We start from the raw sequence: 115343 nt of genomic DNA on the forward strand, positions 1-115343 counted from the left end.
GCTATTTTCATATTTCTGTCACAAAGGTCAAAAACCCCTGAAAACACGAAGGCCGACCTATAGAGGTCGGCCTTCTGCCCTCCTCTACTTATAGAGAAGGGAAGGCGAACTGCGAAGCCTCATGGCTCGCACGTTGCGGCCAGCGCTGGGTGATTGCCTTGCGCCGGGTGTAGAAGCGCACACCATCCGGCCCATAAGCATGCAAGTCGCCAAACAGCGAACGCTTCCAGCCGCCGAAGCTGTGATAAGCCACTGGGACCGGCAACGGCACGTTGACCCCAACCATACCAACTTCGATCTCGTCGCAGAACAACCGCGCCGCTTCACCGTCACGGGTAAAGATGCAGGTGCCATTACCGTATTCGTGATCGTTGATCAGTTGCATCGCCTCTTCCAGGCTGTTCACCCGAACGACACACAGCACTGGCCCGAAGATCTCTTCTTTATAGATGCGCATCTCCGGGGTGACGTGGTCGAACAGGCAGCCACCGAGGAAGAAGCCTTCTTCATGCCCCGCCACGCTCAGACCGCGACCATCGACCACCAGGGTCGCGCCCGCCGTCACGCCGTCTTCGACATAACCGCTGACCTTGTCCCGCGCCTGACCGGTAACCAGCGGCCCCATGTCCAGACCACAGGAAGTGCCCGCACCGATTTTCAGCGCTTTGATCTGCGGCACCAACTTCGCTACCAGCGCATCCGCCACTTGGTCACCAACACACACGGCCACCGAGATCGCCATGCAGCGCTCACCACAAGAACCGTAAGCCGCACCCATCAGCGCGCTGACCGCATTATCCAGATCCGCATCCGGCATCAGCACCGCATGGTTCTTCGCGCCACCGAGTGCCTGCACGCGTTTGCCGCGCTTGGTGCCTTCGGCGTAGATGTACTCGGCAATCGGCGTCGAGCCAACGAAGCTCAGCGCTTTGACTTCCGGCGCTTCGATCAGCGCGTCCACTGCAGTCTTGTCGCCGTGTACCACGCTCATCACGCCTTTGGGCAGACCAGCCTCGATCAGCAGCTGTGCGATCAGCAGCGTCGAACTTGGATCACGTTCGGATGGCTTGAGGATGAAGCAGTTACCGCAGACGATTGCCAGTGGATACATCCACAACGGCACCATCGCCGGGAAATTGAACGGGGTGATACCGGCAACCACGCCCAACGGCTGGAAGTCCGACCAGGCATCGATGTTCGGGCCGACGTTGCGGCTGTACTCGCCCTTGAGGATTTCCGGAGCGGCGCAGGCGAACTCGACGTTCTCGATGCCGCGCTTCAGTTCACCAGCAGCGTCTTCCAGCGTCTTGCCATGTTCTTCGCTGATCAATTGCGCGATGCGCGCTTCGTTCTGCTCCAGCAGTTGCTTGAAACGGAACATCACCTGCGCACGTTTGGCCGGCGGTGTGTTGCGCCAGGCCGGGAACGCAGCCTTGGCGGCATCGATGGCGCTTTGAATGGTTTCGCGGCTGGCCAGCGGCAGTTTATGGATCGCTTGACCGGTAGACGGGTTGAACACATCAACCGAGCGACCGTTCTCGGTCACCAGTTCGCCATTGATCAAATGCGGAATAACGCTCATCGAAAACTCCTGAATTCTTGTCCACGGGCACCCGTCGGGGAGTGCCCGTTTTTGTAGGTATAGATAGAAGGAAAATCAGTCGATCTTGTTCAGCACTTCGCCGACCGCGTCGAACAGACGATCCAGGTCTTGCGGCTTGCTGTTGAAAGTTGGGCCGAACTGCAGGGTGTCACCGCCGAAACGCACGTAGAACCCGGCCTTCCACAGCGCCATACCGGCTTCGAATGGACGCACGATCGCGTCGCCGTCACGACCGGCAATCTGGATCGCACCGGCGAGGCCGTAGTTACGAATGTCGATAACGTTCTTCGAGCCTTTCAGACCGTGCAACGCATTTTCGAAATGCGGCGCGACTTCGGCCACGCTCTGCACCAGGTTTTCTTTTTGCAGCAGGTCGAGTGCAGCCAGGCCAGCGGCGCAGGCCACCGGGTGCGCGGAATAGGTGTAGCCGTGAGGAAATTCCACTGCGTATTCAGGCGTCGGCTGATTCATGAACGTCTTATAGATCTCGGAGCTGGCAATCACCGCGCCCATCGGAATCGCGCCGTTGGTGACTTGCTTGGCGATGCACATCAGGTCCGGTGTCACGCCAAAACTGTCGGCGCCGAACATCGAGCCGGTACGGCCAAAACCGGTGATCACTTCGTCGAACACCAGCAGGATGTTGTGCTGATCACAGATCTCGCGCAGACGCTTGAGGTAACCCTGTGGCGGAACCAGCACGCCCGCTGAACCGGCCATCGGTTCAACGAATACAGCTGCGATGTTCGACGCGTCATGCAGCTCGATCAGCTTCAGCAGCTCATCGGCCAAAGCGATACCGCCCTGCTCCGGCATGCCACGGGAGAACGCATTGCTCGCCAGCAAGGTATGCGGCAGGTGATCGACATCCATCATCGACTGACCGAACAGCTTGCGGTTGCCGTTGACGCCGCCGAGGCTGGTGCCGGCGATGTTCACGCCGTGATAACCACGGGCACGACCGATCATTTTGGTTTTGGTCGCCTGGCCCTTCAACCGCCAGTAGGCACGGACCATTTTCACCGCTGTATCGGCGCACTCGGAGCCGGAGTCGGTGAAGAACACGTGATTCAGATTGCCCGGCGTCAGGTCGGTGATTTTCTCTGCCAACTGGAACGACAGCGGATGGCCATACTGGAAGCCCGGCGAGTAATCCAAAGTGCCCAATTGCTTGGAAACCGCTTCCTGAATCTCCTTGCGAGTGTGCCCGGCGCCGCAAGTCCACAGACCGGACAGCGAGTCGTAAACCCTGCGCCCCTTGTCGTCGATCAACCAACTGCCCTCGGCACCCACAATCAGTCGCGGATCGCGCTGGAAGTTGCGGTTCGCGGTGTACGGCATCCAGTGCGCGTCCAGTTTCAGTTGGCTGGCCAGTGAAGACGGAGCGTTCTCGGGCATGTTCATTTACAAAACCTCGCAGGGCAGAAAGCGACAGGGAGCTAAAAGTCGTTGTTGCGGCTAAGTTGCCACGCCGATAAAGTCGGTGAAATCCAACTCTTCTAACCTTTAGTTAGTACCTGACTAAACATTAAGCCGAGAAGCCATGAGCACCCGCCGCCCCGATCCACTGGCCCAGGTCAGCGACTTTGATATCCGCTTGCTGCGGATCTTTCGCAGCGTGGTGGAAAGCGGCGGCTTCTCGGCGGCGGAAACCGTGCTCGGCATCGGCCGTTCGGCGATCAGCCAGCAAATGAGCGATCTGGAACAGCGTCTCGGTCTGCGCCTGTGCCAGCGCGGGCGCGCCGGTTTTTCCCTGACCGAGGAAGGTCGTGAGGTTTACCAATCGGCGCTGCAACTATTAAGTGCGCTGGAAAGTTTCCGCACCGAGGTCAACGGTCTGCACCAGCATTTGCGCGGCGAGTTGATCATCGGCCTCACCGATAACCTGGTCACCCTGCCGCACATGCGCATCACCCACGCCCTCGCCCAGTTGAAGGAGCGCGGGCCGGATGTGCAGATCCAGATCCGCATGATCGCGCCGAATGAAGTCGAGCAAGGCGTGCTCGACGGTCGCCTGCATGTAGGCGTAGTGCCGCAGGCCAGTGCGCTTTCGGGCCTGGAATATCAGCCGTTGTATAGCGAGCGCTCACTGCTGTATTGCGCGGTCGGCCATCCGCTGTTTTATGTCGATGACAAACAACTGGATGACGAGCGCCTGAACAGTCAGGACGCGATTGCCCCGACCTTCCGGTTGCCGGCGGATATTCAGGCGCACTATCAGGCGCTGAACTGCACCGCCAGTGCCTCTGACCGCGAAGGCATGGCGTTTCTGATTCTGACCGGGCGCTACATCGGCTATCTCCCGGATCACTACGCCAGCCTCTGGGTGCAACAGGGGCGCTTGCGTGCGCTCAAGGCGAATACGCGGTTTTATGATCTGAGCCTCGCATCGGTCACACGCAAGGGCCGACGCCCACATTTGGTGCTGGAAAGTTTTCTGGAGAGTCTGGCGGCCACTCGCTGAACAAGATCGAACAGGCGTAACGATTTATCGTATCGGGACTTGTCGTAAAACGGTGGGTGCGCTATCAACGCATCTGGTTGCACCCACAGACAAACCCGGAAGTGCCTATGACCTTTGAAGTCCCAGCTCACGGCGGCAAACCCGCCAGCCGCATTCGTCAGAAGAACGAAGAGACCATCATCAAAGCCGCCGAAGACGAGTTCGCTCGTCACGGGTACAAAGGCACCAGCATGAACACCATCGCCGTGAAGGCCGGGTTGCCCAAGGCGAACCTGCATTATTACTTCACCAACAAACTCGGGTTGTACGTGGCGGTGCTGAGCAATATCATCGAGTTGTGGGACAGCACCTTCAACACCCTCACCGCCGAGGACGATCCAGCCGAAGCGCTGAGCCGCTACATCCGCGCCAAGATGGAATTCTCCCGGCGTCAGCCGCAAGCCTCGCGCATTTTCGCGATGGAAGTGATCAGCGGCGGCGAATGCCTGACCGAATATTTCAATCAGGACTACCGCGCCTGGTTCCAAGGCCGCGCCGGTGTGTTTCAGGCATGGATCGACGCAGGCAAAATGGACCCGGTCGACCCGGTGCACCTGATCTTTCTGCTGTGGGGCAGCACTCAGCATTACGCTGACTTCGCCACGCAGATATGCCGCGTCAGCGGTCGCAGCAAGTTGACCAAGCAGGACATGCAAGACGCCGGCGACAACCTGATCCGCATCATCCTCAAAGGCTGCGGCCTCACTCCTTCTATATAAGACGCGTTATGCCATTCACCCTCAGCGACTTTTGCGAATACCGCGAAGAGATTCGCAAAAGCCGCTTCATCACCTTCGCAGCGCCAATCGCCAGTCCTGCCGATGCGCAGGCGTTCTTCGATCAGCACAGCGATTTGAACGCCACGCACAATTGCTGGGCGTGGAAACTCGGTGCGCAGTACCGCAGCAGCGACGATGGCGAACCCGGCGGCACAGCGGGCCGACCGATTCTGGCGGCTATCGAAGCACAGGATTGCGATCAGGTCGCGGTGCTGGTGATTCGCTGGTACGGCGGCATTCAACTGGGCACTGGCGGACTGGCCCGCGCTTACGGCGGCGGCGCCAACAAGTGCCTGCAAGCGGCGGCAAAGGTCGAGTTGATCAGTCGGGTGCCGTTGAGTTGCGCGTGTGGGTTCGCCGAGCTGCCGTTGGTCAAGTTGCGGGTCGCGGATTTGGGTGGGTTGGTGGTGGAGGAAAACTTCACGGCCAACGGCGTCGAGTTGCAGTTGGCGGTCGGTGAAGCGCACATCGATTTGTTGCAAAGCCAATTGGCCGATTTGAGCCGTGGGCGGATTTTGCTGCAGCGCTAGAACAAAGTAGGAGCTGCGGCACGCTGCGATCTTTTAGGGCACGGCAAAAATTACAACTGAAACAAATTGCCCACATCCGCTGTGCACCCGGCTGTGGATAACCTGAGCACATACCGCTGTAACCCTTCTGTCATGCGGCTTTGCGCGAATTGTTCATTTTTCGCTCAATCGTTCATGCCACCTGTAATTTTTTCGTATAAACAATGAGTTATCCCCGTTTAGCACCATTAGAAGAAAGCACCACAGCGCTTATACCCAGTGGTTCATGTTGCGCACAAATACTGTGGAGCAACCTGTGGATAACCCGTTCATGACTGGCGCAGTCGCAGGTTGTGTATAGCTCCGGCGCAGTTGCTCGTTTTTTGATCAGTTGCACGCGGGCAAAACTGGAGCCTGATCAACGGCTTCGCCCTCAAGTGGTGCTCGGTATCGTGCGCAACTAACTGCGAAAGCTCTGCATCAGGCTCGGGCGATCAGTGTCTGCCGGCGTTCCTGACTCAATGGCCAGGAAATTGCTTTATCCACAGGCATAACTCCAAGCAGCCGAGCCTGTCATGCCGATCTCCTCTACCAATGCAGACCCGATCCCGCGCCTGCAACTGCGCCATATCAGCAAACGCTATCCCGGATGTCTGGCCAATGACGCCATCGACCTGAGCATCGCGCCCGGTGAAATCCACGCTCTGCTCGGGGAAAATGGTGCAGGCAAAAGCACGCTGATGAAGATCATCTACGGCGTGACTCAAGCCGATGCCGGCGAAATTCTTTGGCAGGGTCAACGGGTGAACATGCGCAATCCGGCCCAGGCGCGGCAGTTGGGGATCGGTATGGTGTTCCAGCATTTCTCGCTGTTCGAAACCTTGAGCGTGGCGCAGAACATTGCGCTGGCAATGGGCGCGGCGGCCGGTACGCCGAAACAGCTTGAACCAAAAATTCGCGAAGTCTCGCGGCGCTACGGCATGGCGCTGGAGCCGGAACGACTTGTCCACAGTCTGTCGATCGGCGAGCGGCAAAGGGTGGAAATCATTCGCTGCCTGATGCAGGACATTCGTCTGCTGATCCTCGACGAACCGACCTCGGTGCTGACGCCACAAGAGGCCGACGAATTGTTCGTGACCCTGCGCCGACTCGCGGCCGAGGGTTGCAGCATCCTGTTTATCAGCCACAAGCTTGGTGAAGTGCGCGCCTTGTGTCACAGCGCCACGGTGCTGCGCGGCGGGCGGGTCGCAGGGCATTGCGTGCCATCTGATTGCTCGGATCGTGAGCTGGCGCAAATGATGGTCGGTGAAGCGGCGGCGATGATTGGTGACTTTCCGAAGGTCGACGGCGGCGCGCCGTTTTTGCAGGTCAGCGGGTTGAGCAGGCACAACCCGGATCCGTTCGGCTGCTCGCTCAGCGATATCGACTTGCAGGTGCGCAGCGGCGAAATCGTCGGCATCGCAGGCGTCGCGGGTAATGGGCAGGACGAATTGCTCGCGCTGCTCAGCGGCGAGCAAACCCTGCCACGCGAAGCTGCGCCGACCATCAGTTTCAATGGCCAGGCAGTGGGCAATTTACGCCCGGATGCGCGGCGCAAACTCGGTCTGGCGTTCGTCCCCGCCGAGCGCCTCGGCCACGGCGCAGTGCCTGAGTTGAGCCTGGCCGATAACGCCCTGCTCACGGCTTTTCAACAAGGCCTGGTCAGCCACGGTCTGATCCGGCGCGGCAAAGTCGAAGCGCTTGCCGAACAGATCATCCAGCGCTTCGGCGTGAAAACTCCGGACACACAAACCGCCGCGCGCAGTCTGTCCGGTGGCAACTTGCAGAAATTCATCCTCGGTCGGGAAATCCTCCAGCAACCGAAATTGCTGATCGCCGCGCATCCCACCTGGGGCGTGGATGTTGGAGCGGCGGCGACCATTCACCGCGCACTGATCGCCTTGCGCGATGCTGGCGCGGCGATTCTGGTGATCTCCGAAGACCTCGACGAACTGTTCCAGATCAGCGACCGCCTCGGCGCGCTGTGCGCCGGGCGCCTGTCGGCATTGCAAGCCACGACAGATACGCAACTCAGCGATGTTGGCGGCTGGATGGCCGGCCAGTTCGGCAGTTCTCATTCCCACGCGACGGTTTAACGGAGTTCCCCATGCTGCTTTCCCTCGAACCCCGGGGCCGTCAATCGCGCCTGATGCTCTGGTGCTCGCCCCTGCTGGCGGCGCTGCTGACCCTTGGTTGCGGCTCGCTGCTGTTTTTCGCCCTCGGTCACGATCCGCTGCAAACCTTGCACACCTTGTTGATCGCGCCGGTCAGCGATCTGTATGGCGTGTCCGAATTGTTGGTCAAGGCGTTGCCGATTCTGCTCTGCGCGTTGGGTCTGGCGGTGGCGTATCAGGCACGCATCTGGAACATTGGCGCCGAAGGACAGTTACTCCTTGGCGCTTTGGCCGGCAGTGCGCTGGCGGTGAACATCATCGACATGCAGAGCCGCTGGGCGCTGGTGTTGATCCTGCTCACCGGCACCTTCGCCGGTGCCGCGTGGGCCGGGCTGACCGCGTGGTTGCGCACAGGTTTCAACGCCAACGAAATCCTGACCAGCATCATGCTCAATTACATCGCGCTGAATCTGCTGCTGTTCTGCGTACACGGGCCGTTAAAAGATCCGGCCGGTTTCAATTTTCCCGAGTCGGCGATGTTCGGCGACGCCAGTCGCTTGCCGCTACTGATGGAGGATGGCCGGGTGCACGCCGGGGTGTATTTCGCCCTGCTCGCTTTGGTCGCAGTGTGGGTGTTGTTGCAGAAAAGCTTTGTCGGTTTCCAGATCAAAGTACTCGGGCTGGATAAACGCGCAGCGGGGTTTGTCGGCTTTCGCGAGAAGCGTCTGATCTGGCTGGCGCTGTTGATCAGCGGTGGTTTGGCGGGATTGGCCGGGGTCTGCGAAGTCACCGGCCCGATAGGTCAGTTGGTGCCGCAGGTTTCGCCGGGCTATGGCTACGCGGCAATCACCGTGGCGTTTCTCGGCAGGCTCAATCCGATCGGCATTCTGTTTTCCAGTCTGTTGATGGCGCTGCTGTACATCGGCGGCGAGAGCGCGCAGATGACCTTGAATCTGCCGCAAGCGATCACCCAGTTGTTTCAGGGAATGATGCTGTTTTTCCTGCTCGCGTGTGACGTGCTGATTGTTTATCGCCCGCGCCTGAACCTGCGTTGGGCGCGCCGCCCTGCTGCCACTCCCGTAACCGCCGGAGCGCTGTGATGGACATCGATCTGCTGAGCAATATTTTCTACGCCATGGTGCGTTGCGGCACGCCGCTGTTGTTAGTGGCGTTGGGGGAGTTGATCTGCGAGAAGAGCGGTGTGCTCAATCTCGGTCAGGAAGGCATGATGCTGTTCGGCGCGGTGATCGGTTTTATCGTCGCGTTCAGCAGCGGCAATCTGTGGCTCGGCGTGTTGTTGGCGATGTTGGCCGGGATGCTGTTGTCGTCGCTGTTTGCCTTGGTCGCGCTGGTTTTCAATGCCAATCAAGTCGCCACCGGGCTGGCGCTGACAATTTTTGGCGTCGGGTTGTCGACTTTTGTCGGCGCGGCGTGGGTGGGTAAACCGCTGGCAGGGTTCGAGCCGATTGCGATTCCTTTGTTGAGCGAAATCCCGCTGATCGGGCGGATGCTGTTTGCTCAGGATCTGCTGGTGTATCTGTCGTTCGCGCTGTTTGCATTGGTGGCGTGGGTAGTGGTGAAAAGCCGTGTCGGGCTGATCATTCAAGCGGTCGGCGAAAATCCGGATGCGGCGAGTGCCATGGGTTTGCCGGTGCTGCTGGTGCGCACCTTGGCGGTGTTGTTTGGCGGGGCGATGGCCGGGTTAGCCGGGGCGTATCTGTCGCTGGCGTACACGCCGATGTGGGCTGAGAACATGACCGCCGGGCGCGGCTGGATAGCCTTGGCGCTGGTGGTGTTCGCCAGTTGGCGCGTCGGGCGCTTGTTGCTCGGCGCCTATTTGTTTGGCCTCGCCAGCATCCTGCACCTGGTGGCGCAGGGGTTGGGGCTGGCGATTCCGTCGAGTCTGCTGGCGATGCTGCCGTATGTCGCGACTATTCTGGTGCTGGTGCTGTTGTCGCGCGATGCGTTGCGTACGCGGTTGTATGCGCCGGTGTCGTTGGGGCAGCCGTGGCAGTCCGGGCGTTAGGGCGTTGATTTCACTGGCCCCATCGCTGGCAAGCCAGCTCCCACAGGTACAGCGGTGATCACAAGTTTTGTCTACGACCCGGACACTGTGGGAGCTGGCTTGCCAGCGATGGGTTCCTGACAGGCAACACCTGTGCAATGCCCCACGCCAGTTCAAACAACAGGAAAACCGCCAGCAATGAACTGGCGCCATGGGCCAGGGCATACGCTTGCCATGCTGCGAACAGAAACCGCGCCACCGCGTCGTACCGGCCATAAAGCTGCTGCGGATCTCGAATCCGCAGCACCGCCCAGACACACACCACCGACCCCAACAGATTGGCCATCAACATATACAGCGGTTCAAACGCCGGCAAATCACCCGGCAAGTCCAGCGCCTGACTGACCGCAGTCAATACCCCATGTAACGCAGCAAAACTCCAAGGCGTGACAAACGCCGCCGTCACGAGCAAGTCATACCAGGCACTGCCGCGCACCAGATTGCGATATTGCGTTGAAGTCCACATCGTCCATGCTCCAGAAATTCAAGGAGCACCTACGCTAAAGCCTGGAGTATGCTCCAGGGTCAAACACTTTCGAGATGTCCAGCATGCGCATCGGTGAGTTAGCCCAGGCCAGCGCGGTCAGCCGCGACACTTTGCGCTTCTATGAACAGCGCGGACTAATCGCGGCGCAGCGCTCGGCCAACGGTTATCGCGACTACCCGCCGGAGATGGTGCAACTTGTGCTCTACATCAAGACTGCGCAGCGTCTGGGCTTTACCCTCGGCGAGATCGGCAGCAGCGTCGCCGCGTTGTGGCAATCGCCGAACCCGGACAGCGCCGTCACGCAATTGCTGCAAGACAAGCTCAAACTGATCGAAACTCGTATGGCAGAACTCGGCGAGCTGCGTCACGAGTTGCAGCAACGGCTCGGTCAAAGCTGTCCATTGAATCCATGATCGTTCACTTTCAAGGAATCCCCTCATGTCTCCAAAGCATGCATTGATCATTGGCGCCTCGCGGGGCCTTGGCCTGGGTCTGGTGAAAACCTTGCTCGCCGACGGCTGGCAAGTCACCGCCACGGTGCGCAACCCTGCGCACGCCGAGGCGCTGCAAGCGCTGGGCAAGGTGCAGATCGAGAAACTCGACATGGACGATCAGCAAGCAGTGATCGCTCTCGCCCAACAACTCAAAGGTTTCACGTTTGATCTGCTGTTCGTCAACGCCGGAGTCAAAGGCCCGGATGTACAGACGCCGGGCGGTGCAACGCTGGCAGAAGTCGGCCAGTTGTTTTTCACCAACGCGGTGGCGCCGATCAATCTGGCGCAGCGCTTTGCCGGGCAAATTCGTGAAGGCAGCGGTGTGCTGGCGTTCATGAGCTCGGTGCTCGGCAGCGTGACCATGCCCGACGCGCCGGAACTGGCGCTGTAAAAGGCAAGCAAGGCTGCGCTGAATTCGATGACCAACAGTTTCGTCACGCAGTTGGGCGAGCAAAAACTCACCGTACTGTCGCTGCATCCGGGTTGGGTGAAGACTGATATGGGCGGTGAAGGTGCAGACATCGACGTCGAGACCAGCACCCGCGGTCTGGTCGATCAGGTGAATGCGTTTGCCGGCAAGGGCGGCCATCACTTCGTCAATTACAAAGGCGAGACCATTCCCTGGTAACACCGGTCGGGTTGGGCTTGCCCGCGATGGCGATTTGTTTGAAACTGCGCGCCTCGTCCTTCGCGGCGACCCTGGATCAGCAGACAGGGCAACACTGAGCTGGCAACCCTGAACCCAACTTTCAGAGGAGCCGGCCACAATGCCTGCGACCCGTACCTGGTTAAAAAATCCCCTCGCCATTTTTACGGCCAACGCGCTTGATGCCCGTGGCGGTCTGGTTGTGCAAGACGGTGTGATCGTCGAAGTGCTCGGCCTCGGTCAACAACCGTCCGCACCGTGCAACGCAGTGTTCGATGCCCGCGAGCATGTGATCCTGCCCGGCCTGATCAACACCCATCACCACTTCTATCAAACCCTGACCCGCGCCTGGGCGCCGGTGGTCAATCAGCCGTTGTTCCCGTGGCTGAAAACCCTGTACCCGGTGTGGGCACGGCTGACCCCGGAAAAACTTGCCCTCGCCACCAAAGTCGCGCTCGCCGAGTTGCTGCTGTCCGGCTGCACCACCGCTGCTGATCACCATTATTTGTTCCCGGACGGTCTGGAAAACGCCATCGACGTGCAAGTCGAAACCGTGCGTGAACTGGGCATGCGCGCCATGCTCACCCGTGGCTCAATGAGCCTCGGCGAGAAGGACGGCGGCTTGCCACCGCAGCAAACCGTGCAGGAAGGTTCGGTGATTCTCGACGACAGCCAGCGGTTGATTCACGAGTACCACGAGCGTGGTGACGGCGCGCAAATCCAGATCGCTCTGGCACCGTGCTCGCCGTTCTCGGTGACTCCGGAAATCATGTCGGCCAGCGCCGAACTGGCAAACAAGCTCGATGTGCGCCTGCACACCCACCTCGCCGAAACCCTCGACGAGGAAGATTTCTGCCTGCAGCGCTTCGGCCTGCGTACCGTGGATTATCTGGACAGCGTCGGCTGGCTCGGCCCGCGCACCTGGCTGGCCCATGGCATCCACTTCAACCCCGACGAAATCGCCCGCCTCGGCGCGGCCGGCACCGGCATCTGCCATTGCCCGAGTTCGAACATGCGCCTCGCTTCCGGCATCTGCCCGAGTATCGACCTGACCGATGCCGGCGCATTGTTCGGTTTGGGTGTGGACGGTTCGGCGTCGAACGATGCGTCGAACATGATCCTCGAAGCGCGCCAGGCGTTGTACATCCAGCGCCTGCGTTACGGTGCTGAAAAAATCACTCCAGAACGTGTGCTTGGCTGGGCGACCAAAGGTTCGGCGAGTCTGCTGGGCCGCACCGATATCGGTGAACTGGCGGTCGGGAAGCAGGCGGATCTGGCGTTGTTCAAGCTGGATGAGCTGCGCTTCTCCGGCAGCCATGACCCGATTTCGGCGCTGCTGCTGTGCGGCGCTGATCGTGCGGATCGGGTGATGATTGGCGGCAAGTGGCGCGTGGTTGACGGCCAGGTTGAAGGGCTGGATCTGAAAGGCCTGATTGCTGATCACAGCCAGGCTGCTCGACAGTTGATCGCAGGCGACTGATCTGACGCCATCGCGGGCAAGCCCGCTCCCACAGTGTCCGCGTCGATTACAAAATTTGTGGTTAACACAGACCCCTGTGGGAGCGGGCTTGCCCGCGATGCTTTTACAAACCTAAAAGCGACAGCATGATAAACGTCGCAAACAACACAAAGTGCGTCATGCCTTCGATGGCATTGGTCTCGCCGTCATTCAAGTTGATTGCGCTGACGATCAACGTCAGGAAGATCATCACCGTCTGCACCGGGGTCATCGCCATTTGAAACGGCTGGCCGGTGTACAGCGCCATCGCTTCCATCACCGGCACCGTCAGGATCACCGTCGACAATGACGCGCCCATGGCGATATTGACCACCGATTGCATGCGGTTGGCCAAGGCTGCGCGCAATGCCGTGAGAATCTCCGGTGCTGCCGAGATCGCCGCCACCAGAATCGCCGTGATCACCGGCGGAGCACCCGTGCCCTCCAGACCCAGATCGAGGGTTTTGGACATCACCTCGGCCAACGCGCCGATCACCACAATGCCAAACACAAGAATGCCGATCGACAGACCAATACTGGGTGATTTCTGCTCAGCGTCTTGCGGCTCTTTCTTGCGGCGTTTGTCCGGGTAGCTGTAGCTGAAAAAGTAGCTGTGCGGCCCGACCTGCATCCGCAGAAACAACGCGTAAAGCACCACCATTGCACCAATGGTGAACGCGGAATAAATCTTCCAGTTGGCTTCGGGGATGAACTCCGGCACCACCATCGACACGCCCATGGCGGTGAGGATCATCACGCTGTAGCTGCGCGCCGAATCGTCGTTGTAGGACTGCTCGCCATGCTTGATCCCGCCCATCAGCGCGGCCAGGCCGAGGATGCCGTTGATGTCGAGCATCACCGCTGAATAGATCGTGTCGCGCACCAGCGTCGGCGAGGCTTCGTTGCTCATCATGATCGCCAGGATCACCACCTCCACCAGCACGGCGGCGAGGGTCAGGATCATCGTGCCGTAGGGATCGCCGACTTTTTCCGCGAGCAGTTCGGCGTGGTGGGCGACGCGCATCGATGCGGCGACGATGAAGGCGATCAGCACCAGGCCGCCGGTCAGCGCAACGATCTGGCCGGTGTGCAGCAACCAGTGTTCCAGTGGATAGGCAACGATGGCGGCTAGCAGGGCCAGCAACAGAAAGCTTTCTTGCTTGAGAATCGAGAACATGGCGGGCCTTTTTTGCCGAGAAGAGGAATGAGCTACTGACTGCGGCGCGGCGCTAACGTTTCGTTACACATTAGCGCACCAGTCGATGGCTTGAGTTCCTTCAGTTGCACTGGATTGGTTCTGACATGGAAAAGCTCGCAGCCTTCGGCAGCTCCTACATTTGATCGGCGTCCCCCTGTAGGAGCTGCCGAAGGCTGCGAGCTTTGGCTTTGTTGTCCTGTTGGTCAGCAATTTGCATTGCCCTGTCCACACACAAAAAAAGGGAGTTCGATTTCATGCAAATACGTCCGCTGCACAAACTGCTGTGCGCCGCCATTGGCCTGGGGATAAGTCTGAGCGCCGCTGCCGCCGACCCGCTGAAAGTCGGCTTCGTCTACATCGGCCCCATCGGCGACCATGGCTGGACGTATCAGCATGAACAGGGGCGCAAGGCGCTGGCGGAAAAGTTCGGCGCGCAGATCACCACCAACTACGTGGAGAACGTCGCCGAAGGCGCGGATGCCGAGCGGGTGATCCGCAACATGGCCAAGGATAAGTACGACCTGATCTTCACCACGTCCTTCGGCTACATGAACCCGACGCTGAAAGTCGCCAAGCAATTCCCCAAAGTCACCTTCGAGCACGCCACCGGTTACAAGCAGGACAAGAACCTCGGCACCTACCTCGCACGCACATACGAAGGCCGATACGTCGGCGGTTTCCTCGCAGCGAAGATGACCAAGACCAAGAAGATCGGCTACGTCGCCTCGTTCCCGATCCCGGAAGTGATCCGCGACATCAACGCCATTCAACTGGCCCTGAACAAATACAACCCCGGCACCGAGATCAAAGTGGTGTGGGTCAACTCGTGGTTCGATCCGGGCAAGGAAGCCGACGCCGCCAACGCGCTGATCGATCAAGGCGTGGACGTGGTGTTCCAGCACACCGACAGCCCGGCGCCGATTCAGGCGGCCGAACGACGTGGCGTATACGCGGTGGGTTACGCCTCGGACATGGCGCACTTCGGGCCGAAAGCGGTGCTGACTTCGATCGTCAACGACTGGGCGCCGCACTACATTCAGGCCACGCAAAGCGTGATCGACCACAGCTGGAAATCCCAGGATTACTGGGGCGGGCTGAAGGAAGGTACGGTTGAACTGCCGATCAGCGATCTGGTGCCGGCGCCGGTGAAAGCCGAGGCCGAGCAGATGATTGCCGATATCAAAAGTGGCGCGTTGCAACCGTTTACCGGGCCGATCAAGGATCAGGCCGGGGTCGAGAAAATCCCCGCGGGCGTGAGTGCGACGAATGCGGAGCTGGCGTCGATGAACTATTACGTGGAAGGGATGAAGGCTGAGATGCCGAAGTAAATCTCCCCAAAACACACCTCGACCCTGTGGGAGCTGCGGTGCGACGATTCGACTTGCCAGCGATGAGGCAATCACATTCGACATCATTGTTGTCTGGTAGACCGCCATCGCTGGCAAGCCAGCTCCCACAGGGTTCTTCGGTGTTCTCAAGTCTGTGTTTCTTCAGGAAAAACGTATGAACAGTCTTCCCATCATCGACATCAGTCCGCTCTACAGTGACGATCAACAAGCGTGGAACTCGGTCGCCAGCCAAATCGACCACGCCTGCCGCGAATGGGGTTTCTTCTATATCAAGGGTCATCCGATTTCAGCGCAGCGCATTGCCGCCCTGCTCGACCACGCGCAACGCTTCTTCGCACTGCCCGCCGCCGAAAAGCTCAAGATCGACATCACCCGGACCCGCCATCACCGTGGGTACGGCGCCATCGCCACCGAACAACTCGACCCGGACAAGCCCAGCGATCTGAAAGAAACCTTCGACATGGGCCTGCACTTGCCGGCCGATCATCCCGAAGTGCTGTCGGAAAAACCGTTGCGCGGTCCCAACCGTCATCCAGCCCAAGAAGGTTGGGAAGCGCTGATGGAACAGCATTACCTCGACATGCAGGCCCTCGCGCAAACCTTGCTACGGGCCATGACCCTGGCGCTGAATATCGAACCGGACTTTTTCGACACCCGCTTCAACCAGCCGGTCAGCGTCCTGCGCATGATCCATTACCCGCCGCGCCACACCGCCAGCTCCGCCGAACAGCAAGGCGCCGGCGCGCACACCGACTACGGCTGCATCACGCTGCTGTATCAGGACAGCGCCGGCGGCCTGCAAGTGAAGAACGTGAACGATCAGTGGATCGATGCACCACCGATCGATGGCACCTTCGTGGTCAACCTCGGCGACATGATGGCGCGCTGGAGCAACGACCGATATCGTTCGACCCCGCATCGGGTGATCAGCCCGCTGGGCGTGGACCGCTACTCGATGCCGTTCTTCGCCGAACCGCATCCGGACACCCGCATAGAATGCCTGCCCGGTTGCCAGGACTCAGAGCATCCGGCGAAATATCCCACCACCACCTGCGCTGAATTCCTGCTGTCACGTTTCGCCGATACCTACGCCTATCGCCGTGAGCAGCAAGCATCGTGATGGATCGTCTGGTCAGGTTTTGCCAATTGTTTCTGCGTGCATCTGTAGAATGGCTGCCATCTGCACCTGATGAGAAAAGAATATGTACGACTGGCTGAACGCCCTGCCCAAGGCTGAACTGCACCTGCACCTCGAAGGCTCGCTTGAGCCAGAGCTGTTGTTCGCCCTGGCCGAACGCAACAAGATCGCTCTGCCGTGGAACGATGTCGAAACCCTGCGCAAGGCTTATGCCTTCAACAATCTGCAAGAGTTTCTCGACCTGTACTACAAGGGCGCCGACGTGCTGCGTACCTCGCAGGATTTCTACGACCTGACCTGGGCGTATCTGCTGCGCTGTAAAGAACAGAACGTGATCCACACCGAACCGTTCTTCGATCCGCAGACCCACACCGACCGTGGCATTGCGTTCGAAGTGGTACTCAACGGCATCGCCGCAGCACTGAAGGATGGCGAGCAGCAACTGGGCATCACCAGCGGTTTGATCCTGAGCTTCCTGCGCCATTTGAGCGAAGACGAAGCGCAGAAAACCCTCGACCAGGCGCTGCCGTTCCGCGATGCGTTTGTTGCCGTCGGCCTCGACAGCTCCGAGATGGGCCATCCGCCGAGCAAGTTCCAGCGTGTGTTCGACCGTGCGCGTCACGAAGGCTTCCTGACCGTGGCCCACGCCGGTGAAGAAGGCCCGCCGGAATACATCTGGGAAGCCATCGACCTGCTGAAAATCCAGCGTATCGACCATGGCGTGCGCGCCATCGAAGACGAACGCCTGATGCAACGCATCATCGACGAGCAGATCCCGCTGACCGTGTGCCCGCTGTCGAACACCAAGCTCTGCGTGTTCGATCACATGTCCCAGCACAACATCCTCGACATGCTCGAGCGCGGTGTGAAAGTCACGGTCAATTCCGATGACCCGGCGTACTTCGGCGGTTACGTCACCGAGAACTTCCACGCGCTGCACACGCACTTGGGCATGACCCAGGATCAGGCCAGACGCCTGGCGCAGAACAGCCTGGATGCGCGACTGGTCAAGCCGTAAGCACGGCGCGTTACAGCGCCATTTCCAGTTCGGTTTCCTTGGCGAAACGATGAATCTCGCGCTGCCCGGCATCTGTCAGCTGCAAGGCGCGAGAATCATTGGGCAGCATCAACCATCCCGATTGCATGAACAGCTGCAACAGTGCCGCGCCCAGCGAGCCACCCATGTGCGGGCGGCGCTCGCTCCAGTCCGGGCAGGCGCAAGCCACCTGTGCATTACGGTGCGCCAACGCCTGAATGAACACCCCACGCTTGGCCAGTTGCGTCGACCCCTTGTGCGTGACTACCACTCGATGCTCGAGCTGCTCGATCCACCTGGAGTCAAGCAGGCGCTGGTAAAGGTCAGCTGCCAGCGTCCCCCCCAAATGGTCATCGCAAAACCGCGCACGCAACAATGAGGAAGGCGCCGCCTGCGGTCGGGCAATCGGCGTGCTGCGTTTGTACATTTCGGGAACCTCTCGCGGCGCGCTGGCGATCGTGGCACTGGCCAGCGCTTCGATGGCTGCGCCGATCTCGGGAGCCGCCAGACGAAAGAAGCGTTTGCGCCCACGGGCCTCGACTTTCAGCAGACCGCCAGCGGACAGACGCCCCAGATGCGCGCTGGCCGAAGACGGCGACAGCCCCGCCAGCAACGCGAGTTCCTCGGTCTGCCGGGCCGAGCCATCCATCAGCGCCCACATCATCGCGCTCCGTTTGGGATCGGCCAGCAACGCGGCGATCTGGCTGATGCAAGGTGCATGTTCCATGTATTCACTCCCTGTTGGATCGTATCGTCTGCTGCTCGCAGACATCTTGACCAGTAATCAGTCCTCGGCCAAGACGCGGAAATCGCCATCACCCCAGGCAAGGCAGACCGCTGACGCAGCGGACTGTGCGCAACAATCAGCAGCACTGGCGCGACCCTCGATCACACCCGGGTGGCTCGGTCTGAGCGTGCCCGGGCCAAGGTGCCAGTGCAGGCATGAGGCGGGCGCTAGTATAAGCGGGTTGCTCGCCGCGTCCTGCGTCCGAGCCGGCGTGGGTGGTGATTGTTCCTGAGAGAAATTTCGCTATTTACCTGCGACTAATGATCAGCTTTCGAGAAAACGGGAAAATGACTACTTAAATCAGCGCATCGGCTGGCAAGCATCTCCCTCAGAAGGTTCACCGGCTTACTCAATTGAGCGCGATGGGCGCACAGCAGATTCAGTGGAGCGCGCTCGCACAGCAGCTCCGGCAGCAGCACTTTCAGGCGCCCGGCGAGCACATCTTCGGCGACGTCGAGCCAGGATTTATAGGCAATCCCCGCACCAGCGACCGCCCATAGCCGCACTACATCGGCGTCATCGCTGAAGCGGTCACCACTGACGGTCAGGCCGACCTCGCGCTTGCCATCGTGAAAACTCCAATAGTCGTGAACCCGGCTGCCGAGCATGTACAACAGGCAATTGTGCTGGGCCAGTTGTTCGAGCTGCAGCGGTTCGCCGTGTTTGCTCAGATAATCCGGCGAGGCGCACAGCACGCGGCGGTTGTTCGGGGCGATTGGCATGGCCACCAGGCTGGAATCCTCCGGCTCGCCGTAACGCAGGGCGATGTCCACCGGTTGGCGGAACAGGTCAGCGATGCGGTCGCCCAATAACAGCCGCACTGAAAGCTTGGGGTGTTCTCGCTGAAAATCGTCGAGCCATGGCAGCAACTGATTACGGCCAAAATCCGAAGGCGCCGACAGCTGCAGAATGCCGCTGACCTGATCCTGACCGCTAGCGAGCAGGCGCCGACCTTCGTCCAGACTGCCCAACGCCGCGCGCGCATATTCGAGGAAGCCTTCGCCCTCGGCAGTCAGGCGCAGGCTGCGCGTGGAACGCGCCAACAAACGCGCGCCGAGTTGCCCTTCGATGCGTTTGAGCGCTGCGCTGGCCACTGCGGCGGACATGTCCATCACCCGCGCCGCCGCCGACAGGCTGCCCAGATCAGCCGCCCGGACAAACAACTGCAAATCGTCAAAGCGCAGCATCTCAGCCTCGATTATCAAAATAATATTGAAAGAGCCTGCTCTTTTAGCCGGTTTTATCTTGCAGAGAAATAGCCAATCATCCGTCCCAACGTAATCCACCCGTTTTTGGAGTCGAGCATGTCCCAGCCATTCACTGCCATCGCCACCCTGATCGCCAAACCCGGCCAGCAAGATGCACTCGAACACGCGCTGCGTGCGCTGATCGAGCCGACTCGCGTCGAGGCCGGTTGCGGTCAATACGATTTGCATCAGGACCTGGCCAACCCGCTGGCCTTCTACATGATCGAACACTGGGCCAGCGACGAAGCCCTGCAAGCCCACGACGCCAGCGCGCATGTGCAGAACTTCCGCGCCAAGGCCGGCGACTTCCTTGAGCACTTCGAACTCAAGCGCCTGCGCACTATCGCCTGAATCCATCTTCTATCAACTTTTTGGAGTCATCCATGAAAGCCATCGCCTATTACGCCTCGTTGCCAATCAGCGACGCCAAATCCCTGCAGGACATCGAACTGCCGGAGCCGGTTGCCGGCCCGCGCGACCTGTTGGTGGAAGTCAAAGCCATTTCGGTGAACCCGGTTGATACCAAGGTTCGGCAGAACGTCGCGCCTGAAGCTGGCGCGGCGAAAGTGCTGGGCTGGGACGTAGCAGGTGTGGTCAAGGCTGTCGGCAGCGAAGTGACCTTGTTCAAGGCTGGCGACAAGGTGTTCTATGCCGGCTCGATCACTCGCGCTGGCGCCAACAGCGAACTGCATGTGGTGGATGAGCGGATCGTCGGGCATATGCCCAAGTCGCTGGGTTTTGCCGAAGCGGCAGCTCTGCCACTGACCGCGATCACCGCGTGGGAGCTGTTGTTTGAGCGTCTGCAAATAGGTGAAGGCAAAAGTGACGAAGGCCAGAGCCTGCTGATCGTCGGCGCGGCCGGCGGTGTTGGCTCGATCCTCACCCAACTGGCCAGCCAATTGACCGGCCTGAAAGTGATCGGCACTGCATCGCGTGCGCAAACCCGCGACTGGGTGAACGGACTTGGCGCTGACTTGGTGATCGACCACAGCCAGCCATTGAGCGAAGAACTGAAGCGCGCCGGCATCCAGCACGTGACCCATGTCGCCAGCCTGACTCAGACCGATCAGCATCTGGATCAGTTGGTCGAAGCGTTGGCGCCGCAAGGCAAACTGGCGTTGATCGACGATCCGAAAGCGCTCGATGTGAGCAAACTCAAGCGCAAGAGCCTGTCGCTGCACTGGGAGTTCATGTACACCCGCTCACTGTTCGAAACGGCGGACATGATCGAGCAGCACAAACTGCTCAACCGAGTGGCCGAGCTGATTGACGACGGGACATTGAAAACCACGGTCGGCGAGCACTTTGGCACGATCAACGCGGCCAACCTGCGTCGCGCGCATGCGCTGCTGGAAAGCGGCACGGCCAAGGGCAAAATTGTATTAGAAGGTTTCTGACGAGTTGAAAATCGCAGCCTGCGCCCGTCACCAAAGAGTCTGGCGCGGGGCCTGCGAGATGATTGTGCCGTCAGTCCGAGAGTTGATCCTTGTCACAATTGCGACCGTATTCAGGACTACAATCCAGACCTTTGCGGTGCATCTTTTACGTATGGGAGGTCAGCAATGAAGATCCTGATAAAAGAAATGGCAAAGTCCCAATGGCAAGTTCGCCTTGACCAGCACGCCGTGACATTTCGCAGTGAGGCCGAAGCTCGGGCCTTTACTCGCACGCTCGAAGCGCGCCTGCACGCGCCCCATCAGATTCCCGATCCCAACCAGCAGCGCGCTGCGGGCTGAGGCCATCGACTCAGGCCTCGGCCTGCGCTTTGGCCAGCGCCCGCGCATTCTGCAAACGTCGGGTGAGCATCGCGACGCTCACCACCAACACGCCGCACAGGCTGATGACCATTGCCATCGGCATGGCCGTGCCGTCGTGCAACACGCCGACCAACGCCGCCGCGCCGGCCGCCACGCTGAATTGCAGGCAACCGAGCAGCGCCGAAGCACTGCCTGCCCGTGCGCCCTGACCGTTCATCGCACAGGCCGAGGCATTGGGCAGGATGCAGCCGAGGCTGGCGATGCAGATAAACAGCGGAATCAGCAGCGGCCACAACGCCTCGGTGTGCATCGCGCTGACTGCCAATAACGCCAGACCTGCCGCCAGATACACCCACACCGCACGCGACAGCAGATACGCCGGGCCACGTTTGGCCAGCAGTCGTGCATTGACCTGCGCTACCAGAATGAAACCCGCCGCGTTGGTGCCGAACAACCAGCCGAAATGCTCAGCGGGTACGCCGTAGAGTTTGATAAAGACGAACGGCGAGCCGGCGATGTAGGAAAACATCCCGGCAACCGCGATACCGCCAGTCAGGGCGTGGCCCATGAAAATCGGATCCTTGATCAGCCGACCATATTGGCGCAGCGCACCGGACAACGGTTGGCGCGGCACGTGCGCCGGCAGACTTTCCGGCAATCCCAATGCCACGGCCAGTCCGGCCAGCGCGCTGAAACCGGTGAGCACGAGGAAGATCGACTGCCAGCCGGTGGTGTTGACCAGCAGACCGCCGAGCATCGGCGCGAGAATCGGCGCCAGGCCCATCACTAGCATCAACTGCGAGAAAACCTTCGCCGAACCCACTGCATCGCACTTGTCACTGACCACCGCCCGCGCGATGACCATGCCCGCGCAGCCGCCCAAGGCCTGGACGAAGCGCGCGCCGATCAGCCATTCGAGGTCCGGCGCATACGCGCAGGCCAGCGAAGCCACGGTGAACAAGCCGACGCCCGTCAGCAGTGGAATGCGTCGACCAAAGCGGTCAGCCACCGGGCCGTACAACAGTTGGCCGATGGACAGGCCCAAAAAGTAAGCAGCCAGCGTCAGCTGAACGTGCTTTTCATCGGTGCCGAAGGCCAGTGCCATCGATGGAAATGCCGGCAGATAGAAGTCAATCGCCAGCGGGCCGAAGGCGCTCAAGGCACCGAGAATAAGAATCGTACGGAAGTTCATCAGGCGTCCAGGTGGGCTGCTGTTCAGCCAATACAGGCATAGCCCGACAGTCTAGCCGCGCGAGGACGCCTTGAACATTCCGATAGCTCGCTAACAATCAAATCAATCAGGCGAGTTTGATGATGTAGCCTTCTTCGCTGATCGCGGCGATTACCTGCTCGGCGCTCAAAGCGCTTTCGACGCCGACCTCTTTGGCAGCCAGATCGACCCGCACACTGGCGGCAGGATCGAGGCTCTGCACGGCTTGAGTGACGGCTTTGACGCAGTGACCGCAGGACATACCTTCAACATTGAACACTTGCATGGAATGACTCCTTGAGTGAGGTTGCCGGCAGTTTCGAGCTTGCCACGATGGCAAGGTCAAGTTCTGCAAAAAACTGCCGGGCTGGCAATCGGCGCCGCGCTCGGCCAAGCTGCGTGCATCAATGACCTAAACTCAGGAGATTCAGCATGCGCTGGTCAGCTTTCAGCCTGTTTGGCTTCCTCAGCCTGTTTGCCGCTATTCCTTCGGTGCATGCCGCCGGGGAAGATTACGGCGTGCTGATCATTTCCCGCGAGCGCCTCGAAGTGGCGACCAACTGCGAGATCGGCGTGTATATCCAGGATCAACTCTCGGCGCGGCTGTTCCAGGAACAGAGCACTTCATTCAATCTGCCGCCGGGCACTGTCTCGCTGCGCCTGAAATTGCTGCCGGGACAAGTCGCCGGTTGCAATCCGGGATTGCTGGCGCCGGGTTCGCAGGAAATCAAACTGCAAGCGGGTGATGTGCAGAAGTACCGGATCGCCATGACGCAGGAAGGCATGTACCTCAAGCGTGCTGATCTGGGGTATTGAGTTTTTGATGCTTGACCTTGCCTGCATGGCAAGGTTGATCCTGTGGACATCTTCTACAGGGAGTAAGACCGATGTCCGATTCCAGCGCCTTCGATCTGTCGATTGCCGGCATGACCTGCGCCTCCTGCGCCGGTCGGGTCGAACGGGCCTTGAGCAAAGTGCCGGGGGTGAAAAGTGTCAGCGTCAACCTCGCCAATGAACGGGCGCACGTTGAATTGCTCAATGAGGTCGCGCCGCAGATTCTGATCGGCGCCGTGACCAAGGCTGGCTACTCGGCCAGCGAATTTGCCCTTGAACAGCCGCAAACCGGTGACCAGCAACAGCGTCTGCAACATGAACGCTGGGCGGTGATCTGCGCCATCGTCCTCGCTTTGCCGCTGGTGCTGCCGATGTTGCTCGCGCCGTTCGGCATTCACTGGATGCTCCCGGCCTGGGCGCAATTCGCCCTCGCCACTCCGGTGCAATTCATCCTCGGCGCACGGTTTTACGTGGCCGCATGGAAAGCCGTGCGCGCCGGCGCCGGCAACATGGACTTGCTGGTCGCCCTCGGCACCAGCGCCGGTTATGGCTTGAGCATTTACGAATGGGCCACCGCCGCCGGGCGCATGCCGCATCTGTATTTCGAAGCTTCGGCGGTGGTCATCGCGCTGGTGCTGCTCGGCAAATACCTCGAAAGCCGCGCCAAACGCCAGACCGCCAGCGCCATTCGCGCACTTGAAGCCTTACGGCCGGAACGAGCGATTCAAGTCATCGATGGCCGCGAGCAGGATGTCGCAATCACTGCCCTGCGTCTTGACGATCTGGTGCTGGTCAAACCCGGCGAACGCTTCCCGGTGGACGGCGAAGTTGTCGAAGGCCAGAGCCATGCCGACGAGGCGTTGATCAGCGGCGAGAGCCTGCCAGTGCCGAAACAACCCGGCGACAAAGTGACCGGTGGCGCGATCAATGGCGAAGGTCGCTTGCTGGTGCGCACGACCGCGCTCGGCGCGGAAAGCGTGCTGGCGCGGATCATCCGCCTGGTGGAAGACGCCCAAGCGGCGAAAGCACCGATCCAGAAACTGGTGGATAAAGTCAGTCAGGTCTTCGTGCCGACCGTGCTGGTGATCGCCCTCGCGACACTGATCGGCTGGTGGCTGTACGGCGCGCCCATCGAAGTGGCATTGATCAACGCCGTCGCGGTGCTGGTGATCGCTTGCCCATGCGCCCTCGGTCTGGCGACACCGACCGCGATCATGGCCGGCACTGGCGTGGCCGCGCGTTACGGGATTCTGATCAAGGATGCCGAAGCACTGGAACGCGCGCATGAAGTCAGCACGGTGGTGTTCGACAAGACCGGCACCCTGACTTCCGGCACCCCGCGCATCGCGCACTTCAGCGCGGTGGATGGTGATGAAAACACTTTGCTGCAACTGGCCGGCGCACTGCAACGCGGCAGCGAACATCCACTGGCCAAAGCCGTGCTCGATGCGTGCAGCGAACGTGAACTGCATGTGCCAGATGTCAGCGACAGCCAATCGCTGACCGGTCGCGGCATCGCCGGCACGCTCGACGGTCGGCGTCTGGCGCTGGGCAATCGGCGGATGCTGGACGAGAACGGTCTGAGCGCCGGTGCCTTGGCCGAGTCCGCCAAAGACTGGGAAACCGAGGGCCGCACACTCTCGTGGCTGATCGAACAAAGCCCCTCATCACGCGTACTCGGTTTGTTCGCCTTCGGTGACACGCTCAAACCCGGCGCTTTGCACGCAGTGCAACAACTGGCCAAACGCGATATCCACAGCCATTTGCTGACCGGCGATAACCGGGGCAGCGCCCGCGTGGTCGCCGAGGCATTGGGCATCACCAGCGTGCACGCCGAAGTCCTGCCCGCCGACAAAGCCGCCACCGTCGCCGAACTGAAGAAAACCGGCGTCGTCGCCATGGTCGGTGACGGCATCAACGACGCCCCGGCCTTGGCCGCCGCCGACATCGGCATCGCCATGGGCGGCGGCACCGACGTCGCCATGCACGCGGCCGGGATCACCCTGATGCGCGGCGATCCACGACTGGTGCCGGCGGCGCTCGAGATCAGCCGCAAGACCTACGCGAAGATCCGTCAGAACCTGTTCTGGGCCTTCGTCTACAACCTGATCGGCATTCCACTGGCCGCTTTCGGCTTTCTCAACCCGGTGCTGGCCGGCGCGGCGATGGCGCTGTCGAGCGTCAGCGTGGTGAGCAATGCGCTACTGTTGAAAACCTGGAAGCCCGAGGATCTGGAGGACAAGCAATGAACATCGGCCAAGCGGCCCGCCACAGTGGCCTCAGCGCGAAGATGATTCGGTATTACGAGTCGATCGGCCTGCTCAAAGCGGCACATCGCAGCGACAGCGGCTACCGCATCTACGGCGATGACGACCTGCACACGCTGGCGTTCATCAAGCGCTCGCGCGATCTGGGCTTTTCGCTGGAGGAAGTCGGCAAGCTGCTGACCCTGTGGCAGGATCGCCAGCGCGCCAGCGCGGATGTGAAGGCACTGGCACGCCAGCATATCGATGAGTTGAATCAGAAGATTCGCGAGCTCGGCGAACTGCGCGACACCTTGCAGGATCTGGTCGAGCACTGCCAGGGCGACCATCGCCCCGACTGCCCGATCCTCAAGGAACTGGCGTCGGGCTGCTGCGCGCAACCTGCCCGCGCCTGATTGCCAGCAGCTTCATCAGTAGCAACGTGCCGAGGGGAATGCCGTGGAAAAGCATCACCACGGCACCCGGCGCCCACCACGCATAGAACGGCGCAGCGATCAGCATGCCGACGCCGAAGCCGGTCATTTGCAACAGCGTCAGAAAGCTGAAAATCGGCAGGCGCAGTTGCTCAGGCTCGCGTTGCAGGCGCGACATCAGACCGACCTCCGAGAATCCGTCGCCCAGCCCCGCCGGCAACGAAAACAGCAGCAAACCGTAAAGGCTCTGTTGCTGGAACATCAGGATGAACCCGCAGGACATCAGCAGCACACCGCAGAAAAACCGCCGCTCCAGATTGATGTTTTCCGAGCCTTTGAGGCGACTGGCAATTCGCGCGCCGAGCAGTTTTCCCAACGCCCACACTGCCAGCATCAGGCCCAGCGTGGTGCTGGCTGAATCCGGCGTGAGCAGTTTTGAGATGATCGGAAACCCTACGTTGTGCGCCGCGCTGCCCAGGGTGTCGGCCATCGTCACCGCGAGCATTGCGGCAATCACCGGCGCACTGCGCAGGCCTTGCAGCAGCGCTGCCCATTCGCCGCTTTCGGCTTTGGTTTCGGCAACCGGCTCAGGTTTGCTGAAACGCAGCGGCACAATCAGCAACGCCGCCAGCAGATAGGTCAGCGCGTTCAGCGCGAACACCGTTTCAAACCCAAACCCCGCGACCAGCAAACCCGATACCAGACTGCCGCCGACCATCGCCAGCGACGACGCGGAGGTGATCCAGGCATTGGTCTTGAGCAACTGTGCCGGTTCGATCAGTCGCGGCAACTGGCTGTTGAGGCCGATCGCGAACATCGAATTGCCGAAACCCAAGCCGAATGCAATCACCGGCAACCACAGCGCCTGCTGGCTGACCGGCAGAATCAGCAACAAGCCGAGCACCGCCGCGCGCAGCAGATCAAACGCAATCAGCGGAATGCGTCCGCTCCAGCGCCGATAGAACATCGTGCCAATCAGACTCGCGAAGATCCCGCCGCCGACCCGGCTTGCAAGGAAAATTCCGACGCTCATGGCGCTATTGCTCAGCAGATAGACGTAGGTGGCAAGCGCGACCATGTTGAGGAACGCGCCGAAGTCGGAGATCAGGCGGGCGGTGATGATCAGACGGGCGTTGCGGGGTGGGAGCACATTCAGTCCTTGAGTGTGGGTTTTGGGGGCGGTGGACAGTAGACGCTAATTTGTATGGATCCGGAAGCCGTGCCCTCACCCTAGCCCTCCCGAAACGTCGGACCGCCCAGGGGTAGAGGGGACTGACCGAGGTGTTCTTACGGGATACAGCGACCTGAAATTTTCCGGGTGAACTCCAGAATGAGTGACGTGTGAGCCTTGGCAGTAAACAAACTCAAGTTCAACGCGTACTTTCAGGTCGATGTACCCGGAAAGAACAACTCGGTCGGCCCCCTCTCCCTCCGGGAGAGGGCTGGGGTGAGGGTAAAAAATCCCACTGACACACAAAGAAAAATCGACACCCACAAAAAACCCGGCCGAAGCCGGGTCTCTCGTTTCACACAATCACTGCATCCACGGTGGCGGCGGCGGTTCGTCCGACTTGCCCTTGGGCTCATCATCTGCCGCACGGATCGCTTGCTTGCGCTCTTCATCGAGTCGCGCTGCTTCGATCTCGCGCAGGATACCGCCGACATCCGCCTGCTCTTCCGGATCGTCGAACTCGCCGGTCAGCACGCTGTTCGGGTGCAAGGTGCCGGCTTCGTACAACGCCCACATTTCCTTGGCGTACTTGGTCGCCTTCAACTCCGGTGCAAAGCGACCGAAATACGAAGCCATGTTGCCAACGTCACGTTCGAGCATGGTGAACGCGTGGTTGTTGCCCGCCGCGTCCACTGCCTGCGGCAGGTCAATGATGACCGGGCCGGTTGGCGTCAGCAGCACGTTGAACTCCGAGAGGTCACCGTGTACCAGACCAGTACACAACATCAGCACGATCTGCGAAATCAGGAACGCGTGATATTCGCGCGCCTGATCCGGTTCCAGCACCACGTCGTTCAGACGCGGCGCGGCATCGCCGTACTCGTCGGCCACCAGTTCCATCAACAGCACGCCTTCAAGGAAGTCGTACGGTTGCGGAACCCGGACACCAGCGCCGGCCAGCCGGAACAGCGCCGCAACTTCAGCGTTCTGCCACGCGTCTTCGGTTTCTTTCTTGCCGAACTTCGAGCCCTTGGCCATGGCCCGGGCCTGTCGGCTGTTACGTACCTTGCGCCCTTCCTGATATTCGGACGCCTGGCGGAAACTGCGTTTATTCGCCTCCTTGTAGACCTTTGCGCAACGTAACTGATTACCGCAGCGCACCACATAAACAGCTGCTTCTTTACCACTCATGAGTGGGCGCAGCACTTCGTCGACCAGACCGTCCTCGATCAGGGGTTCAATGCGTTTTGGAGTCTTCATCAGCTTTTATTGTGGGTCCTGTATTGCCAAACACGCGAATGTCACTCGTTATACGGCAATCCTCGCGTCTCGGGGAGGGGTTGCCGACCTGTGAACCTGTGGATGCACACACTGTGCCGGAAAAATCGACCGCTGCGAATCATAGCTGAGCCGGCGCAAAATGTTGGCAACCGGCGTTGAGGGCATTTGCGACAGAATCTGACACAGTGAAAAAATCGCCTAGCGTTCGATGATTGCGGTAACACCCTGGCCGCCAGCCGCACAGATCGAAACCAATCCGCGTCCTCGCCCCGCCGCATCCAGCAACTTCGCCAGATTGGCCACAATCCGCCCGCCCGTCGCGGCGAACGGATGCCCGGCCGCCAGCGAACTGCCCTTCACGTTCAGCCGACTGCGATCAATCGAGCCCAACGGCGCATCCAGCCCCAGACGGGTCTTACAGTACTCCGCGTCTTCCCAGGCCTTCAACGTGCACAACACTTGCGCGGCAAATGCTTCGTGAATCTCGTAGTAGTCGAAATCCTGCAGGGTCAGACCGTTGCGCGCCAGCAAGCGTGGGACGGCATACACCGGGGCCATCAACAGGCCTTCCGCGCCGTTGACGAAATCCACCGCAGCGGTTTCGCCGTCGCGCAAATACGCGAGAATCGGCAAGCCGCGCTCCCTGGCCCATTCTTCGCTGCCCAGCAGCACCACTGCCGCGCCATCGGTCAGCGGTGTCGAGTTGCCGGCGGTCAGCGTGCCCTTGTCACTTTTCTCGAAGGCCGGTTTCAGCGTGGCGAGTTTTTCCAGGGTCAAGTCCGGGCGTAGATTATTGTCGCGGGTCAGGCCGAGAAACGGGGTCATCAGATCGTTGTGCCAACCCTCGCTGTAAGACTCGGCGAGTTTGTGGTGGCTTTCGAAGGTCAGTTGATCCTGTGCTTCGCGGGGGATATTCCAGGTCTGCGCCATCAATTCGCAGTGTTCGCCCATCGACAGGCCGGTGCGCGCTTCGCCAATGCGCGGCAAGTCGGGGATCAGGTGTTTGGGGCGCAGTTGCAGAAAGGCCTTGAGCTTGTCACCGGTAGTTTTCGCGCGGTTGGCTTGCAGAAGAATTCTGCGCAGGCCTTCGCTGACACTGATCGGCGCATCCGACGTGGTATCGACCCCACCGGCGATGCCGCATTCAATCTGGCCGAGGGCGATTTTGTTGGCCACCAGCAGCGCAGCTTCCAGACCGGTGCCGCAGGCTTGCTGAATGTCATACGCCGGTGTCGATGGAGACAGACGCGAGCCAAGCACGCATTCGCGGGTCAGATTCATATCCCGTGACAATTTCAGTACCGCGCCTGCGACCACTTCGCCGATGCGCTGGCCGTGCAGGTTGTAGCGTTCGATCAGGCCTTCCAGTGCGGCGGTGAGCATCGCCTGATTGCTGGCAGTGGCGTACGGCCCATTGGATCGGGCGAAAGGGATACGGTTACCGCCGATGATCGCGACGCGGCGCAGCTGAATCATGAAAAGCTCCTTAATTTGTGATCTGAAACCCAATACCTAAGCGGTCCTTGTGGCGAGGGGATTTATCCCCGTTCGGCTGCGCAGCAGTCGTGAAATCTGTGCATGCGTTTTGCCAGATTCACTGCGATTGAGGATTTGGGGCGGCTTCGCCACCCAACGGGGATAAATCCCCTCGCCACAGGTTCGCTCCCACAGTTTCCGCATTTATCTGCAAGACCTGCTAAACCTCAGTGTTCTAGCGTAGGCCTTATTGCGCGGATCGAACGATTGATTGCCCCGCGCAGTCCACACTTTGAACCCCATCTTCTGGAGAGCGTTCCATGTCTGACCGCTATATCGACTTCGCCAACTCGTCCATCGGCCACCGTCTGGTCGGCGCATTGGGCCTGCCGTCGCCGGTGCGGCTGGAACGCTGGGAGGCTGGGCGCCTGCGACCAGTAGACGGCGCGCTGCTGATCGGTGGCGGACCGCTGGCCGCGCAGGTCAGCAGCTTCGCCAATCGCCTGACCGACGGGATTTATCGCTACGGCGACGAGCCTGCGAGCGCCACGCAATGGATTCCCGGCCTCGGCCCCAAGCTCAAAGCTGTGGTGTTCGACGCCAGCGATTTGCAGCACACCGATCAACTCAAACAGCTGCGCGAGTTCTTCCAGCCGCTGATGAAGAACCTCGACAGCAGCGCGCATCTGGTGATTCTCGGGCGCGCCCCGGAAACCCTCAGCGAGCCATTCGCCGCCAGTGCACAACGGGCGCTGGAAGGTTTTTCGCGCTCGTTGGCCAAAGAACTGCGTAGCGGCGGCACGCTGCAATTGATCTACGTCGGCGAAGGTGCCGAGGAGCAACTGGAAGGCCCGTTGCGGTTTTTCCTGTCGCCGAAAAGCGCGTTTGTCTCCGGACAAGTGATTCGTCTGACGGCTTGCGCCACACCTGTGACTGACTGGACGCGCCCCCTGGCCGGCCGCAAAGCGCTGGTCACCGGCGCCGCACGCGGCATCGGTGCCTCCATCGCAGAAACACTGGCCCGCGATGGCGCCGAGGTGATTCTGCTCGACGTGCCACCGGCCAAGACCGATCTCGACGCCCTCGCCGCGCGACTTGGCGGGCGCAGCATCACCCTCGATATCTGCGCCGAAGACGCCGCCGCGCAATTGATCGAACAGCTACCGGATGGCCTCGACATTCTGGTGCACAACGCCGGGATCACCCGCGACAAAACCCTGGCCAACATGACCCCGGAATTCTGGGATGCTGTGCTGGCAGTCAATCTCAACGCGCCGCAAGTGCTGACCAAAGCCCTGCTCGACAACGGCACCCTGCGTGACAACGCGCGAGTGGTGTTGCTGGCTTCGATCAGCGGCATCGCCGGCAATCGCGGGCAAACCAACTACGCGGCGAGCAAGGCCGGGGTGATTGGCCTGGCGCAAGCCTGGGCGCCAACCCTGCTGGAACGCGGTATCAGCATCAACGCCGTGGCGCCGGGCTTCATCGAAACCCAGATGACCGCACGCGTTCCGTTCGGCCTGCGTGAAGCCGGACGACGCATGAGCTCACTCGGTCAGGGTGGCCTACCGCAGGACGTCGCCGAAGCTGTGGCGTGGCTGGCGCAACCCGGCACCGGCGCGTTCACCGGGCAGGCGTTGCGCGTCTGCGGGCAAAGCGTTCTGGGGGCCTGACCATGAGCATCGAATGGCAAACATTAGCGCGTGAACCGAGCTTGCCCGGCTTGTATGTCCGGGCCGCGTCCCGACGGAAAATCACCGGCACTCAACTTCCCGACAGCGGACTGCGCTGCCTGGTCGACGTCGATGGCAAGCGTCTGGCGGACTATCGAAAGGTCTGCGGCTTTGCCGACGATGGCCTGCTCCCGCCGACTTATCCACACATCCTCGCGTTCGCCTTGCAGATGCAATTGCTCACAGCCAAAGAGTTTCCGTTTCCGCTGCTCGGCTTGATTCATTTGAGCAACCGCATTCGTGTATTGCGGCCGATGGGCGGGATCAGCCGCGCGCAAGTCAGTGTGCGCGTGAGCAATCTGCAAGCGCATCCGAAAGGCGCGACTTTCGATTTGCTGACTACTCTCGACGATCAACTCGGGCCGCTGTGGGAGGCGGAAAGTCAGATGCTCTGTCGCGGCGTGAAACTTGAAGGCGAGCCGGTCGAGCAGACCTGGGAGCCGACCTTGCCACTGCAGCAAGTGGCGCAATGGCAAGCTCCGGCGGACATCGGCCGGCAATACGCCAAGGTCTCCGGCGACTACAACCCGATCCATCTGAGCGCCGCCAGCGCCAAGCTGTTCGGTTTCCCCAGTGCGATTGCTCACGGCCTGTGGAACAAGGCGCGGACACTCGCCGCGCTGAGTGATCACCTGCCCACCGCCAACCTGGAAATTGCCGTGCACTTTCGCAAACCGGTGCGCCTGCCAAGTGAGGTATCGCTGTTCGCCAGCGCGGCCGGATCGAGCGGTGAATTGCGCTTGATCGGCTCTGGTGAGCTGGAGCACATGGTCGGCAAATGGCAGCCGATTGCCTGAATTCCAAGGCCAGGCAGACCTGTAAATTGTGTGTATATCACTTAAGTTTTTTCGCGCTTCGTAAATTACTGAAACCAAATCCAAGCCTTGATTCTCAAGGCTTTTTTTTGCGTGCTTATATCCTCGGTATTAGTCCTTAGGCAGCAATTTCCCATCCCTATATAAAGGCGTTAATACCAACTTGAGAATGGTCTGGATCCAGCCTTGCGAGTGAGATGAGCACAACGGACGAAGGCATTGCCGCCAACAGAATCGGCGAGCCATCGAATACAACGAACGTTGTGACAAGGTGCAGGAATCTCAATCATGAAAACTCAAGTGTGGTGCAAATCGGCAATCGCTCTGGCATTGATCCTCTCCCTCGGCCTCACCGGTTGCAGCAGCGGCGGTGGCGGCCATAAAAGTAGCTCAGGCAGTTCGTCGCCGAGCGATTCGACCGCAGGCGCAGGCACTGGTGGAACCGGCGCCACCGGCGGCACGGGTGATACAGCAGGCACTGGCGGCACAGGTGGTACTGGCGGAACCGGCGGCGGTACAACGCCTGTCAATCCTACGGACCCAACCAATCCAACCAACCCGGTTGACCCGACTGATCCGACCAACCCGACCAATCCAACAACGCCTTCGCTGGTCACTACCACGCTGGTGCAGGATGTCGGCAAAACTGTGAGCGGAGTGGGTGATGGCGTTGGCCAGATCGGCGACTCCTTGAGCGGCGTGCCTGTAGTCGGTGGCGTGGTGCAGAGCGCCGCCAACACCGCCGGTAACGTCGTCAGCACACTCGGCGATGGCGTGACCAACGGCATCGGTAAACTGGCGACTGATCCCAAAGGTTTGACCACCACCGTCTCTTCGGTCGGCGGCGTTGTGCAGGATGTCGGCGACGGCGTTTCCGACCTCAGCGGCAAACTGGCGACCGCGACCAATCGCGTCCCGGTGGTTGGCGGTGTAGTGACGAAAGTGGCGCCGGTGCTCGGTGGGGTCGGCCAGAAGGTCACCATGCTGGGCGATACGCTCACTACTACGCTGACCAACGGCCCGACCAGCAAATTGACCAACGAACTCGGCGGCAAACTGGTGCCGGTAATCGCCATGGTCGAAAGCACCACGGACAAAATCGGTGATGCCACCGGCCTGGGCGATCCGCTCAAGGGTGTGGTTGCGAAAGTCGGCGGCGCGGTGAATGGCCTGGGAGACAAGGTCGCTGACGCGGGTAATGGCAACGCCTTGACCAACACCCTCGGCGGCGCGCTGAGCAACACCGGCACTGCCGTCGGCAAGGCTGGTGGGCTGGTGTCTAATGGCACCGGTTCAGGTACGGGTGGTATTGGGGGCGGTCTCGGTGGCACAGGTCTGCTGCAAACTGTCGGGGGCGCAGTGGTCAACCTCGGCACAGGCTTGAACGCCGGCAGCACCAATGGCGTGGTCAGTGCCGGTGGCGTCACCGCGGGCGGTCTGGGTAATACCATCGCTTCAATCAACACCGTGCTTGGCGGTTCGGGTACACCGATCACCGGGCCTACTTCAGCACTGGCAACGGTTGGCGGCACGGTGGGCGGAGCGCTGAACCCTGTGACCAGCGCCGTGACCAGCCTGACCCAAAATGTCGGCGCCACCACGGGTATCGGAGCGCCAGTCGCCGGTCTCACCGGCCAGGTCGGCGGTGCGGTCAGCAACCTTGGCGGCGCGATTGCCGCCACGAACAACCCGGTCACCACCGCGGTTGGTGGTCTGGTCAGCAACGTTGGCGCAACCGTCGGCGCCGTGGGTGGGCTGGTCAACGGCACTACCAGCGGCGGCACCACCGGCGGCGGGCTGGGCGGTGTACTCGGTGGCCTGACCGGCGCCTTGGGCGGCAACCAACGCTAATTTGCACCTGGCCGATTCGACGGCCTCACCTACAGCGCCTACGCTTGGTTGAGGGCGGAAGATTCCTACGAGTCTTCCGCTTTTTTCTTTGGAGAAACCCGCCAATTCCTGCGGCCTGAACATGGAGTGTCCTATGCGCGTTATGGCGTCCCTGCTGTTCCTCAGTCTCAGTTCCGCTGCCCTCGCCGACACCCTCCCGAGCTTTCTCAACAGCAACGAAACCATCCGCAACCTGCCGGTGCCGAACCTGCCTGCCGACGCCTATCGCCCGACCGCCGCACCGCTGCAAGTGCCGGAACCGGGTGCCGCCGCAGAGCCGTTGATGATGGGCACCAAAATCAATTTGAAAACCGTGCAGATCGAAGGCGGCACAATCTACCCGCTCAACGAGCTGGCGGCGATCTACCAACCCTTGATCGGTCGCGAAACCAGCCTCGCCGACCTGATCGAAGCGACGCGCAATATCACCCGGCGTTACCAGCAAGACGGCTACCTGCTGTCCTACGCATTTTTGCCGCAACAAACCTTCGATGACGGCGTGGCGCGGGTAGTGTTGGTCGAGGGTTACGTCAAGGATTACCAGTTGCAGGGCGATGTCGGCCGGGTGAAAAGTCTGCTGGATAAACTGGTGGCGAAAATGCAGGCCGAACGGCCGCTGACGCGCAAGACATTCGAGCGCTACACCACGCTGATGACACGCATTCCCGGCGTTACCGTGCAGGCCCAGGTGCCGCCACCCGGCACCACCGATGGCGCCACGACGTTGATCGCCCAGGCCAGCCGCAAACCATTTACCACCAGCATGAGCACCACAGAAGACAACCGCAACGGCACCCAGGCCCTGCTCGGTGTCAGCAGCAATTCACAGACTTCGATGGGCGAACAACTGTCACTCAGCGGCCTGTTTCCGCCGGGTGATGATGACGAGCATTACTACCGGGCGGACTACAACCAGTTCATCGACGCCGAAGGCACGCAGCTGAGTCTGTCGGCCTCGCGCTATCGCGCCGACCCCGGCACCAACGTGCGGCTCGCCAATGGCCTGGAGCTCAAACCGCACCGCGAGAATGATCGCTACTCAATCGGTTTCAGCCTGCCGCTGATTGCCGCCTCGAATGAACTGCTGACTGCCGGATCACGCCTGTACGCAGTCAACGACAAGACCCGCTACAAAGTCGTTGGCTACCCGTTGAGCGTCGAAGAGCGCACCGACGTTCGCGCCCTCGCCTTCGAAAGCGACTGGCGCAAGGCTGACGCGCGGCAACTGCGCATCCTCAGCGGCGGCGTCTATCAAGGCCTCGACAGCATGGGCGCGAAAACCAACAACAGCGCACTCGACCTGGACTTCTTCCGCGTACGTGTCTCCGGGGTACAGAGCGACAAGTTCTTCGACAACTGGCAAGGCGTGCTCTCGGCTGCGCTGTACTGGAGCAACGACAGCCTGCCCGACAGCGAACGCGCCGTGTTCGGCGGACAGAATTTCGGCCGTGGCTATCCCGATGATCAAGCGTCCGGCGACAAGGGTTGGGGCGTGGCATACGAGATCAACTACAGCTTCAACCGCGACGGCAACTGGGTGCGCATCCTGCAACCGTACGTCGTGCTCGACCGCTCGAAATCCTGGTTCAACAAACTTGCCGTGCAAGACAACGACCTGTCCTCGGCAGCGATCGGGCTGCGGTTTGGTGATGCCAAGTACTACAACGTGGCGCTGGAGGCGGCCAAGCCGATGTCGGATGAGGCACTGGACACGTTTAATCGTCGGCCGCGTTACAGCATCAGTTTCAGCTATCAACTTTAAACCGCTATCGCTGGCAAGCCAGCTCCCACAGGAATCGCGCGTATTTCAAAATGGCGCATGACCTTGTGGGAGCTGGCTTGCCAGCGATGAACGATAACGCGGTAAGACTGACTGAATGTTTAAGTCTGCGGATCAACCCGATCCAGCGCCCGATTCACCGCCAACTCCGCCAGCATGATGATCTGCTGAATCGCCAGCGCCGAATGCCGCTGCTCGCCGCTCAACTGATTGGCAAAATTGCTCGCCAGCGTACTGGCCGACGCCAGGGATTCACAGGCGTGGGCCAGCAGACTTTCGGTATCGATATTCGGCGTGACCATGAACATGGTGCTCGGCTTCCGGGGTTTGGAAAGGCTTGGGCAGAGGTAGAAATCGAGGGCGCGTTTGATGGCCTCGCGGTTGCGGGCGAGGTCTTCGATGCGCAGGGCTTCTTCGAGGGGGGTGGTGGGGTCTTCGGGTGGATCGGGAATCAGCTTGTCCATAAAAACTCCTACTTGGCTGTGAAGCCACCTTCCGTCGTTTCCACACGACAAAAAGGTGGCAGCTGTACGCAGGGTGGAAAACCGATAAGTAGGCAACCGGCCAGACCGAAGTCTGCCCACGCACAGCCGCCGCGACGCAGTTTGCAGACGAAAGACAACGTCGGCAACGATTACGGTAGCGCTGCAATGCATCTACTTGAAATTCAGGTTTCCACACCTGCTCGCTGATAGGCAGCGACAGCCAAAGACTAGAGAGCGCACGTCCGACGGACAACCTGAAAACCCTGTGGGAAGGTTCGGCAAATTCAAAACATTTTTAAACGCAAGCGGATGGAATGCAGAGCGGATTGCGGGTTTCGAGGGATCTTTGATCGGCCTTGAGAGCTGGCCCTCACCCTAGCCCTCTCCCAGAGGTAGAGGGGACTGACCGAGGTGTTTGGAAGATGTACGCCGACGTGCCCCACCGAGGTGAATTCAAATTCTGCAAAGTCCCGCTCCAGATTTTGCCCCACCACCACTCAACAGGATGAGCGTTAGCTCGGCTGCAGCTCTTGATCTTGATCTCGAACGCCCATCGGCAGGCTGAGTGGAGGGATTTATCCGGGGGTGGGAGCGCAGCGACCGTTCGACGAAGTCGAACACATCGAGAGGAGGTGCAGCGCAGCAAACCGGAGGCGATGCCCCCGGATGAATACCGGAGCGAAGGGACCCGAGCCACAGCGAGGGCCGAACGTCAGGGTAAAGACCTTTGGTTACTTTGGGCTGGGCCGGCATTCCGGCTTTTGCCAAAGTGACCCGACCGTCAGGGCGGAACCACCATCAGCAACACCACAACCCCTCACCCCTTGGGAAACAAATTATCAAGCGTCTCCAACAACCGAACGTGATAAATCGGCTTGCGAAAAAGGTCCAGCACCTGCAACCGCAACATATCGCTCACATCTTCCATATCCGCATGCCCCGACGTCACGATCACCGGCAAATGCGCACGCGAAGTATGCTCACGCAGCCGCTTGATCAACGACATGCCACTCTCTTCCGGCATGCGCAAATCAGTAATCACCAGCGCAATATCCGGATGCTGAGTCAGATGCCGCAACGCCAGTTTCACCGACGTCGCGGTATGACAGACGAAGTCCTCCCCCTCGAGCAACTCCGCCAGTTCCAGCAGTGCATCTTCCTCATCATCGACAAGAAGCAACTGCTGGCGGAGCGGACGTGAGGAAGACATGGGCAAACCCTGCGATGGACTTAGCGCTGACGTTAGAACCCCTTGGGCGCATTCGCAAGTTGCCGGCCGATGATCAGCATCCGGTCAGAGTGCGTTTTGAATGGTGGTGAACATGGTGGTGATGGCAGCCGAAATCGGCGTAACAAACACCGCCAGCGCCACCGCCACCATACCGGCAATGATTGCGTATTCGATACCCGAGGCGCCCTCGGTGTCCTTGACCAGACCTTTGTAAAAAGCGACTTGGGATTTGATTGTCTGCACGACTTTTTTCGAAAGGGACATAGCGACTTCTCCTTGAAAGACACCGGGTGTTGCGTGCTCGCAACATGATTCCCCTGTGCCAGCATCAGCATTGTCGGCAATGCCCGGACCGACAACTGTAAGAACGGATTAACACCAAAGTAGTAACGCGCCAAACAACCGCAAAAAACCATGTTTGGCGCGATAGCCCCCTACTTTCGTTGGATATTTCACTGTGGCTAATGGCGTTTTGTTCGGGCTGGGCTACCTTCAAATAGCAAAATAGTTACTGATTCATAGCTGTCTGATTGCGAAATCATCTCGTTGGTAGTCACGGTTTTTACATGAGCATCAGTGCAGCGGGAAAGGGAGAGCCATCATGAACAGTCGCGTCACGCTGGGCCTGGCTGGTGCCTTGCTGCTCGGTGCCATCATTGCCGGTTACTGGGGCCTGACACTGAGTCGCCAGACTCCGCCTGCCGAACCTGTCGTCACCGTCGCCGCTGAACCCGCAGCCCCCCCCATCACTGCCGCGTTACCGGTGGACGATCCGACCCGTCAACCGGTCGTGGTGCTGCTCCGCGACATCGCCCCGTTCGTAAAAATCAGCGCCGCCGACGTCACCGTAGAAAAGTTGCGCGCCGCGCCTGCCGGCAGCCTGGGCAGCGTCGAGCAAGTGATCGGCCGCACGCCATGGCGCGCCCTCAGCGCCGGCACCTGGTTGACCGATGAAAGTTTTGCAGCCGGCAGCCCGCTGTCACGGATGATCCGCCCAGGCGAACGCGCGCTCGCGGTTTCCGTAGATGAAGTGATCAACGCTGGTGGCCAATTGGCGCCGGGGGACTACGTCGATGTGCTGCTGTTTCTGCGCAAGGACGAGAGCAACCCGCAGCCGTCCGCGCAGTTGGTGGTACCGGCGGTTCGTGTATTGAGCGTGGGCAATCAGATGGGCCTGACCAACAACGGCCAACCCGCCACCCCCGCCCACAGCGAAGAAGAAAAACTCAAACAGGAACAACTGCGCAACGCCGCACGCAGCGTGGTGCTGGCGGTGCCCGAAGCGTTGCTCAATCGTTTGATGCTGGCGTCCAGCGCCGGGGTGTTGCGCCTGGCGGTGCGCAGCGCCGATGAACAGCAACTGGCGAAATACTGGGCCGGCGACGACAACGTCGCCGCAGGCCTCGATACACCGCGCCGCGCACTGATCGAATTCAATCAACTGTCACTCACATCGCCGCCCAAACCACTCACCGTGGCCAGTCAACCGGCGCCGCGCAAACCCGCCGTGGAAGTAATACGCGGCACTGAATCCGCAGCCCCCACTCACTGAATCGAGCAAGGACGCACATTCATGCGCAAATGCTTCACGCCCCTGATCCTCGGCTTGCTCCGGGTCTCGCTGTTGAGCGTTGCTTCAACCGGCAGCGCCCTCGCGGCCGCCAGTAACTGTGCCGCGCTCGCGCCGTTGCCGGCGGTGCTGCAAGTCGGAGAAGGCCTGCAACAGGCAGTGCAATCACCCGTGGCGATCACCCGCGTGGCGGTCGGTGATCCGAAGATTGCCGATGTGCGCGTGACCGGCGATCAAGGGGTGTTACTCACGGGCGTCGGCCCCGGCGCCACCACATTGATGATCTGGAGCGCCTGCTCCAGTACGCCACGCCAGAGCATGGTGTTCGTGCAAGGCAAGGCCACCGCGGCGATGACGGCCGTGGCCACCCCGGCCAGCGTAGAGGACATCCTGCCGTCGCAGGTGCAGACCGACATTCGCTTCGTCGAAGTCAGCCGCACCAAACTCAAAGAGGCCGGCACCTCGATTTACGGTAAAGGCTCGAACAACTTTCTGTTCGGCGGGCCGGGCACCGTCCCGAATACGGCTGTCACCCCTGGGTTTGTGCCGTTGCGCAACCTGCCCGATCCGCGCATCGCGGTACCGAGCATTCCGTTGGCCAACGACATGTTCAACATTGTCTGGGGCGGCGGCAGCAGCAAGTTCCTCGGCATCGTCAACGCACTGGAGGGCAGCGGTTTCGCCTACACCCTGGCGCGACCGAGTCTGGTGGCAATCAGTGGCCAGAGCGCGAGTTTCCTCGCCGGCGGCGAAGTGCCGATCCCGGTGCCGAGCGCCAACAGCAACAGCTATTCGATCGAATACAAAGAGTTCGGCATTCGCCTGACGCTGACGCCAACGGTGGTCAGCCAAAACCGCATCGCGCTCAAGGTTGCTCCGGAAGTCAGTGAACTGGATTACAACAATGGCGTGACCATTGGCGGCACCAAAGTGCCGGCGTTCACCATCCGCCGCACCGACACCAGCATCTCCCTGGCCGATGGCGAAAGCTTCGTCATCAGCGGTTTGATCAGCACCCGCAACGCATCTGAGGTGAACAAGTTTCCGGGGCTGGGCGACATCCCGGTGCTCGGCGCGTTTTTCCGCAATTCCTCGATCAATCGCGAGGAGCGCGAACTGCTGATGATCGTCACCCCGCACCTGGTGCAACCGCTGGCCGCCAACGCGCCGCTGCCATCGCTGCCTGGGGAAAAACTGCGCAATTACGACCCGAACTGGTATCGCCTGTACTTCCTGGAAAACGGCAACTTCGATAAACGCAGCGGGTTATCGCAATGAGCCAGAGCCTGAGTCAGACCTTCCTCGCCATCACCCGCAACAACACTGATCTTGAGTGGTTGCAAGGCGCCCTCGCGCCGCTCGGCCAAGTGGTCAACGCCGACAGTGGCAGCCTCGACGAGTTGCTCGCACTGGTTGATGTGACCTTCGCCAGCCTGGTGTTTGTCGGTCTGGATCGTGAGCATCTGGTGGCGCAAAGTGCACTGATTGAAGGCGTGCTCGAAGCCAAGCCGATGCTGGCGATCGTCGCCCTCGGTGACGGCATGGACAACCAGTTGGTACTCAACGCAATGCGTGCCGGGGCGCGGGATTTTGTCGCTTATGGATCGCGCTCCAGTGAAGTCGCCGGGCTGGTGCGACGGCTGAGCAAACGCCTGCCAGCGGTGGCGCAGAATGCCCAACTGGGTGGTCTGACCGTGCTGTATGGCATCCAGAGCAATGCCGATGGCGCGCTGCTCGCCAATCACATGGCGCTGGTGGTGCAGAAGAGCGGCCAGCAGACGTTGCTGCTCGACCTTGGCCTGCCGCGCGGCGACAGTCTCGCGTTGCTGGGGCTGGAGAGTTCGTTTTTCTTCGGCGACGCGCTGCGCCACTTGCGTCGCCTCGACGCGACGCTGATCGACAGCGCATTCACCAGTGCCGAGGCCGGTCTGCGCATTCTCGCCTATGCGCCCGGCGACGAACCGCTGGAGCGCACCAGCGCAGCCGAGCTGTACATGTTGCTCAGTGCCTTGCGGCAGCATTTTCAGCACATCGTGGTGAACCTCACCGGGCAACCCGACAGCGATGCATTGCGCACCTTCGTCAGCCATTGCGACAAGTTGCTGTGGTACACCGATCAAAGCGTGCTCGACTGCCGGCGCAATTTGGCGGTGCTCAATCTGTGGCGCGAAAAAGGCATGAAACTCGACCACGGCCGATTGCTGGTCGATCGCTATCTGCGCAACGTTGCGCCGGATTCCGACACCCTCGGCAAAACCTTCGGTCTGGAAGTCATCGCAGTGCTCGCTTACAGCCCGGAGATTCGCCTCAACGCCAAAAATCAGGGCGTGAGTCTGTTCGAGCTGGCGCCGCGTGAAGCCCTCAGCCAGAGCCTGCGTACCCTCGGCGAACGTCTGGCGAAACGCTCCGAAGGTCTGGCCAAACCCAAGGTCAACTGGTTCAACCGCTTGCGGGGCACCTCATGAGCGGCGAGCAATTGTTCGGCGGCCCGCAGCGCCCCGTGACCGGCAACACCGATCACGATGGCCTGAAACTGGTGCTGCATCGCTACATCATCGACGCCATCGAAGAGTCGGGAAAAAACCTGCTGGAAGGTTCGCGGCAGGTGCTGGCGCAATTTGTCATCGACAAGGTCGCCGAATACATCGCGCGTCTGCACCTGGCGATTTCGCGTTACGAAATGGAGCGCCTGGCCGAAGAAATCGTCGATGAGCTGACCGGATTCGGCCCACTGGAAGTGCTGCTGCGCGACACGGCCGTGACCGAGATTCTGGTCAACGGCCCGCACCGGGTGTTCATCGAACGTGACGGCGTGCTGCACCTGAGCGACCTGCGTTTCATCGATGCGCATCACGTCGAGCGCGTCATGCAACGCATCCTCGCCCCGCTCGGCCGGCGCCTCGACGAGTCGTCGCCGATGGTCGATGCACGCCTGCCGGATGGCAGCCGCGTCAACGCAATCATCCCGCCGATTGCCCTCGACGGGCCGTGCCTGTCGATTCGCAAATTTCGCAAGGACATGCTCAAAAGCACCGACCTGATGGCGATGCAGACCATCGATCAGGCGATCTTCGACTTCATCGAAGAAGCGGTCGGCAAACGCTGCAATATTTTGATCAGCGGCGGCACCGGCACCGGCAAGACGACGTTGCTGAACATTCTCAGCCAGTTGATCAATCCGCATGAGCGGCTGGTGACCATCGAAGACGTCGCCGAATTGCAGCTCGGTCATCCGCACGTCGTACGCCTGGAAACCCGCCCGCCGAATGCCGAGGGCCACGGTGAAGTGAAGTCCAGCGACCTGATCCGCAACGCCCTGCGCATGCGCCCTGACCGGATCATCCTCGGCGAGATTCGCGGGGTTGAAGTGGTCGATGTGCTGACCGCGATGAACACCGGCCACGACGGTTCGATGAGCACCGTGCACGCCAACAATGCTCAAGATGCCTTGCTGCGCCTGGAGACGCTGGTGGGCCTGACCGGGCGCACCATCGCCGAACGTACCTTGCGCCAGATGATCTGCGCCGCGCTCGACGTGATCATTCAACTGACGCGCATGCCTGATGGCCGGCGCTGCGTCAGCGAAGTGGTGGAAGTGGTCGGTGTGCGCGACGACGTGTACGTCACCAACACCTTGTTCCGGCTTGACCGGCGCAGCGGCTTCGGCTTCCTGCGCGAGGCGATCAACCCGGCCGGCGACAAATTGCGTCGCGAACCGACGCTGCCGCATTGAGGGCCGACGCATGCTCAAACCGCTGCTGCTGATCCTGATCTGCCTCGCGCTGCTGGGCCTGTCACTGCGCCTGTTCTACAACGGCTGGCGCCAGAACGGCACCGAGCGCGTACTCGATCGTTTGAATCAGGGGCAACCGCAACTCACTACACAAAGCCAGCGCTGGGCCGGTCTGGAACGAGCCTTCCTGCGCGCCGGCCTCGGCCGTCCGACAGAGCGCCTGGGGCTGTGGTTGCTACTGTGGGGGCTGGGTATTTTGCTCGGGCTGATCCTCGGTGGCTGGATCGGTTTGCTGCTGTTGTTGGTGATTCCGCCGTTGGGGTTGCGGCTGTACATCAGCTGGCGTTACCAGCGGCGGCTGCGGCGGATGATCGAACAACTGCCGCAACTGCTCGACCACACGGTGCGCAGCCTGAAGTCCGGACGCACCCTGGCCGACGCAGTGCTGGGCGCCATCGACGCCAGCGAAGATCCGCTGAAAAACGCCATGGGCCGGGTGCAGCGCAACGTGCAGTTGGGCGTGAGTCTGCCGGAGGCGGTGGCCGATCTGGCGGAGCTGTACGAGAAGGATGAACTGCGCCTGTTCGCGGTCGGCCTGAAGGTCAATCACCGCTACGGCGGCAACGCCAGCGAACTGCTGGAGAACCTGATCAAGATGATCCGCGAACGCGATCAGGCCTCGCGGCAACTGCGCGCCATGACCGGCGAAACCCGGATCACCGCGTGGGTTCTGGGGCTGCTGCCAGTCGGGCTGGCCGGGTATTTTCTACTGTCCAATCCGCGCTATCTGATCGCGATGTGGAACGACCATTCCGGGCAGATGATGCTCGCTACTGCGTTCGGCTTGCAGGTGTTCGGCAGCCTGATGCTCTGGCGGATGTTGCGTAGCCTATGACCATGCCCTTGATGATCAGCGCCCTGTTGATGCTCGGTGCAGCGCTGCTGCTGATCAGCGGCCTGCTCGATCAACGCCGCCGCACAAGACAGGTCAACCGGCGCCTGGAAGGCGACCTGCTGCGCGACAACCGTTTCGGCAACTTGCTGCGAGTGCTCGGCGACAGCAACCTCGGCCAGCGTGCAGTGAAACTCGACAACGAAACCCAGACGCTGCTCAACCGCCTCGGCTGGCGCAGCGCCCGCCAGCGCTCGCTGTTCGCCGCCTGCCAGATCGGCTCGCCGCTGTTGTTGCTGACCGTGGCGGTGCTCGTGCAAGGGGTGCTGTTTGCAAACGCCGAACGCCAGTGGATCGCGCCGCTGTTCGCGGTCGGCATTGGCTACTTGCTGCCCAAACGCCTGCTGGCGTGGGCCGCCAATCGCCGCCAGCAACAACTGGCCACGGAGATTTCGACCTTCATTCCATTACTGCGCATCCTGTTCGAATCAGGCATGGCGGTGGAACAGGCACTGCGCGTACTCAGCCATGAAGCGCGGTCGCTGCTGCCGGTGCTGACCGAGGAGTTGCGCCTGGTGCTGGCCCGCGTCGACTCAGGGCTGGAGCTGGGCGAAGAACTGAACAAGGCCACCCGCCTGCTCGCGGTGGATGAATTCACCGACACCTGCGTGATCCTCCAGCAACTGCTGCAGCAGGGCGGCGGCGCAATGAAATCGCTGCTCGCGCTCAAGCAGTTGCTCGATGACCGGCGCCTGACACGGCTGCAGGAATACATCTCGAAAATGTCCGCCAAAATGTCCGTCGTGATGATGATATTTCTCTTCCCGGCACTGTTGATCGTCCTCGCCGGCCCGGGCTTCAGTGCCCTGGCGCGCGCGTTGGGCTCCTAGAGGGATCGTGATGAAAACAATGATTGCCGGTGTGACCCTGCTGCTGCTCGGTGGCTGCGCCACCAACGGACAAGCGCCTTGGCAAGCCCTGACGCAAAACGTCAGTTGCGGCCAACTGAGCCAGGAGCAACAACTGTCGCTGACCCTTGCCGATGACATGGCCAAGGACGGCAAATTGCACGCCAGCCTGGCCAACCTGCAAAGCCTGCCGGACAACCTCGCCGACGTGCGCCTGCGCAAAGCCAAGGTCTACCGCCTGCTCGGACGCAGCGAAGCCGAACCTTTGTATCGCAGCCTGCTCGGCAGTTGCCTCGCCGCCGAAGCCGAACACGGCCTCGGCCAACTCGCCGCCGCCCGATCCGACTATGGTCTGGCTCAGGCCCACCTGCAACGCGCCGCACGCCTGGCACCGACCGACGAAAAAATCCGCAACGACCTCGGCGTGGTCTACCTCAACCAACTGCGCCTCGAAGACGCACGCTTCGAATTCCTCACCGCGATGGAACTCAAGCAAGGCGATCAACTGGCCGCACTGAACCTGGTGACGTTGCTGCTGTACCAGGACGACTGGACCCGCGCCGCCGAACTGGTCAGCCGCCTGAACCTCAGCCCCGAACAATTCAGCGAAGCCCAGACCCGCGCCGAAAAACTCAAAACCCCAAGCCCAACCACCGCAGCCGCCACCGCGATGCTCCAATAACGAGGCCCGCCATGAAAGCCGCCGCGCTCTGTCTCACCCTGCTCACCCTGCCCCTGCCCCTGACCGCCCACGCCATCGACGCCGGCCCCGCCTCCGCGCAACAACAGGAAACCGAAGGCTGGCTACTGCTGCAAAGCCGCAACAAAGTCGCCTCACCCAAACCGCAGACCAGCACACCAACCGAGCGCGAGCTGAGCATGCAGCGCTGGTTGAAGAGCTATACGCATGAGATTCCGGAGTTTTTTGATCAGGATCAGGGTGGGGAAGTGGATAGCGGCTCGGGGGGTTAACGAAGATTACGCTTCAGTCAAAAGCCCCTCACCCTAACCCTCTCCCGGAGGGAGAGGGGACTGACCGAGTTGCTCAAACAAATTACATCGACCTGAATTGCCGAGCCGAACTCAGGTTTTGAACAGCACAAGCCTGCTCAGATTTTGCCCTTAAACCACTCAACAGGATGAGCGTTAGCTCGGCTGCAGCTCTTGATCTCAAGCGCCCATCGGCAGGCTGAGTGGAGGGATTCATCCGGGGTGGGCGCGCAGCGCCGTTCGACGAAGTCGAACACATCGAGAGGAGGTGCAGCGCAGCAAACCGGAGGCGATGCCCCCGGATGAATCCCGGAGCGAAGGAACCCCGAGCCTAAGCGAGCGGGCCGAACGTCAGGGTAAAGACCTTTGCTTCCTTTGGGGCGTCTGCCAAAGGGAGTCGACCGTCAGGGCGAAACCGTCAGCCGCAACACCCGCAGCAACGGATATACACCCAAAACCCCAAAAGCCGCCGAGTCTAATGCGCCGTAACCCGCTGCCGAGCCGAAGAAGGCGACAAAGCCAAAGCCAACTGCGTCCGGTTATGCATATGCGTCAAACGCAAAACCTGCGACACATACAACTTCACCGTGTTCTCGGTAATCCCCAACTCACAGGCAATCTGATAATTGGTCTGCCCCTTGCCCACCAACCGCGCCACATCCAGCTGACGCGGCGACAACTGCGCAAAGATCGCCGGCATCTCACCAACCTCACCCTGCACTTGTTCGGAAGGCGCAGGCCCGCGCCGAACCTTGTCCAGGTCCTGATACAAATCATCGATCGACGACGAAAGATCCTGCAGCTTCTGATTCAAGTGTCCTAATTGCAAAGTCTTGTGCCGCTCCTGCAACACCACTTCCTGACGCTGCAAGCCTTCGAGCAATTCATCCAGATTGACCGGTTTCTGGTAATAGTCGGCAATCCCCGCACGCAACGCCTTGATCACGTCCTGCTTGTCAGCGCGACCAGTGAGCATGATCGCCTCGAACACCCGCTGTTTACCGGCCAGGCGCTGCAACGCCTGCACCAGCTCGATGCCGTCCATGTCCGGCATATGCAGATCGCACAGCACCAGACCAATCGTTGCGTCTTCGCTGAAACGCTCGATAGCCTGCTTGCTGGATTCGCAAGGGACGCAGCGATAACCGCTGCTTTCCAGAAATTCACACAGTTCCTCGACGATCAACGGTTGATCGTCGACCACCAAGACTTTTACTGCCGACGTAAGCTTGTTCACTTGCCACTCCATGCCCAGGCCAAAGCTGACCATTCCTGTACTGCCAGTCGATAGCTGTATAACTGCTCATTTGAAAGTAGACGTACTTTCCGACTATGTACATAGCAGTAGTGGCGACTGGCGACTAATGGATCCACAACACAGTCAGGAGCGTGCCAATCAGCACGAACGGCGCAAATGGCAGCTTTTTTGACAGTTCAGGGCTGAAATTTCGTAAATGTTCTCTAAGCCGTTGACTTGCATGCAGCCAGAGTTTTGGCACAAGCAGCATCCACACTGCACTCGCCAGCGCGGCGCCGATAAAGGCGCCGAGCAGGTGTTGACCGTCCGTCGCGAGAGCCAGTGCTGTCATTAATTTCACATCGCCGCCGCCCAATCGGCGCAACGCGTAACCGGGTAACGTCAATGCCAACGCCAACAGCACGGCCCAGGCAGCCTGTGCAGCGTTGGCGCCCAGCCAGGTGCTGCCGGTGACCAGCAGATAAATCAACGCCAACCCGCCAATGCCCAGCGTCAGGCTATTGCCGATATGGCGTTCGCGGGCGTCCTGTGCCGCGCAAAGCGTCAGCCAGAGCAAGAGGACAAAGCTGTGCATCCGGTAAAAAACGTCCGTTTTGGCTGAATGATTCTATGCTGACATTACGTAGTGATAGTCAGGGTAGACGCACTCATGAAAACCGCCCTCCCGCGCAAACAAAAAGGTGCCGTCGCGATCGAGTTCGCGCTGGTATTCGTGATCTTCTTCGCGGTGTTCTACGGAATCGTCAGCTACAGCCTGCCGATGCTGCTGATGCAGGCGTTCACCCAATCGACCTCGGAAGCCGTGCGTCGCAGTGTGGCGCTGGATCCATCGACCGCCGACTACGCAACCGCCGTCCAGACAGTCGCCAGAACCGAGCTGGCCCGTCGCCTGGCGTGGTTGCCTGCGTCGTTGAATTTCAATGCGACTACCGACGCCAGCGTGACGTATGTCGGCGGCTTGCTGACGGTGCGCATCAATTACCCGACCAGCAAGCTCAATCAGGCGCTGCCGTTTCTGGTGCTGCCCGGCATCGGCGCAGTGCCACGTCTGCCGGCCAATCTCACTGCCAGTTCGAGCCTGCAATTTTGAGTGCCGGTGACAAGCTGTTCGACCGTTTGCTCAACCGTCAACCGTCCACACCCGCCGAGCTTGTGGACGTCCCGGGCGTGCAGAGTGTCGGTTTGCAGCTGCATCTGAATGACGGCGGCGAGGTCATGCACTTGACCGGGCCATTGCGCCATCTGCTTGCGCAACCGCTGGCGGCTGCCGGCAACGCGCATCTGCTGGATTATCTGCTGCCGCACAGCAATCTTGCGGTCGAAGGCCGGCCCGCCGAGTGGCAGGGGCAGTCGCTCGATCTGGATTTTTTCAGCCTCGCCGGCCCGCCCCTGCACCTGCGTGGCTGGGTGCAACCGCAGGCGCGCGGCTGGCTTCTGCAACTGCTGGACATCGGCGACCTGCTGGACGAACGGCGACAGGCGCGCAGTCGCGAACAATGCCAATGGCTGGCCGGGCAGATCCGCGATCAACTGAGTCTATGCAGCTTCGCGCGTTTGCCGGAGGTACTCGGCGAGCAGTTGCAGCGCCTGAGTCAGCAACTGCACATTCCCTGCATGGCGGTAGCGTTGCTCGATGAGCAGTCCCTGAGCTGGCAGATTCATCAGCATTACCATGCGCCTGAGGCGCCGCAGTTGTGGCGCCCGGCGCAACGTCTGGGCAGCGGACTCGATAGCTTGAACGGCGCGGCACCACAACGCGTGCTGCCGGGCGAGCATCACCTGCTGAGCGGCGTATTCGGCCTCAGCGAAGGCTTGGCCACGCCCTACCGCGATGCTCACGGCGTGGCCGCGTGGTTGCTCTGCGGATGCTTCGATGCGCAGCAACATGCGGCAGATCTGAGCGACCAGGACTGGCTGCAACTGGCAGCTGCCGTGGCCGCGCCGCTGCTGGAGCGGCTGCGCGAACATCAACATCATCTGCAGCAACAACGTCTGGAGATTCTGCAAAGCCTGCTCGGCACCGGTTGGTGGGAATTGTTCCACGACAGCAGCGAAGTTTTGCTCGCCCCCGCCCTCGCCGAGAATCTTGGCCTGAGCACCGCTCGACTGCCGGTTCAGGACTGGTTCACCCACGTGCATCCGGCCGACCGCGAGGAGTTGCGCAGTCGTCTGCAAGCCTTGCAGGACGAAGGGCTGGCGCTGGAATTGTGTGTGCGCCTGCAACGCACCGAGCAGCCGCAGGCATTGTGGTATCGCGTGCAGGGCCAGTCGTTGGGGATTGGCGCCGAGCGGCGCCTGGTCGGCTTCATGCTGGATATCAGCGACATCAAGAATCAGCAACAGCAAGCCGCCGCCGCCCATGCGCGGCTGGACAACCTGATCGCCAGTTCACCGGCGGTGATCTATGTGCAGCGCTATGTCGAAGGTGCACTGCAACCGAGTTTTTTCAGCGCCAGCTTGCAACCGCTGCTGGGCTGGAGTCTTGCCGATTGCGTGGATGGTGCGCTGGTCGAGCACGTGCACCCGGATGATCGTGCGCGCTACTTCGAGCGCACGCGGCAACTGCTGCGCGAAGGTTCAGTGAGCGCACGCTATCGCGTGCTCGATGCCCAGGGGCAGGCGCACTGGTTGCTGGATGAGGCCAAGCTGCTGCGTGACGACCTCGGGCTGCCGGTGGAAGCCGTCGGGCTGTGGCTGGACGTCACCGAAGCCACCCTCGCCGCCGAGCAAATCAAGACCAGTGAGGAACGCTACCGGATTCTGGTAGAGGACTCACCGGCGATGATCTGTCGATACTACCCGGATCTGACTCTGACCTTCGGCAACCGGCCATTGGCGGCGTATCTGGAATGCGCGCCGGAACAATTGCCGGGGGTCAATCTGGGCAGCTGGATGTCGGACGAGCAGCGCGAAGCATTCGTCCAGCGCCTTGCGCAACTCACGCCGGAAGTGCCGGTGAGCAGCGCCGAAATCAGTCTGCGGCTGCCGGGTCGCGAACATGCCTGGTGGATCTGGGCGGATCGCGGGATATTCGACAAACAGGGTCGCTTGCTTGAAATACAGGCGGTGGGCCGCGACAACACGGAAGTGCGGCGCTCGCAACAGCAACTGACCCAGAGCGCGAAAATGGCCACCCTCGGCGAGATGGCCACCGGGCTGGCCCACGAAATCAATCAGCCGCTGAACGTGATGCGCATGGCCATCGTCAACGTGCTCAAACGCCTGGGCAGAGGCGAGGTGGAGATCGACTACCTGACCGACAAGCTCAACCGCATCGACGCTCAAGTGCAAAGAGCGGCGCGGGTGGTCGATCACATGCGCGTGTTTGGCCGGCGTTCGGAAATCGAACAGCAGCCGTTCAATCCCCTCGATGCGATTGAAGGCACCCTGTCGCTGCTGTCCGAGGGACTGCGTGGCAAAGGTGTCGAGCTGCGCGTCAGTGAAGCGAATTTTCAGGTGCAGGTTCGCGGTTACGTCGATCAACTCGAGCAAGTGCTGATCAACCTGATGGTCAATGCGCGCGACGCGCTGCTGAGCAAACGCGAGGCGAATCGCGACTTCCAGCCATGGATCGGTGTGCGCGCCGAACATGACGAGCACGTCGTACGTCTGTGGGTCGAGGACAATGGCGGCGGCATCGATCCGCGCTTGCTGGAGCGGATTTTCGAGCCGTTCTTCACCACCAAACCGGTGGGCGTCGGCACCGGTCTCGGCTTGTCGGTGAGTTACGGCATCGTCGAAAACATGGGCGGACGTCTGAGCGTGCGCAACGGCGACGACGGTGCGCGGTTCTGTATCGAGTTGCCGATGGCCGTCGATGATCAAATCACCAGCGTCGCCCGACCCGACTGACAACTGAGGTTGGCGCCGACCTCAACCTTGTTCAGGTCGATACCCAAGCTGACCAGCAAGGTATTGATCAAGGTATCCAGCAACGGCCCGAGCACGGTGTTGATCGCGGTCACCAGCAGGTTTTTCACCGTGGTCAGAATCGCCCCCAGCCCACCGACCAGACTGCCGGTCGGCCCGTGCATGTTGAGATTGATATTGCTCAAGGTGTCACCCAGGCTGCTGACCACATTAGTGGTGCTGAACGAGTAGTAGAACGGCGCCTGATTGATTTCCGGCAGGCTGGCGGCAGGCGGCGCGGAGTACACGTGCGGCGTATTGGCGTTCTGGCCGATGGTGGTGTCGGCGGAAATATCCAGGCCGCCACCCACGCTGGGGATGCGCGGATCGCAACTGACCGGCAGGATCAGAAAGCGTCGGCAAGTCTTCACTCCGATGTCGATGATCTTCAACGGCTGCACCACGATATTCGGCGGAGTGGTGTTGTTGCCGAACGCGGTGGCGGGATCGATATTGCCGATGCGCAGATTGGCCACGGCGGTTGTGGTGTTGGTGGTCAGGGTTTTGTTGGTCGGGGTCAGGCAACTGAACGCCGTGACATAACTATTGGCCGCCGCCACATCCAGCGCCACGTCGAGGCGTATCGGCCCCGGCAGCAGGACAATCGAAGGCGTCTCGCACGGCGCGCCAAGAGCGCAACCCAGAGAATCGATCACGCCGACCAGATTCAGATGCAACAGGGCATTGAGGGTGTTGGTCAACGGTGCCGCCAGGTCAGTGACCGCATTGACCAGGTTCAGGATCGAATCGAGGATCGGCAGGTTGATCGACAACAGTGTGCGTACCTGCGCGGTTTTCACATAGATCCGGTTGGGTCCCAAGGGGTTTTGCGCGGCCAGCCGTGGATCACCGATCGCCGACAGTTGTGGCGGTTCCAGCACCTGCACGCGCGCGGTGATCTGCGCCAGGCCGGCGAGGTTGATCGGCAGGTTGGCCACCAGGCCGTTCTGCTTGTTGGCCAGTTGCACGAAGCCTTCGATCAGGTCGAAAACTTTCAGGTCCACCGCCAGCGCCGAGGCCTGAGTGCCGGCCTGCACATTCAGCAATTTGCCCAGCACCACTTGCGTCGCACCGGCCGCGGCTTTGATCGCCTGCAAGCCGATGATGGTCGCCGTGGCGCCGAGCGTGCCGTTGGGGTCGAGGACGTTGATCGCAGTCTGGATCAACTGGCTGACGGCGATGGTGTTACCGAGCACTTGATCGTAGCCGCCGGCACTCAGGCCGATATCGACCTTCAACCGGTCCAGATAGCCCAGCAGATTGATGTTGGTGTTGACCATGCCGTTCCAGCTCACGGCGCTGAGGTTGAGATTGCCGCCGAGCAATCCGCCGAACAACGCGTTCAGCGCGGCGGATTTGGCTGTATCGACACTCAGCGCGGTGCTGCGAATGGTCAACGAGGCGAGCGGCGGCGGCAACGCGGCGACGGCGGTGGCGCTGAGGGTGACGGTTGCTCCGCGGCCTGCCCCGCCGAAAAGCGCGCCGATGCCGCCGGCGAAACTTTGCGTCACCGCATGGGTGACCACCACGCGGATTGCCTGAGTGCTGGCGGCGTTGGCGGTGAACACGCGGAAGTTACTCGCATCCAGCGTCAGTGCGCCGCAAGCCACGGCCAACGTACGGCCAGCACTGGGAATCGCAAAGCCGTTGCGGATGACACTGGCGAGGGCGTAAGCATTGGCCGTGGCGCCGGCGCTGCAATTGCCGCCACGGGTCGCGGCTTCCAGAGCGGCCACGTCCGCGACGCGTTGCAGGTTGCGTTTTTCCAGGTACAAACGGCCGCTGTCGACCACCACAAGGATGAACATCAGGGCCATGCCGAGGGTCAGCGCGGCGGTCAAACCGATCGCCCCACGTTGCCGAGCCGGGCCGCAGAATCGAAAACCAGGCGACATCGCGCACTCCTTTGCCGGCGCACAGCCGAGCGCTACCTCCGTTGGTGCAGTTGAGTGTAGACACGGTTGCGAATTAACGCGGTGGGTAGTTCGCGAGAATCCGCCCCACCGTTTCGCGAACGGCATTGCTGCGATCCGCAGGGTTCGGCGTGCTGCTCATGATCTGTTCATCGCTGCCGCGCCATACCAGTTTGCCGTCCTTGCCGTCGAGCAGGTCGACCTGAATGGTCGCGACTTTGTAGGTGATGTTGCGGGTTTCGTTGTACATCGGCGCGCCGTAGTAGCCGTTCCATGGACCGCCCCAGCCGCCGTAGTTGGTGGTCACCTGTTGCTGGCGATCCTCGACGATCAGGTAGGTCTGCACATTCAGATCCGCCTTGGCGCCGTTGGTTGCCGGGCGCAAACCGCGCTGGTCGAGTTGATCGGCCACGGCCTGACGGATGCGTTGTTCGGTCAGATCACTCTTGATCCGCGGATCGTCGGGGCGATATTGCAGGGCGGGGTCTTTCCAGCTCCAGCTGCGATACGCAGCAAAGTCGCGGCTGGCGTCGAAGTCGTGATTGACCTGGTTGGAGGCGCAAGCGCTGAGCAGCGCGGCCATTACCAGTAGAGCGAGACGGCGGAACATGGTTTTTCTCCACTCACAGGCGGGAAGCTAACTCGGAGGATACGCCGACATAGCCTTTTCCACAGCCTCACGAATCGCATCGGTACGATCAGTCTGGCTGCCCTTGTTGGCGGTTTCAGCGCTCGAACTCCAGACCGGCTGGCCGGTGCCGGCATCGAACAGATCGACCTGCACCACCACGACCTGCTCTTGGTAAGTGCGCACGATCGGCACCGAGTTGTACATGCCGTAACCGCGGCCATAACGATCATAGCCGCCATAACCGCCGCCGTAGTACCCGCCGCCGTAACCGTAATCGTCCTGCACCTGACGCATACGGGTTTCCAGCCGCAGGTTGGCGCTGACGAACAGGTCGGCCGGACGATTGTCATGCAGCGGGCGCAAGCCGCGTTGATCGAGGGCACTGCTGACCGCCTCGGCGACTTGCGCCGAATCCGCCCACGCCGTGCCCGGCGGCATGCGTCCGTTGAGCCACGCCCAGCTGCGGTAGCGCCCGTAATCGCGGGGCGGTGCCGGGTAGGCGCTGCGGTCGAAGGTGTTGGCGGCTTGCGGCGGTGCCGGCGGCAATGGCCGGGACTGCGCGACATAAGGGTTGCTGCCCTGGCAGGCAGCCAACCCCAGACAGATCAGCAACAATCCAGCATGAGCTTTCATTTCGCGCTCCGATCAGATCGGCCGGCAGATCCAGTGCAAGTAACGCCCAAGCCCGGCGAAGCTTGGGTGGCGACGGTGAGCGAGCTCCATCTCCAGCAAATCCGCCAGTTCGACGCGGTTCTGGAACTCCACCGGCATGTAATCGTGGAAAACCCGCACCCCGCTTTGGCTTTCGACCTGCCACAACCCTGCGAGTTGCGTTGCCAATTCACGCGGATCGAGTGGCTGCTGCGGGGTCAGGCTCTGCTTCTCGCCAGCCATGTCGTTCTTGCGCATTTTCTTGAAATGGCCTTTGAGCAGATTGCGGTAAATCAGCGCATCGCGGTTGTAGAACGCCAGCGACAGCCAGCCGCCGGGCTTGGTCAGTTGGTGCAGCACCGGCAGAATCGCGTGCGGTTCAGCGAGCCATTCGAGCACCGCGTGGCAGATCACCAGGTCATAGGGTTCGGTGAGTTGGCCGAGCAGTTCCTGCCACGGCGCCTGAATGAACGTTGCAGTCTGCCCGGCGTCGGCGAACCGCTGGCGCGCGCCTTCGAGCATCGGTTCGGCCGGCTCGGTGAAAGTCACGTCGTGCCCACGCTCGGCCAGCCACAGCGACATGTGGCCGAGACCGCCGCCGATATCCAGCACGCGCAACGGGCGATCCGGCAAGGCTTCGGCGAGGTCGGCTTGCAACACGGCGAGGCGGATTGCGCCTTTGGCCCCGCCGTAGATTTTTTCGGCGAAACGGGTGGCCAACTGATCGAAATGACGGTCGCTCATCAGCTGAACCGCCGTTCGCTGTCGGCGAGTTTGCTGCGCACCACTTCATTCATGTCCAACCCCAACTCGCTGCACAGCAGTAACAGATACAAAACGATGTCGCCGACTTCCTGCCCGGCGTGGGCGAGTTTGTCTGCCGGCAACTGGCGCGACTGGTCTTCAGTCAGCCACTGGAAGATTTCCACCAGCTCGGACATTTCCACACTGGCGGCCATGGCGAGGTTTTTCGGGCTGTGAAATTGCCGCCAGTCATTGCGGTCGCGAATGGCGTGCAGGCGTTCGGTCAGTTCAACAAGGTTCATCGGGCTCTCCTGAAGGCGTATAGCTTCGGGGGGATGCGGGGGGAAGGCAAGGGGTTGTAGGAGCTCGCGTAGACTGCGATGCTTCAAAATCAAAAGATCAAAAGATCGCAGCCTTCGGCAGCTCCTACAGCCGCCGCCGCTGCGGCCCAAGGCTCATTGCCCAATTTCAGGATGCTCACATGCAGGTAGAAAGCTTTTTCGAATGGCTCGGCCAGGCACTTGGTTCGGTTATCCGCTTTATTGTTGATGGCCTCAGCGGGCTGTTCAATCTGCTGAGTAATGCCGGCAGCAACTTTGTCGACGGATTGTCGAAGACGCTGGGGATGGACACATCGATCATCAGCATCATCGCGTTGATCGTCGGGCTGATGCTGTTGTGGTCGGCAATTCGGGCGTTCATGAATGCTTCGATTATTGCGGGGATTATCTGGTTGTTGCTGGGGTTGTGGTTGTTGAGCTGGATTATTCATTAGTCGTTTTGAAGAGCCCCTCACCCTAGCCCTCTCCCGGTGGGAGAGGGGACTGACCGAAGTGTCTCTCGGGTTACATCGACCTGAAATTTTCCGGTTGAATATAAATCGCCACCCTGATCGAGATCGGCCCCCTTTCCCCCTCGCCCCCTTGGGGGGAGAGGGCTGGGGTGAGGGGGTTGGATTTCACAGCCAAAGCATTTCCCAAGTGAATCGCTACAATGCTCGCTCCCAAGGAGCCCGCATGCCCAACCTGATCACCGACTGGCGCGACCGCCCGACCCATCGCCGGGTCTGGGCGCTTGCCGCGCCGATGATTCTTTCCAACATTTCCGTGCCGCTGGTGGCGCTGGTCGACAGCACCGTCATCGGCCACCTGCCCCACGCCCATCAATTGGGCGCGGTGGCGGTGGGCGCCAGCCTGTATACCTTTCTGGCCTGGGCCATGGGTTTTCTGCGCATGGGCACCACCGGGTTTGCCGCGCAAGCCGCCGGGCGCAGTGATGGCGCGGCGTTGCGGCAGATTCTGTTGCAAGGCTTGCTGCTGGCGTTGGGACTGTCGTTGCTGCTCGGCACCCTGGGCGTACCGCTGAGCGGCGTGGCCCTGCACTTCATGCAGCCGTCGGCAGAGCTCGATCAACTGACCCGCGACTTCTTCCACACGCGCCTGTTCGGCTTGCCCGCAGCGCTGGCCAGTTATGCGTTGGTCGGATGGTTCCTCGGCACCCAGAACGCCCGGGCGCCGCTGGCGATTCTGCTCAGTACCAATCTGATCAACATCGTCCTCAATCTATGGTTCGTCATGGGTCTGGACTGGGGCGTGGTTGGCTCGGCCCGCGCTTCGGTGATTGCTGAATGGAGCGGCGCGCTGGTCGGTTTGCTACTGACCCGCAAAGCCTTGCGCGCCTATCCCGGGCACATCGCCTGGGCCGCGCTGAAGTTGTGGCAGAGCTGGCGCCCGCTGTTGGCGGTCAATCGCGATATCTTCATTCGCAGCCTGGCGCTGCAATCGGTGTTTTTCCTGATCACCGTACAAGGCGCGCGACTCGGTGATGCGACGGTTGCGGCCAATGCGCTGCTGCTCAACGGCCTGCTGCTGACCGCGCACGCGCTGGACGGACTGGCGCATGCGGTCGAAGCCTTGTGCGGCCATGCCATCGGCGCGCGTGATCGGCTGGCGCTGCGGCGTTCACTGGTGGTGGCGGGAGGCTGGTCGTTGCTGGCGAGTCTGGGTTTTGCCGCGCTGTTCCTGTGCGCCGGGCATTTGTTCATCGAGATGCAGACCGACATCCAGAGCGTGCGTGATACCGCGTTCATCTATTTGCCGTATCTCGCGGTGCTGCCGTTGATCGCGGTCTGGAGCTACCTGCTCGATGGTCTGTTCATCGGCGCCACTCGTGCGCGAGAAATGCGCAATGGGATGCTTCTGACTGTCGTGTTGTTGCTGCCGATCGCCTGGGCGCTCAAGGATCTGGGCAACCACGGACTGTGGATTACCTTCCTGTTGTTCATGGTCCTGCGCAGCCTGACCCTCGGCGCTCTGGCGCTATGGCTGCGGCGTGACGACGGCTGGTTCAGCGGCACCGCTCACTGAGTCGGCGTGTGCTTGATGAACGAAACCACTTGATCGAATACCGGCGCCAACTGGCGTAACGGTCGCGACAGAGTCGCCACCAGCGTTATGTGGCTGGGCCGCGAGTAATACAACTCGCGCACCGGCACCCCGGCCTCGCGCAGTTTGCGCGCCATGCCGCCGGTGTTGCGCATCGGGTCGACCAACTCATCCTCACTAGCGGCGATCAGCAGCGCTGGCGGTGCCGCGCGGCTGACGTGGTTGATCGGTTGCGACTGCGGCGGTGAATCCGGCCAGAAGAACACCGGGCGCACATCGGGATTCTTGATCGGCAGAAAATCGTAGGGCCCGGCCAGACCGATCCAGCCGCGTAGCTCTTTCGGCGACATTCCGACCTTGCCCAACAACTGCGGATCAAGCGCCAGCATCGCTGCGTTGTAGGCGCCGGAGCTATGGCCCATCAGATATACGCGCTGCGGGTCGCCGGAAAATCCCTGAATGTGCGCTTTGGTCCAAGCCACGGCTTTGGCCCCGTCCTCAAGAAACAGCGGATAACGCACCTGCGGATACAAGCGATAATCCGCAATCACCGCGACGATGCCGCGCGACGCCAGCGCCTCGCCGACAAAACTGTAGTCCTCGCGGTCGCCGCTGTTCCAGCTGCCACCGTAGAAAAACACCAGCACTGGCGCATCTTTGGGCGCGTGATGCGGCACGTAGACATCGAGTTTCTGCCGCGGGTCATTGCCATAAGCAATGCCCGCGGTCTTGCTGAAAGTGTCCTGCGGTGTCAGGCCATTGAGGATTTTCAGCGGCGAGCAGGCACTGAGCAGCATCAGTAACAACGCGCCGCCAATCACGCCAAACCACTGCCGTAAAGAATGTGCCATGCGCGCCTCGCCTCAAGGTTGATGGTTTTGCCAGTGTTGCCGCAGATACTCGAGCCGCTGCGCCTGACTCAGCCCCGACGGCGGTTGCACCAGCAGTGCACGCGGATGCTGCAAGCGTAGCCACAACCAGTCGTCGAGCACCGCGCGTTCGCTGAAACCCAGCGCCTGGCCCTGCTGTAAATGGGAGGACAGCGATGTGTAGTCGGTTCCAACTGATCGACTCCAGCGCCAGAGGTGCTGATCCAACAGGCAACTTTGCAGGCGCTCACGCTGACCACGCGTGAGGCTTTCTTCGATACCCAGCGATTCGACCTGCAACTGCGGATTGCGCAGTTGCTGCCAACCCTGACTGCCGTTCGCGCGGTCGGCCCACGTACCGCCGAACCAGCGAACCCAGCCGAGCGGTCCGAGCCAGCGGCTGAGTTGCCGGGCATCGCAGGCATCGAAAAAATAGCTGGCAACCTGGCGATTGTAATAATTGAGCAGCGCGCGGTGATTCAGGCCGACCGAGACGGTGAGCATGCGCTGCAGGTGGCTGCGCAATTGTTCCTCTGGCGCTGCGCTGCCCAGCAGCAGTCCATGCCAGGTCTGCGGGTCGGAGTGACACAAGGCTGACAGCGCCGGGCAAGCGCGCAAATCGATCAACAGCGGCCCCCGCTCACCCAAGGGTTCAAACTCGGTGCCATCGAACAATCGCAGGCGCGGTACGTGATTGAATCCGCGTTGCAGCATCGGCAAGGCTCGCGGTGAATCTGCGACATCCAGCATCAACCATTGCGCATTCTGCCCGGGCGCTGCGCCGCTCATCTCCCGTCGCCCGGATTCAGCCCGGCAACCAGCCGACAGCTGCATAACGCCTGCGGGCAATGACTGAAACTGCCACCACCGGGTATCAGACACAACAGCAGCAACGGTTCGGCAGCGGCCAGCCATTGCGCCATGCCTTCGGTCGCGAGCTTTTCAGGCGCGGACAGCGGTTCTTCCTCCTGGAGGTCGGACTGCAGCGCACACGGCTGGAGCACCCCACTGATGATCGGCTGATCGGGATCGCCTTCAAGAAAACTCACCACCACTTCGGCGCCTTCACGCAACAGCGCCGGCGGCGTATCAGCCAATGCCGGCGCAAGTGGCAACCAGCAATGGCTGGGCGTGGCCCCCTCGCCCTGATAGAGCCAGTCGAACTGCACGGCGACCGGCCGCAGGCAATCAGGTTGCGGCTCGTCAACTGTCACCACCCATGCGCGTTGCAGCCCCTGCATGTGCAACCTCGAACATGCAGCGCTCGAGACACCGTGCCAGCGGTCGGTAGCCCGAATCAGGTTGCTGTAGGGCGGTTCGAGCGCCTGATCGGCGCGATGCTCGATACGGGTCAGCAGCCAGTTGGCAGGGCAAGGATTCGACGGGTCGCCAGACATGCTCAACCAGCGGCCGCTGCGCAGCGTCGACTGATCGGAAAATCCCTGGGCCGACTTTACTTTCGACCAGCGCTGACTGACGTCCTCGCGCATTTGCCAGCGGCGCACGGCCGGCGCACCACTGTTGCCCTCGTCGTCGACCGCTGCTACGTCAACCCGCGGCATGCGTTGCGGATCATCGCCAAACACCAGGCAATGCCCGTCTTGAGCATGTTCGAAGTGATAGTGAATTTGCGCTTGTGTGCACAAGCGTTGTACCAGTTGCAGATCAGACTCACGGTATTGCGTGCAAAAACTGCGCGGTGGGTAATCAGCATGCAGGTCAAAGCGACGCTGCGCGCCGGTGATGCCGTGCTCCTTGAGCACCTGGTCGAGGATCTGCGGCACCGATTGGCCACTGAAAATACGCCGACTGAAACGCAGATTGAGGCAACTGAGTTTCGGCGCCAGCCGCGCCCGACATAATCGCGCACCGTGACCGTGCTCGTGTTGAACGAGGCTGTGCAACTGCCCATGTACGCGGTTGCCCTTCGGCCCGAAAAACAGTTGTGCCGAGCGATACAGCAACCCAGCGAGATCCAGATGCGGATCATCGATCAACAGATCGATTTCAAACGCAAAGGGTTCGCTGATGGCTTCGCAACCGGTGAAAGCGAGGACTTCGAACGGGGCGGACAGACCCGCTACATCGAGGCGAAACGACGGCTCGTCGGCTGGATCGAACATGGGCGATTCTCTACAGGAGGGGCGGGCGGGGATTCTCGCCGAGAGCCATGGCCGAGTAGAGAGGCGAAGTACAACTTAGGAAATGACCTACGCGAAAAGCAGACGACATCACTTCCCCTGTCAGGAAGCAGGCCGTTTCACGCAGAAAAAACAGAGAAATCCCACCAGATCATCTGAAACTTCCGCTGCGCGCGGGACAATTTCAGACAACCTGGTGCGATTGAAACCTGGTCTCAGGAAGACAGGTAGGAGGAGCGGGTCAGGCCCAGACGCAAGGCATCGAGGAACTGCGTGCGCTCGGTCGGGCTGATGCGCGCACTGGCGCACTTGTCGCGGTAGTGGGTCATCAGTTCTTCCGGCGACAAGTGCACATAACGCAGCATGTCTTCGATGGTGTCGTGGGTTTCGATCCCGGCGTGGTACACGCTGCCGTCAGCGTTCTGGTAGATGTTCACCGAGTCGGTGTCACCGAACAGGTTGTGCATGTCGCCGAGAATCTCCTGATACGCGCCGACCAGGAAGATACCCAGCAGGTAGTCCTCGCCCTCGTTCAAACCGTGCACCGGCAGGCTGGTCTCGATGCTCTGCTCGTCGACGTATTGCTTGATCTTGCCGTCGGAGTCGCAGGTCAGATCCTGCAATACCGCGCGACGCAGCGGCTCTTCATCGAGACGGTGCAGCGGCAGGATCGGTAGAACCTGGCCGATGGCCCAGGTGTCCGGCAGGCTCTGGAATACCGAGAAGTTGCAGATGTACTTGTCGGCGAGCTTGTCGTTGAGCTCGTCGAGCACCTGACGGTGCGAACGCTGACGGGCTTTCAACGAGTTGTGCAGGCGACGGCATACAGCGAAGTAGCACTGCTCGGCGAGGGCTTTTTGGGCCAGGGTCAGTTTGCCGTCGGCGTACTGCGCGGCCACGTCGCTCATGTAGTGCGTAGCGCGCCAGTAGGTTTCGGTGACCATTTCGATGTCGGTAGGGCCGAGCAGGTCAACCAGCCACTGCACGGTTTCCGGCAGCTCTTCCTTGTTGTCGATCTGCGGCACGTCGTCGTTGTGTTTCTCGACGTCGGTCACCTGCACCACCAGCATGGCGTGGTGCGCAGTCAGCGAACGGCCGCTCTCGGAGAAGATGTTCGGGTGCGGCAGGTTCTGCGCATCGCAGAATTCCTTGAGCATGCCGACCACGACACCGGCGTAATCGTCCATGTCGTAGTTGATCGAACTGGCGTTACGCGAGTGCGTACCGTCGTAATCGACGCCCAGACCACCGCCAACGTCGATGTGATCGACCGGCAGGCCGAGGTTGCGCAGCTCACCGTAGTAACGGATCGCTTCCTTGAAGCCGTGCTGATAGTCAGCCAGGTTGGCAATCTGCGAACCCATGTGGAAGTGCAGCAGGCGAATGCCCTGATCCAGACCCGCTGCGCGGAAACGCTCGACTACCGACAGCAACTGCGCTGCCGACAGACCGAACTTGGATTTCTCGCCACCGGTATCAGCCCACTTCGACGAAGCCAGCGATGACAGGCGCACGCGCAAACCAACCTGCGGCTTGACCTTGAGCGAAGCAGCTTCTTCGATCACCAGCGCAACTTCGGATTCTTTCTCGATCACGATGAACACGTTGTGGCCAAGCTTCTGGCCAATCAGCGCCAGACGGATGAATTCGCGATCCTTGTAACCGTTGCAGACGATGGTGCCGCCCTTTGGCGCCAGTGCCAGCACGGCCAGCAGCTCAGGCTTGGAGCCGGCTTCCAGACCGATCGACACGTCCTGGGTAGCAATGATGTTTTCGATCACTGCTTCCTGCTGGTTAACCTTGATCGGGTACAGCGCGGTGTACTTGCTCTGGTATTCCAGGCGCTCAATGTTCGCATCGAAAGCACCGGTCAACTGGCGCACGCGGTCTTGCAGGATGTCAGGGAAGCGCACCAGCAACGGCAAGGACAAACCGCTTTTGCGCAGTTGATCGACTTGCTCGAACAGGTCGATAGGCGAGCTGCTCGGTCCGTTCGGACGAACTTCGACGCGACCGGCTTCATTGATCGCGAAATATCCGGCCCCCCAATGGCGAATCCCGTAAACACTGCGGCTGTCCGCAACTGTCCATTGGCTGCCATCGTCTTTGCGTGTGCGTCGTACGGACATCGAAGTCCCCTATAAAGAAGTCATTGTGCGTCGCCTGAGTTCAGGCCGGCGCAGTCTAAAGAATGAAAATGACGGTTCGTCAGCGCGGTGGTAGACCACGCTGACAGCGTTGAGTTTAGAAACCGGTCATGAACAGGCTCTGTGAAAACCATGGAAACGACGTCAGACCCGAACACACTGGGGACTGAGACAAGCCGCGGGTGGTTTTCACAGAGGCTGCTAGCCGCCGGACTTCTTGGCCTTGAAACCGAGCTTGATCAACTCGGCCAAGAGTAGCTCGACATGATCGCCCTGGATTTCAATGATCCCGTCTTTGAGCGCGCCGCCGGTGCCGCAACGTTTCTTCAACGTTGTGGCCAGATCCTTGAGCGCCTCTTCGGCCAATGGCACGCCGGTGATGGTGGTCACCGTCTTGCCGCCACGGCCCTTGCTCTCGCGGCGTACGCGGGCAATGCCGTCGCCGGCCGGGATCAGGGTTTGTTTGCAGATACAGGCGTCCACCGGTTGACTGCAATCCGGGCAATGACGACCTGCGTCGGTGGAAAATACCAGACCGCCAAGGGCGGCGAAGGATGCGGCTTTTTTGGCCACCGGCAATCCTCTTGGGAGGACAAAGACTGATCGCAGCCTTGGGCAAGGCTATCGACCGCGAAGCCCCACTCAGGCAGGGGCAGCGCTACTGCATCGGCATTGCCGCTGCAGTTTGAAAAGGTCGCGCAGTGTAACGGCAAAAAGCCGACTTGCTAAGAGCCAATCGGCGCCAATTTATGTGTTGTTTGCGACGTCGTGCCCCTGAGCCTTGAGATAGCGCTTCAACGCGGCGAGAGAGTCCGGGCAGTAAGGCTTTTGCCGGATTTCCTGCATGACTTGTTCGATGGGAATGAAGCGCGCTTCGAGCACTTCCTCGGGTTGCAGAATCAACGGGCCGTCCCACACCGCGGAAAACGCCGAACACCACAGGCGATTGCCGGTGTCTTCGAAGTAGAAATGGTCGTGGGCGGTCAGCTCTACCCCGCTCACGCCGAGTTCTTCTTCGAGCTCACGGGCTGCCGATTCGGCGTAGGTTTCGTTGGCTTGCACCATGCCGCCAGCCGCGACGTCCCAGTAACCCGGATAAATCGCCTTGCTCAAGGTACGCCGGTGAACACACAACTCGCCGACAGAGTTGAACAACATGATGTAAGTGCCGCGCCCGATCAGCCCGCGTTCGCGCAAATCGGCGCGCACCAGAGAACCGAGCAGGTTGTCCTGCTCGTCGACCCACGCGATCTGTTCGGCATCCGAGGCGGCGCGGTGTGCCGCCTCTTTGGCGCTTTCGTCCATGACTCAGCCCTGATTGAGCAGTTGACGCAAATCGATCACAGCAGCATTGGCCCGGGAGATGTAGTTGGCCATGACCAGCGAGTGGTTAGCCAGTACACCGAAGCCGCTGCCGTTGAGGATCATCGGACTCCAGACCGGCTCTTGCGATGCTTCCAGCTCACGAATGATCTGGCGCACGCTGACGGTGGCGTTCTTCTTCGCCAGCACATCGGCGAAGTCGACTTCAATGGCACGTAACAAGTGGGACAAGGCCCAAGCCTGACCGCGGGCTTCGTAGAACACGTTGTCGATCTGCATCCACGGAGTTTCGACGACTTCCTCGTCAACCTGTGGCACCTGACCTACAGCCGGCACTTCGGTTTTCAGCGAGGTGTTGAGCTTGACCCGCCCGACGCTGGCCGACAGACGTTGCGACAGCGAACCCAAACGGGTGCCGACATCGCCGAGCCAGTTGTTCAGGTTGTCGGCGCGGGCGTAGAACAGCGCGTTTTTCTGGGTCGGGTCAGACAGGCGTGCCTGATAGCGGCTCAAGGAATTGATGCCTTCCTGATACTCCGACTCGCTGGAAGGAAGAATCCAGCTCTTGTTGTCGAAGTTGAAACGCGGCTCGGCCTTGGCCAGATCAGCATCTTCGGCCGACTGCGACTGCGAGCGGGCGAAGTCTTTACGCAATGCGCGACTCAGGTCGCGGACCTGGACCAGCACGCCATATTCCCAGCTCGGCATGTTGTCCATCCACAGGCCCGGGGGGAAACGGTCGTTGGAAATGTAGCCGCCCGGCTTGCTCAGCAACGTGCCGGCGACAGTCTTGAGGGTTTCGACCGTGGTGTAGCCGACCACCATTTGCTTGCCTTCTTTCTCGGCGGCAACCTGCGCGTTTTGCGCGACCGGAAACAGCGCCGGCTCCTGACTCCAGTACCAGCCCAGGCCAATGGTCACCAGCAGATAAATGCCGACCAGCGTGGCCAGCGCGCGGCTGAACAGCAAGCCGCCGACGTAACTGCGGGTGGCCGACTTGGGCGCAGCGGCACGTTCAGGCGCACTGCCCGCGCGGTTCTTCCAGTCCAGCATGGCGATATCCTTTCAAACTTGGGTTCAACGGTTCGACCACAACCATACAACAACGTGCCAAGGGCTGGCACCCGTCATATTTGACAGTCGGTGTTTCGCCGAGCGAAACCCGTGGGTCAGAAACTGAATTGTGCTCGGCAGCAGATTATTGACGCACGACACTCATGTAACCGGAAAGAGGTGCTAGCATAGAGCCACCAGTCGATCTCAGCATGCACCCTAACTAGTAGTCAGGATATGACCGAGCCAGAAGACCCCAGCCGTGAGCGCCTCAAGCACCATTTTGCCCAGCGGGTAATTCATCAGGCACGTCAGATTCTTGAGATATGGCAGCGCCTGCAACGCAGCGAATGGTCCACCGCCGACCTCGCCGAACTGAGCGAGGCGAATCTGCGCCTGCTGCGTTTCGCCGAGCGCTTCGAACAGCCCGAACACACGCATCTGGCGCACCATATCAGCCAGTCGCTGGAAGCCGTGGACGCCAATCGCGGACGCCTGAGCAGCGGACTGATTACCGACCTCAACCGTTTGATGCAGCGTCTGTCGCGCACCGGCCTGCGTCATGGCGATCAACTCGATCAGACCTTCCTGCCGCCGCTGCGCAAGCCGATCTACGTGATGCTGCAGGATCATGATCGCGCCGAGCGTCTGGCCAAGCAGCTGGAGTTTTTCGGTCTGAGCGCCCAGGCGCTGGACAGCGTGGCAGCGTTTCGCTCATCGATGGTCGAGCGCCTGCCGGCGGCGATCGTCATGGACGTGGATTTCAGCGGTGCCGGCGTCGGTCTTAAATTGGCCGCGGAAGCGCAGGTTGGTCTGGATGAACCGCTGCCGCTGCTGTTTTTCAGCCTGCACGAAACCGACACCCCGACCCGTCTCGCCGCCGTGCGTGCCGGTGGCCAGGAATTCCTCACCGGCACCCTCGAAGCCTCGAGCCTGCTGGAGAAAATCGAAGTCCTGACCTGCGTCGCCCAATACGAACCTTATAAAGTGCTGATCATCGACGACTCGCGCGCCCAGGCCATGCACACCGAGCGCCTGCTCAACAGCGCCGGGATCGTCACCCGCACCTTGATCGAACCGATTCAGGCGATGGCCGAACTGGCGGATTTCCAGCCGGATCTGATCATCCTCGACATGTACATGCCGGCCTGTACCGGCACCGAACTGGCCAAGGTCATCCGGCATAATGATCGTTACGTCAGCGTGCCGATCATTTACCTGTCGGCCGAAGACGATCTGGACAAGCAGCTCGACGCCATGAGCGAGGGCGGCGACGACTTCCTGACCAAGCCGATCAAGCCGCGCCACCTGATCACCACGGTGCGCAACCGCGCCGCCCGCGCTCGCAATCTAAAAGCGCGGATGGTCCGCGACAGCCTCACCGGCCTGTACAACCACACGCACATCCTGCAATTGCTTGAAGACTGCTCGTTCCGCGCCCGCCGCGAGAACAAGCCACTGAGTTTTGCCATGCTCGACATCGACCACTTCAAACGGGTCAACGACAGCCACGGCCATCCAATGGGCGACCGCGTGATCAAAAGCCTGGCGCTGTTCCTCAAACAACGCCTGCGCAAAACCGATTTCATCGGCCGTTACGGCGGCGAAGAGTTCGCCATCGTCATGCCCGATACTGATATTGAATCTGCGCACAAAGTGCTCGACGAGATCCGTCAGCGCTTCGCCGAAATCCACTACCCGGCCCAGCCACACGATCTGTGGTGCACCTTCAGCGCAGGCGTGGTGGAGATGCGCGATGACTCCGACAGTCTGATGATGGCCAGCCAGGCCGACGAGGCGCTGTACCGCGCCAAGGATGGCGGACGCAATCGGGTGCAGGCCGCGCGCGACTCAAAGCAAAGTGCCACTTTTTCATCGGAATCGACCCATTCGGTCATAACCCTGTAACAGAACCGCAATAAATTCAGGCGCTTACCATTCTGCCGTTGGTAGCTGTCATGCGCCTGAAGTTGCTCACCAATCTCAACACCCTGTTGCTGGTCGCCGTGTGCGTGGCCCTCGGCGCCACGCTGTGGTGGTCGCAAAAAGCCCTGGAACGCCCATATCTTCTGATGGAGCGTTACCTGGGGTTGTCCCAGCAATTTCAGAATGAGGCGGCGCGCAATGTCGAGGACTACCTCGCCAGCGGCGACGCCCTGCGCCTGAGCAGTGCCAGCCAGGCTTTAGCGGCGCTCCACAAAGAACTTGGCGAACTGCCGCCTGCCCTCGCCGACACCTTGCGCCCAAGCCTTTCCAGCCTCGACGAATTCAGCAAGAGCGATCTGCTGGCCGCTGGCAAACTCGCGGGCGATCCGCAAGCGTTGTTGTTGCAAGCCGAGCGCGAGTTGAGCGCCAGTCTCGATCAGCTCAGCACCTACGCCACTGGCAACGCGAGCTATCTGGCACCGCTGCTCGCCGCTTCCCAGCACCTCGGCAAGCTGTCGCTGGCGCGCAACAAACTGGTCAGCAGCGGACGCAGTGAACTGGCTGCCGATGTCGAACGTGAAGTGAGCAATATTCGCACACAGGCGCAGGCGATTGACGCCCTGCCGCTGCTTGGCGTGGTCACCAGCAGCGAGTCCGGCACCGACGATTTCGCCGCGATGATGGGCATCGAGAACACTGAAAAAGCCGTCGCCGAAGATGCCGGCGTCGGCCTCAAACGCGAACTCAACAGTTTGCTCGGCCGCTATCCGGCCGAACTGTCACGTACTCGCGATCAAATCCAGAAACGCAGCGAACTCAGCGCGGCCACCCACTTGAAAATCGCCGCTGTGCAGCAAGCCATCGCCGGACTGGAACCGGTGGTGCGCGCCCAACATGGGCAGATCCAGGGCGAAGTCCGTCTGATGCAAGGCGTGATGATCGGCCTGATTTTGTTGATCGCGCTGCTGATCGATACCTTGCAGCGGCGTCTGGCCCGCACCCTGACCAACCTTGCTCCGGCGCTTTCAACCTGGGCCGAGGGTGATTTCAGCGGCGATATTCATCTGGGCAAAACCAACCGTGAACTGCACGACATCGAAGCCTCGCTCAACCGCTTGCGTGCGTATCTGGTGGACCTGGTCGGAACAATTCGTGGCAATGCCGAACAAGTCGCCGGCAGCAGCCGCACACTCGCCGACCTGAGCAATGACTTGCACAGCGGCGCCGAACATCAGGCTGGCGATACCGCGCTGATTCGCGATTCACTCAGCGAACTGGAAGCGACCATCCAGCAAGTGGCCGGTGATGCGCGTCAAGCAGCGGACGCCAGTCGGCATGCCGGGCTGGCGGTCGAACACGGCCAGCAAGTCATCGGCCAAAGCCTCACTGGCCTGCATGCACTGGTGGGCGAGGTGCAAGGCAACGCGCAGATGATCGAGCATCTGGCCGAAGAGTCGGCGACCATCGGCGGCGTACTCACGGTAATCCGCTCGATTGCCGATCAGACCAATTTGCTTGCACTCAACGCGGCAATTGAAGCGGCGCGTGCCGGGGAAATGGGCCGCGGGTTTGCCGTGGTTGCCGAGGAAGTCCGCTCACTGGCGCAACGTACCGCCGGGGCCACCGCAGAAATCCAGACACTCATCGCCGGCCTGCAAACCGCTGCCCGGCAATCGGTCGAAGGCATGCGCGCACAAGTCGAACACGCCGAAGCCACGGCCAATCAGGCACAAGCGGCGGACGGCGCACTGGACAAGATAGTCGGCGCGATCCAGACCATTTCCGACACGGCGATCCGCATTGCAGACATCACCGCTCAGCAGAGCGGCGCCGTCAGCGAGATCCGCGATCACAGCGAACGCATTCACCAGTTGGGTGGGGATAATTTGCTGCGCATCGGCCAGGGCCGCGAGCAAGGTGAGAATCTGCTGGCATTGGGCGGACAACTGCACACAGCCGTGCAGGCCTTCCGCGTCTGACACCGCGCTTGTCGCGAATGACCGGATTTAATCGCCCGGTCACATACTTTGCGCAAACATCGGTCATCGTGCTGGCTATTGCAGAGAACTGGACAGTCATAAAGTCTTTGCGGCATAGTCGCCGGGTTCTGACGAGGCTCACCCATAACAAGGAACACGCAGATGGCAACGCTACTGGTGCTGCACGGCCCCAACCTGAACCTGCTCGGCACCCGCGAACCGGGGACTTACGGGTCTACGACGCTGGCGCAGATCAATCAGGATCTGGAACGCCGCGCCCGCGAAGCCGGCCATCATCTGCTGTACCTGCAAAGCAACGCCGAATATGAATTGATCGACCGCATCCACGCCGCGCGCGGCGAAGGTGTGGACTTCATTCTGATCAACCCAGCAGCTTTTACACACACAAGTGTCGCTTTACGTGACGCGCTGCTGGCGGTGAGCATCCCATTCATCGAAGTGCATTTGTCCAACGTGCACAAACGCGAACCTTTCCGCCATCACTCTTACTTCTCCGACGTAGCGGTGGGAGTGATCTGCGGCCTTGGCGCCAGCGGTTACCGACTGGCCCTGGAGGCTGCACTAGAGCAGCTTGAACACCAAGCTATACGCCCCTGACCGACCCTTGGGAGTTGATGATTCATGGATATCCGTAAAGTTAAGAAACTGATCGAATTGCTGGAAGAGTCCGGCATCGACGAGCTTGAGATCAAGGAAGGCGAAGAGTCCGTACGCATCAGCCGCCACAGCAAGACTCCGGCGCAGCAGTACTACGCTCCGGCTCCGATGCAAGCTCCGGTTGCTGCACCTGCCGCAGCTCCAGTGGCTGCGGCCGCTCCGGTTGCCGCTGCTGCTCCAGCGCTGAACGGCACCGTTGCCCGTTCGCCGATGGTTGGCACTTTCTATCGCAAATCCTCGCCGTCCTCGCCGTCCTTCGTCGAAGTTGGCCAGACCGTGAAGAAAGGCGACACCCTGTGCATCGTTGAAGCCATGAAGATGATGAACCACATCGAAGCTGAAACCAGCGGTGTGATCGAGTCCATCCTCGTTGAAGACGGCCAGCCGGTTGAGTACGACCAACCGCTGTTCACCATCGTTTGAACCGCGGAGAAACTTTGATGACTGCGAAGTTGGAAAAAGTTCTGATCGCCAACCGCGGTGAGATCGCTCTGCGGATTCTGCGTGCCTGCAAAGAGATGGGCATCAAGACCGTCGCCGTTTACTCCAAGGCGGACAAAGAGCTGATGCACCTGGGTCTGGCAGACGAATCCGTTTGCATCGGTCCGGCGTCTGCCACTCACTCCTACCTGCATATCCCGGCAATCATCGCGGCCGCTGAAGTGACTGGCGCTACCGCCATTCACCCAGGCTACGGTTTCCTCGCGGAAAACGCCGACTTTGCCGAGCAGGTCGAGAATTCCGGCTTCGCGTTCATCGGTCCGAAAGCCGACACCATTCGCCTGATGGGCGACAAGGTATCAGCCAAGCACGCGATGATCGAAGCAGGCGTGCCAACCGTTCCAGGCTCCGACGGCCCACTGCCGGAAGACGAAGAAACGGCACTGCGCATTGGTCGTGAAGTCGGCTACCCGGTGATCATCAAAGCCGCTGGCGGCGGTGGTGGTCGCGGCATGCGCGTGGTGCATAAAGAAGAAGACCTGATCTCCTTCGCCAAGCTGACCCGCACCGAAGCCGGTGCAGCGTTCGGCAACCCGATGGTCTATCTGGAAAAATTCCTGACCAATCCACGTCACGTGGAAGTTCAGGTGCTTTCCGACGGCCAGGGCCACGCCATCCATCTGGGTGACCGCGATTGCTCGCTGCAACGGCGCCACCAGAAAGTTCTCGAAGAAGCGCCGGCACCGGGCATCGACGAGAAGGCTCGCCAGGAAGTCTTCGCCCGCTGCGTCAAGGCGTGCATCGACATCGGCTACCGTGGCGCCGGCACTTTCGAGTTCCTGTACGAGAACGGTCGTTTCTACTTCATCGAAATGAACACTCGTGTTCAGGTGGAGCACCCGGTTTCGGAAATGGTCACCGGGATCGACATCGTCAAGGAGATGCTCAGCATCGCCGCTGGCAACAAGTTGTCGTTCACCCAGGAAGACGTGGTTATCCGCGGTCACTCGCTGGAATGCCGGATCAACGCTGAAGACCCGAAAACCTTCATGCCGAGCCCGGGTACGGTCAAGCATTTCCACGCCCCAGGCGGCAACGGCGTTCGCGTCGATTCGCACCTGTACAGCGGTTATGCGGTTCCGCCGAACTACGACTCGCTGATCGGCAAGCTGATTACTTACGGCGCAACCCGCGACGAAGCCATGGCACGCATGCGCAATGCCCTGGACGAAATCGTGGTCGACGGGATCAAGACCAACATCCCGCTGCACCGGGATCTGGTTCGTGACGAAGGCTTCTGCAAAGGGGGCGTGAACATTCACTACCTCGAGCACAAGCTGGCTGCCGAGAAGCACTAAGCTTCAGCCCGCACCTGACAAAGCCGCCTTCGGGCGGCTTTGTTGTTTCTACAGATTACAAAAAACCTGTGGGAGCGAGCTTGCTCGCGAAGGCGGCGCATCAGTCAGCATCAAAGTGACTGGCAATCCGCTTTCGCGAGCAAGCTCGCTCCCACAAAAGCTTTGCGCTCGCGTAAACTTGCGCGCTTCTCGCAGGCCGCTAGGCTGCAATCAATATTTTTCAAAGGTGCCCGCCATGCCTTGGCTGCAAGTCCGTCTCGCCATCAGCCCAGAACAAGCCGAAACCTACGAAGACGCTTTCCTTGAAGTGGGCGCCGTTTCGGTGACCTTCATGGACGCCGAAGATCAGCCGATCTTCGAGCCGGAACTCAACACCACGCCGCTGTGGGCGCACACGCATCTGTTGGCGCTGTTCGAAGGCGGCACTGAACCGGCACCGGTTCTGGCCCATCTGGAACTGCTGACCGGCAGCCCGCTGCCCGAGCACCACAGCGAAGTGATCGAAGATCAGGACTGGGAACGCAGCTGGATGGACGGTTTCGAGCCGATGCAATTCGGTCAGCGCCTGTGGATCGTGCCGAGCTGGCACGCCGCGCCGCAACCTGATGCAGTGAATCTGCTGCTCGATCCGGGCCTGGCGTTCGGCACCGGTACGCATCCAACCACCGCTTTGTGCCTGGAATGGCTCGACGGTCAGGACCTGAAAGACTGCAACGTGCTGGATTTCGGCTGCGGCTCGGGGATTCTGGCGATTGCCGCCCTGCTGCTCGGCGCCAAGGAAGCGGTCGGCACCGATATCGACGTGCAGGCGCTGGAAGCCTCGCGCGACAACGCCGGGCGCAACGGCATTGCCGACGAGCTGTTCCCGCTGTACCTGCCGCAAGATCTGCCACAAGTTCAGGCTGACGTGCTGGTTGCCAACATCCTCGCCGGGCCACTGGTATCGCTGGCCCCGCAACTGTCCAGCCTGGTCAAGACCGGCGGGCGTCTGGCGCTGTCGGGCATCCTCGCCGAGCAAGGCGAAGAAGTCGCCCAGGCCTATGCGCAGGACTTCGATCTCGATCTGATCGCCAATCGTGATGGCTGGGTACGCATCACCGGCCGTCGGCGCTAGAATGGCCGCCTGCCTAATCCGGATCGTCGCATGACCGACAGCTTCGTCACTCAGTGCCCGCATTGCTCAACCAGTTTCCGCGTCAGCCATGCTCAATTGAGCGTGGCGCGCGGAGTGGTTCGCTGTGGCTCTTGCCTGCAAGTGTTCAACGCGGCCAAGCAGCTGCTTGAACAAAGTGCTGGCAAGGAAGCGCTTGCGCCGGTTGCACAGCCTGTCGCCGAGCCGCCGGTGATTGCCGAGCTGCCGAGCGTCGTCGAACCATTTGAGCCACGCGCCATCAGCCAAAAGCAATGGAACGCCGCCGATCTGGATCTGGACAGCCTCGATCTGGACGAAGAGCTCGCTCGCCTCGAACAGCGCGAAATCCAGCCGACCACCGAGTTTGGCCGCGCCCGCGAAGATTCGCTCAGCGCCCGTCGCGATAATCATGAATCGGAAGAAGCGCCGTGGTCCGATAGCCTGTTCAGCGAACCGGCCGATGAGCGCAGCCTCAAGCTGGACGACGAACCCGAAGCCGTCGACTACGAACCCGGCAAACCGGCGCGCACCGAGCCTTCGCTGTCGCTGGAGCCGGTGGATCTGGATGACGAACCGCCGATCCCGCAACTGCGCCTGCATGACCCCATCGACCCGAATGCCCGCCGCGAACGCTTTTCCGCCAGGCCTGAAGCTGAAGCCGATGACGACCTGCCGCTGATCGAAGCGCCGCGTCAAAAACGCGAACGCCCGGAAACCAGCGTGCGCGCCGAAGCGCTGCACGACCTGACCGATGATCCGCTGCAACTCGACTGGCAGAAACGCCGCTCGCCGTGGGGCCGACGCATTCTCTGGCTGTTGCTGATCACTCTGGCCGCCGCCGGCCTCGCTGGGCAATACATCGCCTATCACTTCGATGAGCTGGCGCGTCAGGATCAATACCGCCCGTGGTTTCAGCAGGTGTGCCCGCAAATCGGCTGCAGCGTGCCCTCAAAAGTCGATATAGCCAGGATCAAGAGCAGCAATCTGGTGGTGCGCAGCCACCCGGAATTCAGCGGTGCACTGGTGGTGGACGCGATCATTTACAACCGCGCAACCTTCTCGCAACCGTTCCCGTTACTCGAACTGCGTTTCGCCGACCTCAACGGCCATCTGATTGCCAGCCGCCGCTTCAAACCCGGCGAATACCTCAACGGCGACCTCGAAGGCATGGCGGAAATGCCGCCGCAGACGCCGATCCACATCGCCCTGGACATCCTCGATCCGGGACCCAAAGCGGTGAACTACAGCCTGAGTTTCCACTCGCCCGAGTGAAACGCTTCACCGCTGCGCGCTTGACGGCAGTTTTCTGACTTCGCCCCGGCCAACCAAACCGCTGGCAATAACGGAATAACTGTTCAGATTTTGTTCAATTCAGCCTTTCTCCAGTCATCGAGAGCGGGTATCATGCCAACCCTTTTTCGAACTCTCATGATCCGGCCCCACTTCAGGGAAGTCCTATGTCGGCGGTACGCATCGGCCCATACACATTAAGCAACGGCTTGATTCTCGCCCCTATGGCGGGCGTCACCGACCAGCCCTTTCGTCAGTTGTGCAAACGCATGGGCGCAGGGCTTGTCGTTTCGGAAATGGTCACCAGCGACATGAGCCTGTGGAACACCCGCAAGTCGCGCATGCGCATGATCCACGAAGGCGATCCCGAGCCACGCTCGGTGCAGATTGCCGGTGGCGATGCGCAGATGCTCGCGGATGCGGCCCGGGCCAACGTCGAACTGGGCGCACAGATTATTGACATCAACATGGGTTGCCCGGCGAAGAAGGTCTGCAACAAGGCTGCCGGTTCCGCGCTGTTGAAGGATGAAGCACTGGTTACCGAGATCCTGCAGGCCGTCGTGGCTGCGGTTGATGTGCCGGTCACCCTGAAGATCCGCACGGGCTGGGATCGCGACAACAAGAACGGCCTGACCGTGGCGAAGATCGCCGAGCAGGCCGGGATCACCGCGCTGGCAGTGCATGGCCGCACGCGCGCCGATCTGTACACCGGTGAAGCCGAGTACGACACGATTGCCGCGATCAAGCAGGCCGTGTCGATCCCGGTGTTTGCCAATGGCGATATCGATTCACCGCAAAAGGCCCGCTACGTGCTCGACGCGACCGGTGTCGATGGCCTGTTGATAGGCCGCGCCGCCCAAGGGCGGCCATGGATTTTTCGCGAGATCGAACACTTCCTGCGTACCGGCGAAATCATGCCGGCGCCGGAACTGGTCGAGGTGGAACGCATTCTGCTGGAGCATCTGGCCGCACTTCACGCTTTCTATGGAGACGTGATGGGCGTGCGAATTGCTCGGAAGCATGTGGGCTGGTATCTCGCAACCTTGCCGGGCGCCAGGGAGTTTCGCGCCCACTTCAATCGTTTGGATGGTACGGAAACACAATGCGCCAACGTTCGGGAGTTCTTCGCCGAGCGTTACAAGAGCCTGACAGGGGACGAAGAAGGGGTGGCCGCATGACGATGATGACCGAGACTTTAGTGAGTGGAACAGCACCCGTGAGCGACAACGTGAATTTGAAACAGCACCTCAATACGCCGAGCGAAGAAGGCCAGACCCTTCGCGGGAGTGTCGAGAAGGCGCTGCACAATTATTTCGCCCACCTTGAAGGCGCTGCCGTCACGGATGTGTACAACCTGGTGCTCTCCGAAGTCGAGGCTCCCCTGCTCGAAAGCGTGATGAACTACGTCAAGGGCAACCAGACCAAGGCCAGCGAGCTGCTCGGACTCAACCGAGGCACGCTGCGCAAGAAACTCAAGCAGTACGATCTGCTGTAAGCATTCAATCAAACCAGAAAGGCGCCCGCGTAAAACCGGTCGCCTTTTTTGCTGACTTCCTTTGCTTTTGATGGAAATTGAGATGACCGACCAGACTACCCGCCTGCCGATCCGCCGCGCCTTGATCAGCGTTTCCGACAAGACCGGGATCCTCGAATTCGCCAGGGAGCTGGAAGCCCTGGGCGTGGAGATTCTGTCCACCGGCGGGACCTTCAAACTGCTGCAGGACAACGGCGTGGCCGCAGTGGAAGTCGCGGATTACACCGGTTTCGCGGAGATGATGGACGGTCGGGTGAAAACCCTGCACCCGAAAATCCACGGCGGCATCCTCGGTCGTCGCGGGATCGACGACGCGATCATGAGCGAGCACGGCATCAAGCCGATCGATCTGGTTGCAGTCAATCTGTACCCGTTTGAAGCCACCATCAACAAGCCGGGCTGCGATCTGCCGACCGCCATCGAGAACATCGATATCGGCGGCCCGACCATGGTCCGTTCGGCTGCAAAAAATCATAAAGACGTAGCAATCGTGGTGAATGCCAGCGATTACGCCGACGTCCTGCAAAACCTGAAAAACGGTGGCCTGACCTACGCTCAGCGTTTTGACCTGATGCTCAAGGCATTTGAGCACACCGCCGCCTACGACGGCATGATCGCCAACTACATGGGCACCGTGAACCAGGCCGCCGAGACCCTCTCGACCTCCGGTCGCAGCGAATTCCCGCGCACCTTCAACAGCCAGTTCATCAAGGCTCAGGAAATGCGCTACGGCGAGAACCCGCACCAGAGCGCGGCGTTCTACGTGGAAGCCAAGCCGGCCGAAGTCGGCATCGCTACCGCCACCCAGCTGCAAGGCAAAGAGCTGTCGTACAACAACGTGGCTGACACCGACGCAGCGCTGGAATGCGTGAAGAGCTTCGTCAAACCGGCCTGCGTGATCGTCAAGCACGCCAACCCGTGCGGCGTGGCCGTGAGCCCGGACGCTGAAGGTGGCATTCGTCAGGCTTACGAACTGGCTTACGCCACCGACACCGAGTCGGCGTTCGGCGGCATCATCGCGTTCAACCGTGAACTGGATGCTGAAACCGCCAAGGCGATCGTCGAGCGTCAGTTCGTTGAGGTGATCATCGCCCCAAGCGTCAGCGAAGAAGCGCGCGCCATCGTCGCCGCCAAAGCCAACGTGCGCCTGCTGGCCTGCGGCGAGTGGTCGGCTGACCGTGCCGCTGCCTGGGACTACAAGCGCGTCAACGGCGGCTTGCTGGTACAGAGCCGCGACATTGGCATGATCGGCAGCGAAGACCTGAAAGTCGTGACCAACCGCGCCCCGACCGAACAGGAAATCAACGACCTGATCTTCGCCTGGAAAGTTGCCAAGTACGTTAAATCCAACGCCATCGTCTACGCCAAAAACCGTCAGACCATCGGTGTCGGCGCTGGCCAGATGAGCCGTGTGAATTCCGCGCGTATCGCCGCGATCAAGGCAGAGCACGCAGGTTTGCAGGTGGCCGGTTCGGTCATGGCTTCCGACGCGTTCTTCCCGTTCCGCGACGGCCTGGACAACGCGGCCAAGGTTGGCATCACTGCGGTGATTCAGCCGGGCGGCTCGATGCGTGATGCGGAAGTGATTGCTGCGGCTGATGAAGCCGGCATCGCCATGGTGTTCACCGGCATGCGCCACTTCCGTCACTGATACTCGCTCCCCCTGTAGGAGCTGCCGCAGGCTGCGATCTTTGATCTTGATGGTAAAAACAACGTCAAAAGATCGCAGCCTCGTTGCACTCGACAGCTCCTACAAGGGCTTGCAGCGCACCCCATAGTTTCCTGAGGTTTTTGAAATGAATGTTTTGATCATTGGCAGCGGTGGCCGTGAACACGCTCTGGCCTGGAAAGTGGCTCAGGATCCGCGCGTGCAGAAGGTTTTCGTTGCTCCGGGCAACGCCGGCACCGCGATTGAAGCCAAGTGCGAAAACGTCGCCATCGACGTGCTGGCCCTTGAGCAGCTCGCCGATTTCGCCGAGAAAAACGTTTCGCTGACCATCGTCGGCCCGGAAGTGCCGTTGGTGGCTGGCGTGGTCGATCTGTTCCGCGCCCGTGGCCTCGATTGCTTCGGCCCGACCGCCGGCGCTGCGCAACTGGAAGGCTCGAAAGCCTTCACCAAGGATTTCCTCGCGCGTCACAAGATCCCGACTGCCGATTACCAGAACTTCACCGAGATCGAGCCGGCCCTGGCTTATCTGCGTGAAAAAGGCGCACCGATCGTGATCAAGGCTGACGGCCTCGCTGCCGGTAAAGGCGTGATCGTCGCCATGACCCTGCAAGAAGCCGAAGACGCCGTGCGTGACATGCTCGCCGGCAACGCTTTCGGTGAAGCCGGTTCGCGCGTCGTCATCGAAGAATTCCTCGACGGCGAAGAAGCCAGCTTCATCGTCATGGTCGACGGCAAGAACGTTCTGCCGATGGCCACCAGCCAGGATCACAAACGCGTCGGCGACGGCGACAGCGGCCCGAACACCGGTGGCATGGGTGCCTACTCCCCTGCCCCGGTGGTGACCGCCGAAGTGCACAAGCGCGTGATGGATCTGGTGATCTGGCCGACCGTGCGCGGCATGGCCGATGAAGGCAACGTCTACACCGGTTTCCTGTATGCAGGGCTGATGATCGACAAGGCCGGCAATCCGAAAGTCATCGAGTTCAACTGCCGCTTCGGCGATCCTGAGACCCAACCGGTAATGCTGCGTTTGCAGTCGAGCCTGGTGTTGCTGGTCGAAGCCGCACTGGCGCAGGCGCTGGACAAGGTCGAAGCACAGTGGGATCCGCGTCCGAGCATCGGCATCGTACTCGCCGCTGGCGGTTACCCGGGCGACTACGCCAAGGGCACGCCGATCAACGGTCTGGACGCGGCAGCAGCGCTGGAAGGCAAAGTTTTCCACGCTGGTACTGCGTTGAAAGACGGCCAGGTGGTGACTGCCGGTGGCCGCGTACTGTGCGCCACCGCAATGGGCGCCAGCGTCGGTGCTGCGCAAGAGCAGGCTTACAAACTGGCCAAAGCGATCGACTGGGAAGGCTGCTTCTACCGTAACGACATTGGCTACCGTGCCATTGCCCGTGAGCGCGGCGAAACCCAGCAATAAGCTACGCTGTGTATCCGGTAAGGGCTCAAGGCTCTTGCCGGACTGTTGCGACGCGGCGCATCGTTATAATCTGGCATCAACCTACGAAGGGATTTCGCCGTGCGCTGGCTCAGGATTGCCATAGGCTTCACCGTCACTTTGCTGACAATGCTCTGCATGCTCCCGGCCCTGGCCGCGCAAGGCAGTGGCTGGTCGGTATTGCTCGACGATCAGGGCAACCTGCAACTGAGTGACATCCGCTCCGCCCGCTACACCAATCAATTCAGCCCCATCGACCTTGAGCGCCTCACCGCGGCCGAGCCCGATGGAGCGTTGTGGCTGCGTTTCAAACTGGCGCCCGGCAAGCATGAGCAAGTGCTGCGAATCTTCGCCCCAGACCTGTCACACCTCAATCTCTACGTGCTCGACGGCGACAAGCTGATCGAGCAACGCGAAACCGGCACCACCCAACCGCAGGCCGAGCGGCCACTGCCGAGCAGCGACTTCATGCTGCCGCTGCCGCAAACCGACAAGACCCTCGACGTTTACCTGCGACTGGTTTCCGATCACCAATTGCGCCCGTACATCACCCTGCAATCGGCGGTGATGAGCGCGGCCAGCCAGAACCAGACTTTGATTTACGGTCTGCTGTTCGGCTGCCTGATCATGCTGATCCTGCACAACCTGATCCGCTACGCGTACACCCGTTCGCGCAGCAGCCTGTGGCTGGCCGTGTGTGAATGCTTGCTGGGCCTGAGCCTGTTGCTGCTGCTCAATCTGGCCGGCCCGTGGCTGCCGAACTGGCACGCAATCCAGACGCCCGGCGCCTATCTGGCGCTGCTGCTGACCGCCCCGGCAGGCCTGATGTTTGCCCTGCGTTTTTTCGCCCCGCTCGGCGCGCATCCGCTGAACAAGCTGTTGCTCGGCGACATTCTGTTCATCGTGATCTGCAGCTTGCTGCTGTTGTTCGTCAACACGCTGCCGCTGAACATCATCACCTACGCCTTGGTAGCACTGGCCGGTCTGAGCATGTTGCTGGTCGGCTTCTATCACTGGCAGAAAGGCTATCGCCCGGCGCGGCTGTTCGTGGCGGCGATGGTGGTGTTCAATATTGGCACGCTGATCATTCTTCCGGCGCTGCTCGGGCTGACACTGGTCGCGCCGCAAGGCCTGATCATGGTGCTGATGGGCTTCATCTGCATCAGCGGCCTGCTGATGAGCATCGCCCTGGGCGAGCGCCAGCGCAGCATCACCGAGACAGATTTCAGCATCAGCCGTGATCTCGCCGCGAGTAACGCCGAGATCAACGCCAAAGCCGAATTCCTCGCCAAGATCAGCCACGAGATCCGCACCCCGATGAACGGCGTGCTGGGCATGACCGAACTGCTGCTAGGCACGCCGCTGTCGGTCAAGCAACGTGACTACGTGCAAACCATTCACAGCGCCGGCAACGAGCTGCTGACCTTGATCAACGAGATTCTCGACATCTCGCGGCTCGAGTCCGGGCAGATCGAACTGGACGATGTGCAGTTCGACCTCAACGCGCTGATCGACGATTGCCTGAGCATTTACCGGGCCAAGGCCGAACAGCAGAACGTCGAGCTGATCAGCTTCATCCAGCCGCAAGTGCCGCGAGTGATCAGCGGCGATCCAACGCGACTGCGCCAGACCCTGCTCAGTCTGCTGGAAAACGCCCTGAAGAAAACCGACGAAGGCGAGGTGCTGGTGGTGGTTGCCCTCGACGAACGCAGCACCCAGCCGCGCCTGCGCATCGCCGTGCAGGACAGCGGCGAGCCGATGCCGCAGGAAGAGCGCGACGCGTTGATGCACGCCGAGTTGCACAGCAAACATTTCCTGTCGGCCAATCGCCTCGGAGGCAATCTCGGGCTGGTCATCGCGCGGCAGTTGATTCGTCTGATGCAGGGCGAATTCGGTATCAAGAGCGGTGCGACTCAGGGCAGCACCTTGTGGCTGACCTTGCCGCTGGATCCGGATCGCCTCGAACACCCGACGTCTGATCTGGACAGTCCGCTGCAAGGTGCGCGGGTGCTGGTGGTCGACGACAACGACACTTGCCGCAAAGTGCTGGTGCAGCAATGCAGCGCCTGGGGGCTGAACGTCAGCGCCGTGCCGTCGGGCAAGGAAGCGCTGGCGCTGTTGCGCACCAAGGCGCATCTGCGTGACTACTTCGATGTGGTGTTACTCGATCAGAACATGCCCGGCATGACCGGCATGCAACTGGCGGCCAAGATCAAGGAAGACCCGAGCCTGAACCACGACATCCTGCTGATCATGCTCACCGGCATCAGCAATGCGCCGAGCAAGATCATCGCGCGCAATTCGGGGATCAAACGCATCCTCGCCAAACCGGTGGCCGGCTACACGCTGAAAACCACGCTGGCCGATGAATTGAACCAGCGCAATCGCGGCCAGGTAGTATTCCAGCCGCAAGTCGTCGGCCCGGCAACCGCGGTCAAAGTGCCGAGCGATTTCCGCATTCTGGTGGCCGAGGACAACACGATTTCCACCAAAGTGATTCGCGGCATGCTCGGCAAGCTCAACCTGCAGCCGGACACCGCGAGCAATGGCGAAGAGGCCTTGCAGGCAATGAAAGCCCAACGTTATGACCTGGTGCTGATGGATTGCGAGATGCCGGTGCTTGACGGTTTCTCCGCCACTCAGCAACTACGCGCATGGGAAGTCAGCAACCAACGCATTCGCACGCCGATTGTCGCGTTGACTGCGCACATTCTCGCCGAGCACAAGGAACGCGCGCGCCAGGCCGGGATGGACGGACACATGGCCAAACCGGTGGAGCTGTCGCAACTGCGCGAGCTGATCGAACACTGGGTGGCCCAGCGCGATCAGCAGAATCGCGTGGCTTCAACATCTTGAGCCGCATCTTCCATAGTCAGATGTACGACATTGCCGTCGATCTTATCCCTGATTTTCATGGCAATTGCATCTCTCACCGGCTGGTACAGCGTTTCTGACAGATTCGCCCGCGCAGTCCGGATGCAAACAGAACCCTCGACATCTTCGCTCTGAAAACGCGCCCAGGGCGTGAAGCTTGTTTCCTGGCGGGTTCTGAACTCGAGATAGACACTGTCGAACGTTGTGGGAGTGGGCGCCAGAATTACCAGCATGTGCACATCCTTGATTGGCCGAGGCATCAGGGGCGCTTCAGTTTTCGGGGGTTTTTCCATGTGCTTGTGCATGACTCTCATGGCCGACTCTGTGCAGTTGATACCTGCCGCGTGCGCCAATGCCTCGGCGAACACTTGTCCCTTTACCAACGTCGCAACGTTTTCCAGACTCGCAAGCCATTGCAGTGGAGTCTGGGTGATGCCCGCATTCACCTGCACGTCTCGACGGGCGCGTGAACTCCTGAGCCAGAAGTCATCCAATACGCTCACATACGAGTCATACCAGTCCTGCGCGGATTCCTTCTCTACTTTTTTATTCGCAACCAGTTGCGCCAACAATATCGAAGATACCAAATCGTCATAGGCCTGCACTTTGTGCGCCCTTGAAACAATCAACAGAGCCGAGCCCACTGCCATTAAAAAAAAGTCATTTTTCATAGCCACCTCAATTATAAAAAGAGGGACACTATCCAGCGCCCCTCCTGAATCAATCAGATCTCGTATTCATCGATCTTTTCAACAGCGTTAACACCAAGTCTGACTTTGATACTTTCACGTGTCGCGTCTGCGACCAGTGTGTTTTTGGCGAATACAGTCTCGCCGCGATACAAGTTCACATTCCGAATATCGACATCGACAAACAGAACTTTGGTCGAAGTATTCTTGCGTTTGAAGCGTACCGCACCGACTGCCATGATCGCTTCGCCGGCAACTTCAGTGCATGAAGCGGCCGCCATGCCGCCGACACCGTTATCCAGAAGATTGCGCTCATAGAGTGTCAATGCTGTATCACGTTTCTGCAGTGCCGCAACCGCATCGCCTGCGACCTTCAGCATCAATGCAGTGGAGGGACCCGGCAAGGCGATGCCCGCGATAACGGAGCCGAGGATGTCCAGCACCAGCTTGTCCATACGGACAGTGTTACCGGCGATGTGCAAATCGTTGTAGTACTTGGAGACAGGCGTCCAGCCGCAGTCGGTCATCACCTGACGAAACAGTTGGTACCACTCCTTTCCCTGATCTTCTGCACGAAACTTCTTGTTAGCTACCAGCGTCGCGAAGAGAAAGGCGTTTTGTGCATCGGACTTGTTATCGCCAGTGAGCTGACCGGTAAATGTCAGAATACCCTCTCCCACGATAGCCGCCTTGGATGGTTCTTCTACGACCAGTCCAGATATTGCAGCACTGCGAGGCTGAGCGTATATCACATCAGCCATATCATATTCATTGATGTTCTCGACACAGGTGGCAATATAACGATCAACAATAACTTGGTTATTCATAATAATAAATCCATAACTTAATTAATAACAAACTCCTCATGAGTCCGCGAACAAACAATAACCAAACTAACAACCAATCACAAACCAGAACATGTAACACCATATCCAGCCAAAGATAATCTCCTGCCACTGGATCGCAGTTTTTATTAGAAAACACCAAGCGAAACTTTTCTCAGATGCCGCGCACAGAAAACTCGTCAACTGATAGACTCAGGCACAACTCTCCTGTAGCGGGACTCAAAGATGCTCCATGTGTTGTTCAGTGTTTACTTGAAGATGCTGGTGCTCTACAGCCCGTTCTTCGTGTTGTCCTGCTTTATCAGCCTGACCCGAGGTTATTCGCGCAAGGAACAGCGGCGCCTGGCCTGGAAAGTCGCTACCGCCACATTGGTCTCGAGCGTATTGCTGTATCTGTTCGGGCGAGTGATTTTCGACGTGTTCGGGATCACTGTGGATGCGTTCCGCATCGGCGCCGGCAGCGTATTGTTCATTTCGGCGCTGGGCATGGCCCAAGGCAAATCGGTGGTGCAGACCGATAACGTGCAGCAGGACGTGACCATCGTGCCGCTGACCATTCCGCTGACGGTCGGCCCTGGCACCATCGGTGCGTTACTGGTGATGGGCATCAGCCAGCCGCACTGGGATGACAAACTCACGGCGATCATGAGTATTGCGCTGGCCAGTTTCACGGTTGGCGTGGTGTTGTATCTGTCGAACCGTATCGAGCGGATTCTCGGCGATCAGGGTTTGCAGATTGTCAGCCGCTTGATGGGACTGTTCGTGTGTGCGCTGGCAGCGCAGATCATCTTTACCGGCGTCAAGGGTTACCTGGTGCCTTGAACCCGCCCAGCAAAAGACCGCCGACCCTGCAGTCGGCGGTCTGAGTCAGCGCCGGGCGTTCTCAGCCAGGCGAGGCTGCGGTATTGCGTGCCTTCAATTCATCCAGCAGCGCTTTCAGCGTCACACTGTCCGTGCCCTTGCGCGCTTTCATCCCGCGCGCCAGCGTCGACACCAGAACAGGTCGCAGCCCCTGCACTTCGAGCATCGCATCGCCACGCAACTGAGGGTCGAGCGCATAGGCATGGCGAAAAAGTACACAGTGCTCGGCGTCAGGATCGACCACCACCAGGTGTTCTTCGACAATGCCCACTTCCAGCTTCTGCGGCGCGTCCGCTGACCAGATCAGTCTGCTCATCACCATAGGCTTGCCAGCCAGCGGATGCCGGCAATCGACGACCATCGCATCCAGCCTGCGCGACAACGCCTGAGTCAAATGGCACTTCATGAAGCCGCCCCCCATGCGCACCACCAATGTGCGTACGTCATCAGGTATCAGTGGTCGCAGATCGTGCGCATCCACCCGTCCTTCAATTACCAGCACCTCGGCGTTGCGCTCGACGTAATCCAGCGGACCGATCTGACGCTTGCTCGGATAACCCTGGACCAGACGCTCCAGCGGTTCGTGCAACAACACATCGGTGTGGCGCCGGGTGCCCAGAAGTTCGAAGTCCGCAGGCAAGTCGGAGCTCGCGACCCGGATCAGCCGAGCACTGTCGACGATATACCAGCGCACGCTGGCATCATTTGCGGCGACGGAAATGAATGGGCGATGGGACTGCGTCTCCAGCAGCGTCTGGAGGTCGCGGGTGAGTTGTTCACTGTGCGCCGCCACCCAATCACGCCCCACGCCGACAATGATCGGCGGCTCGTCGAATTGTAACTCCAGCACCACGTCATCAAGGGTCGTCCCCAACAGGCCGGCACCGTCAATCCGCACATCGGCAAAGTGCCATGGCGCCCACTGCCGCTCGGGTTTGGGCAGCACATCCGCCTGCAATAGCTGTGTACCGGTGCCGAACGCTTGATCGAGTTGCTGCGAATCGATAAATGCCTGGCGCCAGATTTCTCCGCTCGAGGCCTCGAACAGCCACGCCGACTGGTTATCCGGCGTTAGGCCGAGCAAGCGTACATCCGGCTGTTTTGCCGCGCATAACAGCAAACGATTGTCGACGTACCAGCCGTGCAAGCGTGCATCGTTGCCAGCATTGGCCACACCGACGATGGCGAACTGCTCAACGCCATGTTTGTTGGCCAGAGCCTCCAGTTCGAGCCACCATTTGGCACGGCCCTTGAGCCATTGTTTACCCAGCCCGGCGAAACGCACTTCACCGTCGGTGCCGATTGCAAACGACAGTCCGTCCTTGGTGTTTGCCAGATAGCCATCGTCCTGCACCGCAACCTGCGTCAGTCCATCGGGCTGCACCCAACGCTGCGACCATTGACTTGCCCCCTCAACCACCGTGCGCTGCACTCGACACAAGCTCTGAAATTTACGGTCGTAGATAACGAATACGTCGTTGTCATGGGCCACCGTCAGCAGCATCAGATCGTTGAGGTCCTGGATCGAGTCCGCCCAGCCACGGGCGCGATGACGCCTCGGCACCGGGCGAATGATCAGATTATCGCGGGTGCGAATCCAGGCCATATCCCGAACAGTGGCCTCGATCTTCCAGCAGACCGACACGTAGGACGCCAACTGCCAGTCGACTGTCGCGTATTTTCCGTCATGCGCCGGCCCGAACACGGTGTGCTCACCCAGCACCGGGGCCCAGTCTTTCAGTGGTGCCTTGTCATCAAGCAGCGCCGCGAATGTCGGCTCAGAGTCACGGGTGATCGAACTGAGCCACAGCAGTCCATCGTGAATCAGGTAATTGATTCGCTCCACAGAGCCATCGACATGGGCATACTCCTGCGTCACATGGACCACGCCGTGGCCGTCCGCTTCGACACTGCGGATCGTGCTGACGCCCTTCTGTCTGAGCAGCAATCGATAGCGATGGCTGAGCAGCCCGGTGTTCGCATCGACCTGCCAGATGTCATAACTGCTCGGGTCATGGAAAAACGCCGACTCGCCGACCACCACCGACAACAGCACATCCTCATCCGACACTTGGTCATCGCGCGCGTACAGGATGCGATCCTCGACCGCGTCATACCAGCCGGTGGTATATCGCGGCGCCTGGGGTTTTTCGAACGGAATCAGATAATCACGGATTGGCGTATAGCGCAGCGTGAGCCGATGGGCGCGGGCCAGTGCTTGCAAATGATCCTGCAATACCTGCGCGTCCACGCCTTTGGGCGGCTGGTCCTGCAACAGATTCAGGACGCCGCCTGTGATGCTGAACAGCTTGCCGTTTTCCACCAGCACAAACAGCTCGGGTGCCACGGTTGCGGTGACCTCGAACTGGCAATCCTTGACGTTGAATTGGCCATTCTTGCCGAACACGATGTCACTTTCGCGCGCCCACGGCGCGACGATGATCCAGCGATCCTTTTGCGCAGCGCTGGCTTCCAGCGCCACGTTGACACCGGGATTGAGCACCAGCGTGCAAGTGCCTGCGCCGCCCTGTAACCGATAGGAAATCTTGCCACGCCAAGGCGCCGGTATCACCGGCACGACCAGTTTTCGCTCAAGAGCATCGAGCTTGACGCTGATCTCGAGCGGTCGGTAATCGGGGTAGATCTGATAGACGATGTAGTGACTCGGAAAGGAATAGAACGAGAACAGAAACAGCCACTCTCCATCTGCCTTTTTCTTCTCCAGGCGCCGGGCGATGTCGAAGCCCTGATCGTGACGCTGCGAAGCGAACGGCAAGGTCTGGTACACGTAGCGGTAGCAGTTCAGAGGGGTGCAAGGCAGGACGATCGGCTGTCCGGCAGGTGGTGCGAAATCCATCTCGTCGGGATAGCCCAATTCAGCACTGAGATTGATCGCGCGGAAGTAATCGCCCTCGAATTCCGGCACGCCGAAATGATCGCGCAGCGGGTACAGTCGGGTGCTGTCGAGCTGCAACTTGCCGGTGCGCAAATCAAGGTGCTTGATGATCAGCGATGGTCGTGGCAGCCAGGCGCCCTGTGTGCCGTTGCAGGAATAGCCGTCGGCGTGATGCGCCTGTTCCAGCTCGGCGAAAAACAGACCGACCGCTTTCGCTTCCTCAGCGATCATCGCGTAATTCTGCGCCAGTGCGGCCACGCCGACGGCCAGCCCACCGAGGATCACCCCGGCACCGCCGAGCACCGCAGCCGCTGTACCCGCACCCAGTAATGCCGCGCCCAGGCCCGCACCGGTCAGGGCCAGACTTGCCGCGTCAAAACCCAGCTGAGTGCCGTAGGTCGCAGTCTCGACATCATTCTGCGCATTCACCAACTGATAGATATCGAAGCCGACATTGGCCAGCCCGAGTACCGCGCCGAGACCTTCATTGGCCACATGCCCCGCAGCGCCGATGGCTTTGCCAGCCAAGGGACCCAGTGCCTCACCGACCACCTGCGCACTGGTGCGGGCAATGATTTTTTCATCACGCAGCGCCGTTTGCACCAGCCCGATCAGCCCCGCCGCATCCACCACATTGCCATGCACCAATTGTGCGTAGTTGACGTAGGCATGCCACTGCACGGCGGTGGTCAACGTGCGGTCAGCGCCTTCACGGGTGCGCAGGGCATTCATCAGTGCTTGAACGGCGAATCCGGCATTCAGGGTGTGAATCGCAGCAGCTTCGGTCGGGTCTACCGGTGCGTTAGTGCGCGCAGGTTTTCGCGCCAGCGTCGAGAACAGCTCGGACAAATAGCCCTTGATGCGCAGCAGACGATTGTCTTGGCTGGTGACCGTCGCGATATGTTCGCCACTTTTTGGATCGACCATGCTCACCCGGAACCCACCCTCGGGGGCGATCTCCAGCGAATCGAACAATGGCACCAGCGGCGTCACCGATTCATGCCCCTCTTGCAAGCGCGACGTCACGTCGGCGATCTGTTCCGCCCACCAGTGGTTATCGAGTTTCAACAGAGAGTTGCCCAGGCGCGGGTTTGCAATCAACGATCGTCCGTGAGCACTGTTGACCCGCTGACGCACAGAGCGCGCCGGCATACCCGGCAATGCGCCCTCTTCAAGCAGATGCGCTACCTTGACCTCGGGCGACAGTTCCAGCTCGGCAACCTGTTCTGCGTGCACATCAATCAGATCGAACTGCGGCAGGCCAGGCTGACCGAAAACGGCATAGTGTTCCGCCAGGCCCGGCACCTTGAAAAATTGCGTGACGGTGGCCTTGAAAATGTCTGCCGAGTTGAACTCGAACAGACCGAAATTGGGATCATAAAAGTGATAAGTGGTCGCCGTGCCTTGCACTGTTTTGGCCACCAGCATCGAGTGATTGTCCGAGTTGAGCATCAACGTCCGGGTGCCGGCAGACTCCTCGATAGTCGCGACCACCTTGTCCAGATCGACCCGCCCCAGCACCGAGCCGACCTCGCTGATTTGCACACTTCGCAATTCCTCCAGAGCAGTCAGGAAGGTGACCGAATCGGAGGCCGCTGGCTCGTCGACCGCAAGGTAAAAACGCCCAAACAATTCTCGCGTTGACATCTCACCCCGTGCGAGCGCGGCACTCATCGCCAACGCAAGCGGGAAGCAGCGGCCGGCCGGTGTGCCATCCTTTTGGGCAAGCAGCATATCTTGCGGCACCATCCTGCCAGTCTTCGCGATAGCCTGATCGAGCACCTGCTCCAGGCGCTCCTTGACCTGTTCGCGATACTCCCGAGTTGCGACTTCACGGATTTTCGCCACTTGGCGTCCCCATTCAAACAGGGTCACGGCCGAAGACAGCGCCGTTTTTTTCAGGCTCAGCGAACTCGGCGAACGCGTCGGGTGTTGCTCGAGCGGACTGTCCAGCCCGGCTTTGAACGATGGCGTCATCCGTGCGGCGAGCTGCTTTTCAATCACGGCATAGCGTTCCGCCGTGCCGCGCTCGCGGACGCTGTTGATGAGGTTGTCCTGCGCAACGCTCAGCGCCGCAAAACTCCGGTCATCCAGCGTTGGCGCCCCGAGCACCCCACCCAGCGTGAGGCGCTGCAAGGGACTCAGTTGCTCGAGGTGAAACTTGTTCTTGCCCAGACGGATCAGCACCTCGTCCAGTGCCAGGCCTTGAGTCTCTTTGGTGCTCAAGGACGCTGGCGGCCGCAGCCGCAAGTCCTGGCCGCGGATGGTTTGTCGATCATCGAAACCCAGCGGCAACCGCTCGGTAAACACCACGGGGCCATCGTGGCTGCTCATCATGGCCTTGGTGAAAGGTTCGCCAAGTTTGTCGGCCATGCGTTGCAGCAGTTCAGTGTTCAAAACATGCCGGCCTTCGATGATCGGCCAGCCGAGTTCGAATTCGACAGTCGAGTGCTTGAGCAGCTCAGTGACATCACCGGCGTAGCGGGTTTTGAATTGCCCGTCGCGCCATTGCTGCTTTTGGGTTTCCACCCACTTGTCAAAGTCGGTTTCGTCGTCTTTCCAGGAGTGATCCTGCTCTTCTTCGGTATCCCGATTGACTGTATGCAGGCCATCAATTGGCATTTCCGCACGCGATGCCACGGCACCCTCTGGCGTCAAACGCGCCTTTTCGAAGTCCGAGACCCCGTCTTTGATTCCTGCCGGCCCGCTCAAATAAATCGTGCCCTGACTCTGCGGACGGATTCCGTCGTCAAAATAACCCGCAACCGCATCAGCCAGATGGAAAGCAAAAATGAACTCGACGTCTGGCAGGTCGTTGAGTGCACCATAGGAGCGTTCCAGCACTTCAATCGCGAGAGGACGCATCGCATCCACATCCTCGAGCTTGATGCCTCGCTCCAAAGCCAGCCGGAAAGTGACATCCACCAAACCGAAGTTGAATTTGAAACGCTCAAGCACCGACTCAAGTACCGCCGAACCCGCGTGCGCCATCATGAACGCATTACTGATGGTGCTTTTCACAGTCACTGCCCGCAAAGCGTACGGTCGCAGCAGCAAGTCCTGCGGCGGCTGAAATACTTGAGTCAGCGCAGGCTTGCTTTTGGCAAACGCTTGCAGCATCAGACGATGCGGTTCGGGAATTTGCCCAGTCATATCCGTGTATCGGCCACGTATTGCCTGACGGCCCGGCATCCACTCAGGATTTTCATTGAGCAACAATTGCATCACGCCCCGTCGTGCATCTTCACCGAACCCGCTGATATCGACCCCGCCAATCACCTTCAGTAACGGTGGCAAGTTATCGACATCGCTGTAACCACCACCCTCGAAGTGCAAGACCTCTGCTCTTACCACGTCCGACGCAGCAGCGAAGTTGCCGCGCAAACGCATTTCGCGCTGGTAGATTTCCTGCAAGTACAACGGCTTTTCGGTGCTGGCCAAATCACGCACATGCACGTCGCCTTCAACGAGTGCATTGATGCTCTCGCGGTTTTTGCTTATCAGACGCTGTAAATCCTGCGCATCCTGTCCGTAGGCACGGGCCAGCAACTGCACTCGCGCCGCATCGGCGGATGTGCCTTTTGCCACCGAATCATTGATGTGTTCATACATCTGTTGTTTCAGCGCAATGGCGCGCGCAACGTACAACTCGCCCAAACCCCGCTCGGACGTGCTGTCGACACCCCCCTGTTGCATGGCATCGGCCTTGGCCGCCTCGACAATCAGCCGGTTGGTCTCATAAGCCAGCAGCGCATCGCTGTCATACCAGAGGTTGATTTTATAGCCTTGCCCGGCCAGTACTTTTTTCCACAAATTGATGTAATCACGCTGAATATCGCCAAGCCCGCCACCAAGCCAGACGAAGTGCAAAATTTTCGGTACTGGCGTCGCGGCTGTTTTCATCAGCTCGATACTGTAATTCAGGCGCGATGCAAATCCGTCGACCCTGTCACTGATTTCCGCCAGATCGGGCGCCGTTTCGTTCTCCGGGCTTGGCGCAGGTGCATTTTCCGCATCGCGGCGCTCACGTTGCGCACCAAACTCTGCAAGCGCCTGTTTGAACAGGGCCAGTGGTTGCACCAATCGCGGTGAGTCGAGCAACCCGATGCAGGCGAAGTAATAGCGGATTACGGCGTCATATTGCCGGGTGCCTTTATGTGGCAACAACGCCTGTTCAAGGTCACTGAGTTTGAAAAGATTTACGAACTTTACATAACCGCCGTCGGCGCTGGAAACTTTTGCACCCTGCATGAACATAACTCCTTGAAATAATGAATTACCCGAAAAACCTGACATACGAGCAGATGAAATCCCGCCACACTTGCAACTTGTGCCGAAGTGAAACTTTATTGAATCAGAGCAAAACAACGCGAATCACGTCTTGACCGCGAAACTAATATAAAAAAACCTTGCAGACAAACACGAAGCCATTCAAACAATGTCAATGGAAACAAACTTTGACATCAAGCCAACCAATCAGAAATCAATCGACATACAACTTGATATTATTCACGAACACATAAAAAAACAGGGCCGCGAATCATGAGTTCGGGGCCCTGTTTTTTATTCCTGTTTGCTTGTGGCAACAGGAAGTATCGAGTTACTCAACTCGCAGGTTTTTCACCGTACCAGCGCGGCGTATACACCCACTGTCTGCCGTCAGCACGCGCAAAGGTGCAGGTGGTGGATGAACCGATCAGCACCATGGTGCGCATGTCCACCTGATCCGGGGTCAACTCCCCCAGTGTGATGGTTCGCAACGTCTGGCCCGGCCGGCCGATGTCACGGCCCAACACCACCGGCGTTTCTGGCGTACGGTGCTGCGCGATGATTTCCAGTGCACGGCCCAACTGCCATGGGCGGGCGCGGGAGATCGGGTTGTAGAAGGCCAGCGCCAGATCCGCTTCAGCTGCCAGATCAAGACGCTTTTCGATGATCGACCACGGCTTGAGGTTGTCCGACAGCGACATCACGCAGAAGTCATGCCCCAGGGGCGCACCGGCCTGAGCGGCGGTGGCCAGCGATGCGGACACCCCCGGCAGAATCTCCAGATCAACGCTGTGCCAGGCCGGATCGGCTGACTCGTGCAACGCTTCGAGCACCGCAGCGGCCATGGCGAACACGCCCGGATCGCCGGACGAAACCACAATCACCGAACGGCCCTCGGCAGCCAGTCTGAAGGCGTGGCGGGCACGCTGCATTTCTTCGCGGTTGTCGGTGCAGTGCTGCACCTGATCGTCGCGGAACGGCCCGGCCATGCGCACGTAGGTTTCATAGCCCAGTACATCAGTGGCCCGGGTCAGTTCGGCTTTGACGGCGGGCACCATCAGTTCAGCCGCGCCGGGGCCGAGGCCGATCACGGCGAGACGACCGCGCGGGCGACCGATTTGCGCTACGTCCAGCGGCTGGTCACTGACCGCGATGGCGATCTCGTCAGAGCTGGCGATGATTGAAGCTTGCGGCGACACATTGCGCGCCAATTGCGCTACGTCACTCGCCGCAGAGACGAAGCGCAGCGGCACGCCTAGTTCGATGCCTGCTTCACGCAAACTCGACGAGGCCATCGCTGCATCAGCCGCGACCAGACAGGCCAGCGCCGGCAGCGCAAGGTTCGCCTGCTGCAATGCAGAGCGCACAACGCTCGGCAGATCCGCCATATTGCCGCTCACCGCCACCGCAACACTGCGTGGGTAGATCAGCAATTCATTGGCGCTCAACGCGCGTGCAGCGCTGCCAACATGAATCGAGCGCTGCGCCTGCGGATCTTCCGGCAGCTGCGCCTGAGCCAGCCACGGAGCAGCACCGTCGATGCGCACACTGTGCCCGGCCAGCAGATCGGAAACGAAGCGCTTGCCCTGCTCCAGATCACCGAGGGCGTAACCGCTGGGCGGGTTGAGCAGGCAAGTACCGAAGCGCAATTCGCCACTGGTGGTGATCGCCGCAGCCACATCAAATGCCGAGGCAATCGTGCGCGCCATGACATTTACCCCACCCAGACCACCAAGCAGCGGCACCACGGCGCTGCCATCTTCGGCGACGGCCAGCACTGGCGGCTCGACGCCTTTTTCCAGCAGCACCGGCGCCAACGTACGGATGACAATACCCGCCGCGCACAGCGCAATAATTGGTGTGTCCTGTTGGTACAGCTCGCGCAGGGTACCGCCGAAATCCTCGTACGTTCGATCAGCGCCTTCGACCCGACCGCTCAGGCCGTGGATCTGCGCGCCCGGATAAATTTGCTGAAGACGTCGGGCCGTGGCCAGCGCCCCTTGGCCGAGAATGACGATGGCCGGCGTGGAATGAGTCATCAGCCTTGCCACCGTTCGCCCGGGACAATGATCAGCGAGAAGTACGGTGACGACATCGGCTCGACCTGATCCAGCGCAACGATTTTCTGGTTGGCCATGGTCGCGCGCTCGACGTACAGCGCACGCTCGGCCAGACCGAGTTCTTCGAGCACGGCGCGGACTTTCGGGAAATTGCGCCCCAGCTTCATGATCACTGCCGCATCGGCATCGGCCAGTCGGCGTTTCAGCTCTTCATGCGGCAGCACGCCGGATAGCACCGAAAGGCTCTGATTGCGATACACCAGCGGCGCACCGAGCACCGACGCACCACCGAGCATCGAACACACACCCGGCACTACTTCGGCTGGGTAGCGATTGGCGAGGCGGTCGTGCAGATACATGTAGGAACCGTAGAAGAACGGATCGCCTTCGCATATCACCGCCACATCGCGACCGGCATCCAGGTGCGCAGCCAATTGCTCGGCGGCGGCATCGTAGAAGTCGCTGATCACTTGTTCGTAAGACAACGGCGCCGGCAACGTTTCGGTGGTCACCGGGTACACCAGCGGCAGCAGATTCTGTGCGTCTTGCAGGTGCGCTTCGATGATGCCGAACGCGTTACCCTTCTTGCCCTTGGCCACAAAGTACGCGACCACCGGCGATTCGCGCAGCAGGCGCAGGGCTTTGACGGTGATCAGTTCCGGATCACCGGGGCCGACGCCCAGGCCAATCAAACGTCCTTGGGCTTGCATCATTCGATCTCCGTGGCGAGTGCGTTGACGGCGGCGGCGGCCATTGCACTGCCGCCCAAGCGACCCTGCATGATCACGAACGGCACGCCACGGCTGTCAGCGGCCAGTGCGGCTTTGGACTCGGCGGCGCCGACGAAACCTACCGGGAAGCCGAGAATCAGTGCCGGTTTCGGCGCGCCGGCATCGAGCATTTCCAGCAAATAGAACAGCGCAGTCGGCGCGTTGCCGATCACCACCACACTGCCTTCCAGATGCGGACGCCACAGTTCCAGCGCAGCGGCGGAACGGGTGTTGCCCAGTTCGCGCGCAAGCTCAGGCACGCTCTCGTCGCGCAGGGTGCAGATCACCGGGTTGTTGGCCGACAGCCGCGTGCGAGTCACGCCCTCGGAAACCATCCGCGCATCGCACAGGATCGGCGCACCGGCAGCCAGCGCATCGCGCCCGGCCTTGCCTGCGCCTTCGGAGAATTGCAGACCGTCGATGGCCTCGACCATGCCGCAAGCGTGGATCACCCGCACCGCGAGTTTTTCCAGATCGGCCGGGATGCGCGCCAGATTGGCCTCGCTGCGAATGATCGCGAAGGAGTTGCGATAGATCTCCTGACCGTCGCGGATGTAATCAAGCATCAAGTGAGCTCCGTGAGTGGCCGGCGAACAGAGTCGCGGCCGCTTCAATAGTAAGGTTGCGTGCGTGCAGCGCGCCGAATCCCAGCTGTGCTGCATCGCGAAAATAGAGGTCGTAATGACCGTTGCTGACCGCCAGCAAGGTCGCCGGGGCGCGGTGCGCCGCCGCGCAGGAACGCGAGCAGCCGGACAAGTGCACGTCGCGGGCGTGCGACAACAATGTCGCTAACTTGCGGGCATCGTGCTTGGTGTCGGCCAGGCCTTTGCCGCAGCCGTTGGCGCCAGTGCAGGCGATCAGGCGCGACAGTGGCTCGGTGGCGTTGGTCAGCAGATTGTTTTGCTCAAGACTTTGCAGGACTTCAGCCGCATCGGCCGCTTTTACATTAGGTAGCAGCAGGCTTTGCCAAGGGGTGAAGCGCAGGCTGCCATCGCCGAATCGGCGGGAGATTTCTGCAGCACCGCGCAGCATCGCCGGGTCGAGGCGCCCCAGCGGCGGCACCGCGCCAACGTAGACCAGCCCTGCCGCAGCCTGTGGATAAGCGCCGATATGCAAAGCGTCCGGTGCAGGCGAACGATGCCAATCGTCGACAGTTAGCAGAGCAACACGTTGGCCGATTTTTTCGAGCAACTGCACTGCGCTGAATTCGCCGAGCAAATGGCGCATCCGCGTCTGCTCCGGTCGCGCCAGCTCGAGAAACAACTCCAGCACCGCGACCACCAGCGCATGGCCGTCTGCAAGTTTGACGGCGGCCAACGGTTGATCTGTCGGGCAAGCGGCCAGACCAAACGCCAGCAACGTTTCACCGTTGCGCTCGAACGCCGACAACCACAGATCATGCGGATGTTCGAGCATCGCCAACGCTTCAGCGCCATCCAGTTGCACGGCGAACTTGGCGCTCAGCTCATGAAAACGTGGATGGCGCTGCAACGTCTCGAGGATTTGCCCAGCCAGCGGACGCGTGTCGAAAACCATCTGCCGATCAATCCCGGCAGCCGGGCTGAGCATCAGATTGCGCACATCATCGCCAGCCGCGGTACGCGGCCCCAGACCCGCGGCCAGCAGGCGATCAATCAGCGCGCCGGACTGCGCGCCGATCCCGCGAATCTGCAGATTGGCGCGATTGGTCGCCTCGATGACCCCGCCGGCGAACTGCTCAGCGGCATCTGCCGCCGCATCGGCCTGATCCGCGGTGATCGAACCGCCGTTGAGCTTGATCCGACAGATCCCGCCATCCAGCGCCTGGACGATACGCAGCAACCCCGGACAAGCCGAGGGGCGCAAGACGGATGAATTCGGCTGTTCGTTCAAGGAGTGACCGGCTGAGTGGACGCGTGGAGCGGGCGAAAGGTCGCCATTATGCCTGCTTTGCCCGACATCATGAAAAGCCACCTGGTCGGAATCCCCAACCCGCTTGCTGAAGCCCGTTCAGATCGGGTAATGCTCGATTCTCGTGGCTTGCTTCTTAAGTGCAGCTTCAACACTGGATCGACGCCCTTCAATGACCCGCTGGCTGATGACGACCCGCCGCGCCCGGATATCCAGTTGGGTCATCGCTTGTGAAATGTCCCAGAACAGAAATTGAGTATTCAAACTCGACTTGATGAACCTGATATGGGTAACGACCATTTCCATTTCGCCATTATCGTTATATCTCACGGGCACTATTTTCAAGTCAAAAACCTTATCACTGACGCCTTTGATCTTTTGTAGCAGGTCGACTTGCTTTTCGAGATTGGCGAGCCCGACTTCGACACCCGCAACCTGCTCGGCGGGCAGAATATAATTCGCCACGTTCGACCAGGCCTGTTTGACACTTCCGGAGAACTTCGGCTTGACGTACTCAACGGCAGGCTGATCCCGATTCCAGCCATGCGACCACAAAACATCGGTATAATAATCGATCCAGCGCCCTGGGTTTTTCTCGCTGTTATAAGTACTGTCCGCCTGTTGCAAGGCCAGATGATTACAGTTCAATGCGAACTGGTAGTCCGCGCTACGCAGCCCTTCAATTCCCGTAAGCAGAATATTTCCGAGCAACGTGGACTGATGCCTGGAAGTTGCTAATACACTCATATGATTACACCTTGGCGCCAGATTGGCGCTCACTCAATTAATTAGCTGATTATTAAGTACACGCGCATCTGCGCGACAACTTCCAGACACACTAACAAACCTGCTTTTGAATAAAACACCCATTCCATAACATTACATTTCCCGGACACTGCAAATAATTACGCCAATCGAGCAGCGTCAACTTATTCAAGCCGCGCTATCATGCCGCCCGTGTACAGCGTGAACATTGGGATAAGGAACGGCATGACACCCTGGCTGACAGTTATCGGTATCGGTGAAGAAGGTTTCACGGGCCTGGGCAAAAGTGCCCGCCGCGCTTTGCTCGGTGCTACGCGAATCATCGGCGGGCAGCGGCAGCTGGACTTGTTGCCGGTGTGCATACGAGGCGAACGCGAGCTGTGGCCGAGCCCCTTTTCTCTTGCGCCTGTGCTGGAGCGCCGTGGTGAGGCGGTGTGTGTGCTGGCCAGCGGCGATCCTATGTTTTACGGCGTCGGCGCCAGCCTTGCGCGTCAGCTAGCCGCCGACGAAATGCTGATCCTGCCCGCGCCGTCGTCCTGCTCGCTGGCAGCGGCGCGGCTTGGTTGGCCGTTGCAGGACGTGGTCACGCTGTCGCTGGTCGCGCGCCCGTTGGCGGCGTTGAACGCCCAGTTGTTCAGCGGCGTGCGCCTGTTATTGCTGAGCAACGACGGTCAGAGTCCGGCGGCCGTCGCAGCGCTGCTGCGCGAACGCGGATTCGGTGCGAGTCGCTTGAGTGTCCTTGAGCATCTGGGTGGCGACGCCGAGCGACGTGTCGATGGGATTGCCAACGACTGGAACGATCCGGTGATTGCCGACCTCAATGTGATCGCCATCGAATGCCTGGCTGACCTTGATACTCCGCGCCTCTCGCGCCTCGCCGGTTTGCCTGACTCAGCCTTCAAGCACGACGGCCAACTGACCAAGCGGGACGTACGCGCGATCACCCTCGCCCGCCTCGCCCCGACGCCTGGCGAATTGCTGTGGGACGTCGGCGCCGGCAGCGGCTCGATCGGCATCGAGTGGATGCGCGCCCACCCGAGCTGCCGCACGCTGGCCATCGAAGCCGATGACGGCCGTCAGCAATTGATCGAACACAACCGCGACGCCTTGGGCGTGCCCGGTCTGCAACTGATTCGTGGCAGTGCGCCGCAAGCACTTGAAGGGCTGGAACGTCCGGACGCGATTTTCATCGGCGGCGGCGTGACCCGCGACGGCGTGCTTGACACTTGCTGGGCGCAACTCAAACCCGGCGGACGTTTGGTAGCCAACGCCGTGACCCTGCAAAGCGAAGTGACCCTGATGGCCTGGCGCGAACGCCACGGTGGTGAACTCACGCGCATCCACGTCGCGCAGGCGCAACCGCTGGGCGAGTTCGACACTTGGCGTCAGGCGCTGCCAATCACTCTGCTGGACCTGGTCAAACCTCTCGATGCGTGACGAAACCGCTGAACAACCCGCCCCTCTGCGCAGCGGCCTGACCACCGGCAGTTGCGCCACTGCCACCAGCCTCGCCGCCGCACGCCTGTTGCTCGGCGGCGGAGCGGCTGACGCGGTGCAGATCGTGTTGCCCAAGGGCAAGCAAGTGCAGATGCGTCTGGAGTTCTGCCGGTTGACCGATGACGGCGCTGAAGCGGGAACCATCAAGGATGCCGGCGACGATCCGGACGTGACCCACGGCGCCCTGCTCTATTCTCGGGTGCGGTTAATCGACGAGCCGGGGATTCGCTTCAACGCAGGTGCCGGTGTCGGCACCGTGACCCGTCCCGGTCTGGTGTTGGCCGTCGGCGAACCGGCAATCAATCCGGTGCCGCGCAAAATGATCAGCGATCACCTCAGCTTGCTCGCCGAAGAAACCGGCTATCGCGGCGGCTTCGACGTCACGGTCAACGTCGAGGGCGGTGAAGCCCTGGCACTGAAAACCATGAACCCGCGCCTGGGGATTCTCGGTGGCTTGTCGATCCTCGGCACCAGCGGCATCGTCCGGCCGTTTTCCTGCGCGGCGTACATCGCCTCGATTCATCAGGGCATCGATGTCGCGAAAACCAACGGTTATCTGCACATCGCCGCGTGTACCGGCAATGCCAGCGAAGACACCATGCGCCGGGTCTACAACCTACCGGAAATCGCCTTGATCGAAATGGGCGACTTCGTCGGCGCCGTGCTCAAGCACCTGCGCAAAGTGCCTGTGGATAAACTCAGCTTGTGCGGCGGTTTCGGCAAGATCAGTAAACTCGCGGCCGGGCATATGGATTTGCACTCGCGGCATTCAAGCATCGACCTGCCGCAACTGGCCGAATGGGCGGCGGCGATTGGTGCTGATGAAGCTTTACAGCAGAACATTCGCGAGGCGAACACCAGTCAGCAAGCGCTGGCCATGGCCAGTGCGGCGGGGATCGCGCTCGGCGATGAAGTCTGTCGGCATGCCTTGGAATTCGCCCGTAGCGTGGTGCCGGAGCAGGTGCAGGTCGAGGTGTTTGCGATTGATCGGCAGGGCGGCGTCGTTGGCCATGCGGGGGCTTTTGTATGAAACGGATTTTGTTGCTGGGTGGCGTGACTGAAGCGCTGGCGATTGCCCGCACGTTGGGGCCACAGCACATTTACAGCCTGGCGGGCGTTGGTCGGGTGCCGAGCGATTTGACCTGTCAGGTGCGCGTTGGCGGCTATGGCGGTGCGGAAGGCCTGGCGCAGTTTATTCGCGATCAGGGCGTCAGTCTTTTGCTCGATGCCACCCATCCTTACGCAGCACAAATCAGCCAGAACGCTGCCACCGCTGCGCAACTGACCGGCATTCAATGCTGGGCCTTGCGCCGCCCGGCGTGGCAACCGCAGCCGGGGGATGACTGGCGTGAAGTTGGCGATTGGCCAGAACTGATCACCGCCCTCAAAACCTTCCGCCGACCGCTGTTCACCTTGGGTCGCGAACCTCTGCAACACCTCGACGAAATCCCTGCGAACCAGTTCTGGACCCTGCGCGCCCTCGACGTTTATCCCGGCAACGAACGCTGCGAAGTCATCGGCGCACGTGGGCCGTTTGTGCTGGATGACGAACGTGCGCTGTTCGAGCGCCGGCGGATCGACGTACTGATCAGCAAGAACAGCGGCAGCACCGCGACGGAGCCGAAACTCGAAGTCGCGCGCGAGCGGGGGGTGCCGGTGATTGTGTTGAAGCGGCCGGTGTTGGCGCAGGTTGATCGGGAGTTTGGTTCAGTCGAGGAAGTCATCGCCGCGCTCTAAATCTGCTCCCTGCAATACAAACCGAAGCCGCTACACTCTTTTGAGAGGGCGCTGCGACACCAAACCGCACAGCGCTTTTTTACTTATCGGCCCTGATCAGGCTAAATAGCCGCGCCTGATCGCCCACCCCGACGGATCTGCCCCATGAACCGACATCGGCTTGCCATTGCCTGGATTGCCTGCTTTGCAGTGCTGTTCAACATGCTCGCCATGCCTTTGACGGGAGCCATGGCGCAAGCCGCGCAATCACCCGCCGAGCAAGTGTTGTGGAGCAGTTTCTGCACCGGCAGCGGGACCAAAATGGTCGCGATCAATATCGGCAGCGTCGATCAGAACGCGCCGCAAAGCGGTGACAAGCATTCGACCATGCAGCATTGCTGGTGCTGTTCCGGATCGGCGCCAGTCGTAGCGCTGCCGGGGCATTCGCCGCAGCTGTATTTCGCGCAATACACCAGTAATCGCAGCATTGCTCCCGCCTCGCTGAAAACCCCGACACCGCGCCAGCAATGGCCCAGCCTCAACCCCCGCGCCTCGCCTCTGGTTTGATTTGTTCCCGCATTTGACTGCGTTTCGAATCGTCCCGGAGAACTGCCATGTTGAACAAACTCATCGTCATCGCTGCGCTGTTGCTGCCTGCGTGCTTCGCCCATGCTCATGAATACAAGGCTGGTGAGCTGGAAATCGCCCATCCGTGGTCGCAGGAGCTGCCGCCGAACGCGCCGACCGTCGCCGCGTATTTCGTGGTCCACAATAACGGCAAGACTGCCGACCGCCTGCTCAGCGTCGACTCGCCGATTGCCCCCACTGCAGAACTGCACGAACACGTCATGCAGGGCGACCTGATGAAGATGCAGCAAGTGCCGAGCGTGGCCATCGCGCCGGGCGCAGACGTGACCTTCGCGCCAATGGCCTATCACGTGATGCTGATGAACCCGACCGATCGCAGCCTGCTGACCGACGGCAAACGCTTCCCGCTGACGATGCATTTCGAAAAGGCCGGTGCTGTGACCGTCGAAGTCGCGGTGCAGAAGAAGCCACCGGAAACCACGCAGGCTCACGCCCACGCGCAGTAATCCGCCCGGCTGATCGCAAGCATGCGCCCGCCTAGCGCCAGGTCTATCCACCAGCGCCACCAACACGGCAGCTGGATCGCCCTGTTCGCCATGTTGATGATCTTCATCGGCCCACTGATTTCTCAGTCGATGCCGATGGATCAACACGCCTCGAATTCCATGCCAGTCAGCATGGAGATGTCGATGGACATGCCGGGCATGGATCACTCCGCGCATGCAGCCAAAGCCTCGGCCGAACACTGTCCGCCGCAATCTTCGCACCACGCAATGTGGGAAAAGTGCGGCTACTGCAGCCTGCTGTTCAACTGCCCGGCGCTGACCGGCGGCGGCAGTTTCGCCGCGTTCAGCATCGCGCCAGTCAACACCTTCAGCACGCCCTCCCCGCGCCTGGGTTACGCCCGGCAAACCGTCTTCCCCGGCGCCCGCAGCCGCGCACCGCCCGTCCCAGCGTAAACACCCACTTCTGATTGCACACGGTTGAGAAGACAGCTTCAGGCTGCCGACCGTGTCGTTTACGACTGTTTGATGGAAATTGTCATGTCCAGGTTTTCTGCTGTGCCACGTTCGGGTTCTGCCCCAACGTGTTTTGCCCTGAATCACTCGCGCCTGCGTTTCAGGCACGCGAGCGCCGTACTTTGCGGCGTATTGCTCTCCCCGCTGGTGCATGCCGATGAACACGCCGGCCATGCTGAAGATCTCAGTCCGACGGTGATCACCGCCATCGCCCCGAGCTCGCCGCTGACCATCGTCACCAACCCGAAAGACCCGCGCCAACCGGTGCCGGCCAGTGACGGTGGTGACTATTTGAAGACCATTCCCGGCTTCGCTCTGGTGCGTAACGGCGGCACCAATGGTGACCCGGTATTGCGCGGCATGTTCGGTTCGCGCCTGAACATCCTCACCAACGGCAGCATGATGCTCGGCGCCTGCCCTGGCCGGATGGACGCACCGACCTCGTACATTTCACCGGAAACCTACGACAAACTCACGGTGATCAAAGGTCCGCAAAGCGTGCTCTACGGCCCGGGCGCCTCGGCCGGCACCGTGCTGTTCGACCGTGAGCCGGAAAGCTTCGGCGAACTCGGTACCCGAGTGAATGCCAGCGTGCTCGCCGGCTCCCATGGGCGCTTCGACAAGGTCGTCGATGCCGCCGCTGGCGGGCCATTGGGCTACGTGCGGGTGATCGGCAACACCGCGCATTCCGACGACTATCGCGACGGCAACAACGACGTCGTTGCCTCGCGCTACGACAAGTGGAACGGCGACGTCGCGATCGGCTGGACCCCGGACGCCGACACTCTGCTGGAGCTGACTGCCGGCAAAGGCGACGGTGAAGCGCGCTACGCCGGACGCGGCATGGACGGCTCGCAGTTCCTGCGCGAAAGCCTCGGCCTGCGCTTCGAGAAATCCAACATCAACGACGTGCTGGAGAAGCTCGAAACCCAGGTCTACTACAACTACGCCGACCATGTGATGGACAACTACACCCTGCGCACGCCGTCCGGCACCGGGATGATGGCCGGCCCCATGGCCTCCAACGTCGACCGCCGCACCCTCGGCGCGCGGATCAAAGCCACCTGGCGCTGGGCCGATATTCAGCTGATCACCGGCCTCGATGCGCAGACCAACGAACACCGCCAGCGCAGCGCGATGGGCATCGACACTTACAAGAACGTGCCGCGCACCAAGGACGCGGATTTCCACAACTACGGCGTGTTCAGCGAAATGACCTGGTACGCCGCCGACCGCGACCGCTTGATCACTGGCGCACGCCTCGACCGCGCTTCGGCCAAGGATTATCGCCAGCGCACCGGCTCGGGAATGATGTCGCGCCCGAACCCGACCGCCGACCAGACCCGCGCTGACACCCTGCCCAGCGGCTTCGTGCGTTACGAACATGATCTGGCCGACAGCCCGACCACGCTCTACGCCGGCCTCGGTCACGTGCAGCGCTTTCCGGATTACTGGGAACTGTTCTCGCCCAAGTCCGGCCCGGTCGGTTCAGTGAATGCCTTCGATTCGATCAAACCGGAAAAAACTACGCAGTTCGACTTCGGCCTCAACTACAAAAGCGCCGAACTTGAAGCCTGGGCCTCGGCCTACATCGGCCAGGTGCGTGACTACATCCTGTTTGATTACACCCCGGGAATGATGGGCAGCACCTCGCGCGCCGAGAACATCGACGCGCGGATCATGGGCGGTGAACTGGGTGCCGCGTACAAACTCAGCGACAACTGGAAAGCCGATGCGACCCTCGCCTACGCCTGGGGCAAGAACAGCAGCGACGGCCAGGCGCTGCCGCAGATGCCGCCGCTGGATGCGCGTTTCGGTCTGACTTACAGCGAAGACAACTGGAGCGCCGGCGCGCTGTGGAGGGTGGTTGCCGCGCAAAACCGTATCGATCAAAACAAGGGCAACCTGGTCGGCAAGGATTACGACAAGAGTTCGGGCTTCGGCGTGTTCTCGCTTAATGCTGCTTATCGGATCAACAAAAACTGGAAGGTCAGCAGCGGCGTCGACAACCTGTTCGGCAAGGCTTACGCCGAACACCTGAACCTGGCGGGCAACGCCGGATTCGGCTACCCGGCCAACGACCCGCAAGCGATCAACGAACCGGGGCGCACGCTCTGGACCAAGGTCGACATGAGTTTCTGACCCTCAACACCCACCCTGTGGGAGCGAGCTTGCTCGCGAAGGGGACGGCACAGCCGACATTGATGTCGCCTGATACAACGCCTTCGCGAGCAAGCTCGCTCCCACAAGGGTTGCAGAACAACTAGAAGATCCAAGCCAAGCGGAGCACACGTGATGCAAAAGCCCAAACCGAATTTCTACAACCTGGCCTGGCGTTGGCATTTTTATGCCGGTTTATTCGTCGCGCCGTTCATGGTGATGCTGGCCCTGACCGGCATGATTTATCTGTTCAAACCGCAACTTGATTCGCTGATGTACAGCAGCCTGCTCAACGTCCCGGCCGGGCATCACACGGTGTCGGCTGATGACATGCTGCAAAAGGTCAAAAGTGCTTATCCACAAGGCCAGATCGCGCAATATCTGCCACCGGTCAACGCCGAACGCAGCGCGCAATTCGTTGTGAACAACGCCGGGCATGAGCTGAACGTGTTCGTCGACCCGTACCACGGCGACATCCTCGGCGAGCAGGATGCCAAGCAGAACCTGCAAGCCCTCGCCCGCGCGATTCACGGCGAATTGATGATCGGCACCGTCGGTGACCGACTGATCGAAATGGCCGCTGGCTGGGGCGTGGTGCTGGTGGTATCCGGGGTGTTTCTGTGGTGGCCGCGCGGTCAGGCCGCAGGGATTCTATGGCCACGCCTGAACAGTCGCGGTCGCGTGCTGTGGCGTGATCTGCACGCCGTCACCGGGTTCTGGGGCGCGACGTTGCTACTGGTGATGCTGCTCAGCGGCATGACCTGGACCGGCTTCTGGGGCAAGCAATACGCGCAGGTGTGGAACGTGTTTCCGGCAGCGATGTGGGACAACGTGCCGACTTCCGACGTCGAAGCGCGCAGCCTCAACAGCGCTACCCGTCAGACCGTGCCCTGGGCGATGGAAAACACGCCGATGCCGATGTCCGGCGACCACGCCGAACACATGGCCCACGGCGGCATGCAACACGGCCCCGCCGCACCAGGCATCAGCCTGCAAGATGTGCAGAACATCGCCACCCAAAGCAAAGTCGAGCCGGGCTACAGCATCACCCTGCCGACCACCGCCACCGGCGTATTCACCATCGCCGTGTTCGCCGATGACCCACGCAACGACGCCACCCTGCACGTCGACCAATACACCGGCAAAGTCCTCGCCGACGTACGTTTCGAGCAGTACGGCACTGTCGCGCGTGCTACCGAAATCGGGGTGATGCTGCACGAAGGCAAGATGTTCGGCGTGCTGAATCAGATCATCGTGCTGCTGATCTGCCTGATGATTCTGCTCAGCGCGGTCAGCGGCGTGGTGATCTGGTGGAAGCGCCGGCCGCAAGGCAAATTCGGCGTGCCGCCGCTGCGTCACGATCTGCCGAAGTGGAAAACCGGGGTGCTGATCATGCTCGCACTGGCGGTGATTTTTCCGTTGGTCGGCGCTTCGCTGGTGGTGGTGTGGGTGTTGGATCGGTTTGTGCTGTCGCGTCTTGGCCGCGAAACTGAATCCGCCTCAACTTCATCATGAATCATCCGAGATGCGCGATTTAGACGCTTCTGTACACTGCCGGGGCTTAAGCCTCGGCAGCGTTTGATGTCACCACATCAAGCAAGTGTGCCGCCCGACCCGCAGCCCCACAGCTGCGGGTTTTCTTTTGCAGAAGCGATTTACCGTCCCGATGAACAAGTACCTCTTGTCCAGCCTGTGCCTGTTCGCGATGAACAGCGCGCAGGCCGACAGCACCCCGCTGACATTGCCCACCGGCACCATCACCGCCCTGGCCAATGACGACGAAGACGTCAGCCTGACCACGCCGACCACTGCCGGCTCGCGCCTGAACCTCACAGCGATGGAAACCCCGGCCAGCGTCGAAAGCCTCAGCGGCGAACAGATCCGCGCCCGTGGCGAGCGCAGCGTGCAGGACGCCGTCTCGCGCAGCACCGGCATCAGCCGCACCGGTACGCCGGGCGATGGCGGTACATCGTTGCAGGCGCGTGGTTTCACCGGGCAGAGTTCGGTGATGCACACTGTATGACGGCAACCGCCTGTACACCGGCATGGGCACCGGGACTTTCCCGGTCGATACCTGGTCCGTCGAGCGCGTCGACGTGCTGCGCGGCCCGGCTTCGGTGTTGTATGGCGAAGGCGCGACCGGCGCGGTGGTCAACACGATCCCGAAGAAGCCGTTCACAGGTGAAATCGAAAACCATGTGCGCATCGGTTATGGCTCGTTCGACAGTCAGCAGCAGGCGCTCGACAGCGGCGGTTCGCTGAGCGACACCCTGAGCTATCGCCTCAACCTCAATCGTCTGCGCAGCAACGGCTGGATTGATCGTGGCGATTCCTCCAGCGACTTCATCAGCGCCGCACTGCGCTGGCAGGCGACTGACGATCTGGCCTTCACCCTCGCCCACGATTACGGCGATCAGCGCCCGCAAAATTACTTCGGCACGCCGCTGATCAACGACCATCTGCAAGACAGCCTGCGCAACAAAAACTACAACGTGCGCGACGATAAGCAGCACTACAACGATCAATGGACGCGCCTGAGCAGCGAATGGCAGATCAATGATTCCGTCAGCGCCAGCAACGAGCTGTACTACCTCAAGGCCCAGCGCCGCTGGCAGAACGCCGAGAACTACAATTTCGATGCCGGCACTCAGCAACTGAGCCGCAGCGGTAACTTCGGCATAGGCCATCAACAGGAGCAACTCGGCGACCGCCAGACCTTCACCTTCAAGCACTCGCTGTTGGGTCTCGACAGCCAGACTGTGACCGGCGTCGAATACAACCGCATCCGCTTCCAGCTCAACAGCAATTCGCCATTCAACGACGTGCTGGCAGACGGGCAGCCGCTGGATCTGTATCACCCGCAGGCGGGCTACTTCGACAGTGCCAATCAATATCGCGAGCAATTCGACAGCACCAGCAAACAGATGTCGATGTTCGCGGAAAACCGTACGCAACTGAGTGAGCGCTGGTCGCTGGTGACCGGCGTGCGCCGCGATTACATGCACGTGGATCGCAACAATCTGCTGGACGGCAGTCAGAGCGACAAGACCCTGACCGGCAACAATTGGAAGACCGGTCTGGTGTTTGCACTGACGCCGCAGACTTCGTTCTACGGTCAGGTTGCGACCAGCACTGACGGCATCGGCGGGCTGATATCCCTGAGTCCGGGTCAGCAGCAATATGACCTGTCCACGGCCCGGCAGACCGAGATCGGCATGAAGCAGTTGTTCTGGGATCAGCGCGGCGAATTCACGCTGGCGGCTTATCGCATCGTGAAGAAGAAACTGCTGACGGATGATCCGGGCAATCCGACGCTCAAGCAGCAGGTCGGGCAGCAATCATCGAAGGGTTTGGAAGCCAGCCTCGATGTGCAATTACCGCATGCCTGGCAGTTGCAGGCCAACGCGGCCATGGTCAAAGCCAGGTACGACGACTTTGAAGAAGTGGTCGGTGGCGTGCCGGTTTCGCGTAACGGTAACCGTCCGGTGGATGTGCCACGGCGTACCGCCAATCTTTGGTTGAGCAAGGCGATTACTGATGACTTGAAGGCTGGCGCTGGCGTGCGGTATGTCGATGCGCGGTTTGCCGATATGGCGAATCGTAATGAGCTGCCGAGTTACACCGTGGTGGATGCCACATTGTCTTGGCAGGCGTTGCGTAATACGACGCTGGGGTTGCAGGTGAATAATCTGTTTGACCGCCGGTATGCGCAGAGTCAGTACAACGAGGGGCAGCAGTGGATTTTGGGGGAGCCGCGGTCGTTTTTTGTCACTGCTGATTACTCTTTTTGATCCGAAACTTTCACCCCTCACCCTAACCCTCCCGAAACGTCGGACCGCCCAGAGGTAGAGGGGACCGAGCGTGTTGTTTGTTGACGCTACATCGACCTGAAAAATCTGCGTCGAACTCAGGTCTGAAATTTACGGTGATCGGCCCCCTTTCCCCCTCGCCCCCTTGGGGGAGAGGGCTGGGGTGAGGGGGATCGATCCACCTGACACACCGAAGCGCCCCAATCTGGCGCATCCGGTCGCACCGCCGCATCCACCCCGTGCCTTCCTGGTGCACCGCCACTCCCGCGCAAGCGCTCTAAACCGACATTTCCCGGCCAAACTCCGACCGGGCACAGCCCTTGCAAAACACACCTTCAGTCGTCCGCATCTGCCAACCATAAAAAACTTTAACGTTCATGGAGATCGCACAATGAAGCGTCGCAGTTTGATCAAGGCTTTCACACTCACGGCATCCATTGCCGCGATGGGCATGACCTGGACTGTGCAGGCCGCCGAGACCATCAAGGTCGGGATTCTGCATTCGTTGTCCGGCACCATGGCGATCTCCGAAACGTCGCTCAAAGACATGGCGCTGATGACCATCGACGAGATCAACGCCAAGGGCGGCGTCAACGGCAAGATGCTCGAACCGGTGGTGGTCGACCCGGCATCGAACTGGCCACTGTTCGCGGAAAAGGGCCGGCAGCTGCTGACCCAGGACAAGGTCGCCGTGGTGTTCGGTTGCTGGACGTCGGTGTCGCGTAAATCGGTGTTGCCGGTGTTCGAAGAACTCAACGGCCTGCTGTTCTACCCGGTGCAATACGAAGGCGAAGAAATGTCGCCGAACGTGTTCTACACCGGCGCGGCGCCGAACCAGCAAGCGATCCCGGCAGTTGAATACCTGATGAGCGAAGAAGGCGGCAGCGCCAAACGCTACTTCCTGCTCGGCACCGACTACGTCTACCCGCGCACCACCAACAAGATCCTGCGCTCGTTCCTGCATTCCAAAGGAGTAGCCGACAAAGACATCGAAGAGGTCTACACCCCGTTCGGTCACAGCGACTATCAAACCATCGTGGCCAACATCAAAAAATTCTCCGCTGGCGGCAAGACCGCTGTGATCTCCACGGTCAACGGCGACTCGAACGTGCCGTTCTACAAAGAGCTGGCCAACCAAGGGTTGAAGGCTACCGACGTGCCAGTTGTGGCGTTCTCGGTCGGCGAGGAAGAATTACGCGGCATCGACACCAAACCGTTGGTGGGCAACCTGGCGGCGTGGAACTACTTCGAGTCGGTGGCTAACCCGGCAAACAAGAAATTCGTCGCCGACTGGAAGGCCTACGCGAAGAAACACAACCTGCCGGGCGCGGATAAAGCCGTGACCAACGACCCGATGGAAGCCACTTACGTCGGCATTCATATGTGGGCGCAGGCGGCTGAGAAAGCCAAATCCACCGACGTCGATAAAGTCCGCGAAGCGCTGGCCGGCCAGACCTTTGCCGCGCCATCCGGCTACACGCTGACCATGGACAAGACCAATCACCACCTGCACAAACCGGTGATGATCGGCGAGATTCAGGCCGATGGTCAGTTCAACGTGGTGTGGCAGACCGAGGGGCCGATTCGCGCGCAGCCGTGGAGCCCGTTTATCTCGGGGAATGACAAGAAGCCGGATTATGCGGTGAAGAGTAACTGAGGCTGATTCCGAAACTGAGGTGGGACTGAGATTTCCCCCCTCACCCCAGCCCTCTCCCCCAAGGGGGCGAGGGGGAAAGGGAGCCGATCTTCAAGCTGTTCAAAGCCTGAGTTCGACTCAGATTCGTAAGTCGCAACACAACGCCCAAACACCTCGGTCAATCCCCTCTCCCCCCGGGAGAGGGTTAGGGTGAGGGGGCGGTTGAACAGGACACCACCCATGCCCACTGCCCTTTACCGCTTGATCCTGGCTATCGCCCTGCTGCTGCCATTGGCCACCCACGCCGGCGACGCCGAAGACTTCGTCGCCGCCAACCCCATGCAGCAGGCCAAACTGCTCGAAGCCTGGGCCGCACAGCCCGAGCCGGCGCGTATCGAACTGATCAACGCCCTGCAACAAGGCGAGTTGACCATCGATGGCCAAGCAAAAACCCTGCGCCTGAACAATCGCCTGCGGGGTCTGATCGACACTGCTTTGGCCAGCCACCAATTGCTCGCCGCCGACGCCAAAATCCGTCTGAGCGCCGCGCAGCAATTGCAGAAAAGCGCCAAACCGGCGCAGCTGAAATTCCTCGACCAGCAACTGGCTGGTGAAAAAGATCAAAGCGTCCACGCCGCCCTGAGTCTCGCTTTGGCCAATCTACAACTGGTCGACAGCGACCCGGCCGTGCGCCTGGCCGCCGTGCGATTGCTCGGCGAAACCGGCGACCCGCTGGCCCGCACGCGCCTTGAAGGCTTGCTCGAACCCGGCGTCGAAGCCGATGCCGGTGTGCGCACCGCCGCCGAAACCAGCCTCGCGCAAGTCAAACGCAAACTGCTGATCGGCGAAGTGCTCGGTCAGGCGTTCAGCGGCATGTCGCTGGGTTCGATTCTGCTGCTCGCAGCATTGGGATTGGCGATTACATTCGGCCTGCTCGGCGTGATCAACATGGCCCACGGCGAGATGTTGATGCTCGGCGCCTACTCGACCTACGTGGTGCAACTGATGTTCCAGCGCTACGCGCCGCAGGCCATCGAGTTCTATCCGCTGATCGCGCTGCCGGTGGCGTTTTTTGTCACCGCCGCGATCGGCATGGCGCTGGAGCGCACGGTGATTCGCCACCTCTACGGCCGCCCCCTGGAAACCCTGCTCGCGACCTGGGGCATCAGCCTGATGCTGATTCAACTGGTGCGTTTGTTGTTCGGTGCGCAGAACGTCGAAGTGGCTAACCCCGAGTGGCTGTCCGGCGGGATTCAGGTACTGCCAAATCTGGTGCTGCCGTACAACCGCATCGTCATCATTGCGTTCGCGCTGTTCGTGGTGGTGCTGACCTGGCTGCTGCTGAACAAGACCCGCCTCGGTCTCAACGTGCGCGCCGTCACCCAGAACCGCAACATGGCCGCCTGCTGCGGCGTGCCCACCGGTCGCGTGGACATGCTCGCCTTCGGCCTCGGTTCAGGCATTGCCGGGCTTGGTGGTGTGGCGCTGAGTCAGATCGGCAACGTCGGCCCGGATCTGGGCCAGAGCTACATCATCGATTCGTTTCTGGTGGTGGTGCTCGGCGGCGTCGGCCAACTCGCCGGCAGCGTGCTTGCTGCATTCGGCCTGGGCATCGCCAACAAGATTCTCGAACCGCAGATCGGTGCGGTGCTCGGCAAGATCCTGATCCTCGCGCTGATCATTCTGTTTATCCAGAAACGTCCGCAAGGCCTCTTCGCACTGAAAGGACGGGTGATCGACTGATGAACCAGCCCCTGCTCGTTACGGCCACGCAAAAGGCCGGCCCGAAAATCACCATTGCGGTTGGCGCATTGATTCTGGCGCTGCTGATCGCCCTGCCATTGCTCTCGCTATTGCCCGCTGACAATGCGCTGCATATCTCGGCGTACACGCTGACGCTGGTTGGCAAAATCCTCTGCTACGCCATCGTCGCGTTGGCGCTGGATCTGGTCTGGGGTTACGCCGGCCTGTTGTCGCTGGGCCACGGTCTGTTCTTCGCCCTCGGCGGTTATGCGATGGGCATGTACCTGATGCGTCAGGCGGCCGGTGATGGTTTGCCAGCGTTCATGACCTTCCTGTCGTGGACGGAATTGCCGTGGTACTGGAGCGGCACCGGCAACTTCTTCTGGGCAATGTGTCTGGTGGTGTTGGCGCCGGGTTTGCTGGCGCTGGTGTTCGGCTTTTTCGCCTTCCGTTCGCGGATCAAAGGCGTGTATTTCTCGATCATGACCCAGGCACTGACCTTCGCCGGCATGCTGCTGTTTTTCCGCAACGAGACCGGGTTTGGCGGCAACAACGGCTTCACCAATTTCCGCACGATCCTCGGTTTCGGCATCACTGAACCGGGCACGCGCGCGGTGCTGTTTCTGGCGACCGTTCTGCTGCTGGTGGCGAGCCTGTTTATCGGCTGGCGCCTGGCCCGCAGCAAGTTCGGTCGGGTGCTGACCGCGTTGCGCGATGCGGAAAACCGCTTGATGTTCTGCGGCTACGATCCGCGTGGTTTCAAGCTGTTCGTCTGGGTCTTGAGCGCGGTGTTGTGTGGTCTGGCGGGCGCGCTGTATGTGCCGCAAGTGGGGATCATCAACCCCAGCGAAATGTCGCCGACCAACTCGATTGAAGCGGCGGTGTGGGTCGCTCTCGGCGGACGCGGAACCCTGATCGGGCCGTTACTCGGTGCGGGCGTGGTCAACGGCATGAAGAGCTGGTTCACCGTGGCGTTCCCCGAATACTGGCTGTTCTTCCTCGGCGCGCTGTTCATCATCGTGACCCTGTACTTGCCCAAAGGCGTGATCGGTCTGCTGAAGAAACGAGGTGAATCATGAGAGTCACGGCCAGTGCTGAATTCATGCTCGAACCGGCGTTCTTCCCGGTCGAACCGAACAAGGACGCCGGCACCAGCCGCGATTCGATCGGCTTCGGCCAGCGCGTCGAGCCCGGTCTGGATACCCGCCACGGCACGATCCTGACCCTGGAAGACATCAGCGTCAGCTTCGATGGCTTCCGGGCGTTGAACAATCTGAATCTGTACATCGGCGTCGGCGAATTGCGCTGCATCATCGGCCCCAACGGCGCGGGCAAAACCACGCTGATGGATGTGATCACCGGCAAAACCCGGCCGAGTCACGGCAAGGCATGGTTCGGCGAAACGCTGGATCTGACGCAGATGAGCGAAGTGCAAATTGCTCAAGCCGGGATTGGTCGCAAGTTCCAGAAACCCACAGTGTTTGAAGCGTTGAGCGTGTTTGAAAATCTCGAACTGGCGCAGAAAACCGACAAGTCGGTGTGGGCCAGTTTGCGTGCGCGTTTGAGCGGGGAGCAGAAGGATCGCATCAGCCAAGTGCTGGAAACCATTCGCCTGACCACCTCGGTCAATCGTCCGGCGGGGCTGCTGTCCCACGGGCAAAAGCAGTTTCTGGAAATCGGCATGCTGCTGATGCAAGACCCGCAACTGTTGCTGCTCGACGAACCCGTAGCGGGCATGACCGACGCCGAAACCGAGTTCACCGCCGAGCTGTTCAAGTCGCTGGCCGGCAAGCACTCGCTGATGGTGGTGGAACACGACATGGGCTTCGTCGGCTCGATTGCCGACCACGTCACGGTGTTGCATCAAGGCAGTGTTTTGGCCGAGGGATCGCTGGAGCAGGTGCAGGCCGATGAGCGAGTCATCGAAGTCTATTTGGGCCGCTAAAGATTGTTCTTTGTAGGAGCTGCCGCAGGCTGCGATCTTTTGATCTTGCACTTCAAAAACCAGATCAAAAGATCGCAGCCTTCGGCAGCTCCTACAGGGATTTGAGGAGATTTCGAAATGCTGCAAGTCGACAAGCTGCACCAGTATTACGGCGGTAGCCACATCCTGCGTGGCCTGAGTTTTGAGGTGAAGGTCGGCGAAGTCACCTGCCTGCTCGGACGCAACGGTGTGGGTAAAACCACGTTGCTCAAGTGCCTGATGGGTTTGCTGCCGGCCAAGGAAGGCGCGGTGAATTGGGAAGGCAAACCGATCACCACTTTTAAGCCGCATCAACGCGTGCACGCCGGGATTGCTTACGTGCCGCAGGGTCGGGAGATCTTTGGACGCCTGACGGTGGAAGAAAATCTGCTGATGGGCCTGTCGCGCTTTCCTGGCAGCGAAGCCAAAGAAGTGCCGGCGTTCATCTATGAATTGTTCCCGGTGTTGCTGCAAATGAAACAGCGACGCGGCGGTGATTTGTCTGGCGGTCAGCAACAGCAACTCGCGATTGGCCGAGCGTTGGCCAGCCGTCCGCGCCTGCTGATCCTCGACGAACCCACCGAAGGCATTCAGCCGTCGGTGATCAAGGAAATCGGCGCGGTGATCAAGAAACTCGCGGCGCGCGGCGACATGGCGATTTTGCTGGTGGAGCAGTTCTACGATTTCGCCGCTGAACTGGCCGATCAGTATCTGGTGATGTCCCGGGGCGAGATCGTGCAGCAGGGACGCGGAGAAAATATGGAGGCCGAGGGTGTACGGGGATTGGTAACGATCTAGTCTGTAGCGTCCTGACGATAATCAGAAAATATGAATTTACCTATTCCCACTGCCCTGTTTACCCCGAGCTGGCACGCTGAGCTGGAGCTGGCCTACGCGCGTTTCGGCGATTGCACGCGGCCGGTTCAGCGTCGGCATTTCGGCCCGCTGCGCGTGCAAAAACATCTATACGCCGAAGGGCCGGAGGTCTGCCAGCACATCATCGTTCACCCGCCCGGCGGGATTGCCGGCGGCGACCGACTCGACATCAGCGCCCGCGTCGAGAAAAACGCTTGGGCGCAGATCACCAGCCCCGGCGCAGCCAAGTGGTATCGCGCGGCCGGCCCCGCTTATCAGAAGCTCGACTTGCACGTGGCTGCCGGCGCGACTCTGGAATGGCTGCCGCAGGAAACCATCGTCTACAGCGCGGCGCAGGCTGAACTCACGACTTCGATTGAGCTTGAGGCCGATGCGCGGCTGCTCTATTGGGACGTGGTGGCGCTGGGGCGCCCGGCCAGTGGCGAGCGTTTTGATCTGGGGCATTTTCAGGCGCATCTGGATATTCGCCGCGATGGGCGATTGCTCTGGCATGAGCGTCAGCGCATTGTCGGGGATGACGGGTTGCTCGACTCGCCGATCGGGCTGGATGGGCAACCGGTGTTCGCCACATTGCTGGTGACCGGGGAGATTGATGCCGAGCTGCTGGAGCGCTGTCGCTCGCTGGAGAACCCAGTGCGCGGAGACCTGACGCAGTTGCCGGGTTTGCTGGTCGCCCGCTGTCTGGCCAGTGAAGCGTTGCTGGCGCGGGGGTGGTTGATTGAATTGTGGCGACTGCTGAGGCCGGTTTTGCTTGGGCGCGAGGCAGTAGCCCCAAGAATATGGAGCACCTGATAACCAGCCCTCACCCCCCGCCCTCTCCCGGAGGGAGAGGGAGCCTGACCGAGGTGACCGCTAGAAATGCTGCAGACACAAAAATTCAACTGACTGAACCGGCCATGACAAACAACCGAGATCAGTCCCCTCTCCCTCGGGAGAGGGCTAGGGTGAGGGGCGGTTCCAACTGACATCCCGCTCACCGCAAGAACCACACAAATCTGCCCAGAATGGATTGCCAACGATGGACCTGACCCCACGCGAAAAAGACAAGCTGCTGATCTTCACCGCCGGCCTCGTTGCCGAACGCCGGCTGGCGCGCGGCGTGAAGCTGAATTACCCGGAAGCCATGGCCTACATCTCCGCCGCACTGCTCGAAGGCGCCCGTGACGGTCGCACCGTGGCCGAGTTGATGCATTTCGGCACCACCCTGCTCAGCCGTGAACAAGTGATGGAAGGCATCCCGGAAATGATCCCGGAGATCCAGGTCGAAGCGACGTTCCCCGACGGCACCAAACTGGTCACCGTTCACCAACCGATCGTCTGAGGCGGCGCCATGACTTACACCATCCGCGATGCTGTACATGCCGATCTGCCGGCGATCCGTGATATTTACAACGACGCCGTGCTCAACACCACGGCGATCTGGAACGAACAAGCGGTCGACCTCGGCAACCGTCAGGCGTGGTTCAGCGCACGTCAGGCTCAGGCCTATCCGATCCTGGTGATCGTCGACGCCGACAACACCACCCTCGGCTACGCTTCGTTCGGTGACTGGCGGCCGTTCGACGGTTTCCGCCACACCGTCGAGCACTCGGTCTATGTGCGCAGCGACCAACGTGGCAACGGCCTCGGCCCGCAGCTGATGAGCGCGCTGATCGAACGCGCCAGAGCCTGCGACAAACACGTAATGGTCGCCGCCATCGAAAGTGGCAACGCGGCCTCGATTCGGCTGCATGAGCGCGCCGGTTTCAGCATCACCGGGCAGATGCCGCAGGTCGGCACCAAGTTCGGCCGCTGGCTCGATCTGACGTTCATGCAACTGACCCTCAATCCTGGCGCGGAGCCGCCATCTGCCAACAAGGAATGACATCGATGAACGCCGCCCAACTGCGCCGCGTCAATGCTGAGAGTTTTGCCCACTATCGTCAGGGCCTGATCGACTTGCTGCTGGATGCCGTGGGTTATGGCGCCAGCGTCGGTTTCATGGCCGACCTCGATGCCGTTCAGGCCCGCGCGTATTTCGA

The 115343-nt window shown here is 60.5% G+C and carries 99 protein-coding genes and 2 pseudogenes (1 of these 101 running past the window's edge); 65 read left to right on the forward strand and 36 right to left on the reverse strand.

Going from position 1 to position 115343, the window contains the following annotated elements; all coding sequences use genetic code 11:
• Nucleotides 1-88 precede the first annotated feature (88 nt).
• Nucleotides 89-1582, reverse strand: a complete 1494-nt coding sequence (locus tag ACOI8A_RS15170; RefSeq protein WP_420647159.1) for a CoA-acylating methylmalonate-semialdehyde dehydrogenase — start codon at nt 1580-1582, stop codon at nt 89-91.
• Nucleotides 1583-1657: 75 nt separating this feature from the next.
• On the reverse strand, nt 1658-3007 hold the full coding sequence (locus ACOI8A_RS15175; RefSeq protein WP_420647158.1) for an aspartate aminotransferase family protein: 1350 nt from the start codon (nt 3005-3007) through the stop codon (nt 1658-1660).
• 139 nt (nt 3008-3146) lie between these two features.
• Here ACOI8A_RS15175 and ACOI8A_RS15180 point away from each other — a divergent pair, with 139 nt between their 5' ends.
• The 6 genes from ACOI8A_RS15180 to ACOI8A_RS15205 all read left to right on the forward strand — a co-directional run bounded on the left by ACOI8A_RS15180 (nt 3147) and on the right by ACOI8A_RS15205 (nt 9573).
• Nucleotides 3147-4067, forward strand: coding sequence for a LysR family transcriptional regulator (locus ACOI8A_RS15180; protein WP_420647157.1), 921 nt, complete (start codon nt 3147-3149; stop codon nt 4065-4067).
• 107 nt (nt 4068-4174) lie between these two features.
• Entirely contained in the window at nt 4175-4825 is a 651-nt protein-coding gene (locus ACOI8A_RS15185; protein ID WP_420647156.1) for a TetR/AcrR family transcriptional regulator, read from the forward strand.
• Nucleotides 4826-4833: 8 nt separating this feature from the next.
• Complete coding sequence (locus ACOI8A_RS15190; RefSeq protein ID WP_420647155.1) at nt 4834-5415, forward strand: IMPACT family protein; 582 nt, start codon at nt 4834-4836, stop codon at nt 5413-5415.
• Nucleotides 5416-5969: 554 nt separating this feature from the next.
• Nucleotides 5970-7529 carry an ABC transporter ATP-binding protein gene (locus ACOI8A_RS15195; protein WP_420647154.1) on the forward strand — a complete coding sequence of 520 codons (1560 nt, stop codon included), beginning with the start codon at nt 5970-5972 and terminating at the stop codon, nt 7527-7529.
• Between the two features lie 11 nt (nt 7530-7540).
• Nucleotides 7541-8647: an ABC transporter permease gene (locus tag ACOI8A_RS15200; protein WP_420647153.1), complete on the forward strand. Its 1107-nt coding sequence runs from the start codon at nt 7541-7543 to the stop codon at nt 8645-8647.
• On the forward strand, nt 8647-9573 hold the full coding sequence (locus tag ACOI8A_RS15205; protein WP_420647152.1) for an ABC transporter permease: 927 nt from the start codon (nt 8647-8649) through the stop codon (nt 9571-9573). Before ACOI8A_RS15200 ends, ACOI8A_RS15205 begins: the two co-directional genes overlap by 1 nt.
• Before the next feature lie 58 nt (nt 9574-9631).
• On the opposite strand, the gene ACOI8A_RS15210 is transcribed toward ACOI8A_RS15205, so the two are convergent.
• On the reverse strand, nt 9632-10078 hold the full coding sequence (locus ACOI8A_RS15210) for a hypothetical protein (protein ID WP_420647151.1): 447 nt from the start codon (nt 10076-10078) through the stop codon (nt 9632-9634).
• Between the two features lie 83 nt (nt 10079-10161).
• Between ACOI8A_RS15210 and ACOI8A_RS15215 the strand changes: the two genes are divergently transcribed.
• The 3 genes and pseudogenes from ACOI8A_RS15215 to ACOI8A_RS15225 all read left to right on the forward strand — a co-directional run bounded on the left by ACOI8A_RS15215 (nt 10162) and on the right by ACOI8A_RS15225 (nt 12719).
• Nucleotides 10162-10512: a MerR family transcriptional regulator gene (locus ACOI8A_RS15215; protein WP_420647171.1), complete on the forward strand. Its 351-nt coding sequence runs from the start codon at nt 10162-10164 to the stop codon at nt 10510-10512.
• A 25-nt stretch (nt 10513-10537) separates the two neighbouring features.
• Nucleotides 10538-11221 (forward strand): annotated as a pseudogene (locus ACOI8A_RS15220) (SDR family oxidoreductase).
• A gap of 139 nt (nt 11222-11360) precedes the next feature.
• On the forward strand, nt 11361-12719 hold the full coding sequence (locus ACOI8A_RS15225) for an 8-oxoguanine deaminase (RefSeq protein WP_420647150.1): 1359 nt from the start codon (nt 11361-11363) through the stop codon (nt 12717-12719).
• A gap of 103 nt (nt 12720-12822) precedes the next feature.
• Here ACOI8A_RS15225 and ACOI8A_RS15230 read toward each other — a convergent pair whose 3' ends face one another.
• A complete protein-coding gene (locus ACOI8A_RS15230; RefSeq protein ID WP_420647149.1) occupies nt 12823-13914 on the reverse strand; it encodes a calcium:proton antiporter in 1092 nt (363 codons plus the stop codon).
• Between the two features lie 275 nt (nt 13915-14189).
• On the opposite strand from ACOI8A_RS15230, the gene ACOI8A_RS15235 reads away from it, so the two are divergent.
• The 3 genes from ACOI8A_RS15235 to ACOI8A_RS15245 all read left to right on the forward strand — a co-directional run bounded on the left by ACOI8A_RS15235 (nt 14190) and on the right by ACOI8A_RS15245 (nt 17440).
• Nucleotides 14190-15263, forward strand: coding sequence for a BMP family ABC transporter substrate-binding protein (locus ACOI8A_RS15235; RefSeq protein WP_420647148.1), 1074 nt, complete (start codon nt 14190-14192; stop codon nt 15261-15263).
• A gap of 175 nt (nt 15264-15438) precedes the next feature.
• A complete protein-coding gene (locus ACOI8A_RS15240; protein ID WP_420647147.1) occupies nt 15439-16404 on the forward strand; it encodes a 2-oxoglutarate and iron-dependent oxygenase domain-containing protein in 966 nt (321 codons plus the stop codon).
• An 82-nt stretch (nt 16405-16486) separates the two neighbouring features.
• Nucleotides 16487-17440, forward strand: a complete 954-nt coding sequence (locus ACOI8A_RS15245; protein ID WP_420647146.1) for an adenosine deaminase — start codon at nt 16487-16489, stop codon at nt 17438-17440.
• A gap of 10 nt (nt 17441-17450) precedes the next feature.
• On the opposite strand, the gene ACOI8A_RS15250 is transcribed toward ACOI8A_RS15245, so the two are convergent.
• A complete protein-coding gene (locus tag ACOI8A_RS15250) occupies nt 17451-18185 on the reverse strand; it encodes an ArsR/SmtB family transcription factor (RefSeq protein WP_420647145.1) in 735 nt (244 codons plus the stop codon).
• Between the two features lie 317 nt (nt 18186-18502).
• The gene (locus ACOI8A_RS15255; RefSeq protein WP_420647144.1) at nt 18503-19432 is read right to left on the reverse strand and encodes a LysR family transcriptional regulator; all 930 of its coding nucleotides are present in this window, start codon (nt 19430-19432) and stop codon (nt 18503-18505) included.
• 117 nt (nt 19433-19549) lie between these two features.
• On the opposite strand from ACOI8A_RS15255, the gene ACOI8A_RS15260 reads away from it, so the two are divergent.
• From ACOI8A_RS15260 to ACOI8A_RS15270, 3 genes are all read left to right on the forward strand, one after another.
• A complete protein-coding gene (locus ACOI8A_RS15260) occupies nt 19550-19843 on the forward strand; it encodes a putative quinol monooxygenase (protein WP_420647143.1) in 294 nt (97 codons plus the stop codon).
• A gap of 32 nt (nt 19844-19875) precedes the next feature.
• Entirely contained in the window at nt 19876-20889 is a 1014-nt protein-coding gene (locus ACOI8A_RS15265) for a zinc-binding alcohol dehydrogenase family protein (protein WP_420647142.1), read from the forward strand.
• 165 nt (nt 20890-21054) lie between these two features.
• On the forward strand, nt 21055-21228 hold the full coding sequence (locus ACOI8A_RS15270) for a hypothetical protein (protein WP_420647141.1): 174 nt from the start codon (nt 21055-21057) through the stop codon (nt 21226-21228).
• A 10-nt stretch (nt 21229-21238) separates the two neighbouring features.
• Here the strand turns inward: ACOI8A_RS15270 and ACOI8A_RS15275 are convergent, their stop codons facing one another.
• Both ACOI8A_RS15275 and ACOI8A_RS15280 read right to left on the reverse strand, forming a co-directional pair.
• Nucleotides 21239-22441 carry a multidrug effflux MFS transporter gene (locus ACOI8A_RS15275; protein ID WP_420647140.1) on the reverse strand — a complete coding sequence of 401 codons (1203 nt, stop codon included), beginning with the start codon at nt 22439-22441 and terminating at the stop codon, nt 21239-21241.
• 106 nt (nt 22442-22547) lie between these two features.
• On the reverse strand, nt 22548-22745 hold the full coding sequence (locus ACOI8A_RS15280; protein WP_420647139.1) for a heavy-metal-associated domain-containing protein: 198 nt from the start codon (nt 22743-22745) through the stop codon (nt 22548-22550).
• Between the two features lie 146 nt (nt 22746-22891).
• On the opposite strand from ACOI8A_RS15280, the gene ACOI8A_RS15285 reads away from it, so the two are divergent.
• The 3 genes from ACOI8A_RS15285 (at nt 22892) to cueR (ending at nt 25952) form a co-directional block, all read left to right on the forward strand.
• Nucleotides 22892-23275, forward strand: coding sequence for a hypothetical protein (locus ACOI8A_RS15285; protein ID WP_420647138.1), 384 nt, complete (start codon nt 22892-22894; stop codon nt 23273-23275).
• Between the two features lie 71 nt (nt 23276-23346).
• Nucleotides 23347-25542, forward strand: coding sequence for a heavy metal translocating P-type ATPase (locus tag ACOI8A_RS15290; protein WP_420647137.1), 2196 nt, complete (start codon nt 23347-23349; stop codon nt 25540-25542).
• Nucleotides 25539-25952, forward strand: coding sequence for a Cu(I)-responsive transcriptional regulator (cueR, locus tag ACOI8A_RS15295; protein ID WP_420647136.1), 414 nt, complete (start codon nt 25539-25541; stop codon nt 25950-25952). Before ACOI8A_RS15290 ends, cueR begins: the two co-directional genes overlap by 4 nt.
• On the opposite strand, the gene ACOI8A_RS15300 is transcribed toward cueR, so the two are convergent.
• The 3 genes from ACOI8A_RS15300 to ACOI8A_RS15310 all read right to left on the reverse strand — a co-directional run bounded on the left by ACOI8A_RS15300 (nt 25906) and on the right by ACOI8A_RS15310 (nt 29898).
• Nucleotides 25906-27120, reverse strand: a complete 1215-nt coding sequence (locus ACOI8A_RS15300; protein WP_420647135.1) for an MFS transporter — start codon at nt 27118-27120, stop codon at nt 25906-25908. The genes cueR and ACOI8A_RS15300 overlap by 47 nt on opposite strands.
• A 384-nt stretch (nt 27121-27504) precedes the next feature.
• On the reverse strand, nt 27505-28401 hold the full coding sequence (locus ACOI8A_RS15305; RefSeq protein ID WP_420647134.1) for a PA4780 family RIO1-like protein kinase: 897 nt from the start codon (nt 28399-28401) through the stop codon (nt 27505-27507).
• Nucleotides 28402-28620: 219 nt separating this feature from the next.
• Entirely contained in the window at nt 28621-29898 is a 1278-nt protein-coding gene (locus ACOI8A_RS15310; RefSeq protein WP_420647133.1) for an acetyl-CoA C-acetyltransferase, read from the reverse strand.
• A gap of 320 nt (nt 29899-30218) precedes the next feature.
• Here ACOI8A_RS15310 and ACOI8A_RS15315 point away from each other — a divergent pair, with 320 nt between their 5' ends.
• From ACOI8A_RS15315 to ACOI8A_RS15330, 4 genes are all read left to right on the forward strand, one after another.
• Nucleotides 30219-31571 (forward strand): 3-oxoacyl-ACP reductase, encoded by a 1353-nt coding sequence (locus ACOI8A_RS15315; RefSeq protein ID WP_420647132.1) that lies wholly within the window; start codon nt 30219-30221, stop codon nt 31569-31571.
• A 2-nt stretch (nt 31572-31573) separates the two neighbouring features.
• The gene (locus ACOI8A_RS15320; RefSeq protein WP_420651292.1) at nt 31574-32428 is read left to right on the forward strand and encodes a MaoC family dehydratase; all 855 of its coding nucleotides are present in this window, start codon (nt 31574-31576) and stop codon (nt 32426-32428) included.
• A gap of 306 nt (nt 32429-32734) precedes the next feature.
• Nucleotides 32735-34297: a collagen-like triple helix repeat-containing protein gene (locus ACOI8A_RS15325; protein ID WP_420647131.1), complete on the forward strand. Its 1563-nt coding sequence runs from the start codon at nt 32735-32737 to the stop codon at nt 34295-34297.
• 133 nt (nt 34298-34430) lie between these two features.
• Nucleotides 34431-36098, forward strand: coding sequence for a ShlB/FhaC/HecB family hemolysin secretion/activation protein (locus ACOI8A_RS15330; protein ID WP_420647130.1), 1668 nt, complete (start codon nt 34431-34433; stop codon nt 36096-36098).
• 119 nt (nt 36099-36217) lie between these two features.
• Here the strand turns inward: ACOI8A_RS15330 and ACOI8A_RS15335 are convergent, their stop codons facing one another.
• The 3 genes from ACOI8A_RS15335 to ACOI8A_RS15345 all read right to left on the reverse strand — a co-directional run bounded on the left by ACOI8A_RS15335 (nt 36218) and on the right by ACOI8A_RS15345 (nt 38096).
• Nucleotides 36218-36580, reverse strand: a complete 363-nt coding sequence (locus tag ACOI8A_RS15335; protein WP_420647129.1) for a DUF6124 family protein — start codon at nt 36578-36580, stop codon at nt 36218-36220.
• Between the two features lie 838 nt (nt 36581-37418).
• The gene (locus ACOI8A_RS15340; protein WP_420647128.1) at nt 37419-37811 is read right to left on the reverse strand and encodes a response regulator; all 393 of its coding nucleotides are present in this window, start codon (nt 37809-37811) and stop codon (nt 37419-37421) included.
• An 84-nt stretch (nt 37812-37895) separates the two neighbouring features.
• The gene (locus tag ACOI8A_RS15345; protein WP_420647127.1) at nt 37896-38096 is read right to left on the reverse strand and encodes a Flp family type IVb pilin; all 201 of its coding nucleotides are present in this window, start codon (nt 38094-38096) and stop codon (nt 37896-37898) included.
• 337 nt (nt 38097-38433) lie between these two features.
• On the opposite strand from ACOI8A_RS15345, the gene cpaB reads away from it, so the two are divergent.
• The 8 genes from cpaB to ACOI8A_RS15385 are packed head-to-tail and all read left to right on the forward strand — an operon-like array spanning nt 38434 to nt 45907.
• Entirely contained in the window at nt 38434-39384 is a 951-nt protein-coding gene (gene cpaB / locus ACOI8A_RS15350; protein ID WP_420651291.1) for a Flp pilus assembly protein CpaB, read from the forward strand.
• Nucleotides 39385-39405: 21 nt separating this feature from the next.
• The gene (locus ACOI8A_RS15355; RefSeq protein WP_420647125.1) at nt 39406-40680 is read left to right on the forward strand and encodes a type II and III secretion system protein family protein; all 1275 of its coding nucleotides are present in this window, start codon (nt 39406-39408) and stop codon (nt 40678-40680) included.
• Complete coding sequence (locus ACOI8A_RS15360; protein ID WP_420647124.1) at nt 40677-41867, forward strand: pilus assembly protein; 1191 nt, start codon at nt 40677-40679, stop codon at nt 41865-41867. The genes ACOI8A_RS15355 and ACOI8A_RS15360 overlap by 4 nt, the downstream gene beginning before the upstream one ends.
• Nucleotides 41864-43135 (forward strand): CpaF family protein, encoded by a 1272-nt coding sequence (locus ACOI8A_RS15365; RefSeq protein ID WP_420647123.1) that lies wholly within the window; start codon nt 41864-41866, stop codon nt 43133-43135. Before ACOI8A_RS15360 ends, ACOI8A_RS15365 begins: the two co-directional genes overlap by 4 nt.
• Nucleotides 43136-43145: 10 nt before the next feature.
• The gene (locus tag ACOI8A_RS15370) at nt 43146-44030 is read left to right on the forward strand and encodes a type II secretion system F family protein (RefSeq protein ID WP_420647122.1); all 885 of its coding nucleotides are present in this window, start codon (nt 43146-43148) and stop codon (nt 44028-44030) included.
• Nucleotides 44027-44917: a type II secretion system F family protein gene (locus ACOI8A_RS15375; RefSeq protein WP_420647121.1), complete on the forward strand. Its 891-nt coding sequence runs from the start codon at nt 44027-44029 to the stop codon at nt 44915-44917. Before ACOI8A_RS15370 ends, ACOI8A_RS15375 begins: the two co-directional genes overlap by 4 nt.
• Nucleotides 44918-44927: 10 nt before the next feature.
• Nucleotides 44928-45617, forward strand: a complete 690-nt coding sequence (locus tag ACOI8A_RS15380) for a hypothetical protein (protein WP_420647120.1) — start codon at nt 44928-44930, stop codon at nt 45615-45617.
• An 11-nt stretch (nt 45618-45628) separates the two neighbouring features.
• Nucleotides 45629-45907: a DUF3613 domain-containing protein gene (locus tag ACOI8A_RS15385; protein WP_420647119.1), complete on the forward strand. Its 279-nt coding sequence runs from the start codon at nt 45629-45631 to the stop codon at nt 45905-45907.
• A 493-nt stretch (nt 45908-46400) separates the two neighbouring features.
• Here ACOI8A_RS15385 and ACOI8A_RS15390 read toward each other — a convergent pair whose 3' ends face one another.
• Nucleotides 46401-47195: a response regulator transcription factor gene (locus tag ACOI8A_RS15390; protein WP_420647118.1), complete on the reverse strand. Its 795-nt coding sequence runs from the start codon at nt 47193-47195 to the stop codon at nt 46401-46403.
• Between the two features lie 91 nt (nt 47196-47286).
• Nucleotides 47287-47757, reverse strand: coding sequence for an A24 family peptidase (locus ACOI8A_RS15395; RefSeq protein ID WP_420647117.1), 471 nt, complete (start codon nt 47755-47757; stop codon nt 47287-47289).
• Between the two features lie 75 nt (nt 47758-47832).
• Here ACOI8A_RS15395 and ACOI8A_RS15400 point away from each other — a divergent pair, with 75 nt between their 5' ends.
• Together ACOI8A_RS15400 and ACOI8A_RS15405 are read left to right on the forward strand one after the other, a co-directional pair.
• Nucleotides 47833-48273: a TadE/TadG family type IV pilus assembly protein gene (locus tag ACOI8A_RS15400; RefSeq protein ID WP_420647116.1), complete on the forward strand. Its 441-nt coding sequence runs from the start codon at nt 47833-47835 to the stop codon at nt 48271-48273.
• Complete coding sequence (locus tag ACOI8A_RS15405; RefSeq protein ID WP_420647115.1) at nt 48270-51035, forward strand: ATP-binding protein; 2766 nt, start codon at nt 48270-48272, stop codon at nt 51033-51035. Before ACOI8A_RS15400 ends, ACOI8A_RS15405 begins: the two co-directional genes overlap by 4 nt.
• On the opposite strand, the gene ACOI8A_RS15410 is transcribed toward ACOI8A_RS15405, so the two are convergent.
• The 5 genes from ACOI8A_RS15410 to ACOI8A_RS15430 form a co-directional block, all read right to left on the reverse strand.
• Nucleotides 51005-52987 (reverse strand): pilus assembly protein TadG-related protein, encoded by a 1983-nt coding sequence (locus ACOI8A_RS15410; RefSeq protein WP_420647114.1) that lies wholly within the window; start codon nt 52985-52987, stop codon nt 51005-51007. The genes ACOI8A_RS15405 and ACOI8A_RS15410 overlap by 31 nt on opposite strands.
• Before the next feature lie 73 nt (nt 52988-53060).
• Nucleotides 53061-53615, reverse strand: coding sequence for a DUF4136 domain-containing protein (locus ACOI8A_RS15415; RefSeq protein WP_420647113.1), 555 nt, complete (start codon nt 53613-53615; stop codon nt 53061-53063).
• A 27-nt stretch (nt 53616-53642) separates the two neighbouring features.
• Nucleotides 53643-54269 (reverse strand): DUF4136 domain-containing protein, encoded by a 627-nt coding sequence (locus ACOI8A_RS15420; protein ID WP_420647112.1) that lies wholly within the window; start codon nt 54267-54269, stop codon nt 53643-53645.
• A 12-nt stretch (nt 54270-54281) separates the two neighbouring features.
• Entirely contained in the window at nt 54282-55031 is a 750-nt protein-coding gene (locus ACOI8A_RS15425) for a methyltransferase (RefSeq protein ID WP_420647111.1), read from the reverse strand.
• Nucleotides 55031-55333 (reverse strand): MazG-like family protein, encoded by a 303-nt coding sequence (locus ACOI8A_RS15430; RefSeq protein WP_007951009.1) that lies wholly within the window; start codon nt 55331-55333, stop codon nt 55031-55033. The genes ACOI8A_RS15425 and ACOI8A_RS15430 overlap by 1 nt, the downstream gene beginning before the upstream one ends.
• Nucleotides 55334-55512: 179 nt before the next feature.
• Between ACOI8A_RS15430 and ACOI8A_RS15435 the strand changes: the two genes are divergently transcribed.
• Nucleotides 55513-55806, forward strand: a complete 294-nt coding sequence (locus ACOI8A_RS15435; protein ID WP_420647110.1) for a hypothetical protein — start codon at nt 55513-55515, stop codon at nt 55804-55806.
• A gap of 241 nt (nt 55807-56047) precedes the next feature.
• Nucleotides 56048-57397 (forward strand): MATE family efflux transporter, encoded by a 1350-nt coding sequence (locus ACOI8A_RS15440; RefSeq protein WP_420647109.1) that lies wholly within the window; start codon nt 56048-56050, stop codon nt 57395-57397.
• On the opposite strand, the gene ACOI8A_RS15445 is transcribed toward ACOI8A_RS15440, so the two are convergent.
• From ACOI8A_RS15445 to ACOI8A_RS15475, 7 genes are all read right to left on the reverse strand, one after another.
• Entirely contained in the window at nt 57391-58266 is an 876-nt protein-coding gene (locus ACOI8A_RS15445; RefSeq protein WP_420647108.1) for an alpha/beta hydrolase, read from the reverse strand. The genes ACOI8A_RS15440 and ACOI8A_RS15445 overlap by 7 nt on opposite strands.
• A 12-nt stretch (nt 58267-58278) precedes the next feature.
• Complete coding sequence (locus tag ACOI8A_RS15450; protein ID WP_420647107.1) at nt 58279-59073, reverse strand: DUF4123 domain-containing protein; 795 nt, start codon at nt 59071-59073, stop codon at nt 58279-58281.
• On the reverse strand, nt 59070-60407 hold the full coding sequence (locus tag ACOI8A_RS15455) for a type VI secretion system Vgr family protein (protein ID WP_420647106.1): 1338 nt from the start codon (nt 60405-60407) through the stop codon (nt 59070-59072). The genes ACOI8A_RS15450 and ACOI8A_RS15455 overlap by 4 nt, the downstream gene beginning before the upstream one ends.
• A 233-nt stretch (nt 60408-60640) precedes the next feature.
• Nucleotides 60641-62554 carry an arginine decarboxylase gene (gene speA / locus ACOI8A_RS15460; RefSeq protein WP_420647105.1) on the reverse strand — a complete coding sequence of 638 codons (1914 nt, stop codon included), beginning with the start codon at nt 62552-62554 and terminating at the stop codon, nt 60641-60643.
• 219 nt (nt 62555-62773) lie between these two features.
• Nucleotides 62774-63145, reverse strand: a complete 372-nt coding sequence (locus ACOI8A_RS15465) for a translation initiation factor Sui1 (protein ID WP_420647104.1) — start codon at nt 63143-63145, stop codon at nt 62774-62776.
• Nucleotides 63146-63319: 174 nt separating this feature from the next.
• Nucleotides 63320-63877 carry an NUDIX hydrolase gene (locus ACOI8A_RS15470; RefSeq protein WP_420647103.1) on the reverse strand — a complete coding sequence of 186 codons (558 nt, stop codon included), beginning with the start codon at nt 63875-63877 and terminating at the stop codon, nt 63320-63322.
• A gap of 3 nt (nt 63878-63880) precedes the next feature.
• Nucleotides 63881-64948 carry a DUF2333 family protein gene (locus tag ACOI8A_RS15475; RefSeq protein ID WP_420647102.1) on the reverse strand — a complete coding sequence of 356 codons (1068 nt, stop codon included), beginning with the start codon at nt 64946-64948 and terminating at the stop codon, nt 63881-63883.
• Nucleotides 64949-65185: 237 nt separating this feature from the next.
• On the opposite strand from ACOI8A_RS15475, the gene gcbA reads away from it, so the two are divergent.
• From gcbA to ACOI8A_RS15535, 12 genes are all read left to right on the forward strand, one after another.
• Nucleotides 65186-66856, forward strand: coding sequence for a diguanylate cyclase GcbA (gene gcbA / locus ACOI8A_RS15480; protein WP_420647101.1), 1671 nt, complete (start codon nt 65186-65188; stop codon nt 66854-66856).
• A 953-nt stretch (nt 66857-67809) separates the two neighbouring features.
• Nucleotides 67810-68853, forward strand: coding sequence for a methyl-accepting chemotaxis protein (locus ACOI8A_RS15485; protein WP_420657785.1), 1044 nt, complete (start codon nt 67810-67812; stop codon nt 68851-68853).
• A 162-nt stretch (nt 68854-69015) separates the two neighbouring features.
• A complete protein-coding gene (gene aroQ, locus ACOI8A_RS15490) occupies nt 69016-69471 on the forward strand; it encodes a type II 3-dehydroquinate dehydratase (RefSeq protein WP_420647099.1) in 456 nt (151 codons plus the stop codon).
• Between the two features lie 24 nt (nt 69472-69495).
• Entirely contained in the window at nt 69496-69954 is a 459-nt protein-coding gene (gene accB, locus ACOI8A_RS15495; RefSeq protein ID WP_420647098.1) for an acetyl-CoA carboxylase biotin carboxyl carrier protein, read from the forward strand.
• A 17-nt stretch (nt 69955-69971) separates the two neighbouring features.
• The gene (gene accC, locus ACOI8A_RS15500; protein WP_420647097.1) at nt 69972-71330 is read left to right on the forward strand and encodes an acetyl-CoA carboxylase biotin carboxylase subunit; all 1359 of its coding nucleotides are present in this window, start codon (nt 69972-69974) and stop codon (nt 71328-71330) included.
• A 235-nt stretch (nt 71331-71565) separates the two neighbouring features.
• The gene (gene prmA, locus ACOI8A_RS15505; protein ID WP_420651290.1) at nt 71566-72444 is read left to right on the forward strand and encodes a 50S ribosomal protein L11 methyltransferase; all 879 of its coding nucleotides are present in this window, start codon (nt 71566-71568) and stop codon (nt 72442-72444) included.
• Nucleotides 72445-72474: 30 nt separating this feature from the next.
• Complete coding sequence (locus tag ACOI8A_RS15510; protein WP_420647095.1) at nt 72475-73734, forward strand: DUF3426 domain-containing protein; 1260 nt, start codon at nt 72475-72477, stop codon at nt 73732-73734.
• A 185-nt stretch (nt 73735-73919) separates the two neighbouring features.
• Nucleotides 73920-74930 (forward strand): tRNA dihydrouridine synthase DusB, encoded by a 1011-nt coding sequence (gene dusB, locus ACOI8A_RS15515; RefSeq protein ID WP_420647094.1) that lies wholly within the window; start codon nt 73920-73922, stop codon nt 74928-74930.
• Nucleotides 74927-75247, forward strand: coding sequence for a DNA-binding transcriptional regulator Fis (fis, locus tag ACOI8A_RS15520; RefSeq protein WP_007921650.1), 321 nt, complete (start codon nt 74927-74929; stop codon nt 75245-75247). The genes dusB and fis overlap by 4 nt, the downstream gene beginning before the upstream one ends.
• Before the next feature lie 82 nt (nt 75248-75329).
• A complete protein-coding gene (gene purH / locus ACOI8A_RS15525; protein WP_420647093.1) occupies nt 75330-76937 on the forward strand; it encodes a bifunctional phosphoribosylaminoimidazolecarboxamide formyltransferase/IMP cyclohydrolase in 1608 nt (535 codons plus the stop codon).
• Nucleotides 76938-77082: 145 nt separating this feature from the next.
• Complete coding sequence (purD, locus tag ACOI8A_RS15530; RefSeq protein WP_420647092.1) at nt 77083-78378, forward strand: phosphoribosylamine--glycine ligase; 1296 nt, start codon at nt 77083-77085, stop codon at nt 78376-78378.
• Nucleotides 78379-78477: 99 nt separating this feature from the next.
• Complete coding sequence (locus tag ACOI8A_RS15535) at nt 78478-81252, forward strand: response regulator (RefSeq protein WP_420647091.1); 2775 nt, start codon at nt 78478-78480, stop codon at nt 81250-81252.
• On the opposite strand, the gene ACOI8A_RS15540 is transcribed toward ACOI8A_RS15535, so the two are convergent.
• Entirely contained in the window at nt 81222-81941 is a 720-nt protein-coding gene (locus tag ACOI8A_RS15540; protein WP_420647090.1) for a hypothetical protein, read from the reverse strand. The two genes, ACOI8A_RS15535 and ACOI8A_RS15540, sit on opposite strands and share 31 nt — an antisense overlap.
• Nucleotides 81942-81994: 53 nt before the next feature.
• Nucleotides 81995-82786 carry a hypothetical protein gene (locus tag ACOI8A_RS15545; protein WP_420647089.1) on the reverse strand — a complete coding sequence of 264 codons (792 nt, stop codon included), beginning with the start codon at nt 82784-82786 and terminating at the stop codon, nt 81995-81997.
• A 243-nt stretch (nt 82787-83029) separates the two neighbouring features.
• Between ACOI8A_RS15545 and ACOI8A_RS15550 the strand changes: the two genes are divergently transcribed.
• Nucleotides 83030-83626, forward strand: coding sequence for a MarC family protein (locus tag ACOI8A_RS15550; RefSeq protein WP_420647088.1), 597 nt, complete (start codon nt 83030-83032; stop codon nt 83624-83626).
• Nucleotides 83627-83687: 61 nt separating this feature from the next.
• Here ACOI8A_RS15550 and ACOI8A_RS15555 read toward each other — a convergent pair whose 3' ends face one another.
• The 6 genes from ACOI8A_RS15555 to ACOI8A_RS15580 form a co-directional block, all read right to left on the reverse strand.
• Nucleotides 83688-90812: a TcdA/TcdB pore-forming domain-containing protein gene (locus ACOI8A_RS15555; protein ID WP_420647087.1), complete on the reverse strand. Its 7125-nt coding sequence runs from the start codon at nt 90810-90812 to the stop codon at nt 83688-83690.
• 353 nt (nt 90813-91165) lie between these two features.
• The gene (gene cobJ, locus ACOI8A_RS15560; RefSeq protein ID WP_420647086.1) at nt 91166-92869 is read right to left on the reverse strand and encodes a precorrin-3B C(17)-methyltransferase; all 1704 of its coding nucleotides are present in this window, start codon (nt 92867-92869) and stop codon (nt 91166-91168) included.
• Complete coding sequence (locus ACOI8A_RS15565; protein WP_420647085.1) at nt 92869-93603, reverse strand: precorrin-2 C(20)-methyltransferase; 735 nt, start codon at nt 93601-93603, stop codon at nt 92869-92871. The genes cobJ and ACOI8A_RS15565 overlap by 1 nt, the downstream gene beginning before the upstream one ends.
• Nucleotides 93600-94226 (reverse strand): precorrin-8X methylmutase, encoded by a 627-nt coding sequence (locus tag ACOI8A_RS15570; RefSeq protein ID WP_420647084.1) that lies wholly within the window; start codon nt 94224-94226, stop codon nt 93600-93602. The genes ACOI8A_RS15565 and ACOI8A_RS15570 overlap by 4 nt, the downstream gene beginning before the upstream one ends.
• A complete protein-coding gene (cobG, locus tag ACOI8A_RS15575) occupies nt 94219-95532 on the reverse strand; it encodes a precorrin-3B synthase (protein ID WP_420647083.1) in 1314 nt (437 codons plus the stop codon). The genes ACOI8A_RS15570 and cobG overlap by 8 nt, the downstream gene beginning before the upstream one ends.
• A gap of 117 nt (nt 95533-95649) precedes the next feature.
• Nucleotides 95650-96297: a hypothetical protein gene (locus ACOI8A_RS15580; RefSeq protein WP_420647082.1), complete on the reverse strand. Its 648-nt coding sequence runs from the start codon at nt 96295-96297 to the stop codon at nt 95650-95652.
• Between the two features lie 243 nt (nt 96298-96540).
• Between ACOI8A_RS15580 and cbiE the strand changes: the two genes are divergently transcribed.
• The 18 genes and pseudogenes from cbiE to ACOI8A_RS15670 all read left to right on the forward strand — a co-directional run.
• Nucleotides 96541-97752, forward strand: coding sequence for a precorrin-6y C5,15-methyltransferase (decarboxylating) subunit CbiE (cbiE, locus tag ACOI8A_RS15585; RefSeq protein WP_420647081.1), 1212 nt, complete (start codon nt 96541-96543; stop codon nt 97750-97752).
• Nucleotides 97745-98842: a cobalt-precorrin-5B (C(1))-methyltransferase gene (locus ACOI8A_RS15590; protein WP_420647080.1), complete on the forward strand. Its 1098-nt coding sequence runs from the start codon at nt 97745-97747 to the stop codon at nt 98840-98842. The genes cbiE and ACOI8A_RS15590 overlap by 8 nt, the downstream gene beginning before the upstream one ends.
• Complete coding sequence (locus tag ACOI8A_RS15595) at nt 98839-99549, forward strand: cobalt-precorrin-6A reductase (protein WP_420647079.1); 711 nt, start codon at nt 98839-98841, stop codon at nt 99547-99549. The genes ACOI8A_RS15590 and ACOI8A_RS15595 overlap by 4 nt, the downstream gene beginning before the upstream one ends.
• A gap of 144 nt (nt 99550-99693) precedes the next feature.
• Nucleotides 99694-100095 (forward strand): DUF2946 domain-containing protein, encoded by a 402-nt coding sequence (locus ACOI8A_RS15600; RefSeq protein WP_420647078.1) that lies wholly within the window; start codon nt 99694-99696, stop codon nt 100093-100095.
• A 47-nt stretch (nt 100096-100142) separates the two neighbouring features.
• Nucleotides 100143-100622: a copper chaperone PCu(A)C gene (locus ACOI8A_RS15605; RefSeq protein ID WP_420647077.1), complete on the forward strand. Its 480-nt coding sequence runs from the start codon at nt 100143-100145 to the stop codon at nt 100620-100622.
• Between the two features lie 21 nt (nt 100623-100643).
• Entirely contained in the window at nt 100644-101075 is a 432-nt protein-coding gene (locus ACOI8A_RS15610; protein WP_420647076.1) for a DUF2946 domain-containing protein, read from the forward strand.
• A gap of 84 nt (nt 101076-101159) precedes the next feature.
• Nucleotides 101160-103277 (forward strand): TonB-dependent copper receptor, encoded by a 2118-nt coding sequence (locus ACOI8A_RS15615; protein ID WP_420647075.1) that lies wholly within the window; start codon nt 101160-101162, stop codon nt 103275-103277.
• Between the two features lie 153 nt (nt 103278-103430).
• Nucleotides 103431-104810, forward strand: a complete 1380-nt coding sequence (locus tag ACOI8A_RS15620; RefSeq protein ID WP_420647074.1) for a PepSY-associated TM helix domain-containing protein — start codon at nt 103431-103433, stop codon at nt 104808-104810.
• Between the two features lie 151 nt (nt 104811-104961).
• A pseudogene (locus ACOI8A_RS15625) lies at nt 104962-107086 on the forward strand (TonB-dependent receptor).
• Nucleotides 107087-107495: 409 nt separating this feature from the next.
• The gene (gene urtA, locus ACOI8A_RS15630; RefSeq protein ID WP_420647072.1) at nt 107496-108761 is read left to right on the forward strand and encodes an urea ABC transporter substrate-binding protein; all 1266 of its coding nucleotides are present in this window, start codon (nt 107496-107498) and stop codon (nt 108759-108761) included.
• A gap of 219 nt (nt 108762-108980) precedes the next feature.
• Nucleotides 108981-110483 (forward strand): urea ABC transporter permease subunit UrtB, encoded by a 1503-nt coding sequence (gene urtB, locus ACOI8A_RS15635; protein ID WP_420647071.1) that lies wholly within the window; start codon nt 108981-108983, stop codon nt 110481-110483.
• A complete protein-coding gene (gene urtC / locus ACOI8A_RS15640; RefSeq protein ID WP_420647070.1) occupies nt 110483-111562 on the forward strand; it encodes an urea ABC transporter permease subunit UrtC in 1080 nt (359 codons plus the stop codon). Before urtB ends, urtC begins: the two co-directional genes overlap by 1 nt.
• Entirely contained in the window at nt 111559-112428 is an 870-nt protein-coding gene (gene urtD / locus ACOI8A_RS15645; protein WP_420647069.1) for an urea ABC transporter ATP-binding protein UrtD, read from the forward strand. The genes urtC and urtD overlap by 4 nt, the downstream gene beginning before the upstream one ends.
• Before the next feature lie 117 nt (nt 112429-112545).
• The gene (urtE, locus tag ACOI8A_RS15650) at nt 112546-113244 is read left to right on the forward strand and encodes an urea ABC transporter ATP-binding subunit UrtE (RefSeq protein WP_420647068.1); all 699 of its coding nucleotides are present in this window, start codon (nt 112546-112548) and stop codon (nt 113242-113244) included.
• 30 nt (nt 113245-113274) lie between these two features.
• Entirely contained in the window at nt 113275-114114 is an 840-nt protein-coding gene (locus tag ACOI8A_RS15655; protein WP_420647067.1) for an urease accessory protein UreD, read from the forward strand.
• Nucleotides 114115-114340: 226 nt separating this feature from the next.
• Nucleotides 114341-114643: an urease subunit gamma gene (ureA, locus tag ACOI8A_RS15660; protein ID WP_008085431.1), complete on the forward strand. Its 303-nt coding sequence runs from the start codon at nt 114341-114343 to the stop codon at nt 114641-114643.
• A gap of 9 nt (nt 114644-114652) precedes the next feature.
• On the forward strand, nt 114653-115186 hold the full coding sequence (locus ACOI8A_RS15665) for a GNAT family N-acetyltransferase (RefSeq protein WP_420647066.1): 534 nt from the start codon (nt 114653-114655) through the stop codon (nt 115184-115186).
• 5 nt (nt 115187-115191) lie between these two features.
• Nucleotides 115192-115343: the 5' portion of a GNAT family N-acetyltransferase gene (locus tag ACOI8A_RS15670; RefSeq protein ID WP_420647065.1), read on the forward strand. The gene runs 382 nt beyond the window's last position; the window shows 152 of its 534 coding nt (coding positions 1-152); its start codon is at nt 115192-115194; the stop codon falls past the right edge of the window.

This window comes from Pseudomonas sp. P4795 (assembly GCF_048822895.1).
Lineage (GTDB): Bacteria > Pseudomonadota > Gammaproteobacteria > Pseudomonadales > Pseudomonadaceae > Aquipseudomonas.

Coding starts and splice junctions, on each gene's coding strand:
- ACOI8A_RS15450 (WP_420647107.1), bottom strand. CDS start 59,073: ATGAGCGGCGCAGCGCCCGGGCAGAATGCGCAATGGTTGATGCTGGAT.
- ACOI8A_RS15205 (WP_420647152.1), top strand. CDS start 8,647: ATGGACATCGATCTGCTGAGCAATATTTTCTACGCCATGGTGCGTTGC.
- ACOI8A_RS15410 (WP_420647114.1), bottom strand. CDS start 52,987: ATGTCGCCTGGTTTTCGATTCTGCGGCCCGGCTCGGCAACGTGGGGCG.
- ACOI8A_RS15360 (WP_420647124.1), top strand. CDS start 40,677: ATGAGCCAGAGCCTGAGTCAGACCTTCCTCGCCATCACCCGCAACAAC.
- ACOI8A_RS15540 (WP_420647090.1), bottom strand. CDS start 81,941: ATGAAAAATGACTTTTTTTTAATGGCAGTGGGCTCGGCTCTGTTGATT.
- ACOI8A_RS15425 (WP_420647111.1), bottom strand. CDS start 55,031: ATGAGCGACCGTCATTTCGATCAGTTGGCCACCCGTTTCGCCGAAAAA.
- ACOI8A_RS15185 (WP_420647156.1), top strand. CDS start 4,175: ATGACCTTTGAAGTCCCAGCTCACGGCGGCAAACCCGCCAGCCGCATT.
- prmA (WP_420651290.1), top strand. CDS start 71,566: ATGCCTTGGCTGCAAGTCCGTCTCGCCATCAGCCCAGAACAAGCCGAA.
- dusB (WP_420647094.1), top strand. CDS start 73,920: ATGTCGGCGGTACGCATCGGCCCATACACATTAAGCAACGGCTTGATT.
- gcbA (WP_420647101.1), top strand. CDS start 65,186: ATGACCGAGCCAGAAGACCCCAGCCGTGAGCGCCTCAAGCACCATTTT.
- ACOI8A_RS15280 (WP_420647139.1), bottom strand. CDS start 22,745: ATGCAAGTGTTCAATGTTGAAGGTATGTCCTGCGGTCACTGCGTCAAA.
- ACOI8A_RS15255 (WP_420647144.1), bottom strand. CDS start 19,432: ATGCTGCGCTTTGACGATTTGCAGTTGTTTGTCCGGGCGGCTGATCTG.
- ACOI8A_RS15325 (WP_420647131.1), top strand. CDS start 32,735: ATGAAAACTCAAGTGTGGTGCAAATCGGCAATCGCTCTGGCATTGATC.
- ACOI8A_RS15275 (WP_420647140.1), bottom strand. CDS start 22,441: ATGAACTTCCGTACGATTCTTATTCTCGGTGCCTTGAGCGCCTTCGGC.
- speA (WP_420647105.1), bottom strand. CDS start 62,554: ATGTCCGTACGACGCACACGCAAAGACGATGGCAGCCAATGGACAGTT.
- urtC (WP_420647070.1), top strand. CDS start 110,483: ATGAACCAGCCCCTGCTCGTTACGGCCACGCAAAAGGCCGGCCCGAAA.
- ACOI8A_RS15595 (WP_420647079.1), top strand. CDS start 98,839: ATGAAACGGATTTTGTTGCTGGGTGGCGTGACTGAAGCGCTGGCGATT.
- ACOI8A_RS15430 (WP_007951009.1), bottom strand. CDS start 55,333: ATGAACCTTGTTGAACTGACCGAACGCCTGCACGCCATTCGCGACCGC.
- ACOI8A_RS15335 (WP_420647129.1), bottom strand. CDS start 36,580: ATGGACAAGCTGATTCCCGATCCACCCGAAGACCCCACCACCCCCCTC.
- ACOI8A_RS15235 (WP_420647148.1), top strand. CDS start 14,190: ATGCAAATACGTCCGCTGCACAAACTGCTGTGCGCCGCCATTGGCCTG.
- ACOI8A_RS15245 (WP_420647146.1), top strand. CDS start 16,487: ATGTACGACTGGCTGAACGCCCTGCCCAAGGCTGAACTGCACCTGCAC.
- ACOI8A_RS15375 (WP_420647121.1), top strand. CDS start 44,027: ATGACCATGCCCTTGATGATCAGCGCCCTGTTGATGCTCGGTGCAGCG.
- aroQ (WP_420647099.1), top strand. CDS start 69,016: ATGGCAACGCTACTGGTGCTGCACGGCCCCAACCTGAACCTGCTCGGC.
- ACOI8A_RS15605 (WP_420647077.1), top strand. CDS start 100,143: ATGTTGAACAAACTCATCGTCATCGCTGCGCTGTTGCTGCCTGCGTGC.
- ACOI8A_RS15340 (WP_420647128.1), bottom strand. CDS start 37,811: ATGTCTTCCTCACGTCCGCTCCGCCAGCAGTTGCTTCTTGTCGATGAT.
- ACOI8A_RS15610 (WP_420647076.1), top strand. CDS start 100,644: ATGCGCCCGCCTAGCGCCAGGTCTATCCACCAGCGCCACCAACACGGC.
- cbiE (WP_420647081.1), top strand. CDS start 96,541: ATGACACCCTGGCTGACAGTTATCGGTATCGGTGAAGAAGGTTTCACG.
- ACOI8A_RS15420 (WP_420647112.1), bottom strand. CDS start 54,269: ATGAAAGCTCATGCTGGATTGTTGCTGATCTGTCTGGGGTTGGCTGCC.
- ACOI8A_RS15190 (WP_420647155.1), top strand. CDS start 4,834: ATGCCATTCACCCTCAGCGACTTTTGCGAATACCGCGAAGAGATTCGC.
- ACOI8A_RS15210 (WP_420647151.1), bottom strand. CDS start 10,078: ATGTGGACTTCAACGCAATATCGCAATCTGGTGCGCGGCAGTGCCTGG.
- ACOI8A_RS15620 (WP_420647074.1), top strand. CDS start 103,431: ATGCAAAAGCCCAAACCGAATTTCTACAACCTGGCCTGGCGTTGGCAT.
- ACOI8A_RS15395 (WP_420647117.1), bottom strand. CDS start 47,757: ATGCACAGCTTTGTCCTCTTGCTCTGGCTGACGCTTTGCGCGGCACAG.
- ACOI8A_RS15225 (WP_420647150.1), top strand. CDS start 11,361: ATGCCTGCGACCCGTACCTGGTTAAAAAATCCCCTCGCCATTTTTACG.
- ACOI8A_RS15250 (WP_420647145.1), bottom strand. CDS start 18,185: ATGGAACATGCACCTTGCATCAGCCAGATCGCCGCGTTGCTGGCCGAT.
- accB (WP_420647098.1), top strand. CDS start 69,496: ATGGATATCCGTAAAGTTAAGAAACTGATCGAATTGCTGGAAGAGTCC.
- ACOI8A_RS15390 (WP_420647118.1), bottom strand. CDS start 47,195: ATGGTCAGCTTTGGCCTGGGCATGGAGTGGCAAGTGAACAAGCTTACG.
- ACOI8A_RS15240 (WP_420647147.1), top strand. CDS start 15,439: ATGAACAGTCTTCCCATCATCGACATCAGTCCGCTCTACAGTGACGAT.
- ACOI8A_RS15510 (WP_420647095.1), top strand. CDS start 72,475: ATGACCGACAGCTTCGTCACTCAGTGCCCGCATTGCTCAACCAGTTTC.
- ACOI8A_RS15435 (WP_420647110.1), top strand. CDS start 55,513: ATGCAGGTAGAAAGCTTTTTCGAATGGCTCGGCCAGGCACTTGGTTCG.
- ACOI8A_RS15485 (WP_420657785.1), top strand. CDS start 67,810: ATGATCGGCCTGATTTTGTTGATCGCGCTGCTGATCGATACCTTGCAG.
- ACOI8A_RS15215 (WP_420647171.1), top strand. CDS start 10,162: ATGCGCATCGGTGAGTTAGCCCAGGCCAGCGCGGTCAGCCGCGACACT.
- ACOI8A_RS15195 (WP_420647154.1), top strand. CDS start 5,970: ATGCCGATCTCCTCTACCAATGCAGACCCGATCCCGCGCCTGCAACTG.
- ACOI8A_RS15555 (WP_420647087.1), bottom strand. CDS start 90,812: ATGCAGGGTGCAAAAGTTTCCAGCGCCGACGGCGGTTATGTAAAGTTC.
- ACOI8A_RS15260 (WP_420647143.1), top strand. CDS start 19,550: ATGTCCCAGCCATTCACTGCCATCGCCACCCTGATCGCCAAACCCGGC.
- fis (WP_007921650.1), top strand. CDS start 74,927: ATGACGATGATGACCGAGACTTTAGTGAGTGGAACAGCACCCGTGAGC.
- ACOI8A_RS15270 (WP_420647141.1), top strand. CDS start 21,055: ATGAAGATCCTGATAAAAGAAATGGCAAAGTCCCAATGGCAAGTTCGC.
- ACOI8A_RS15600 (WP_420647078.1), top strand. CDS start 99,694: ATGAACCGACATCGGCTTGCCATTGCCTGGATTGCCTGCTTTGCAGTG.
- ACOI8A_RS15415 (WP_420647113.1), bottom strand. CDS start 53,615: ATGTTCCGCCGTCTCGCTCTACTGGTAATGGCCGCGCTGCTCAGCGCT.
- ACOI8A_RS15385 (WP_420647119.1), top strand. CDS start 45,629: ATGAAAGCCGCCGCGCTCTGTCTCACCCTGCTCACCCTGCCCCTGCCC.
- purH (WP_420647093.1), top strand. CDS start 75,330: ATGACCGACCAGACTACCCGCCTGCCGATCCGCCGCGCCTTGATCAGC.
- ACOI8A_RS15180 (WP_420647157.1), top strand. CDS start 3,147: ATGAGCACCCGCCGCCCCGATCCACTGGCCCAGGTCAGCGACTTTGAT.
- ACOI8A_RS15400 (WP_420647116.1), top strand. CDS start 47,833: ATGAAAACCGCCCTCCCGCGCAAACAAAAAGGTGCCGTCGCGATCGAG.
- cpaB (WP_420651291.1), top strand. CDS start 38,434: ATGAACAGTCGCGTCACGCTGGGCCTGGCTGGTGCCTTGCTGCTCGGT.
- ACOI8A_RS15550 (WP_420647088.1), top strand. CDS start 83,030: ATGCTCCATGTGTTGTTCAGTGTTTACTTGAAGATGCTGGTGCTCTAC.
- ACOI8A_RS15565 (WP_420647085.1), bottom strand. CDS start 93,603: ATGATGCAAGCCCAAGGACGTTTGATTGGCCTGGGCGTCGGCCCCGGT.
- purD (WP_420647092.1), top strand. CDS start 77,083: ATGAATGTTTTGATCATTGGCAGCGGTGGCCGTGAACACGCTCTGGCC.
- ACOI8A_RS15305 (WP_420647134.1), bottom strand. CDS start 28,401: ATGAAGACTCCAAAACGCATTGAACCCCTGATCGAGGACGGTCTGGTC.
- ACOI8A_RS15320 (WP_420651292.1), top strand. CDS start 31,574: ATGAGCATCGAATGGCAAACATTAGCGCGTGAACCGAGCTTGCCCGGC.
- ACOI8A_RS15455 (WP_420647106.1), bottom strand. CDS start 60,407: ATGTTCGATCCAGCCGACGAGCCGTCGTTTCGCCTCGATGTAGCGGGT.
- ACOI8A_RS15175 (WP_420647158.1), bottom strand. CDS start 3,007: ATGAACATGCCCGAGAACGCTCCGTCTTCACTGGCCAGCCAACTGAAA.
- urtB (WP_420647071.1), top strand. CDS start 108,981: ATGCCCACTGCCCTTTACCGCTTGATCCTGGCTATCGCCCTGCTGCTG.
- ACOI8A_RS15330 (WP_420647130.1), top strand. CDS start 34,431: ATGCGCGTTATGGCGTCCCTGCTGTTCCTCAGTCTCAGTTCCGCTGCC.
- ACOI8A_RS15445 (WP_420647108.1), bottom strand. CDS start 58,266: ATGGCACATTCTTTACGGCAGTGGTTTGGCGTGATTGGCGGCGCGTTG.
- ACOI8A_RS15310 (WP_420647133.1), bottom strand. CDS start 29,898: ATGATTCAGCTGCGCCGCGTCGCGATCATCGGCGGTAACCGTATCCCT.
- ACOI8A_RS15345 (WP_420647127.1), bottom strand. CDS start 38,096: ATGTCCCTTTCGAAAAAAGTCGTGCAGACAATCAAATCCCAAGTCGCT.
- ACOI8A_RS15285 (WP_420647138.1), top strand. CDS start 22,892: ATGCGCTGGTCAGCTTTCAGCCTGTTTGGCTTCCTCAGCCTGTTTGCC.
- urtD (WP_420647069.1), top strand. CDS start 111,559: ATGAGAGTCACGGCCAGTGCTGAATTCATGCTCGAACCGGCGTTCTTC.
- ACOI8A_RS15470 (WP_420647103.1), bottom strand. CDS start 63,877: ATGGACGAAAGCGCCAAAGAGGCGGCACACCGCGCCGCCTCGGATGCC.
- ACOI8A_RS15440 (WP_420647109.1), top strand. CDS start 56,048: ATGCCCAACCTGATCACCGACTGGCGCGACCGCCCGACCCATCGCCGG.
- ACOI8A_RS15590 (WP_420647080.1), top strand. CDS start 97,745: ATGCGTGACGAAACCGCTGAACAACCCGCCCCTCTGCGCAGCGGCCTG.
- ACOI8A_RS15665 (WP_420647066.1), top strand. CDS start 114,653: ATGACTTACACCATCCGCGATGCTGTACATGCCGATCTGCCGGCGATC.
- ACOI8A_RS15370 (WP_420647122.1), top strand. CDS start 43,146: ATGCTCAAACCGCTGCTGCTGATCCTGATCTGCCTCGCGCTGCTGGGC.
- ACOI8A_RS15230 (WP_420647149.1), bottom strand. CDS start 13,914: ATGTTCTCGATTCTCAAGCAAGAAAGCTTTCTGTTGCTGGCCCTGCTA.
- ACOI8A_RS15200 (WP_420647153.1), top strand. CDS start 7,541: ATGCTGCTTTCCCTCGAACCCCGGGGCCGTCAATCGCGCCTGATGCTC.
- cueR (WP_420647136.1), top strand. CDS start 25,539: ATGAACATCGGCCAAGCGGCCCGCCACAGTGGCCTCAGCGCGAAGATG.
- ureA (WP_008085431.1), top strand. CDS start 114,341: ATGGACCTGACCCCACGCGAAAAAGACAAGCTGCTGATCTTCACCGCC.
- urtA (WP_420647072.1), top strand. CDS start 107,496: ATGAAGCGTCGCAGTTTGATCAAGGCTTTCACACTCACGGCATCCATT.
- ACOI8A_RS15475 (WP_420647102.1), bottom strand. CDS start 64,948: ATGCTGGACTGGAAGAACCGCGCGGGCAGTGCGCCTGAACGTGCCGCT.
- ACOI8A_RS15355 (WP_420647125.1), top strand. CDS start 39,406: ATGCGCAAATGCTTCACGCCCCTGATCCTCGGCTTGCTCCGGGTCTCG.
- ACOI8A_RS15365 (WP_420647123.1), top strand. CDS start 41,864: ATGAGCGGCGAGCAATTGTTCGGCGGCCCGCAGCGCCCCGTGACCGGC.
- ACOI8A_RS15580 (WP_420647082.1), bottom strand. CDS start 96,297: ATGAGTGTATTAGCAACTTCCAGGCATCAGTCCACGTTGCTCGGAAAT.
- accC (WP_420647097.1), top strand. CDS start 69,972: ATGACTGCGAAGTTGGAAAAAGTTCTGATCGCCAACCGCGGTGAGATC.
- cobJ (WP_420647086.1), bottom strand. CDS start 92,869: ATGACTCATTCCACGCCGGCCATCGTCATTCTCGGCCAAGGGGCGCTG.
- ACOI8A_RS15570 (WP_420647084.1), bottom strand. CDS start 94,226: ATGCTTGATTACATCCGCGACGGTCAGGAGATCTATCGCAACTCCTTC.
- ACOI8A_RS15265 (WP_420647142.1), top strand. CDS start 19,876: ATGAAAGCCATCGCCTATTACGCCTCGTTGCCAATCAGCGACGCCAAA.
- ACOI8A_RS15380 (WP_420647120.1), top strand. CDS start 44,928: ATGAAAACAATGATTGCCGGTGTGACCCTGCTGCTGCTCGGTGGCTGC.
- ACOI8A_RS15615 (WP_420647075.1), top strand. CDS start 101,160: ATGTCCAGGTTTTCTGCTGTGCCACGTTCGGGTTCTGCCCCAACGTGT.
- ACOI8A_RS15315 (WP_420647132.1), top strand. CDS start 30,219: ATGTCTGACCGCTATATCGACTTCGCCAACTCGTCCATCGGCCACCGT.
- ACOI8A_RS15545 (WP_420647089.1), bottom strand. CDS start 82,786: ATGAATAACCAAGTTATTGTTGATCGTTATATTGCCACCTGTGTCGAG.
- ACOI8A_RS15655 (WP_420647067.1), top strand. CDS start 113,275: ATGAATTTACCTATTCCCACTGCCCTGTTTACCCCGAGCTGGCACGCT.
- ACOI8A_RS15170 (WP_420647159.1), bottom strand. CDS start 1,582: ATGAGCGTTATTCCGCATTTGATCAATGGCGAACTGGTGACCGAGAAC.
- urtE (WP_420647068.1), top strand. CDS start 112,546: ATGCTGCAAGTCGACAAGCTGCACCAGTATTACGGCGGTAGCCACATC.
- ACOI8A_RS15290 (WP_420647137.1), top strand. CDS start 23,347: ATGTCCGATTCCAGCGCCTTCGATCTGTCGATTGCCGGCATGACCTGC.